Source organism: Marichromatium sp. PS1 (assembly GCF_041155115.1).
GTDB lineage: Bacteria > Pseudomonadota > Gammaproteobacteria > Chromatiales > Chromatiaceae > Marichromatium > Marichromatium gracile.
The window spans coordinates 849342-964684 of record NZ_BAAFHB010000002.1 but is presented as its reverse complement, the minus strand read 5'-3'; the positions used below and the strand labels follow the sequence as shown (position 1 = coordinate 964684).

Annotated in this window: 97 protein-coding genes, 4 tRNA genes and 2 pseudogenes (2 of these 103 cut by a window edge); 53 read left to right on the top strand and 50 right to left on the bottom strand. The window is 68.3% G+C overall.

The window, feature by feature from the left end:
• Positions 1-702 carry the 5' portion of a GGDEF domain-containing protein gene (locus ACAM26_RS05655; RefSeq protein ID WP_369613251.1) on the bottom strand. Its footprint begins 348 nt before the window's first position, so only the first 702 of its 1050 coding nucleotides appear in the window; the start codon lies at positions 700-702; the stop codon falls past the left edge of the window.
• A gap of 263 nt (positions 703-965) precedes the next feature.
• Here ACAM26_RS05655 and ACAM26_RS05650 point away from each other — a divergent pair, with 263 nt between their 5' ends.
• From ACAM26_RS05650 to ACAM26_RS05640, 3 genes are read left to right on the top strand one after another with little or no spacing between them, the layout of a single operon-like run.
• Positions 966-2099, top strand: coding sequence for an ABC transporter substrate-binding protein (locus ACAM26_RS05650; protein ID WP_369613250.1), 1134 nt, complete (start codon positions 966-968; stop codon positions 2097-2099).
• On the top strand, positions 2081-3160 hold the full coding sequence (locus ACAM26_RS05645) for a FecCD family ABC transporter permease (protein ID WP_369613249.1): 1080 nt from the start codon (positions 2081-2083) through the stop codon (positions 3158-3160). Before ACAM26_RS05650 ends, ACAM26_RS05645 begins: the two co-directional genes overlap by 19 nt.
• Positions 3161-3162: 2 nt before the next feature.
• Positions 3163-3912, top strand: coding sequence for an ABC transporter ATP-binding protein (locus ACAM26_RS05640; RefSeq protein ID WP_123139418.1), 750 nt, complete (start codon positions 3163-3165; stop codon positions 3910-3912).
• A 145-nt stretch (positions 3913-4057) separates the two neighbouring features.
• Here the strand turns inward: ACAM26_RS05640 and soeC are convergent, their stop codons facing one another.
• The 7 genes from soeC to ACAM26_RS05605 all read right to left on the bottom strand — a co-directional run bounded on the left by soeC (position 4058) and on the right by ACAM26_RS05605 (position 13918).
• Positions 4058-5032, bottom strand: coding sequence for a sulfite dehydrogenase subunit SoeC (soeC, locus tag ACAM26_RS05635; protein WP_369613248.1), 975 nt, complete (start codon positions 5030-5032; stop codon positions 4058-4060).
• 36 nt (positions 5033-5068) lie between these two features.
• Complete coding sequence (gene soeB, locus ACAM26_RS05630; RefSeq protein ID WP_123139420.1) at positions 5069-5791, bottom strand: sulfite dehydrogenase subunit SoeB; 723 nt, start codon at positions 5789-5791, stop codon at positions 5069-5071.
• An 87-nt stretch (positions 5792-5878) separates the two neighbouring features.
• The gene (gene soeA / locus ACAM26_RS05625) at positions 5879-8776 is read right to left on the bottom strand and encodes a sulfite dehydrogenase subunit SoeA (RefSeq protein WP_369613247.1); all 2898 of its coding nucleotides are present in this window, start codon (positions 8774-8776) and stop codon (positions 5879-5881) included.
• Between the two features lie 296 nt (positions 8777-9072).
• Positions 9073-9342, bottom strand: a complete 270-nt coding sequence (locus ACAM26_RS05620; RefSeq protein ID WP_005224002.1) for a hypothetical protein — start codon at positions 9340-9342, stop codon at positions 9073-9075.
• A 569-nt stretch (positions 9343-9911) separates the two neighbouring features.
• Complete coding sequence (locus ACAM26_RS05615; RefSeq protein WP_123139422.1) at positions 9912-11006, bottom strand: homoserine O-succinyltransferase; 1095 nt, start codon at positions 11004-11006, stop codon at positions 9912-9914.
• Between the two features lie 23 nt (positions 11007-11029).
• Positions 11030-11884: an ATPase gene (locus ACAM26_RS05610; protein WP_123139423.1), complete on the bottom strand. Its 855-nt coding sequence runs from the start codon at positions 11882-11884 to the stop codon at positions 11030-11032.
• A gap of 129 nt (positions 11885-12013) precedes the next feature.
• On the bottom strand, positions 12014-13918 hold the full coding sequence (locus ACAM26_RS05605) for an ATP-binding cassette domain-containing protein (protein ID WP_132229069.1): 1905 nt from the start codon (positions 13916-13918) through the stop codon (positions 12014-12016).
• A 207-nt stretch (positions 13919-14125) separates the two neighbouring features.
• On the opposite strand from ACAM26_RS05605, the gene ACAM26_RS05600 reads away from it, so the two are divergent.
• The 5 genes and pseudogenes from ACAM26_RS05600 (at position 14126) to cydX (ending at position 19189) form a co-directional block, all read left to right on the top strand.
• Positions 14126-14833 carry a Crp/Fnr family transcriptional regulator gene (locus tag ACAM26_RS05600; RefSeq protein ID WP_123139425.1) on the top strand — a complete coding sequence of 236 codons (708 nt, stop codon included), beginning with the start codon at positions 14126-14128 and terminating at the stop codon, positions 14831-14833.
• A 213-nt stretch (positions 14834-15046) separates the two neighbouring features.
• A pseudogene (locus ACAM26_RS05595) lies at positions 15047-15430 on the top strand (DUF6858 family protein); the annotation flags it as partial.
• 799 nt (positions 15431-16229) lie between these two features.
• Entirely contained in the window at positions 16230-17834 is a 1605-nt protein-coding gene (locus ACAM26_RS05590; protein ID WP_123139426.1) for a cytochrome ubiquinol oxidase subunit I, read from the top strand.
• A gap of 14 nt (positions 17835-17848) precedes the next feature.
• A complete protein-coding gene (cydB, locus tag ACAM26_RS05585) occupies positions 17849-18991 on the top strand; it encodes a cytochrome d ubiquinol oxidase subunit II (RefSeq protein WP_123139427.1) in 1143 nt (380 codons plus the stop codon).
• Between the two features lie 87 nt (positions 18992-19078).
• Complete coding sequence (cydX, locus tag ACAM26_RS05580) at positions 19079-19189, top strand: cytochrome bd-I oxidase subunit CydX (protein ID WP_082806015.1); 111 nt, start codon at positions 19079-19081, stop codon at positions 19187-19189.
• Positions 19190-19213: 24 nt separating this feature from the next.
• On the opposite strand, the gene ACAM26_RS05575 is transcribed toward cydX, so the two are convergent.
• Positions 19214-19897, bottom strand: a complete 684-nt coding sequence (locus ACAM26_RS05575) for an OmpA family protein (RefSeq protein WP_123142999.1) — start codon at positions 19895-19897, stop codon at positions 19214-19216.
• 165 nt (positions 19898-20062) lie between these two features.
• On the opposite strand from ACAM26_RS05575, the gene ACAM26_RS05570 reads away from it, so the two are divergent.
• From ACAM26_RS05570 to ACAM26_RS05560, 3 genes are read left to right on the top strand one after another with little or no spacing between them, the layout of a single operon-like run.
• Positions 20063-20647 carry a DUF2878 domain-containing protein gene (locus ACAM26_RS05570; protein WP_123139429.1) on the top strand — a complete coding sequence of 195 codons (585 nt, stop codon included), beginning with the start codon at positions 20063-20065 and terminating at the stop codon, positions 20645-20647.
• Positions 20640-21440, top strand: coding sequence for a DUF1295 domain-containing protein (locus ACAM26_RS05565; RefSeq protein ID WP_123139430.1), 801 nt, complete (start codon positions 20640-20642; stop codon positions 21438-21440). Before ACAM26_RS05570 ends, ACAM26_RS05565 begins: the two co-directional genes overlap by 8 nt.
• Before the next feature lie 45 nt (positions 21441-21485).
• Positions 21486-22031 carry a lipocalin family protein gene (locus ACAM26_RS05560; RefSeq protein ID WP_123139431.1) on the top strand — a complete coding sequence of 182 codons (546 nt, stop codon included), beginning with the start codon at positions 21486-21488 and terminating at the stop codon, positions 22029-22031.
• A 97-nt stretch (positions 22032-22128) separates the two neighbouring features.
• Here the strand turns inward: ACAM26_RS05560 and ACAM26_RS05555 are convergent, their stop codons facing one another.
• On the bottom strand, positions 22129-23610 hold the full coding sequence (locus ACAM26_RS05555; protein ID WP_123143000.1) for a BCCT family transporter: 1482 nt from the start codon (positions 23608-23610) through the stop codon (positions 22129-22131).
• A gap of 172 nt (positions 23611-23782) precedes the next feature.
• Here ACAM26_RS05555 and cydD point away from each other — a divergent pair, with 172 nt between their 5' ends.
• Positions 23783-25567 (top strand): thiol reductant ABC exporter subunit CydD, encoded by a 1785-nt coding sequence (gene cydD, locus ACAM26_RS05550; protein ID WP_369613246.1) that lies wholly within the window; start codon positions 23783-23785, stop codon positions 25565-25567.
• 7 nt (positions 25568-25574) lie between these two features.
• Complete coding sequence (gene cydC / locus ACAM26_RS05545) at positions 25575-27311, top strand: thiol reductant ABC exporter subunit CydC (RefSeq protein WP_369613245.1); 1737 nt, start codon at positions 25575-25577, stop codon at positions 27309-27311.
• A 7-nt stretch (positions 27312-27318) separates the two neighbouring features.
• Here the strand turns inward: cydC and ACAM26_RS05540 are convergent, their stop codons facing one another.
• The 6 genes from ACAM26_RS05540 to miaB all read right to left on the bottom strand — a co-directional run bounded on the left by ACAM26_RS05540 (position 27319) and on the right by miaB (position 32927).
• Positions 27319-27759, bottom strand: coding sequence for a DUF2721 domain-containing protein (locus ACAM26_RS05540; protein WP_123139435.1), 441 nt, complete (start codon positions 27757-27759; stop codon positions 27319-27321).
• 117 nt (positions 27760-27876) lie between these two features.
• The gene (locus ACAM26_RS05535; RefSeq protein ID WP_123139436.1) at positions 27877-28767 is read right to left on the bottom strand and encodes a phosphoribulokinase; all 891 of its coding nucleotides are present in this window, start codon (positions 28765-28767) and stop codon (positions 27877-27879) included.
• Positions 28768-29186: 419 nt separating this feature from the next.
• Positions 29187-30086: an HlyC/CorC family transporter gene (locus tag ACAM26_RS05530; protein WP_123139437.1), complete on the bottom strand. Its 900-nt coding sequence runs from the start codon at positions 30084-30086 to the stop codon at positions 29187-29189.
• 6 nt (positions 30087-30092) lie between these two features.
• Positions 30093-30587 carry an rRNA maturation RNase YbeY gene (gene ybeY / locus ACAM26_RS05525; protein WP_369613244.1) on the bottom strand — a complete coding sequence of 165 codons (495 nt, stop codon included), beginning with the start codon at positions 30585-30587 and terminating at the stop codon, positions 30093-30095.
• 15 nt (positions 30588-30602) lie between these two features.
• Positions 30603-31589, bottom strand: a complete 987-nt coding sequence (locus tag ACAM26_RS05520) for a PhoH family protein (protein WP_123139439.1) — start codon at positions 31587-31589, stop codon at positions 30603-30605.
• Positions 31590-31595: 6 nt separating this feature from the next.
• Complete coding sequence (gene miaB / locus ACAM26_RS05515; protein ID WP_123139440.1) at positions 31596-32927, bottom strand: tRNA (N6-isopentenyl adenosine(37)-C2)-methylthiotransferase MiaB; 1332 nt, start codon at positions 32925-32927, stop codon at positions 31596-31598.
• Positions 32928-33229: 302 nt separating this feature from the next.
• Between miaB and ACAM26_RS05510 the strand changes: the two genes are divergently transcribed.
• The 3 genes from ACAM26_RS05510 (at position 33230) to ACAM26_RS05500 (ending at position 36300) form a co-directional block, all read left to right on the top strand.
• Positions 33230-35266 carry a ribonucleoside triphosphate reductase gene (locus tag ACAM26_RS05510; protein WP_123139441.1) on the top strand — a complete coding sequence of 679 codons (2037 nt, stop codon included), beginning with the start codon at positions 33230-33232 and terminating at the stop codon, positions 35264-35266.
• A 118-nt stretch (positions 35267-35384) separates the two neighbouring features.
• Positions 35385-35570, top strand: coding sequence for an anaerobic ribonucleoside-triphosphate reductase (gene nrdD, locus ACAM26_RS05505; protein WP_062273874.1), 186 nt, complete (start codon positions 35385-35387; stop codon positions 35568-35570).
• 7 nt (positions 35571-35577) lie between these two features.
• The gene (locus ACAM26_RS05500) at positions 35578-36300 is read left to right on the top strand and encodes an anaerobic ribonucleoside-triphosphate reductase activating protein (protein ID WP_369613243.1); all 723 of its coding nucleotides are present in this window, start codon (positions 35578-35580) and stop codon (positions 36298-36300) included.
• 46 nt (positions 36301-36346) lie between these two features.
• On the opposite strand, the gene ACAM26_RS05495 is transcribed toward ACAM26_RS05500, so the two are convergent.
• From ACAM26_RS05495 to zwf, 7 genes are all read right to left on the bottom strand, one after another.
• Complete coding sequence (locus ACAM26_RS05495; protein WP_123139444.1) at positions 36347-36775, bottom strand: septal ring lytic transglycosylase RlpA family protein; 429 nt, start codon at positions 36773-36775, stop codon at positions 36347-36349.
• Between the two features lie 186 nt (positions 36776-36961).
• The gene (locus ACAM26_RS05490) at positions 36962-38587 is read right to left on the bottom strand and encodes a murein L,D-transpeptidase (protein WP_369613242.1); all 1626 of its coding nucleotides are present in this window, start codon (positions 38585-38587) and stop codon (positions 36962-36964) included.
• 75 nt (positions 38588-38662) lie between these two features.
• Positions 38663-40156, bottom strand: a complete 1494-nt coding sequence (locus ACAM26_RS05485; RefSeq protein ID WP_123139446.1) for a SpoVR family protein — start codon at positions 40154-40156, stop codon at positions 38663-38665.
• Positions 40153-41424, bottom strand: coding sequence for a YeaH/YhbH family protein (locus ACAM26_RS05480; RefSeq protein WP_123139447.1), 1272 nt, complete (start codon positions 41422-41424; stop codon positions 40153-40155). The genes ACAM26_RS05485 and ACAM26_RS05480 overlap by 4 nt, the downstream gene beginning before the upstream one ends.
• A 103-nt stretch (positions 41425-41527) precedes the next feature.
• Positions 41528-43450, bottom strand: coding sequence for a PrkA family serine protein kinase (locus ACAM26_RS05475; protein ID WP_123139448.1), 1923 nt, complete (start codon positions 43448-43450; stop codon positions 41528-41530).
• A 469-nt stretch (positions 43451-43919) separates the two neighbouring features.
• Positions 43920-45581, bottom strand: a complete 1662-nt coding sequence (pgi, locus tag ACAM26_RS05470) for a glucose-6-phosphate isomerase (RefSeq protein ID WP_123142252.1) — start codon at positions 45579-45581, stop codon at positions 43920-43922.
• Positions 45582-46036: 455 nt separating this feature from the next.
• On the bottom strand, positions 46037-47506 hold the full coding sequence (gene zwf / locus ACAM26_RS05465) for a glucose-6-phosphate dehydrogenase (protein WP_123142253.1): 1470 nt from the start codon (positions 47504-47506) through the stop codon (positions 46037-46039).
• 110 nt (positions 47507-47616) lie between these two features.
• On the opposite strand from zwf, the gene glgA reads away from it, so the two are divergent.
• Complete coding sequence (gene glgA / locus ACAM26_RS05460) at positions 47617-49152, top strand: glycogen synthase GlgA (protein WP_123139451.1); 1536 nt, start codon at positions 47617-47619, stop codon at positions 49150-49152.
• A 15-nt stretch (positions 49153-49167) separates the two neighbouring features.
• On the opposite strand, the gene panD is transcribed toward glgA, so the two are convergent.
• The 4 genes from panD to pcnB form a co-directional block, all read right to left on the bottom strand.
• Positions 49168-49548 (bottom strand): aspartate 1-decarboxylase, encoded by a 381-nt coding sequence (gene panD, locus ACAM26_RS05455; protein ID WP_062275550.1) that lies wholly within the window; start codon positions 49546-49548, stop codon positions 49168-49170.
• A 166-nt stretch (positions 49549-49714) separates the two neighbouring features.
• Positions 49715-50560 carry a pantoate--beta-alanine ligase gene (gene panC, locus ACAM26_RS05450; RefSeq protein ID WP_123139452.1) on the bottom strand — a complete coding sequence of 282 codons (846 nt, stop codon included), beginning with the start codon at positions 50558-50560 and terminating at the stop codon, positions 49715-49717.
• A 317-nt stretch (positions 50561-50877) separates the two neighbouring features.
• The gene (panB, locus tag ACAM26_RS05445; RefSeq protein WP_123139453.1) at positions 50878-51681 is read right to left on the bottom strand and encodes a 3-methyl-2-oxobutanoate hydroxymethyltransferase; all 804 of its coding nucleotides are present in this window, start codon (positions 51679-51681) and stop codon (positions 50878-50880) included.
• A gap of 54 nt (positions 51682-51735) precedes the next feature.
• The gene (gene pcnB, locus ACAM26_RS05440) at positions 51736-53112 is read right to left on the bottom strand and encodes a polynucleotide adenylyltransferase PcnB (RefSeq protein ID WP_123139454.1); all 1377 of its coding nucleotides are present in this window, start codon (positions 53110-53112) and stop codon (positions 51736-51738) included.
• A gap of 156 nt (positions 53113-53268) precedes the next feature.
• Here pcnB and ACAM26_RS05435 point away from each other — a divergent pair.
• Positions 53269-53343 (top strand) — tRNA-Glu (locus ACAM26_RS05435).
• A 99-nt stretch (positions 53344-53442) separates the two neighbouring features.
• Here ACAM26_RS05435 and ffh read toward each other — a convergent pair.
• Positions 53443-54855, bottom strand: a complete 1413-nt coding sequence (gene ffh / locus ACAM26_RS05430) for a signal recognition particle protein (RefSeq protein WP_123139455.1) — start codon at positions 54853-54855, stop codon at positions 53443-53445.
• Positions 54856-55321: 466 nt separating this feature from the next.
• Here ffh and ACAM26_RS05425 point away from each other — a divergent pair, with 466 nt between their 5' ends.
• From ACAM26_RS05425 to ACAM26_RS05395, 7 genes are all read left to right on the top strand, one after another.
• Complete coding sequence (locus ACAM26_RS05425; protein WP_062275559.1) at positions 55322-56134, top strand: inner membrane protein YpjD; 813 nt, start codon at positions 55322-55324, stop codon at positions 56132-56134.
• A gap of 118 nt (positions 56135-56252) precedes the next feature.
• Positions 56253-56328, top strand: a tRNA-Ala gene (locus ACAM26_RS05420).
• A gap of 306 nt (positions 56329-56634) precedes the next feature.
• Positions 56635-58092 (top strand): diguanylate cyclase, encoded by a 1458-nt coding sequence (locus ACAM26_RS05415; RefSeq protein WP_190288034.1) that lies wholly within the window; start codon positions 56635-56637, stop codon positions 58090-58092.
• On the top strand, positions 58089-59585 hold the full coding sequence (locus ACAM26_RS05410; RefSeq protein WP_369613241.1) for an avidin/streptavidin family protein: 1497 nt from the start codon (positions 58089-58091) through the stop codon (positions 59583-59585). The genes ACAM26_RS05415 and ACAM26_RS05410 overlap by 4 nt, the downstream gene beginning before the upstream one ends.
• Before the next feature lie 1056 nt (positions 59586-60641).
• Positions 60642-62120: a SulP family inorganic anion transporter gene (locus ACAM26_RS05405; protein WP_223806061.1), complete on the top strand. Its 1479-nt coding sequence runs from the start codon at positions 60642-60644 to the stop codon at positions 62118-62120.
• A gap of 17 nt (positions 62121-62137) precedes the next feature.
• On the top strand, positions 62138-63001 hold the full coding sequence (locus ACAM26_RS05400; RefSeq protein WP_062275565.1) for a universal stress protein: 864 nt from the start codon (positions 62138-62140) through the stop codon (positions 62999-63001).
• A 147-nt stretch (positions 63002-63148) separates the two neighbouring features.
• The gene (locus ACAM26_RS05395; protein ID WP_123139458.1) at positions 63149-63586 is read left to right on the top strand and encodes a CoA-binding protein; all 438 of its coding nucleotides are present in this window, start codon (positions 63149-63151) and stop codon (positions 63584-63586) included.
• A 79-nt stretch (positions 63587-63665) separates the two neighbouring features.
• Here ACAM26_RS05395 and ACAM26_RS05390 read toward each other — a convergent pair.
• The 8 genes from ACAM26_RS05390 to pncC all read right to left on the bottom strand — a co-directional run bounded on the left by ACAM26_RS05390 (position 63666) and on the right by pncC (position 71278).
• Positions 63666-63758 (bottom strand) — tRNA-Ser (locus ACAM26_RS05390).
• Between the two features lie 156 nt (positions 63759-63914).
• The gene (gene csrA / locus ACAM26_RS05385; RefSeq protein WP_005224038.1) at positions 63915-64133 is read right to left on the bottom strand and encodes a carbon storage regulator CsrA; all 219 of its coding nucleotides are present in this window, start codon (positions 64131-64133) and stop codon (positions 63915-63917) included.
• Between the two features lie 471 nt (positions 64134-64604).
• A complete protein-coding gene (locus ACAM26_RS05380) occupies positions 64605-65834 on the bottom strand; it encodes an aspartate kinase (RefSeq protein WP_123139459.1) in 1230 nt (409 codons plus the stop codon).
• Between the two features lie 121 nt (positions 65835-65955).
• Complete coding sequence (gene alaS / locus ACAM26_RS05375) at positions 65956-68565, bottom strand: alanine--tRNA ligase (RefSeq protein ID WP_369613240.1); 2610 nt, start codon at positions 68563-68565, stop codon at positions 65956-65958.
• A gap of 36 nt (positions 68566-68601) precedes the next feature.
• Positions 68602-69000, bottom strand: coding sequence for a regulatory protein RecX (locus ACAM26_RS05370; RefSeq protein ID WP_123139461.1), 399 nt, complete (start codon positions 68998-69000; stop codon positions 68602-68604).
• 83 nt (positions 69001-69083) lie between these two features.
• Entirely contained in the window at positions 69084-70118 is a 1035-nt protein-coding gene (gene recA / locus ACAM26_RS05365) for a recombinase RecA (RefSeq protein ID WP_062275572.1), read from the bottom strand.
• A 115-nt stretch (positions 70119-70233) separates the two neighbouring features.
• Positions 70234-70776, bottom strand: coding sequence for an RNA 2',3'-cyclic phosphodiesterase (gene thpR, locus ACAM26_RS05360; RefSeq protein WP_123142258.1), 543 nt, complete (start codon positions 70774-70776; stop codon positions 70234-70236).
• Entirely contained in the window at positions 70769-71278 is a 510-nt protein-coding gene (gene pncC / locus ACAM26_RS05355; protein WP_123139463.1) for a nicotinamide-nucleotide amidase, read from the bottom strand. The genes thpR and pncC overlap by 8 nt, the downstream gene beginning before the upstream one ends.
• 115 nt (positions 71279-71393) lie before the next feature.
• On the opposite strand from pncC, the gene ACAM26_RS05350 reads away from it, so the two are divergent.
• Together ACAM26_RS05350 and ACAM26_RS05345 are read left to right on the top strand one after the other, a co-directional pair.
• Positions 71394-71672 (top strand): cupin domain-containing protein, encoded by a 279-nt coding sequence (locus ACAM26_RS05350; RefSeq protein ID WP_123139464.1) that lies wholly within the window; start codon positions 71394-71396, stop codon positions 71670-71672.
• Positions 71673-71699: 27 nt separating this feature from the next.
• Positions 71700-73160, top strand: a complete 1461-nt coding sequence (locus ACAM26_RS05345) for a 2Fe-2S iron-sulfur cluster-binding protein (protein WP_369613239.1) — start codon at positions 71700-71702, stop codon at positions 73158-73160.
• Between the two features lie 2 nt (positions 73161-73162).
• Here ACAM26_RS05345 and ACAM26_RS05340 read toward each other — a convergent pair whose 3' ends face one another.
• The 5 genes from ACAM26_RS05340 to ACAM26_RS05320 all read right to left on the bottom strand — a co-directional run bounded on the left by ACAM26_RS05340 (position 73163) and on the right by ACAM26_RS05320 (position 77699).
• Positions 73163-73354, bottom strand: a complete 192-nt coding sequence (locus ACAM26_RS05340) for a hypothetical protein (protein WP_123139466.1) — start codon at positions 73352-73354, stop codon at positions 73163-73165.
• 109 nt (positions 73355-73463) lie between these two features.
• Positions 73464-74210 carry a bifunctional 2-polyprenyl-6-hydroxyphenol methylase/3-demethylubiquinol 3-O-methyltransferase UbiG gene (gene ubiG, locus ACAM26_RS05335; RefSeq protein ID WP_123142260.1) on the bottom strand — a complete coding sequence of 249 codons (747 nt, stop codon included), beginning with the start codon at positions 74208-74210 and terminating at the stop codon, positions 73464-73466.
• A gap of 321 nt (positions 74211-74531) precedes the next feature.
• Positions 74532-75647: a cell division protein ZapE gene (zapE, locus tag ACAM26_RS05330; RefSeq protein ID WP_123139468.1), complete on the bottom strand. Its 1116-nt coding sequence runs from the start codon at positions 75645-75647 to the stop codon at positions 74532-74534.
• Between the two features lie 72 nt (positions 75648-75719).
• On the bottom strand, positions 75720-76910 hold the full coding sequence (locus tag ACAM26_RS05325) for an aminotransferase class I/II-fold pyridoxal phosphate-dependent enzyme (RefSeq protein ID WP_369613238.1): 1191 nt from the start codon (positions 76908-76910) through the stop codon (positions 75720-75722).
• 6 nt (positions 76911-76916) lie between these two features.
• A complete protein-coding gene (locus ACAM26_RS05320; protein WP_369613237.1) occupies positions 76917-77699 on the bottom strand; it encodes an HAD-IA family hydrolase in 783 nt (260 codons plus the stop codon).
• A 209-nt stretch (positions 77700-77908) separates the two neighbouring features.
• Here ACAM26_RS05320 and dksA point away from each other — a divergent pair, with 209 nt between their 5' ends.
• Complete coding sequence (dksA, locus tag ACAM26_RS05315) at positions 77909-78343, top strand: RNA polymerase-binding protein DksA (RefSeq protein ID WP_005224024.1); 435 nt, start codon at positions 77909-77911, stop codon at positions 78341-78343.
• Positions 78340-79239 carry a tRNA glutamyl-Q(34) synthetase GluQRS gene (gene gluQRS / locus ACAM26_RS05310; RefSeq protein ID WP_369613480.1) on the top strand — a complete coding sequence of 300 codons (900 nt, stop codon included), beginning with the start codon at positions 78340-78342 and terminating at the stop codon, positions 79237-79239. The genes dksA and gluQRS overlap by 4 nt, the downstream gene beginning before the upstream one ends.
• 244 nt (positions 79240-79483) lie before the next feature.
• Here the strand turns inward: gluQRS and galU are convergent, their stop codons facing one another.
• The 3 genes from galU to lapB all read right to left on the bottom strand — a co-directional run bounded on the left by galU (position 79484) and on the right by lapB (position 82419).
• Complete coding sequence (gene galU / locus ACAM26_RS05305) at positions 79484-80362, bottom strand: UTP--glucose-1-phosphate uridylyltransferase GalU (protein WP_123139472.1); 879 nt, start codon at positions 80360-80362, stop codon at positions 79484-79486.
• A gap of 125 nt (positions 80363-80487) precedes the next feature.
• Complete coding sequence (pyrF, locus tag ACAM26_RS05300; RefSeq protein WP_123139473.1) at positions 80488-81186, bottom strand: orotidine-5'-phosphate decarboxylase; 699 nt, start codon at positions 81184-81186, stop codon at positions 80488-80490.
• A 36-nt stretch (positions 81187-81222) separates the two neighbouring features.
• On the bottom strand, positions 81223-82419 hold the full coding sequence (gene lapB, locus ACAM26_RS05295; protein WP_123142264.1) for a lipopolysaccharide assembly protein LapB: 1197 nt from the start codon (positions 82417-82419) through the stop codon (positions 81223-81225).
• Positions 82420-82709: 290 nt separating this feature from the next.
• On the opposite strand from lapB, the gene ACAM26_RS05290 reads away from it, so the two are divergent.
• The 3 genes from ACAM26_RS05290 (at position 82710) to ACAM26_RS05280 (ending at position 87628) form a co-directional block, all read left to right on the top strand.
• Positions 82710-83426: an SDR family NAD(P)-dependent oxidoreductase gene (locus ACAM26_RS05290; RefSeq protein WP_123139475.1), complete on the top strand. Its 717-nt coding sequence runs from the start codon at positions 82710-82712 to the stop codon at positions 83424-83426.
• 462 nt (positions 83427-83888) lie between these two features.
• Positions 83889-85763: a methyl-accepting chemotaxis protein gene (locus ACAM26_RS05285; RefSeq protein ID WP_369613236.1), complete on the top strand. Its 1875-nt coding sequence runs from the start codon at positions 83889-83891 to the stop codon at positions 85761-85763.
• Positions 85760-87628 (top strand): GGDEF domain-containing protein, encoded by a 1869-nt coding sequence (locus ACAM26_RS05280; RefSeq protein ID WP_123139476.1) that lies wholly within the window; start codon positions 85760-85762, stop codon positions 87626-87628. Before ACAM26_RS05285 ends, ACAM26_RS05280 begins: the two co-directional genes overlap by 4 nt.
• Here ACAM26_RS05280 and ACAM26_RS05275 read toward each other — a convergent pair.
• A complete protein-coding gene (locus tag ACAM26_RS05275; RefSeq protein ID WP_369613235.1) occupies positions 87621-89039 on the bottom strand; it encodes a hypothetical protein in 1419 nt (472 codons plus the stop codon). The two genes, ACAM26_RS05280 and ACAM26_RS05275, sit on opposite strands and share 8 nt — an antisense overlap.
• A 306-nt stretch (positions 89040-89345) precedes the next feature.
• Here ACAM26_RS05275 and ACAM26_RS05270 point away from each other — a divergent pair, with 306 nt between their 5' ends.
• The 6 genes from ACAM26_RS05270 (at position 89346) to ACAM26_RS05245 (ending at position 95877) form a co-directional block, all read left to right on the top strand.
• Positions 89346-90026 carry a TIGR00153 family protein gene (locus tag ACAM26_RS05270; RefSeq protein ID WP_123139478.1) on the top strand — a complete coding sequence of 227 codons (681 nt, stop codon included), beginning with the start codon at positions 89346-89348 and terminating at the stop codon, positions 90024-90026.
• Positions 90027-90071: 45 nt separating this feature from the next.
• Positions 90072-91337 carry an inorganic phosphate transporter gene (locus ACAM26_RS05265; RefSeq protein ID WP_123139479.1) on the top strand — a complete coding sequence of 422 codons (1266 nt, stop codon included), beginning with the start codon at positions 90072-90074 and terminating at the stop codon, positions 91335-91337.
• A gap of 24 nt (positions 91338-91361) precedes the next feature.
• Positions 91362-92021, top strand: a complete 660-nt coding sequence (locus tag ACAM26_RS05260) for an ATP-binding protein (RefSeq protein WP_123139480.1) — start codon at positions 91362-91364, stop codon at positions 92019-92021.
• Positions 91996-93456: a metallophosphoesterase gene (locus ACAM26_RS05255; RefSeq protein WP_123142267.1), complete on the top strand. Its 1461-nt coding sequence runs from the start codon at positions 91996-91998 to the stop codon at positions 93454-93456. Before ACAM26_RS05260 ends, ACAM26_RS05255 begins: the two co-directional genes overlap by 26 nt.
• Positions 93457-93601: 145 nt before the next feature.
• Entirely contained in the window at positions 93602-94084 is a 483-nt protein-coding gene (locus ACAM26_RS05250; protein ID WP_123139482.1) for a universal stress protein, read from the top strand.
• Complete coding sequence (locus ACAM26_RS05245) at positions 94081-95877, top strand: Na/Pi cotransporter family protein (RefSeq protein ID WP_132229031.1); 1797 nt, start codon at positions 94081-94083, stop codon at positions 95875-95877. Before ACAM26_RS05250 ends, ACAM26_RS05245 begins: the two co-directional genes overlap by 4 nt.
• 3 nt (positions 95878-95880) lie before the next feature.
• Here the strand turns inward: ACAM26_RS05245 and ACAM26_RS05240 are convergent, their stop codons facing one another.
• Together ACAM26_RS05240 and ACAM26_RS05235 are read right to left on the bottom strand one after the other, a co-directional pair.
• Positions 95881-96492, bottom strand: a complete 612-nt coding sequence (locus ACAM26_RS05240; protein WP_369613234.1) for an NUDIX hydrolase — start codon at positions 96490-96492, stop codon at positions 95881-95883.
• 4 nt (positions 96493-96496) lie between these two features.
• Positions 96497-97240, bottom strand: a complete 744-nt coding sequence (locus tag ACAM26_RS05235) for an alpha/beta hydrolase (RefSeq protein WP_369613233.1) — start codon at positions 97238-97240, stop codon at positions 96497-96499.
• A 200-nt stretch (positions 97241-97440) separates the two neighbouring features.
• Here ACAM26_RS05235 and ACAM26_RS05230 point away from each other — a divergent pair, with 200 nt between their 5' ends.
• The 9 genes from ACAM26_RS05230 (at position 97441) to ACAM26_RS05190 (ending at position 109012) form a co-directional block, all read left to right on the top strand.
• On the top strand, positions 97441-98949 hold the full coding sequence (locus ACAM26_RS05230; RefSeq protein ID WP_369613232.1) for a DUF2867 domain-containing protein: 1509 nt from the start codon (positions 97441-97443) through the stop codon (positions 98947-98949).
• Positions 98950-98956: 7 nt separating this feature from the next.
• Positions 98957-99895 carry an alpha/beta fold hydrolase gene (locus ACAM26_RS05225; RefSeq protein ID WP_369613231.1) on the top strand — a complete coding sequence of 313 codons (939 nt, stop codon included), beginning with the start codon at positions 98957-98959 and terminating at the stop codon, positions 99893-99895.
• Positions 99896-99975: 80 nt separating this feature from the next.
• A complete protein-coding gene (locus tag ACAM26_RS05220) occupies positions 99976-101367 on the top strand; it encodes an isochorismate synthase MenF (RefSeq protein WP_123139488.1) in 1392 nt (463 codons plus the stop codon).
• Between the two features lie 10 nt (positions 101368-101377).
• Entirely contained in the window at positions 101378-103084 is a 1707-nt protein-coding gene (menD, locus tag ACAM26_RS05215) for a 2-succinyl-5-enolpyruvyl-6-hydroxy-3-cyclohexene-1-carboxylic-acid synthase (RefSeq protein ID WP_369613230.1), read from the top strand.
• 133 nt (positions 103085-103217) lie between these two features.
• Positions 103218-104108, top strand: coding sequence for a 1,4-dihydroxy-2-naphthoyl-CoA synthase (gene menB, locus ACAM26_RS05210; protein WP_369613229.1), 891 nt, complete (start codon positions 103218-103220; stop codon positions 104106-104108).
• Position 104109: 1 nt separating this feature from the next.
• On the top strand, positions 104110-104991 hold the full coding sequence (locus tag ACAM26_RS05205; protein ID WP_190288035.1) for a 1,4-dihydroxy-2-naphthoate polyprenyltransferase: 882 nt from the start codon (positions 104110-104112) through the stop codon (positions 104989-104991).
• A 4-nt stretch (positions 104992-104995) separates the two neighbouring features.
• The gene (gene menC, locus ACAM26_RS05200) at positions 104996-106054 is read left to right on the top strand and encodes an o-succinylbenzoate synthase (protein ID WP_369613228.1); all 1059 of its coding nucleotides are present in this window, start codon (positions 104996-104998) and stop codon (positions 106052-106054) included.
• Between the two features lie 4 nt (positions 106055-106058).
• Positions 106059-107645 carry a penicillin-binding transpeptidase domain-containing protein gene (locus ACAM26_RS05195; RefSeq protein ID WP_369613227.1) on the top strand — a complete coding sequence of 529 codons (1587 nt, stop codon included), beginning with the start codon at positions 106059-106061 and terminating at the stop codon, positions 107643-107645.
• Entirely contained in the window at positions 107642-109012 is a 1371-nt protein-coding gene (locus ACAM26_RS05190) for an FtsW/RodA/SpoVE family cell cycle protein (protein WP_369613226.1), read from the top strand. The genes ACAM26_RS05195 and ACAM26_RS05190 overlap by 4 nt, the downstream gene beginning before the upstream one ends.
• Here ACAM26_RS05190 and coq7 read toward each other — a convergent pair.
• A complete protein-coding gene (gene coq7 / locus ACAM26_RS05185; RefSeq protein WP_123142277.1) occupies positions 109000-109644 on the bottom strand; it encodes a 2-polyprenyl-3-methyl-6-methoxy-1,4-benzoquinone monooxygenase in 645 nt (214 codons plus the stop codon). The genes ACAM26_RS05190 and coq7 overlap by 13 nt on opposite strands.
• Before the next feature lie 92 nt (positions 109645-109736).
• Positions 109737-110972 carry a (Fe-S)-binding protein gene (locus ACAM26_RS05180; RefSeq protein ID WP_369613225.1) on the bottom strand — a complete coding sequence of 412 codons (1236 nt, stop codon included), beginning with the start codon at positions 110970-110972 and terminating at the stop codon, positions 109737-109739.
• A gap of 117 nt (positions 110973-111089) precedes the next feature.
• On the opposite strand from ACAM26_RS05180, the gene ACAM26_RS05175 reads away from it, so the two are divergent.
• The 5 genes from ACAM26_RS05175 (at position 111090) to ACAM26_RS05155 (ending at position 114100) form a co-directional block, all read left to right on the top strand.
• Positions 111090-111404 (top strand): ferredoxin, encoded by a 315-nt coding sequence (locus tag ACAM26_RS05175; protein ID WP_123139495.1) that lies wholly within the window; start codon positions 111090-111092, stop codon positions 111402-111404.
• Between the two features lie 153 nt (positions 111405-111557).
• A complete protein-coding gene (rplM, locus tag ACAM26_RS05170) occupies positions 111558-111995 on the top strand; it encodes a 50S ribosomal protein L13 (protein WP_005222322.1) in 438 nt (145 codons plus the stop codon).
• 11 nt (positions 111996-112006) lie between these two features.
• Positions 112007-112396 carry a 30S ribosomal protein S9 gene (gene rpsI, locus ACAM26_RS05165; protein ID WP_005222320.1) on the top strand — a complete coding sequence of 130 codons (390 nt, stop codon included), beginning with the start codon at positions 112007-112009 and terminating at the stop codon, positions 112394-112396.
• Positions 112397-112462: 66 nt separating this feature from the next.
• Positions 112463-112536 (top strand) — tRNA-Gln (locus ACAM26_RS05160).
• 430 nt (positions 112537-112966) lie between these two features.
• Positions 112967-114100, top strand: coding sequence for a porin (locus ACAM26_RS05155; protein WP_369613224.1), 1134 nt, complete (start codon positions 112967-112969; stop codon positions 114098-114100).
• Between the two features lie 109 nt (positions 114101-114209).
• On the opposite strand, the gene rpiA is transcribed toward ACAM26_RS05155, so the two are convergent.
• Positions 114210-114872, bottom strand: a complete 663-nt coding sequence (rpiA, locus tag ACAM26_RS05150; RefSeq protein ID WP_123139497.1) for a ribose-5-phosphate isomerase RpiA — start codon at positions 114870-114872, stop codon at positions 114210-114212.
• Between the two features lie 145 nt (positions 114873-115017).
• Between rpiA and ilvA the strand changes: the two are divergent.
• Positions 115018-115343 (top strand): annotated as a pseudogene (ilvA, locus tag ACAM26_RS05145) (threonine ammonia-lyase, biosynthetic) (its annotated part continues 1243 nt past the right edge of the window); the annotation flags it as partial.

The following is a 115343-nucleotide window of genomic DNA, read 5'->3' as shown; positions in this document are numbered from 1 at the left end:
GTCATTGAGCTGCTTGAGCCGGTCGAGGTCGAAGAGCAGCAGCGAGACCGGCGTCCGCGACCGTTGCGCCAGCGTCATCCGGCACTCGAAACCGGCGAGGAAGCCACGCCGGTTGGCCACCCCGGTGAGCGGATCGGTGTTGGCCGCATGGGCCAGGCGCTGCGCGGTATGGGCACGACTGTGCTCGTAGAGCATTGAGATCACGGTCGAGGCCAGCAGGGCCCCGCCGCCATTGACCATCGCCAGCCAGTTCAGACCGAAGCCGAGGTCCAGCGCGATCCGCAGCCACAGCATCGACATCAGCACCGCACTGAATCCCAGCGAGACCGCCAGCCCCAGCCACAGCCCCAGCACGAAGAAGGCCAGCGGCGGCAGCAGCGCCGCCCAGATCAACACCCCGTCACCGGCCTCACCGGTGATCGACAGCGCCGCGAGCAACACCCCGGCGAGCACCACGCCGAGCAGCGGCAGGATGCGTTGACCGCGGCCGCAATACAGCCCCCAGGCCAGCCACGACAGCAGGACACAGAAGAGCCCTTCGGCGAGGGCGTGGAACAGATAGCCGGTGACCCAGAAGTCGAACCAACTGAAGAATGCACTCAACACCACCCCCAGCAGGGCCGCGCGCAGGGTCAGACGTACCCGCCTGGCCTCGAGGTCGGCGCTGACGAGCACGATCTGGTCACACTGGGGGTGTTTCATGCGGCTAGGCTGACGCGGTGGGACGATCGAACAGGCGCGAGGCCCGAGAACGCGCGCCGTACAAGCCGTCGCGCGACGACGGCTGGACCAAGATACGCCCGCCGGCAGGCGGGATCAATCACCCCCGGACGGGCGCCCAGACCGACCGGACCGCGCGCAGACACCTTGCCGGGCACCGCGGCCAGACGCCATCATGCCCGGAGTCACGCCGACCGCTGTCCCCGAGCGACAGCGGTCCGATGGAGAGCCCCAGGGAGCGAGACATGGATACGAAACCGACACGCAGGACGCCGGACACGCCCGCCACCAGCGCCCGGACGAGGACCATCAACCATGGCGCAGCTGCGCGCTGCACCCGGCGCCAGCTTCTCGCCCTGCTCGCCGCCACCCTCATCCCCCCCGCGCCGTCTCCGGCACGGGCCGCACCCAGTCAGCGACTCCTGGCAATCGGCCCCGGCGCACTACGCCTGCTGACCTACCTGGCGGTCGCCGATCGACTGGTCGGGGTCGAGGACTTCGAGCGACGCGCGCTCACCACCAGCAGCTATCGCTACGCCCTGCCGACGGGGATCGACGCCCTGCCCTCGATCGGCCCCGGCGGTCCCGGGCGGATGCCCGACCTCGAACAGGTGCTGCGGCTGCGCCCCGATCTGGTCGCCGCCGCCGCCCTCGACGATCAGCAGCTGCAGGCACTGCGCGCACGCGCCGGGGTCGAGCTGCTGGTGCTCGACTATGGCGATACCGGCATCCTCCGCATCGACGAACTGATTGGGTCGCTCCAGGCCCTGGGCGAGGCGGTGGGGCGCGGCCAGCGCGCCGCCCAGCTCGTCGCCGCCCTCACCGACGAGCTGGACGCGCTGCACCGACGCGTCGGCACCACGCCCCCCGTGGCCGCCTATCTCGGCGGCGTCAGCATGCAGGGCAGCCACGGTCTCACCAGTACCCAGGCCGGTCACCAGCCGCTGCGCTGGGCCGGGGCACAGAACCTCGCCGACCGGGCGGGCCCGGCAGGACATCTCTTCCTCGATCGCGAGCAACTGCTGCTGTGGGACCCGCCGGTGCTCTTCATCGACGGCGGCGGGCTGGCCGGCATCCTCACCGAATACGCCAGGGACCCTGGGTTCTATCACCGCTTGCGCGCGGTCCGTACCGGACAGGTGTGGCTGACCCTGCCGTTCAACGCCTACAACACCAATGTCGAGAACGCCCTGGTCAACGCCTGGATGATGGCCAAGGTGCTCCACCCCGAGGCGCTGGCGGACATCGACATCGGGGCGCGGGCCGGCGCCATCATGCGCACCTTCCTCGGTGCCGATATCATGCCGGCGCTGGCCGAGCACGGCCATGGCCTGGGGCGACTCGATCTGGAGCGGGGACGATGGACGCCAGTGTCCTGAGCCCGGCGCCACGCGCGAGCTTCCGCCACCAACGCCGCAGGCGCCTGCTCGCCGGGCTGGCGCTGGGAGTCGGGCTGATGGCGCTGGTGGTCTATGCCCTCGGCCAGGGCAGCTACCCACTGACGGCCGGCGAGGTGCTGACGGCGCTGCGCGCCGGACCCGCCGCCCCCGACCCCGCGGCACACGTGATCTGGTCGATCCGGCTACCGCGGCTGCTCGCCGCGTTGCTCGCCGGCATGAGCCTGGCGCTGGCCGGGGCGGTGATGCAGAGCGTATTGCGCAACCCCCTGGCCTCGCCGATGACACTCGGGGTCTCCCAGGGCGCGGCCTTCGGCGCGACCTGCGCCATCGTGCTGCTCGGCGCCGGCGAGCTCAATCGGTTGGGACCCGAGACGGTGGTGGTCGAGCAGCCCTATCTGGTGGTCGGCGCGGCACTCGTCGGCGGTCTCTGCACCGCCGCGGCCATCCTGCTGATCGCGCTGCTGCGCCAGCTGCGCCCCGAGGCGCTGGTGCTCGCCGGGATCGCACTCGGCGCCTTCTCCAGCGCCGGCACCATGCTGGTGCAGTACTTCGCCAGCGACACCCAGGCGGCGGCGACCCTGTTCTGGACCTTCGGCGACCTCGGCAAGGCCGGCTGGCGCGAGGTCGGCTGGCTCGCCCTGGTGTTGGCGCCGCTGCTCGTCCTGCTCACCCGCACCGGCTGGCAGCTCAACGCCATGGCCTGGGGTGAGGACAGCGCCCGCGCGCTCGGCGTGGCGGTGGCGCGGCTACGGCTGACGGTCCTGGCCGCCGGTGCGGTCCTGGCGGCGGTGAGCACCGCCTTCCTCGGGGTGATCGGCTTCGTCGGGCTGATCGCGCCGCACCTGGTGCGGCTGATCATCGGTGTCGACCACCGCTATCTGCTCCCCTACGCCGCCCTGGCCGGGGCCATCGTACTGCTCGGCGCCGACACCCTGGGACGGTTGATCATCGCCCCGGTGGTACTGCCGGTCGGCGCGGTCACCGCCATGCTCGGCGCACCCTTGCTGCTGGCGCTGTTGCTGCGCCGCGGGGAGCGCTGACCATGCTCGGGATCGAGGCGCTCAGCATCGGCCACGGCGGCCGCACCCTGCTGCGGGGACTCGACCTGGAGCTACCCGCCGGCGCGCTGTTGGCGGTACTCGGGCCCAACGGGGCCGGCAAGTCGACCCTGATCCGCACCCTCGCCCAGCTCCACCCGCCGCTGGGCGGGCGGGTACGGCTCGATGACACCCCGCTCGACCGACTCGAGCGCGGCGCCCGCGCCCGCCAGATCGCCTATCTGCCCCAGCAGTCGCGCCCGGTCGCCGTCACCGTCTACGAGGCGGTGCTGCTCGGGCGCGTGCCGCACCTGCGCTGGCAGACCGGCGAGCGCGATCTCGCGCTGGTCGACGACATCCTCGATCACCTCGGGCTCGCCGCACTCGCCGGCAGGCGCTGCACCGAGCTCAGTGGCGGCGAGCTGCAGAAGGTGCTGATCGGGCGCGCCCTGGCGCAAGCCCCCCGTCTGCTGCTGCTCGACGAGCCGGTCAACCATCTCGACCTCGCCAACCGGCTGGAGGTCCTGGCGCTGGTCAGACGCACCGCGCGCGAACGTGATCTGGTCACCCTGGTGGTCCTCCACGACCTCAACCTGGCGCTGCGCTTCGCCGACCGCTTCCTGCTGCTCGACGGCGACGGCGGCCATCGCACCGGCGACATGGCGACGCTCACCCCGGAGCAGGTCGAGCGGGCCTACCGGGTCCCGGTGGTCCGCGGCGAACTGGCTGGACACCCACTGTTCGTGCCGATCTAGCGGGTAGCTTCCAGCCTCCAGCTACCAGTAGCGGCTTAGTGTGCGCGTCAGCGGGGCGTAAGAGGTCCTACCGGCGGCTGGCGGCTGGCGGCTAGTCGCTGGCGACTGGAAGTTGGTCGCTGACGACTCGGCTGCCCGCAAGCCGTCAGGACACCGATTGGTAGTAGAGGTTCTGCGGGTGGCGGGCCTCGGCGAAGAAGTACCAGCGTTCGGCCAGCAGCCCGACGAACTGGACGGCGAAGGCCGTCAGCGCCAGGGTGCTCGAGACCTCGGCATGGGCCAGGGCGATCAGCACCACCGGCAGCGGGAACACCGTCACCAGGAAGAAGGCACGCACCCAGCGCAGGGTCCGGGCGCTGCGCCCGTGGAAGAACTCACGGGTGTTGAAGCTGCCGCCGGTGGCGCCCTGGGCCTTCTGCTGCAAGGCGCTGTGACGTACCCCGATGGCGCTCTGCACCGTGCTGCGGTGTTCGAGCCGGGCGTTGCGCAACAGGTGTGCGCCGCGCGAGAGCGCGGCGGCGAGGGTGAGGATCACCGCCCAGGTGCCGAAGAAACCGACCAGCGGGTTGCCGAGCCAGGCCGAATAGGCCGCCGCCAACATGAAGCCCGAGGCGGTGCCGAGCAGCAGGAAGTTGCTCACCGTCAACGGCGAGTGCCACTCCTCGAGGAAGCGCACCGCGGCATAGATCATCGCGGTGCAGACGAACAGCGCCAGGCTCGCCAGGGTGCCGAGCACGCCGAGGATCAGCGACAGGTCGACGGCCAGGGCGCCGACCCGGAACCAGGGCGCGGTCCAGCCCAGCAGGTGGGTCAGCGCATAGGCCGCGACCAGCCCCATGGTCAGCGGCAGCACGATCACCTCGCGCGAGAGCCAGGAGGTACGCCAGCAGCTCGCCGCGCGCCAGGCGCGTTCGGGACGACCGAGATGGAAGAAGGAGGCGGCCAACCCGCCGAGCAGCAGCGACAGCGCCAGCAGGCTGCCGCTGGCGTAGAAGCCCGAGGTCTGCAGCGGCAGGAAGTGGGCGATGGCATAGAGCTGTCCGGTGAACATCGCCAGGAACAGCCCCTGGCCGGCGCCGAGCAGGGTGGTCAGCAGGATCACGGAGAAGGCGGGATGCATGGGCGGCTTCCTGATTGCGGTGGACGGGAACGGCCCTTACCAGGCCACGTCGTCGACGGACTCCTCGCCGGTGTAGTCGGTGAGATCCTCGCGACGCAGCGGGTTGTCGACCCGCTCGAGGTCCTCGGGAGCGATGTGCATCCGGGTCTTGTGGCGTGGCAGGTAGTGGTTGGCGGGCTTGGTGCCCCACTCGGCCATCAGCGCATAGCCGCCACGCTCACGGATCGCCACCGAGACCTCGGAGTCGGGGTCGTGGACGTCGCCGAACAGCCGCGCGCTGGTCGGACAGGCGAGCACGCAGGCCGGCTGGCGATCGCGCTCGGGGAGGCTGTCGTCGGTGATGCGGTCGATGCACAGGGTGCACTTCTTCATCACCCGCTCCTGGGCGTCGAGCTCGCGCGCGCCATAGGGGCAGGCCCAGGAGCAGTACTTGCAACCGATGCACTTGTCGTAGTCGACCAGCACCACGCCGTTGTCGGCGCGCTTGTAGGAGGCCCCGGTGGGACAGACCGGCACGCAGGGCGGGTCCTCGCAGTGCAGACAGCTCTTGGGGAAGTGGACGGTCTCGGTATCGGGGAAGGTGCCGACCTCGAAGGTCTGGACGCGGTTGAAGAAGGTACCGGTGGGCGAGCCGTCGTAGGGGTGCTCGTCGACCAACGGACCGGCCGCGCCCGAGGTGTTCCACTCCTTGCAGGAGGTGACACAGGCATGACAGCCGACGCAGACGTTGAGATCGATGACGAGGGCGAGTTGGGTCATGTCAGAGGGCCTCCTGCCACCAGCGGCCAGTGATCGACGAGACGGCGCGATGCAGACGCCGGCACTCGCGATGCGGTCGCCGGGGGCTCATTTCTTGGAGAAGATGCCGGCCACATAGGCCTGCCAGCGACCGCGTCCCGGCTCCTGGCCGGGCAGTCGCGGCATCGGCGCGAACTGCGGCGCGGTGATCGCAGGCTCCTTGGGACCGGCCTTGTAGACCCGCACCCGCAGATCGAACCAGGCGGCCTGGCCGGTCACCGGATCGGCGTTGGAGAGGTGCGCCCCGGCGGCATGCTCGGGCAGCTCCTCGGCGATCAGGTGGTTGAGCAGAAAGCCCTTGCGCGACTCGTCGGCATTGGCCGCCAGGCCCCAGGCCCCGGCGGCCTTGCCGATGGCGTTCCAGGTCCACACCGTGCCGGGCTCGACGGCCTCGGAGAAGCGACACATGCAGCGCACCCGACCATGCGCCGACTCCACCCAGATCCAGTCGCCGTCGGCGAAACCCTCGGCGGCGCCGACCCGTGGGTTGACGAACAGATAGTTGTGGCTGTGGATCTGGCGCAGCCAGGCGTTCTGGCTGTCCCAGCTGTGGTACATCGCCATCGGTCGCTGGGTCAGGGCGTTGAGCGGATAGCGCTCGGCGTCGATCAGCCCGTCCTCGAGCGGCGCGTAGTAGAAGGGCAAGGGGTCGAAATAGGTGGCGATGCGCTCGCGCAGCCGCGGCGGCGGACGCCGCCCCTCGCCCTTGCCCTGGGCGGCGCGGCGGAAGCGCTGCAGCACCTCGGAGTAGAGATGGATGATGATCGGGTCGGCATAGCGGATCATGCCGTGGGCGCGCGCCCAGTGCAGATAGCCCTTGTTCCAGTTGCGCATGTACTGGTAGCTCGGCGGCAACTGGTGGTGGAAGACGCAGCCGTGCTCGACATAGCGCTCCCACTGCTCGGGGTTGGGCGCGCCCTTGAGCACCTGATCGCCCTCGGCGCCGCGCCAGCCGGCGAGGAAGCCGATCCCGGAGCCGGGCGAGGTCTCGTAGTTGACGATGAAATCGGGGTAGTCGCGGTACTTGCGCCGTCCCTCGCCGTCGACGAAGGCCGGCAGCCCGAGCCGGGTGCCGAGCTCGATGAGCACGTCCTGGAAGGGGCGACACTCGCCCTTCGGCGGCAGCACCGGCACCCGTACCGCGTCGACCGGACCGTCGAACTCGGAGATCGGCCGGTCGAGCATCGACAGCACGTCGTGACGCTCGAGATAGCTGGTGTCGGGCAGCACCAGGTCGGCGAAGGCGACGGTCTCGGAGGAGAAGGTGTCGCAGACCGCCAGGAAGGGGATGCGGTAATCGCCCTGCTCGTCCTTGTCGACGAGCATCCGTCGCACCTCGCTGGTGTTCATCGTCGAGTTCCAGGCCATGTTGGCCATGAACAGCACCAGGGTGTCGATCGGATAGGGGTCGCCGCGCCAGGCGTTGGTGATGACGTTGTGCATCAGCCCGTGCACCGCCAGCGGGTACTCCCAGGAGAAGGCCTTGTCGAGCCGGACCGCCTCGCCCTCGTCATCGACGAAGAGGTCGTCCGGGTCGGCCGGCCAGCCCAGCGGCAGACCGTCGAGCGGGGTATCCGGGCGCACCGCCGCGGGGTCGTTCGGCGGCTTGGGACAGGGCGGGATCGGGCGCGGGAAGGGCGCCTTGTGACGGAAGCCGCCGGGGCGGTCGATGGTGCCGAGCAGGCTCATCAGCACGCCGAGCGCGCGGATGCCCTGGAAACCGTTGGAGTGCGCCGCCATGCCGCGCATGGCGTGGAAGGCCACCGGGTTGCCGGTGACCGAGGCGTGTTCGCGATCCCAGCAATCGGTCCAGGGGATCGGCAGCTCGATCTGGTGATCGCGCGCGGTCACGCCCATCTCGTGGGCGAGCCGGCGGATGGTTGCGGCGGGGATGCCGGTGACCTCGGCGGCCCACTCCGGGGTGTAGTCGGCGAGTCGGTCCTTGAGCAGCTGGAAGGCGGGCTTGACCGCGGTGCCGTCCTCCAGGGTATAGGCACCGAGCAGCCGCGGCTCGACGCCGGGGGTGCGGGCGCGCACCGCGGCATCGCTCGCGCGATCCCAGCACAACCGGTCCTGCGGATCGAAACAGTCGGGCGCGGCCTCGGTCTCGACGCGATAGAACAGCCCGGCCTCGTCGTGCGCCTCGTCGCTCACCACCAGCTCGGCGGCATTGGTGTATTGAATGAGGAAGTCGCGATCGAACAGCCCGCGCGCGAGGATCTCGTGATTGATCGCGAGCAGCAGCGCGCCATCGGTCCCCGGGCGGATCGGCACCCATTCATCGGCGATCGCCGAATAACCGGTGCGGATCGGATTGATCGAGATGAAGCGACCGCCACGCCGCTTGAATTCGGAGATCGCGATCTTGAGCGGGTTGGAGTGATGATCCTCGGCGGTGCCGATCATCACGAACAGCTTGGCGCGATCGAGGTCCGGACCGCCGAACTCCCAGAACGATCCACCGATGCTGTAGATCAGCCCGGCGGCCATGTTGACCGAGCAGAAGCCGCCGTGGGCGGCATAGTTGGGGGTGCCGAACTGCTTGGCGAACATCCCGGTGAGCGCCTGCATCTGGTCGCGCCCGGTGAACAGCGCGAAGCGCTTGGGGTCCTCGGCGCGCAGCCGGCGCAGGCGGGTCTCGAGCAGCTCCAGCGCCTCGTCCCAGGAGATCTCCTCGAAGTCGCTCTCGCCACGCTCGGCCCCGGGTCTGCGGCGCAACGGGCGGGTCAGGCGCGCCGGGGAGTACTGCTTCATGATCCCCGAGCTGCCCTTGGCGCAGATCACCCCCTTGTTGAGCGGATGACGCGGGTTGCCGTCGATATAGCGGACCTCACCATCACGCAGGTGCACGCGAATACCGCAACGGCAGGCGCACATATAGCAGGTGGTCTCCTTGACCTCGACCCGACCGATCGCGCTATCCGAATGACTGGGATGATCTTGCATCGGCACACCCTTGGGGGATGATTTGTTTTACCGCATTCTAATATTGCGGTCGTCTATCTTTCAAACCCAAAGATGCCGATGAAAAACTTTATTAAATGATTGGCCCATTCATTTTGTTTATATAAATGAACACTGCCCTGATGGTCGGCACTGATAGGAAGACGGAAACGCTGAAGCGGGGAAGCGGGGAAGCGGGGAAGCGGGGAAGCGGGGAAGCGGGGACGAAAACGGACGCCGGAGGCGTCCGCAAGGGGCGACGACGCATCCATGCGTCGCCGGCAGGCATCAGGTTGTGATCAGGCGGCGTTGTAGCGAGGCAGCCAGGAGCTGAGTCGCTCGCGCTCGCGCTCGAGGTCGAGCGAGAAGAAGTGGTTGAGCACCTGCAGCGCCTCGTCGAGGTTCTCGCACGGCCACTCGTTGGTGACGGTGTGGCAGTTCCAGTCTTCGACGTGATAGCAGCAGTGACCACCCTTGGCGGCACCCTCGGCATCGAAGCGCAGCTTGTAGCCGGTCTGGGTGCGTGGATTCCACTTGTAACGGATGCTGTTTTCAGTTTCGTCAAACATTGTCGGGCCTGGTCCGGTTGAGCATTTGAGGGGCGGGCGATCGAGGGGAGACGCGGTACCTGTGGCCTGGTAAGGACAGGAATGATGCAAATAAGCAACAAACCATCCGTGCTGCATCATCAACGCCATCTCACACCTTCAGTCTAGTACAAAAAAGCAACAGTCAACAAGCACAATCGAGCCAAAATGTCCATAAACCTGAAAACTGATGCTGTCTTCACAAAACCCGGCACAGAGACCACCCAAGCAATCCCCCTGCCGCAGTCGTGGATTTTTCACAACACGAAGACCTTTTGTGTAACTTCGGCGCAACAAAACACGACACTCAGGGGGCAAAGACAACACGAACAGGGCCGCGCAGGCCGGCCTCGACCCAATCAAAACAGCCACTTGAAAGCGCAGCATCTCGACCATCGTCAGTCATGGCGAAGGATGCGGGAGGGGGTGAAGGGAAGCGTGGGAAGCAGGGAAACGATGAAGACGGCGATGCGTGACGCCGCGCGCACGACACACGATACGACGACGACGCCGACGACAAGGCTGCCGACGACGCCGAGCGCGAGACCGGATCAGCCCGGATGCGTCGCCTCATCGCGATGCCAACTCAGCGCGAGCGGGTCGTGCGGGTCGACATGTGGCATGAAAGGGAGCTTGCGGTCACTGTTGGTGACCTGATAGATCAGGCCCATCCAGTTGCCGAGCACGCCCTCGGCGGTGTCGTGCCAGGTGTTGTCGAGCCCGGCGACGATGCGCGCCTCGGGGAAGGGCGGCAGCGCCTCCCCTCGCTCCCGGGCCGCGATCACTCGACCGCGATACTCGTCGAGGATGGCCCGCGCCTGCAGCCCGAAGTAGGCCTCGGGGAAGGGCGGATACTCCTCGCGCTGAGCGGCGAAGAACAGACGCACCTCGCGCTTGTACTCCTTGAGCAGCGAGATGGTGTCGTACTCCGGATGGCCCTGGAAGAAGACCTGACGCAGCCCATCGGCGCTCACCGCCAGATGCACCCCGGCCGCGCTCTCGGCGAGCACGTGCAGGCCGGCGGCCTCGAACTGGGCGCGCGAGACCTCGTTGTAGCGCGAGTGCGGCACGTCGAAACAGGTGTTGACGTTGCTCACCAGGGGGTGGGAGCGATCGAACACCCGGTGCGGATAGACCCCCCAGCGCTTCTCCGCCAGACGCCGACGACGCTGGCCATAGGCGAACTGCAGCACCGCATGGGTCGCCAGACAGGAGAACAGGGTCGAGCAGACATACTCGCTGGCCCACTCCACCACCTCGATCAGCGGCTCCCAGAACGGCTCGTCGGCCAGTTCCGGGCCGGTGACGTTGGCGCCGGTGATGATCAGCGCATCCAGCCCCTCGGCGCGAATGGTCTCGAACGACTCGTAATAGCGCTCGATATAGGCGCGGGCCTCGTCGCTGCGTCTGAGCCCGTCGAGGGTGAATGGATGGATGTAGAACTGGGCGATCTGGTTGCTCTGACCGATCAGCCGGAAGAACTGCCGCTCGGTGGCCGCCAGCGCCGGGTCAGGCATCATGTTCAACAGCCCGATATGCAGCTCGCGGATGTCCTGCTGCAAGGCGCGGTTGGGTTCGAGGATGGTCTGCCCCTCCTCGCGCAACCGGCTGAAGGTGGGCAGATCGTTGTGGGCGACGATGGGCATGGACGTATCAGGGCTCCTCTCGGTCAGGCGGCCACCGCCTGGGCGGCGATCGCCGATTCGACCAACTGCAGAAAGTCTTGCTCGTCGCGCACCCGGGCGACGTCCTCCGAGGAGACCGTATAGCCGTGGGGACGAGCGATGGCCTCGTAGCGCGGCACCCGCGAGTGGAACAGACGCGGGAACACCCAGCGGGTGAAGTCATCGGGTTCGATCTCGGCGACATAGTCGAGACCGCGCTCGGCGAGATAGTCGGAGACCGCCTCGCGGAGGAAGTCGGGACGGTAATAGAGCGGCTTGGGGTCGGCCTGGGCGCGCTCGATCAGCTTGATCTCGTCGACCTCGGGGACACGGATATAGAGGATCAGACTGTGCGCGGCCAGCAGATCGATCACCCGCGGCTCGTCGAGCTCGCACAGGCTGCCGCCGACATCGTTGACCAGATGGGGATAGTTGTAGATGTCCTGCGCCTTGCGCACGAACTCGGGCAGATCGAGCATGGCGGCGATCTCGGCCTGACGATAGAGCGTCTGGCGGCGGCTGAACTCCTCGAGTCCGAGCCCGCCGCGCTCGGGGTTGCCGAGCTTGCCGACGAAGCTCATCACCGGCCCCAGGTCGGTGACCTTGATGTTGTTGCGCATCGAGATCCAGTCGCGCCGCAGCAGCTCGCGCAGGAAGGGATCGCGCATCGCATGCGCCTTGACCAGATCGAGGATCGGCTCGTCGAGATAGCGGGTGCCGATGCGATAGTCGCCGGAATAGTGGAACCAGTCCTGCCGGCGCAGCATCGCCGACAGATGGGTCTTGCCGACACCGGACATGCCGAGCAGGGTGACGCACTTGTGGGGCCAAGCGCGGAATTCTTCGACCGTGAACTTCAAGGACAATGCTCCTGGATGCTGCGATGGACGATCACCGCGCGCCGGCGAGGCGAACCTCGCGCCCGGCGGCGGCGACCGGGATCTGCACCCGATGGTAGTCAGTCCGTCCAGCGCTGACCAGCGTCGGCGTCAACCACGCCGCGCCTCGAGCGCCTCCCAGCGGGCGAAGGCCTGCTCCAGCTCGCGCTCCACCGCCTCGAGTTCGGCGCGTGTCGTCGCCACCGCCTCGCCCGCTTCGCGATAGAACGCGGGATCGGCCATGCGCGCGTGCAGCTCGGCCTGGGCCTGCTCGAGCGACTCGATCCGCGCCGGCAACTCGGCCAGCTCGCGGGTCTCCTTGTAGCCGAGCTTGCCCCCCTCGCGCTTGGGCCGCGGCGCCGGCGCCGTCTTGGCCGGGCGGGCGCGTTCGCGCTCGGCGGCGGCCGCCTCGGCCTCGCGACGCGCCTGCTGACGCTGCCAGTCGGTATAACCGCCGACATACTCGCCGATCCGCCCATCACCCTCGAACACCAGGGTGCTGGTGACCACGTTGTCGAGCAGCGCGCGGTCGTGGCTGACCAGCAGCAGGGTGCCCTGGAAGTTCACCAGCAACTCATCGAGCAGCTCCAGGGTCTCGGCGTCGAGATCGTTGGTCGGCTCGTCGAGCACCAGCAGGTTGGCCGGTCGGGTGAACAGCTTGGCCAGCAGCAGGCGATTGCGCTCGCCGCCGGAGAGCGCCTTGACCGGCTGGCGCGCCCGCTCCGGGGTGAACAGGAAGTCCTTGAGATAGGAGAGTACGTGCAGGCTGCGGCCCTCGACCTCGATCTGATCGCTGCCCTCGGCGACGTTGTCCTGGACGCTGCGCTCGGGGTCGAGCTGGGCGCGCAGCTGATCGAAATAGGCGACCTCAAGGTTGGTGCCCAGCCGCACCCGACCCTGCTGCGGTTCGAGCGCGCCGAGCAGCAGCTTGAGCAGGGTGCTCTTGCCGGCACCGTTGGGACCGATCACCCCGACCTTGTCGCCACGCAGGATCAGGGTGGAGAAGTCGCGGATCACCGTCTTCTCGCCCCAGGTGTGGGTGAGCCCCTCGGCCTCGACCACCAGCTTGCCCGAACGCTCGCCGGCGTCGACGCGGATGCGCGCCTGCCCCTGCTGCTCGCGCCGCGCCCGGCGCGCCTCGCGCATCGCCTCGAGCGCGCGCACCCGGCCCTCGTTGCGGGTGCGCCGGGCCTTGATGCCCTGACGGATCCAGCGCTCCTCCTCGGCGAGCCGGCGATCGAACTGGGCCGCGGCCTGGGCCTCGGCGTGGAGCCGCTCCTCGCGCCGGCGCAGATAGTTGTCGTAGTCGCCCGGCCAGTCGGTGAGCTTGCCGCGATCGAGCTCGAGGATGCGGGTGGCGAGACGCTGCAGGAAGCGGCGGTCGTGGGTGATGAACAGCAACGCCCCCTGGAAGTCGACGAGGAAGGACTCGAGCCAGTCGATCGAGTCGATGTCGAGATGGTTGGTCGGCTCGTCGAGCAGCAACAGGTCGGGCTCGGTAACCAGGGCGCGAGCCAGCAGCACGCGGCGCTGCTGACCGCCGGAGAGCGCCTCGAAACGCCCCTGCGGATCGAGCCCGAGACGCGAGATGACCCGCTCGGTGCGCTGCTCGATCTCCCAGCCACCCTCGTCGTCGAGCCGCTGCTGCAGCCGTGCCAGGCGCGCCAGCTCGTCCTCGCCGGCATCGGCGCCGAGGGCGTGCGAACAGGTGAAGTACTCGCGCACCAGCTCGCCGAGCTCGCCGAGCCCGCCGGCGACCACCTCGAACACGCTCGCCTCATGACCGACCGGCAGCTCCTGGTCGAGCTTGGCGATGCGCATCCCCTGCCCCACCCGGCGCTGACCGCCATCGGGCTGGACCTCGCCGGCGACGATCCGCATCAGCGTCGACTTGCCGGCGCCATTGCGGCCGATCAGACAGACACGCTCGCCCCGCTCGATGGTGAAGGAGACACCGTCGAGCAACGGCGGCAGACCATAGGAGAGGGAAACATCATCGAGACTGAGTAGGCTCATCGGGTATCCTGGTGCGATTGCGGGAAGGGAGCGTCGGCACGGCCGATCGAAGACCCCCGAGGTTAGAGAGGGCGGACAAGGCGCGCAACAGCCGACACCGCAGCCACCAGGGCGTGAGGCTGCGCCCACGAGACGAAAACGGGGTACACTCTCATCCCTGATTCGCACGCGCGACCCGCGCCCCACCCTGGAGTTGATACCGATCCGATGGTGAAGAGCGTCACACTTCGGGATGCCTGGTCCGGAGAGGCAAACTGCCTGAACTGCTCGCTGCGAGCCTCGGTACTGTTCGCCGGGCTCGAGGAGACGGACTTCGAGCGCATCCACGACCCGATCGACCAGTTCACGCTGAAACCAGGCACCGCACTCTATCAGGCCGGCGACGGCGCCGGATTCATGTTCACGGTCCGCAGCGGGGCGCTCAAGCTGGTGCAGTATCTCCCCGACGGCAGCCAGCGCATCGTGCGCATCGTGCGCACCACCGACGTGCTCGGACTCGAGGCGCTGCTCGAGGAGAGCTATCACCACGACGCCGTCGCCCTGCAGCCGACCGAGGTCTGCCGCTTCCCGGCGCGCGCGGTGCGCGAGCTGGGGATCGAGAACCCGGCGCTGCACCGCGAGCTGATGGCGCGCTGGCAGCACGCCCTGAGCGAGGCCGACGCCTGGCTCACCGAGCTCTCGACCGGATCGGCCCGACAGCGCGTCTCGCGCCTGCTGCTGCGGCTGGTACGTGACCGCAAGACCAGCGAGTGCCAGCTGTTCAGCCGCGAGGACATGGGCGCCATGCTCGGCGTCACCACCGAGACGGCCAGCCGCACCATCGCCGAGTTCAAGCGTCAGAGCCTGCTGGTCGAGAGCGCGCCCAACACCTTCCTGCTCGACATCCCCAACCTGCGCCGTATCGCCGAGGACTGAGCCGAGTCCGCCCCGGCTCGCGGTTGACCGATTTCAATGCCCCCTCGGGGGCCGCGCCCTACCCTGCCCGCTCTGGAAGCCGAGCGCCACGACACCCACAGCCTCCGCTCTCGCGGCCCGAGCTCCCCGCAACCGGGGCCGGCTGCCCGCCGGCGGACGCGCACGGATGCAGGGCCAGACACGCGCGCGACCACCGACGGAGTTTTTGAGCGCATGAAACAGAGCCTGTACCAGGAACGGTATCCGGTCTATTGTCTCGAGATCGGTCGCGAAGAGACCAGCTACGACTCGGTCGAGGCCATCTGCGACTACTTCCGCGCCTGTATCGAGCGCTACGACTCGGCGCGCTTCATCGCCGAGTTCGACCACCACGCCCACACCAGCGCACTGCCCGAGGGCCATGTCGGCGAGGGCATCCTCGCGGCCAAGAACCTGATCTTCTGCTTCGGCATCTCGTTGCCGGACGTGCAGGTGCTGGCGGTTCGCCCGCGCTCGATCGGTATCGCCGAGACCGAGGCGGGCTTCGTCATCACCTTCATGGAGGCGCCGATGCCGGTGGCCAACGCCGCCATGGAGGACTGGGCCTGTGGACTCTGCGACAAGGCCCCCCAGCCCACGACCTGCAATCGGAGCCGAACCATGCGCATCGCCGTCACCAGCCAGAACTTCCGCACCATCACCGGACACGCCGGCAAGACCCGCCGCTTCCTCATCCTCGAGGCCAACGCCGAGGGTGCCACCGAGGTCGAGCGACTCGATCTGCCCGCGGGCATGTCGCTGCACGACTACCACGGCGACGATCACCCACTGTTCGCGCTCGGACTCGATGCGCTGCTCACCCAGGGCGCCGGACAGGGTTTCGTGCAGCGCATGTCGCGCCAGGGAGTGGTGGTCCACACCACCAGCGCCACCGACCCGATCGAAGCGGCGACCATGCTCGCAGCCGGCAAGCTGCTCCCGGCGGCACACCCGCACGAGCACTGAGCCGACCACGCCCGGCCGCCCCGCACCGGGGCGGCATCAATCCCATGAAGAAAATGAGGGGAAGACCGCAGACCGCCCTCTTGGATGACAGAGCACACCCCATTAGAAGACTTCGGAAACAACCAAAAAAGCCTTCGAAAGCAAGTGCATGAAGAAGTCTGCAGACCTCTCCAGACACCCCTTCATGCAGCGCTCCGCCCCCACTGAAGCAGCCAACGGCTAACATCCGCCTGCCCTTCGATCTTGCCGCAGGTCATTCCTCTCGCATATTCCCCGCACTAACCTGTGGCCTCAGGCGCCACCGGCGCTGGATTTTGCGCGCCACCGCCGCCATCAGGGTGGCACGTCATCGATCCAGCGCAGCGACGTCGTCGCTTCACCCTATGTTTCGGCTCCCTCTGGAGACCCGCCTATGCTCGACAGTACCATGATCGAACTCTCGCGGTGGCAGTTCGCCAGCACCGCGATGTATCACTTCCTGTTCGTCCCCCTGACCCTGGGTCTGTCCTGGATCCTGGTGATCATGGAGAGCGTCTATGTGATGACCGGTCGCGAGATCTATCGCGACATGACCAAGTTCTGGGGCAAGTTGTTCGGTATCAACTTCGCCCTCGGCGTCACCACCGGTCTGACCATGGAGTTCCAGTTCGGGACCAACTGGGCCTACTACAGCCACTATGTCGGCGACGTCTTCGGCGCACCGCTGGCGATCGAGGGGCTGATGGCCTTCTTCCTCGAGTCGACCTTCATCGGCCTGTTCTTCCTCGGCTGGGAGCGACTCTCCAAGCGCCAGCACCTCACCGTGACCTTCCTCACCGCGCTCGGCTCCAACCTCTCGGCGCTGTGGATCCTGGTGGCCAACGGCTGGATGCAGAACCCGGTCGGCGCCGAGTTCAGCTACGAGACCATGCGCATGGAGATGACCAACTTCATGGACGTGGTGCTCAACCCGGTCGCCCAGGTCAAGTTCGTGCACACCGTCGCCGCCGGCTATGTCACCGCCTCGATGTTCGTGCTCGGGATCAGTGCCTGGTACATGCTCAAGGGTCGCGACCTGGCCTTCGCCAAGCGCTCCTTCTCGGTCGCGGTCGGCTTCGGTCTGGCCTCGATCCTGTCGGTGATCCTGCTCGGTGACGAGTCGGGCTACGAGGTCGGCGACGTGCAGAAGGTCAAGCTCGCGGCGATCGAGGCCGAGTGGCACACCGAGGAGGCCCCGGCGGCCTTCACCCTCTACGGTCGACCGAGCAACGAGGACGAGGAGACGCACGACGCGGTGAAGATCCCCTGGCTGCTCGGGCTGATCGCCACCCGCTCGCTCGACCAGGAGGTCGAGGGGCTCAAGGACCTGATGCACGAGCACGAGGTGCGCATCCGCAGCGGCATGATCGCCTACGAGTATCTCGAACGACTGCGCGGCGGCGAGGACACCCCGGCCAACCGCGCGGTGTTCGAGGAACACAAGGACGATCTCGGCTACGGACTGCTGCTCAAGCCCTATACCGACAACCCCGCCGAGGCCACCGAGGCGCAGATCCAGCTTGCGGTCAAGGACTCGATCCCCGAGGTCGCGCCGCTGTTCTGGAGCTTCCGCGTCATGGTCGGCGCCGGGGTCTGGATGCTGTTGCTGCTGGTGCTCGGCTTCTACTTCAACGCCAAGCGGGTGATCCAGGAGAAGCGCTGGCTGCTGCGGCTGTTCCTCTATAGCATCCCGGTGCCCTGGATCGCCGCCGAGACCGGCTGGTTCGTCGCCGAGTTCGGTCGTCAGCCCTGGGCCATCGGCGAGGTGCTGCCGACCAGCATCGCCGCCTCCAGCCTGACGGTCAACGACCTGGTGATCAGCCTCACCGGCTTCATCCTGTTCTACACCCTGCTGTTCATGATCGAGATGTTCCTGATGTTCAAGTTCGCGCGACTCGGCCCGAGTTCGCTGCACACCGGGCGCTATCACCACGAACGTCTTGCCAACCCGAGCGCGGGCATGACGCCGGCCACCGCCCCGCAGAAACAGAGCGACTGAGACGGAGGTCAGACATGATTCTCGATTACGAAGTCCTGAAATTCATCTGGTGGGTGCTGGTCGGTGTGCTGTTCATCGGCTTTGCCGTCACCGACGGCATGGACATGGGCGTCGGCGCCCTGCTGCCCTTCCTCGGCAAGAACGACAGCGAGCGGCGGGTGATCATCAACACCGTCGGCCCGCACTGGGACGGCAACCAGGTGTGGCTGATCACCGCCGGCGGCGCGATCTTCGCCGCCTGGCCGCTGGTCTATGCGACCGCCTTCTCGGGGTTCTACTTCGCCATGCTGCTGGCGCTGTTCGCGCTGTTCTTCCGCCCGGTCGGCTTCGACTACCGCAGCAAGATCGCCAACCCCCACTGGCGCAACGCCTGGGACTGGGGGTTGTTCATCGGCGGCGCGGTCCCGGCGCTGGTGTTCGGCATCGCCTTCGGCAACCTGCTCCAGGGCGTACCCTTCCATCTCGACAACCTGCTGCGCCCCTACTACACCGGCAGCTTCTTCGGCCTGCTCAACCCCTTTGCCCTGCTCGCCGGACTGGTGAGCCTGGGGATGCTGGTGATGCACGGGGCGGTCTGGCTGCAGCTGCGCACCGCCGAGCCGATCGCCGGGCGCGCCAAGCGGATGGTCAAGCTCGCCGGGCTGTTCACCATCATCGCCTTCGCCCTCGCCGGGCTGTGGCTGACGCTGGGGGTCGACGGCTATCGGGTGAGCGCGATGCCAGCGCTCGACGCCACCCCCAATCCGCTGACCAAGGATGTCGAGATCGTCCCCTACGCCTGGCTGGCCAACTATGGCGCCCACCCCTGGACGCTGGCCTTCCCGGTACTCGGGTTCGCCGGACTTGGGCTGGCGGTGCTGCTGTCGTTGCGTGACCGGCCGGGGCTCGGTCTGGTGGCCAGCAGCCTGGGGCTGACCGGGATCATCGTCACCGCCGGTGCGGCGATGTTCCCCTTCATCATGCCCTCGAGCACCAACCCCGACAGCAGCCTGATCGTCTGGGACGCGGTCTCCAGCCACCTCACCCTGACGGTGATGTTCTGGGCGGCGGTGATCTTCGTCCCGCTGATCCTGATGTACACCACCTGGACCTACGCCAAGATGTGGCGACGGGTGACGGTCGAGGAGATCGAGGCACAGGACCACCTGGCCTACTGAGCAACCGCGCGCGGTCCGACCGCGCGCACGTTACAGCCGACCCCGCCCACCGATGCCGGGCGGGGTCATACTGGGAGGATCGCATCCATGTGGTACTTTTCCTGGATCCTCGGCGTGCTGCTCGCGCTCGCCTTCGGGGTCATCAACGTGATGTGGTACGAGTCCGAGCAGTTCCGCGGCCCGGCCGACGACGACTGATCTCGCCGCCCGGGCGCGGTGCGTTCAGCCCCGCGCCTGGATCGGCACGATGGTGATCTCCACCCGCCGGTTGAGCCGGCGTCCCGCCTCGCTCGCGTTGCTCGCGATCGGCCGGTCCTGACCATACCCCCGCGCAAAGATGCGCTGCGGCATCACACCGCTACGCTCCAGATACCCCTCCACGGCGACGGCCCGACGCTCCGAGAGCGTCTGGTTATAGCTCGCCGAGCCGGTGCTGTCGGTGTGACCGGCGACCCGCAGCTCGGTCTTGCCGTAGCGACGCACGATCGCCGCGATCTTGTCCATGGTGCTGTAGAAGCCGGGCTTGATGCGATCGGAGTCGACCTCGAAGCTGGTCGCACCGGTCATCCCCACCACCAGCTGATCGCCGGGCAGCAGTTGCACCCGAATCACGCCGCGCGCGATCTCGTCGGCCAGCGCGCGCTCGAAGTCACGCCGCTGCTCCTCCATGTAGGCACCGACCATGCCGCCGGCGAGCGCGCCACCGACGGCGCCGATCAGTGCGCCACGTCCGGCGTTGCCACCGAACGAGCCGATGATCGCCCCGGCCGCGGCCCCCGTGGCGGTGCCGATCGCCGCCCCCTGGCCGGTCTCGGTCATCCCCGAGCCATCGGCGGCGCAGCCGGAGATCAGGACCGCCACCACGGCGGCGACCGCGGTACCCTTGGTAAGCGCTGTATGCTTCATCAAAACTCCTGCGTGTTGCGACGATCGGCCGATGCGGCCGGGGATGCAGATCATAGCAGCGCCGATACGCACGGGCCTCAACCGCCCCTTGTAACCCTCCCGGCCGGCATCACCTGAATCTCAAGCCGGTCTCGTTTCCGCGAACCCACAGATCGAGTCCAGTCCATGTCAGCAACCCCGTCGCTCCCCCGCATCCTCATCAACCTCGCCGCCTTTCAGGCCGGCTGGTTCGCCTGCGTGCTCGGCGCCGCGCACCAACTGCCCTGGCTCGGCGTCGGCGTGGTGGCGCTGGTCGCCGCACTGCACCTGACGACCACGCCCAACCGCGGCAGCGAGGCCCGGCTGCTGGTGCTGATCGCGGTCATGGGTGCGCTGTGGGACGGGCTGCTGGCGCGCTTCGGCTTTCTTGTCTATCCCTCGGGGATGCTGCTGCCCTGGCTCGCCCCGGTGTGGATCATCGCCATCTGGGTGGCCTTCGCCACCACCCTCAACGTCTCGCTCGCCTGGCTCCAGGGCCGCTGGTACCTGGCCTTCACCATCGGCGCCCTGGGCGCACCACTGGCCTATTACGCCGGCGCCAAGCTCGGCGGCGTGCACTTTCCCGACCCGCTGGTGGCACTGGCGGTCCTCGGCGGCGGCTGGTCGTTGCTGATGCCGGCGAGCCTGGCAATCGCCGCGCGCTTCGCCCGCACCGCCGCCGAGCGCGACACACCCGAGGGACCCATCAACAGCGAGGGCGCCGATGCCTGATCTCTTCGTCTATGGTTCGGGGTTGGCCGCCGCGCTGGTGCTCGGCATCTGCGGCTGGGGGGCGAGCGTGATCGCGCGCGACGTCAGCATCGTCGACGCGCTCTGGTCACTGTTCTTCCTGCTGATGGGGCTGGTCTACATGCTGCTCATCCCCGAGACCGGGCCGCGCGCGCTGCTGGTCTTCGTGCTGCTGACGCTGTGGGCGGTGCGACTGAGCCTGCACATCAGCCGTCGCAACCAGGGCCAGGGCGAGGACCGGCGCTATCAGGCCATCCGCGCCGACAACGACCCCGGGTTCTGGTGGAAGAGCCTCTATCTGGTGTTCGGCCTGCAGGCGATCCTCGCCTGGGTGATCTCGCTGCCGCTGCTCGGCGCCATGGCGCTGCCCGCCTCACTCGGCTGGCTCGACGCCCTGGCGCTGGCGCTGTGGTGCCTGGGCTTCGCCTTCGAGGCGCTGGCCGACCGCCAGCTCGCCGCCTTCAAGGCCCGCCCCGAGAACGCCGGGCAGGTGATGGACCGAGGGCTGTGGCGCTACAGCCGCCATCCCAACTATTTCGGCGAGGCCTGCATCTGGTGGGCCTTCTATCTCTTCGCCCTCGCCGCCGGGGCCTGGTGGGCCCTGATCGCGCCGCTGTTGATGACCTTCCTGCTGCTGCGCGTCTCCGGCGTCACCCTGCTCGAGCGCGACATCGGTGAGCGTCGTCCCGGCTACCGCGACTATGTCGCGCGCACCAACGCCTTCATCCCCGGTCCGCCGCGCCGCGTACCCAGCGGGGGTGGCGATGGGCGCTGACACCCGCACCCGAGGACCGCACCCCAACCCCGCGGATACATCATCATGAACCGCTCACTCAAATCCCTGGCCGCGCTCGCCGCGCTGCTCCTCGTCAACGCCTGCACCGAGACCGGAGGCCGTCCCATGGACACCGTCGATCAGGTCGACCTGCAACGCTTCATGGGCGACTGGTACGTCATCGCCAACATCCCGACCTTCGTCGAGAAGGGCGCGCACAACGCCATCGAGTCCTACGCGCTCAACCCCGACGGCACCATCGCCACCACCTTCACCTTCCACAAGGATGCCTTCGACGGCCCGCTCAAGACCTACAACCCCAAGGGCTTCGTGCTCGACACCACCACCAACGCACACTGGGGGATGCAGTTCATCTGGCCCTTCAAGGGTGACTTCCGCATCATCTGGCTGGCCCCGGACTACAGTGTCACCGTGATCGGACGGGCCAAGCGCGACTATGTCTGGATCATGGCGCGCGCGCCCGAGATCGCCCCCGCCACCTATGGTGAGATCCTCACCTTCCTCGCCGGTATCGGCTACGACACCGACCGCATCCAGCGAGTGCCGCAGCAGTGGGAGACGGCAGGCTAGCTGCCATCGCCCTCGTCGCGGACATAGAGCCAGACCAGCACGCCGATGAAGGCGAACACGACCAGATTGAGCAGGGTGTCGAGCAGGTTCTCCCAGATCATCGCCGCTCCTCGCGCATCAGCGTCTTGAGCAGGGCCACCACCAACAGCGGCAGGATGAAGACGAAGGCCATGGCACCGAGCGCGATGATCGCGCGCACCGTCGCCACATCATCGGCGAGCAGCATCGCCAGCCCGAGCAGCGCCAGCAGCACCCCCCAGGCGAGCTTGACCCGCACCGGCGGGTCCTCGTCGCCGCTGGTCGAGAACATCGCCAGCACATAGGCCGCGCTCACCACGCTGGTGACCAGGAACAGAAAGGCGGCGATCATGCTCGCCGAGCCGGTCAATCCCGCCAGCGGCAGCGCCTCGAGCACGAAGAAGGTGGTGTCCTCGGGGCGCTCGCGCACCACCTCGAGCAGCGGCAGGCCCTCGCGCAACAGGGCGTAGAAGCCGGTGCCGCCGAACACCCCGAACCACAGCAGCGAGAACAGCGTCGGCACCAGCACCACGCCGAGGACGAACTCGCGGATGGTGCGCCCGCGCGAGATCCGCGCCACGAACACCCCGACGAAGGGCGCCCAGGCGATCCACCACACCATGTAATTCAGCGTCCAGCCATGGAACCAGTCCTGGAAGGCCTTGCCGAAGAACGGATAGGTGGCGAAGCCCTGCTGCACCACCCCGGAGAGATAGGCGCCCAGGGTGTCGACCACCCCGTTCATCAGATAGTGGGTCGGCCCGACCAGCAGCAGATAGACCATCAGCCCCAGGGCGATGGCCATCGCCAGGTTCGACAACCGCGCCATGCCGCGACCGAGGTCGAGCGTCAGCGGCGCCAGAAAGGCCAGACAGAGCAGACCGAAGACCAGGTATCTCACCCAGTCGCCGGTGATCCCGAACAGATGCCCCAACCCGCCCTCGACCTGGAACACCCCGATCGCCAGCGATCCGGCCAGACCGATGGCGATGGCATAGATCGCCAACAGGTCGGCGACCCAGGCCAGCGGCCCGACCCAGCGGCCGCGACGGAAGGTATAGCGGATCGGGCTGCTGACCAGCCCCGGGCGGCCCTTGCGATAGCTGAAATAGGCGATCACCAGCGCGGTGATGGCATAGATCGACCAGGCATGCAGCCCCCAGTTGAAGATCGTGGTGACCAGCGCATAGCTTGCCGCCAGGTCGGACTCGGTGCGCCCCCTCACCAACTGGTAATGGGTCAAGGGCTCGGCGGCCCCATAGAACAGCAGCCCCACGCCCATGCCGGCGGCAAACAGCATGGTGAGCCAGCTGAGGGTGGAGAACTCCGGGCGCTCGTCATCGCGCCCGAGCCGGATGGTGCCGAAGCGCGAGAACGCCAGGGCCAGCACCGTGACCACGAGCAGGCTGGTCATCAGCATGATGAACCAGGCGCGACTGCGAAACTGCTGCGCCACCTGCGCCTGCGCCAGCCGCGCCAGGCTCTCGGTGTCGAACACCCCCCAGAGCGCGACCACCGAGGTCAGCCCGAGCGCGGCGAGCAGCAATGGATTGCGCAGCATCCTCTCCCCCAATCGATGGCCTCGACCGGCCACCACGACCCCGGCGTCGAACCATCGGGGCGCGGCATCGAGCGATCGCGGCTTGTGAATTTCCGTTGCCGCCTCCCTGGCTGCTTCCGTATCCTCGTCCTCCCGACGCCAACACCAGACAGACTACCCGGAAGCTCGCACCATGTCCGTCAACGACTGGCTCAAGTCCCAGCGTCCGCTCGCCGGCCCTGCCCTCAAGGGGGCGATCGTGCTGAGCCTGATCCATGCCCTGCTGGCCGTCGCCCAGGCCTGGTTCCTCGCCCTGATCCTCGACGCGGTCATCTTCGGCGGCGCCGGACTCACCGAGGTCGGCGGCTGGCTCGGCTGGCTGCTCGCGCTGCTCGCGCTGCGCGCGCTCATCACCTGGCTCTCCGAGCGCGCCGCCTTCACCGCCGCGGCACGGGTGCGTGCCGGGCTGCGTGACCAGGTCTACCGTCATCTGCAACGGCTCGGTCCGGCCTATCTCTCCGGCACCCGCAGCGGCACCCTGGTCGAGACCCTGACCAGGGGCATCGACGACCTGGAAGGCTATTACGCCCGCTTCCTCCCGGCGATGACCCTGACCATGGTGCTGCCGCTGGCGCTGCTGATGGTGGTGCTGCCGATGGACTGGCTCTCGGCGGTGGTGATGCTGGTCACCGCGCCGATGATCCCGGTCTTCATGATCCTCATCGGCTCCGGGGCCGAGGCGCGCAACCAGCGCCAGTGGAAGCAGCTGGCGCGGATGAGCGCGCACTTCCTCGATGTCATCCAGGGCCTGACCACGCTCAAGCTGTTCGGCGCCAGCCGTCGCGAGGTCGAGGTGATCGGACGCATCTCCGACGACTACCGCGTCAGCACCATGCAGGTGCTGCGCATCGCCTTCCTCTCCTCCTCGGTGCTGGAGTTCTTCGCCACCGTCGGCATCGCCATCGTCGCGGTCTTCATCGGCTTCCGGCTCTACGACCTCGCGCTGCCGGTGCCGCACTGGCTGAGCGTGCCCGACATCGGTTTCCTCCAGGGGCTGTTCGTGCTCATGCTCGCCCCCGAGTTCTACGCCCCGCTGCGCAACATGGGCACCCAGTACCACGCCCGCATGGCCGCGGTCGCCGCCGCCGAGCAACTCATCGAGGTGCTCGACACCCCGCCGGCGATCACCCCGGGCACCGCCCGCCCGGCGCTGCCCGCGCCGCTCGGGGTCCGCTTCGAGCAGGTCGGTTTCGCCTACGAGCCCGAGCGCGAGGCGCTGCGCGCGATCGATCTCGAGATCCCGCCCGGGGCGCGCGTCGCCCTGGTCGGCACCAGCGGTGCGGGCAAGACCACGGTGATCAACCTGCTGCTCGGCTTCCTCCAGCCGACCCGCGGACGGATCCGCATCGGCGACACCGATCTCGCCACCATCGATCCGGCGCACTGGCACGCCCATCTCGCCTGGGTGCCGCAGCAGCCGCGGTTGTTCCAGGGGAGCATCGCCGACAACATCCGCCTCGGTCTCCCCGAGGCCGATCACGAGGCGATACGCCGGGCGGCGCAGCGGGCGCGCGCCGCGGACTTCATCGAGGCCCTGCCCCGCGGCTACGACCACCCGGTCGGGGAGCGCGGCGCCGGGCTCTCCGGCGGCCAGATCCAGCGTATTGCCCTGGCGCGCGCCTTCCTGCGCGACGCGCCGCTGGTGATCCTCGACGAGGCCACCGCCAACCTCGACCCCGAGAGCGAGCGGCTGGTGCAGCAGGGCATCGACGACCTCGCCCGCGACCGCACCCTGTTGGTGGTCGCCCACCGCCTGGCCACGGTACGCCGGGCCGACCGTATCCTGGTACTCGACCAGGGACGTATCGTCGAGCAGGGCGATCACCGACAGCTGATCGCCGCCAACGGGCTCTATGCGCGGATGACCGCCGCCTACGGAGACGCGCCGGCGCACACCGGCGTCACGACAGAGGAGTGAGGCGCGGATGCGCGAACTGCTGAGACTGTGGAGGCTGTTCCGGCCCTATCGCGCCTGGATGCTGCTCGGCACCCTGGCCGCGGTGCTGACCCTGCTTGCCAACGTCACCCTGATGGCCGCCTCGGGCTGGTTCATCGCTGCGATGGCGAGCGCCGGCGCCGCCGGGGTGGCGATGAACTACTTCGCCCCGGCGGCGCTGATCCGCGGCAGCGCGATGGTCCGCACCGCCGGGCGCTACGGCGAGCGTCTGGTCAATCACGAGGCGACCTTCCGCCTGATCGCCAGCCTGCGGGTGTGGTTCTACCGTCATCTCGAACCGCTCGCCCCGGCGCGGCTGCAGCAGTATCACAGCGGCGACATCCTCAGCCGGATCCGCGCCGACATCGATGCGCTCGACAACCTCTATGTCCGGGTCCTGGTACCGGTGGTGGTGGCGCTGATCAGCGTCACCCTGTTCGTCGTCTTCCTCGCCCTCCACGACCCCGCCCTGGCGCTGCTCGGGCTCATCTTCCTGCTGCTCGCCGGGGTCGGGCTGCCGTGGTGGGCCGAGCTGCGCGGGCGCGCGCCCGGGCAGCGACTGGCCGAGCAGGAGGGCGCGCTGCGCGCCGCGGTGATCGACGGCGTGCAGGGCATGGCCGAACTCACCGTCTACGGCGCCACCGAGCGTCAGGCGCAACGCATCGAGGGCTTGAGCGAGCAGTTGATCGCCGATCAGGCGCGGATCAACAGCGACCAGGGGCTGACCCAGGCGGCGATCGGGTTGTGCGCCAACCTCAACCTCTGGCTGCTGCTGTGGCTGGCGATCCCGCTGGTGCGCGCGGGCGAGCTGCCGCCGCCCGAACTGGCGATGCTCGCGCTCTTCACCCTCGCGAGCTTCGAGGCCGTCGCCCCCCTGCCCCATGCCTTCCAGCTGCTCGGGCGCTCGCTGGCCGCGGCGCGACGGCTGTTCGCCATCGTCGACACCGTGCCGGCGATCCGCGAACCGGACGGTCCGTCGCCGCGCCTGGAACAGTTCGACATCGTTTTCGAAGGGGTTGGTTTCAGCTATCCCGACGCCGAACGCGCGGCGCTCGCCGACATCGACCTGCGGGTCCCAGAGGGCACCCGCGCCGCGGTGGTCGGCGCCACCGGCTCGGGCAAGAGCACCCTGTTCAACCTGCTGCTGCGCTTCTGGTCGACCGACTGCGGCAACATCCGTGTCGGCGGCCACGATATCCGCGACATCGACAGCGAGACCCTGCGCCGTCAGATCGCCGTGGTCAGCCAGCACACCCATCTGTTCGACGCCACCATCCGCGAGAACCTGCTCGTCGCCCGTCCCGGCGCCACCCAGAGCGAGCTCGAGCAGGCCTGTCGGGTAGCGCAGATCCATGACTTCATCGCCGGGCTGCCGGAGGGCTACGACACCTGGGTCGGCGAGACCGGGGTGCGGCTCTCGGGCGGCCAGGGACGGCGTATCGCGGTCGCGCGCGCGCTGCTCAAGGATGCGCCCATCCTGCTGCTCGACGAGCCTACCGAGGGGCTCGACGCCGGCACCGAGCGCAGCCTGATGGCCGCGCTCGACCGACTGATGCAGGGTCGTACCGTGTTGCTGATCACCCACCGCCCGGCCGGGCTCGACTGGGTCGATCAGATCCTGGTGCTCGACCAGGGCCGCGAGCGCGCCCGTGGCGACGCCTCGGTGATCCCCGAGGCCACCGCCGCGGCGCTACTCGAGCGCGCGCCGGTGCGACACGGCGACTGATTGGCGCTCAGCCGGGACGACCGAAGCGCAGCCCGGCGGTCGCCAACAGCACCTCGCGCAGGAAGCACAGCAGCGCGACGATGAAGGCGAGCATCGCGGCAATGAACAGCAGCGAGACCAGCAAGGCAGCGTCGAAGCGCAGGAAGGCGCTGAGAAAGAGGCTGACGATCACCCCGGAGATCAACAGCGCGGTCGAGGTGCAGAGCCCGATCGACAGGCTGATCAGCCGGGCGCGGCGCACCAGCACGCGCAGCTCGGCGCGGATGGCCGGATCGTCGGCGCCATCGCCACCGAGCCTGGCCTCGACCCGGCGGGCGCGATCGACGATGCGCGAGAGCCGATTGGTCATCACCGCCAGCATGGCACCGATGCCCGAGAGCAGGAACACCGGCGCCACGGCCAGCTCGATGACATGGGCGACGGTGGTGATCGAGGAGGTTTCAAGCATCTTCTGGAAGCCGGCTCAGGGGGCGGGAACGCAACCGGCCGGTCGCTGACGACCGGCCGGGACGGACCTCTCCAGCCGGACCGGGCGGGCGCGGCAAGGCACCCGCCCGGCCCCGCCTCACACCTTGCGCGCCTCCATCATGCGCTCGATGATCGGCTGCAGGATCACCTCCATCGCCATCCCCATCTTGCCGCCCGGCACCACCATGCTGTTGCGCCGCGACATGAAGGAGTCGTGGATCATCGACAGCAGATAGGGGAAGTCGACCTCGAGCTTCTCCGGGTCCTTGAAGCGGATGATCACGAAGCTCTCGTCGGGGGTGGGGATGTCGCGGGCGATGAAGGGGTTGGAGGTATCGACCGTCGGCACCCGCTGGAAGTTGATGTCGGTGAGGGTGAACTGCGGGGTGATGTAATTGATGTAATCGGGCATCCGCCGCAGGATGGTGTCGACGATGGCCTCGGCCGAGTAGCCGCGCTCGAGATTGTCGCGATGGATCTTCTGGATCCACTCCAGATTGACGATCGGCACCACCGCCACACCGAGATCGACGTGCTGGGCGACATTGACGTCCTCGGTCACCACCAGCCCGTGCAAACCTTCATAGAACAGCAGGTCGGTCTTCTCCGGCACCGGCTCCCAGGGGGTGAACTCGCCCGGGCGCAGCTGAGTGGTGAGCCGGGTGTTGTGGAACTCGGCCTCTTCCTCGCTGTGAATGTAATAACGCTTGTTGCCGGTGCCGCTCTCGCCATAGTCGCGGAACAGCTCCTCGAGCAGGTCGAAACGGTTGGCCTCGGGACCGAAGTGACTAAGGTTGCGCCCCTGCTCGGAGGCGCGCGCCATCTCCGCCTTCATCGTGGTGCGGTCGTAACGGTGGAAGCTGTCGCCCTCGATCACCGCAGCGCTGATGCCGTCGCGATAGAAGATGTGTTCGAAGGCACGCTTGACCGTGGTGGTCCCCGCCCCCGAGGAACCGGTCACGGCAATGATCGGGTGTTTCTTCGACATGCTGATCTCCTCGTTCTCTTTTAATGTCTCTTTCGCACTTCGCCCGCTGCTCCCGCCGCGATGAGTGTGAAATGATCCTCTAATATACCACCGTCCAGAGACACCCCTTCAACAATCATCAAGATGATGAAACAAAAAGGGAATCCGAGAGAAACACGGAGTTTTTCAGGGTTGAGCCGCGGCCCGATTCGAAATGAGCGGCGTATCGCCACCACACACGATCATTCGACTCGAGCCGAATAGAACGCCGGACAGGTCACGGCAACACGGATGGACGCGCGATCACTGCCGCCCTGATTTTTCAATGGTGGCACAACACGTCCGGCGCAAGATCGACACACCAATCGTTGACCCCGGAATCCGGCGGCGGTGCTGGCTGCACCGCCGCGACCAGGAACGGGACGGGGACGGTCGTGCCTTCAGTGTGGCTCGTCGGGAGACTGGGGGGCGGATCCGGGGACCTCGGGGGCATCCGGATCGATCCGCTCGACGCTGAGCAGATGGACACGACGGCTGTCGGCACGCATCACGGTGAAGCGGAAATCGTCGATACGCGCCGACTCACCACGCTTGGGCAGGTGCCCCAGGGCGTTGACCACCAGCCCACCGATGGTGTCGAACTCGTCGTCGGGGAGCGCACAGCCGAAGTACTCGTTGAAGTCCTCGATGGGGGTGCGCGCCTTGGCGCTGAACTCGTTGTGGCTGCGGCGGAAGATGCCGAAGCCTTCGTCGAAGTCGTGCTCGTCGTCGATCTCGCCGACGATCTGCTCGAGCACGTCCTCGATGGTCACCAGACCGGCGGCACTACCGTACTCGTCGACCACGATCGCCATGTGGTTGCGACTGGTGCGGAACTCCTTGAGCAGGACGTTGAGCCGTTTGCTCTCGGGGACGAAGACCGCCGAACGCAACAGGTCACGGATGTTGAAGGCCCGGCGATGGCCGGAATCGAGACAGAAGGAGAGCAGATCCTTGGCCAGCAGGATGCCGACCACCTCGCCCTTGTCTTCACCGATGACCGGGAAGCGTGAGTGGGCGGATTTGACCGCCACCTTGAGGATCTGTTCCAGGGGATCGTCACGGCGCAGATAGACCATCTCCGCGCGTGGAATCATGATGTCGCGGACCCGCAGGTCGGAGACCTGCAATACCCCTTCGATCATGTTCAGGGCGTCCGTGTCCAGCAGCTCGCGCTGACGCGCATCCTTGAGCAACTCGACGAGTTGTTCCTTGTCTTGTGGTTCGCTCCCGAACAGCTGGCCAATCTTCTCGAACCAGCTGCGCGAATGCGAACCCTCGGTAGATCGATCGCTCGTCATGGGGGGTTATGGATCCTCCGTTGGGGGGTCGTCTTCATAGGGCGGCGGAAATCCTAACCTGCTCAGGATAGTCGTTTCCAGACCTTCCATCTCCGCCGCTTGCTCATCGGTAATATGATCGTAATCAAACAGATGCAAGACGCCATGGACCACCATGTGCGCCCAGTGGGCGATTGCCTGCTTGCCCTGCTCCAGGGCCTCGCGCTGCACCACCTCGGGACAGATCACCAGATCACCGATGTAGTCGGCCAGCGGGTCGGTGGAATCGACCCCGGGCGGCAGCTCGAAGGGAAACGAGAGTACGTTGGTCGAACGATCGACACCACGATATTGGGCATTGAGCGCTTGCGACTCGGCGGCATCGACCAGACGGATGGTGAGTTCGCAGCGGGCACGGCGATCGGCCACCGCCGCCTCCACCCAGTGCGCGAAATCGGCGTGCGCGGACAATCCCGCTGCGGTCGTGGCGACCTGCAGGTCCAGATCCAGTTCGAGTGACATGGAGGGAGACTCCGTTCAGGCCCCCGAGCGCGAACCGGCGCTCTCGAAGGCGTCGTAGGCACCGACGATGCGCTGCACCAGGGCATGACGCACCACATCGCGCGCGCTGAAGAAGCTGAAGCTGATGCCGTCGACGTCCTTGAGGATCTCGACGGCCTGGCGCAGCCCGGAGAGCTGGCCACGCGGCAGATCGACCTGGGTCATGTCGCCGGTGATCACCGCGGTGGAACCGAAGCCGATGCGGGTGAGGAACATCTTCATCTGTTCGGGTGTGGTGTTCTGCGCCTCATCGAGGATGATGAAGGACTCGTTGAGGGTGCGCCCGCGCATATAGGCCAGCGGCGCGACCTCGATGACGTTGCGCTCGATCAGCTTGTTGACCTTCTCGAAGCCGAGCATCTCGAACAGAGCGTCATAGAGCGGGCGCAGATAGGGATCGATCTTCTGCGCCAGATCGCCGGGGAGAAACCCCAGACGCTCACCGGCCTCGACCGCGGGACGCACCAGCAGCACCCGGCGCACCCGGTCGGACTCCAGCGCCTCGACCGCGCAGGCCACCGCCAGATAGGTCTTGCCGGTACCGGCCGGTCCCACGCCGAAGTTGATGTCGTGGTTGAGGATGGCGTGCAGATAGGCCTGTTGGCTGGGACCGCGCCCCTTGATCAGCCCGCGCTTGGTGCGGATCACCACCTCGGGCAGCCGCGCCCCGGCCTGTTCGAGCAGGGCATCGGCGCCCGATTGCTGGAGCGCGAGATGGATCGACTCCGGGGTCAGCGTGGTCTCGGCGGCCTCGCGGTAGAGCGACTGCAACAATTGCTCGGCGAGGCGCACGGCATCGCGCTCGCCGATCAGGCGGAAGCTCGTGCCACGGTTGCCGATCTCGATGCCGAGGCGCCGCTCGAGCTGACGCAGGTGCTGGTCGAACTGACCGCAGAGGTTGGCCAGACGGAGGTTATCCTCGGGTTCGAGTTCCAGATCGAGAGTTTCGGGTTGAGTAGACAAGCGATCCTAGACGTCCAGACGCCCACGCAGTGAATTGGGCAGGGCCTCGGTGATGATCAGGTCGACGAAGTCGCCGATCAGCGCCGGGTCCCCGGTGAAGTTGACCACCCGATTGTTCTCGGTACGGCCGGCGAGCTGGAAGGGATCCTTGCGCGAGGGTCCCTCGACCAGCACCCGCTGCACCGTGCCGACCATCTGTCGGCTGATGCGCTGGGCATTGGTGTCGATGCGCCGCTGGAGGCGCTCCAGGCGGTGTTTCTTGACCTCCAGCGGGACATCGTCCGGGTAGTCGGCCGCCGGCGTCCCGGGACGCCGGCTGTAGATGAAGCTGTAGCTGTGGTCGAAGCCGATCTCGTCGACCAGCGCCAGGGTCGCGTCGAAGTCCGCCTCGGTCTCGCCGGGGAAGCCGACGATGAAGTCCGAGGAGATGCAGATATCGGGGCGCACCGCGCGCAGCCGCGCGATCTTGTCGCGATACTCGCTCGCGGTATGGCCGCGCTTCATCGCCTCGAGCACCCGATCGGAACCCGATTGCACCGGCAGGTGAAGGAAATCGACCAGCTGCGGCACCTCGGCGAAGGCCTCGATCAGCGCATCGGAGAAGGCCAGCGGGTGGCTGGTGGTGAAGCGGATGCGCTCGATGCCATCGATCGCCGCGACATAATGGACCAGCAGCGCCAGGTCGGCGCACTCACCGGCCGGCTCGTGCATCGGTCCCTGATAGGCGTTGACGTTCTGCCCCAGCAGATTGACCTCGCGTACCCCACGCTCGGCCAGCCCGGCGACCTCGGCGATCACGTCGTCGAACGGACGACTGATCTCCTCGCCGCGGGTGTAGGGCACCACGCAATAGGTACAGTACTTCGAGCACCCCTCCATCACCGAGACGAAGGCGCTCGGCCCGGAGACGCTCGGCGCCGGCAGGCGGTCGAACTTCTCGATCTCGGGGAAGGAGACATCGACCTGGGGCGGCTCACCCGCGTCCAGCGCGCGCAGCATCTGCGGCAACCGGTGCAGGGTCTGGGGGCCGAACACCAGGTCGACGAAGGGCGCACGCTCACGCAGCGCCTCGCCCTCCTGGCTGGCCACGCAGCCACCGACGCCGATCACCAGCTCGGGGCGTCGCGTCTTCCAGGGGCGCCAGCGTCCGAGTTGGGAGAAGACCTTCTCCTGCGCCTTCTCGCGGATCGAGCAGGTGTTGAGCAGCAGCACATCGGCGTCCTCGGGACGCTCGACGAGCTCCATGCCAGCGGAGACACGCAGCAGATCCGCGATGCGCGCGGAGTCGTGCTCGTTCATCTGGCAGCCGTAGGTCTGTATGTAGAGCTTGCGATGCATGGCCGTCTGTGGGTTGCGCCGGGGCCGCGAACGCGGCGACGACATGGACCGGAAACGAGACTCCGGACCTTGGGCCGAAAATGACAGGAAACCAAGAACTGTGCGCATTAAGGGCACAGCTGTCAAGCAAGCAACACTGAACAGAGACTGTCCAATTGTCAAAAGCCGTCAGAAAAGCAACCCAAAAATATTGATGCAAATCAAAAAAAACAAAAACGACAAGAGAGCTATACACATCATCTTGTTGGCGCTATAGTTCGCGCCACAATATCTTGTGCCAACCACCAGAGAGACCGCTTTTCATGGACACGACGCAGACCGACCTCCCCTCGATCCCTACCCGCGCGCTCAAGCGTGACGGCACGGAGGTGCGTTTCGATGTGTCCAAGATCGAGTCGGCGATCCTGCGCGCCGGCCAGGCCAGTGGCGAGTTCGACGCCGCCGAGGCGCGGCTGCTCACCGCTCAGGTGATCAAGGTGCTGGCACACCGCAGCAACGACGGTCGCAGCCCCGATATCGAGGGCATCCAGGACATCATCGAGCAGACCCTGATCAGCGCCAACCACTTCGAGACCGCGCGCGCCTACATCGTCTATCGCGAGCAGCACAAGAAGCTGCGCGACGACAGCCGCACCCTGGTCGACGTCGGCAGCTCGATCAACGAATATCTCGACCGCTCCGACTGGCGCGTCTCGGCCAACGCCAACCAGGGCTACTCGCTCGGCGGGCTGATCCTCAACACCTCGGGCAAGATGATCGCCAACTATTGGCTCAACCACGTCTACCCGCCCGAGATCGGCCAGGCCCACCGCGACGGCGACCTGCACATCCACGACCTCGACATGCTCTCGGGCTACTGCGCCGGCTGGTCGCTGCGCACCCTGCTCACCGAGGGCCTCAACGGCGTGCCCGGCCGGGTCGAGGCGGCGCCGCCCAAGCACATGTCGAGCGCCATCGGCCAGATCGTCAACTTCCTCGGCACCCTGCAGAACGAGTGGGCCGGCGCCCAGGCGTTCTCCAGCTTCGACACCTACATGGCCCCCTATGTGCGGGTCGACGGGCTCGATTACGCGCAGGTGCGTCAGTACATCCAGGAACTGATCTACAACCTCAACGTGCCCTCGCGCTGGGGCACCCAGACGCCCTTCACCAACCTCACCTTCGACTGGGTGTGCCCCGAGGACCTGCGCGAGCAGGTGCCGGTGATCGGCGGCGAGGAGCAGCCGTTCACCTACGGTGAGCTGCAGACCGAGATGGACATGATCAATCGTGCCTACATCGAGGTCATGACCGAGGGCGATGCCAAGGGCCGGATCTTCACCTTCCCGATCCCGACCTACAACATCACCCCGGACTTCCCGTGGGAGAGCGAGAACGCCGAGCGACTGTTCGAGATGACCGCGAAGTACGGCCTGCCCTACTTCCAGAACTTCATCAACTCCGAGCTCTCGCCGAACATGGTGCGCTCGATGTGCTGCCGTCTGCAGCTCGACCTGCGCGAACTGCTCAAGCGCGGCAACGGCCTGTTCGGCTCGGCCGAGCAGACCGGCTCGCTCGGCGTCGTCACCATCAACTGCGCGCGGCTCGGTCACACCCATCAGGGTGACGAGCAGGGCCTGCTCGCACGTCTCGACGAGCTGCTCGAGATCGCCCGCAACAGCCTCGAGATCAAGCGCAAGGTGATCCAGCGTCACATGGACGCCGGGCTCTTCCCCTACACCAAGCGCTATCTCGGCACCCTGCGCAATCACTTCTCCACCATCGGCGTGAACGGCATCAACGAGATGGTGCGCAACTTCACCAAGGACGCCGAGGACATCACCACGCCGCAGGGTCATGCCCTCGCCTGCCGTCTCATCGACCACGTGCGCGCCCGCATGGTCGAGTTCCAGGAGAGCACCGGCAGCATGTACAACCTCGAGGCGACGCCGGCCGAGGGCACCACCTATCGCTTCGCCCGCGAGGACAAGAAGCGCTATCCGGCGATCATCCAGGCCGGCACCGAGGAGACGCCCTACTACACCAACAGCTCGCAGCTGCCGGTCGGCTACACCGACGATCCCTTCGAGGCACTGGACAAGCAGGAAGCGCTGCAGAGCAAGTACACCGGCGGCACCGTGCTGCACCTCTACATGGCCGAGCAGATCTCCTCGACCGACGCCTGCAAGCGTCTGGTGCGCCGCGCGCTGGAGAACTTCCGTCTGCCCTACATCACCATCACCCCGGTGTTCTCGATCTGCCCCAAGCACGGCTACATCTCCGGCGAGCACGAGTTCTGCCCGCTGTGCGACGAGGAGCTGATCGCCCACAAGCGCGCCAGCCAGGCCTGCAGCTGCTAAGCCGCCGCTCAGCTCATCCCCGCCTCACGGCGGACGCCGCGCCCCCGCGGGGGCGCGGCATCGACCCGAACAAGCCCGCAAGGGCCACTTGCAACCGCATCGACCAAGGAGCCACGCAATGACCGACACCAACATCGAACTCAAGCCCGAAGAGCGCACTCAGTGCGAGGTCTGGACCCGCGTGATGGGCTATCACCGTCCGGTCTCGGCGTTCAACGGCGGCAAGCGCGCCGAGCACGCCCAGCGTCGCTACTTCACCGAGAACCCCACCGATCGCAAGGACGCCGAGCGCGCCGCGGCCTGACCCCGGCATGCACGACCGAGCCGAAGCCGACGCGCTGCGCGTCGGCGGCCTGACCCCGCTGACCACCATCGACTACCCGGGTGAGCTGGCTGCGGTGATCTACTGTCAGGGCTGCCCCTGGCGCTGTCGCTACTGTCACAACGGCCACCTGCTCGAGCAGGACGCGGGCGACGGGGAGACGATTGCCTGGGATCAGGTGATGGGCTTCCTGGAGGATCGCCGAGGACTGCTCGACGCGGTGGTGTTCAGCGGCGGCGAGCCGACCGTGCAGGGCGCGCTCGGCGCGGCGATGCGCGCCGCACGCGCGCTCGGCTTCAAGGTCGGGCTGCACACCGGCGGCGCCTACCCGCAACGACTGCGGCGGATCCTGCCGCTGGTCGACTGGGTCGCGCTCGACATCAAGGCGCTCGCCGACGACTACCCGGCGCTCACCGGGGTGATTGGCTCGGGCGAACCGGCGTGGGAGAGTCTCGCACTGCTGCTCGCCTCCGAGGTGGCACTGGAGGTCCGCACCACGGTCCCGCCGGGCTGGGGGCTGGAGCAACTCGCCCCCCTGGTCACGGCACTCGCCGAGGCCGGCGTGCGCGACTACTGTCTGCAGCGCTGCGACGCGACCCTGAGCCTCGACCCGGGGCTGCGCGAACTGCCCGCCACCGCCCTGCGCCAGCTCGTCACCGAACTCCCCACCGAGCGCTTCGAGCGCTTCGAGCTGCGCGGCGCGGGATACTGATCGCGACGCCGCCCCGGCGCCGCCGGGAGGCGTCGCAGCGGCTCGATCAGAACAGCGCCATCAGCACCGCCTGCGCCTCGGCCACCGTCTGTCCCGAGGGCGTGACCGGTTCGTCGACATCGAGGATCCGCAGCTCGACCCGCGCCAGTCCGGTGTGCAGCATGCCGAGCGCCTTGGCCGCGCCCTTCGAGAGATCGATCGACCGCCCATCGATATAGGGTCCCCGATCATTGATGGTGACCACCACCGACCGACCATTGTCCTTGTTCTTGACCCGCACCCGGGTACCGAACGGCAGGGTCCGATGTGCCGCGGTCAAGGCATGCATGTCGAACCGCACCCCACTCGCGGTGAGCCGGCCGTTGAAACGATCGGCATAATAGGACGCAACCCCCTCGCTCACGCTCGCCTCGACCAGCGCCCCGGCGCACGCCAGGGGCAGCGCCACCAACGCGCCAATCCATCTGCTGTTCAAAAGCCTTCCTCCGCCTGCTGTCTCGCCCCACCCGGACCATCGCGGACACGCACGGGCGCGCCGTGACCGACGACCATCGGGGTCGCGGCGATGAGCGGGGAGGCATGGATTCGAAATATGACCGGATTCTAACCGCGCACAGAGGAAAGACGAAGGGACCCCGGGGCGCAGCAGGGCTCTCCGGACTCAGCTCCCGTCTCCGGCCTGGCCGAGCCGCAGCGGGTCCTCGACACCCTCGAAGTCGATACGACTGCCACGCACCGGCGCAAAGAAGGCCTCGCGCAGCGCCGGGTCGCGATCATAGACATCGTCGCGAAAGACCAGCCGGCCTGCCGCATCGGCGCTTACCGTCAGGTAATAGAGCAGCACCGGCAGGGGGCGTTCGAGATGGATGTGACGGGTGCGACCGCGAGCGATCTGGCGCTCGATCCGCTCGCGGCTCCAGGCGCTCCCCTCGAGCAACGCCGTGGCCAGCTCGAGCGGCTCGTCGACCCGGATACAGCCGTGACTGAAGGTCCGCTGCCGTCGCGAGAACAGCCAGCGGCTCGGGGTGTCGTGGAGATAGATCGCATGGCGGTTGGGGAACATGAACTTGACCCGCCCCAGGGCATTGTCGGCGCCGGGTTTCTGCACCAGCTGATAGCGCCGATAGTTGCTGGCGTCGCCCCCCCGTCGTACCGCCCCGCTACGACGATCGACCAGCAGATAGTCCTGCGAGACCCAGCCCATCCCCTTCTGGATCGACACCGGCACCGTCCAGGTCGGGTTGATCACCAGATGGTCCATGCGATCGCGAAACATCGGCGTCTGATCCTCGACGCTGCCGACGATCGCCCGGGTCTGCCAGACGGCCTCGCCGCCGCGCACCAGTACCACCCGATAACCGGCCAGGTCGACGAACAGATGGTCCGGCGGCAGCTCGGCATACAGCCAGCGCATCCGCTCCAGATTGATCAGCGCGCGCTCGATCCGCGCGGCATCGATCGGGCGATTGAGGACCGCCAGGGTCCGGGGCCCCACCACACCGTCGTCGACCAGCCCGTAGCGCCGCTGCAACTCGCGCACCGCCTCGCGGAGCCCGGCATCGAAGCGGCGCGCCGTCTCGTCGCCCGCAGCCGGCAGCGACTCGCCGGCGATCAGACGGACCCGCTCGCGCACCCCGACGACCCGCTCGCCGCGGCTGCCGAGGCCGAGCGACGGACCGGCGGGCAGTGGAGGCAGGTCGAGCAGGTGGTCCTGGGCGACATAGTCGCGCAAGGCGCGGCGCAGATCGCGATACCAGAAGGGCAGCGAGAAGCGTCCGGCCAGGGCCTCGGCCATGTCCTCGGCGGCGAGCGCCAGGCGCATGTCGGCGAGGATCTGCGCCGCCGCGACCGGCGCGCGATCATTGTGCCCGGGCGCGACCTGTACCGGGTCGAGCTTGCCGTAGCGGGTGTGATGGACATAGCGCAGCAGCGCATCGCTCAGCAACAGCTCCAGCCCGACCCGCGCCCGTTCGTCACGCGGCGGCGCAACGGTCAGACGGGCGAGCGTCGCGAGATGGAAGTCTTCCGGCGAGAAGCCCTCGCGCTCGACCCCGGCGAGCAGCCGGGCGAGCGAGCCGACCCGCGCCCGCGAGGTCCACACCGGACGATGGTCACGCGCGGCATAGAAGACGGCGAGCAGTCTGGGAGCATACATCCGGCGCCCCTCGGGCAGGGGCGAGGTCTCGGCCAGGGCGGCATCGAGCGCCGGCCAGGACCCAGCGGCCAGCGGCGAGGCGTGGAGGAGGAAGAGCAACAGCCCGAATGGGAGGATGCGCCAGCGCGCCATCGGATACCTGCGAAACGGATCGAACGTCCTTGCGCGGACGTCCATCCAGGCCGCCCGCCCCCAGTCATGCAGCGCTCAGGGGCACTCGCCGACGAGCTGTACCCGCCCCTGCTCGTCGACCGACTCGAGCCTGACCTTGAAGCCCCAGAGCCGATGCACGTGACGCAGCACCTCTTCGGCCGATTCGTCGAGCGGGCGACGGTTGTGCCGGAAGTGACGCAGGGTCAGCGAGCGATCACCGCGCCGGTCGACGTGATAGACCTGCACATTGGGTTCGCGACTGCCGAGGTTGTACTGCTCGGCGAGGGCCTGGCGCAGCGCCCGATAGCCCTGCTCCTCGTGGATCGCGGTGACCTCGAGCTGCTCCTCACGGTCGTCGTCACGCACCGCGAAGAGATGGAACTCGCGCATCAACCGCGGTGACAGGTACTGGGCGATGAAGCTCTCGTCCTTGAAGTTGCGCATGGCGAAGTCGAGCACCTGCAGCCAGTCGCCACCGGCGATGTCGGGGAACCACTCGCGGTCCTCGTCGGTCGGCGCCTCGCAGATGCGACGGATGTCGCGCATCATCGCGAAACCCAGCGCATAGGGGTTGATGCCGTTGAAGTAGGGCTTGTCGAACTCCGGCTGATAGATCACCCCGGTGTGCGACTGCAGGAACTCCATCATGAAGCCGTCGCCCACCAGCCCCTCGTCGTAGAGGTGGTTCATCAGGGTGTAGTGCCAGAAGGTCGCCCAGCCCTCGTTCATCACCTGGGTCTGGCGCTGCGGGTAGAAGTACTGGGCGATCCGGCGCACGATGCGCACGATCTCGCGCTGCCAGGGCTCGAGCAGCGGGGCGTTCTTCTCGATGAAATAGAGCAGGTTCTCCTGCGGCTCCTCCGGCCAGCGCTCTTCGCGTTGCTCATCACCGACCTCGGGACCCGGCGGCAGGGTGCGCCAGAGGTCGTTGACCTGCGACTGCAGATAGGCCGCGCGTTCCTCCTGACGCCGCTGCTCCTCGGCCAGGCTCAGCGGCGAGGGACGCTTGTAGCGGTCGACCCCCTGGTTCATCAGCGCGTGACAGGAGTCGAGCAGCAGCTCGACGGCCTCCTCGCCGTGGCGTTCCTCGCACTCGGCGATGAAGCGCCGCGCGAACACCAGATAGTCGATGATGGCATCGGCGCTGGTCCAGGTGCGGAACAGATAGTTGCCCTTGAAGAAGCTGTTGTGTCCGTAGCTGGCGTGGGCGATCACCAGCGCCTGCATCGGCAGGGTGTTCTCCTCCATCAGATAGGCGATGCAGGGATCGGAGTTGATCACGATCTCGTAGGCCAGTCCCATCTGACCACGCCGATAGGTCTGCTCGGTGGCGACGAACTGCTTGCCGAACGACCAGTGCTGATAGTTGATCGGCAGCCCCACCGAGGAGTAGGCGTCGATCATCTGCTCCGAGGTGATGACCTCGATCTGGTTGGCATAGGTGTCGAGCCCGTAGACGTCGTGGGCGATGCGCCCGATCTCGCGGTCGAAGCGTTCGAGTAGCGGGAAGGTCCATTCCAGCGACTCGGAGATGATGCGTGAGCTCATGCCGGCTCCCTCCTGAACAGCTCGCGGAACACCGGGAAGATGTCGTCGGCGCCGTCGATCTCCTGCATCGCGAAGTGCGGGTGCAGCGCCATCACCTCCTGATAGGCGTACCACAAGCTCTGGTGCTGGCGCGGGGTGATCTCGACATAGGCGAAATAGCGCATCAGCGGCATCAGCTTGTCGACGAGGATGTCGCGACAGATGTTGGAGTCGGAGTCCCAGTTGTCGCCGTCCGAGGCCTGAGCGGCATAGATGTTCCAGACGCTCGGGTCGTAGCGCTCGCGGAGGATCTCGTGGGCGAGGTTGAGCGCACTCGAGACCACGGTGCCGCCGGTCTCGCGCGAGTAGAAGAAGTCCTGCTCGTCGACCTCTTGGGCGATGGTGTGATGACGGATGAACACCAGGTCGATCTGATCGTAGTTCCGCTGCAGGAACAGATAGAGCAGGATGAAGAAGCGCTTGGCGAGGTTCTTGCGCACCTGATCCATGGAGCCGGAGACATCCATGATGCAGAGCATCACCGCCTTGCTGGTGGGCTCGGGCTGCTTGGTGAAGCTCTGGTAGCGCAGATCGAAGCTGTCGATGAAGGGCAGCGCGGCGACCCGCGTCTTGAGCGCGTCGATCTCCTCGCGCAACGCCACCACCCGCGCGTCACGCTCGCCAGCGCCGCCGGCGAGCAATGCCGCCAGCTCCTCCTCGAGCTCGCGGATACGCGCCCGCGACGGTGCGCCGAGCGCGGTACGCCGCGCGATCGCCCCCTTGAGCGAGCGCACCACGTCGATGTTCGAGGGCGAGCCGTCGGTGGCATAGCCGGCGCGCACGTTCTTGAACTCAGTGGTGCCCATGAGCTGGTTGCGCACCAGGTTGGGCAGCGCGAGGTCCTCGAACAGCAGGTCCATGAACTCCTCGCGCGAGAGCTCGAAGACGAAGTCGTCCTCGCCGCGACCGTCCTTGCTCGCCTTGCCCTGACCGCCGCCCTGACCGCCACCGCCCGGGGGCCGACGGATGCGATCGCCGGTCTCGAACTCGCGGTTGCCGGGATAGACCTGGTCGCGGGTACCGCCGCTGCCGTGGTGGAGCAGCGGCTCGGAGATGTCGCGCGCGGGGATGCCGACGCGCTCGCCCGAGTCGACGTCGGTGATGCTGCGCTTGTTGACCGCCTCGGCCACGGAGCGCTTGAGCTGACTCTTGTAGCGCCGGATGAAGCGCTGCCGATTGACCGCGCTCTTGTTCCTGCCGTTCAGACGGCGGTCGATGAAGTGTGACATAGGACCGCTTCGCTCACCGTTGCTGAGGACCACCCCGGGCACGCGGCCCGAGGCTGGTCGGGGTGCGCCCACACCGGGCGGGCGCCCGTCACCTGGACGCGGATCAGTGCGCCTTGCGTACCCGCAGATACCACTCCGAGAGCAACCGCACCTGCTTCGGGGTGTAGCCCTTCTCGGTCATGCGGTCGACGAACTGGTCGTGCTTCTTCTGCTCGTCGGCCGAGGCCTTGGCGTTGAAGGAGATCACCGGCAGCAGCTCCTCGGTGTTGGAGAACATCTTCTTCTCGATCACCAGGCGCAGCTTCTCGTAGCTGGTCCAGCGCGGGTTGGCTCCACCATTGTTGGCGCGCGCACGCAGCACGAAGTTGACGATCTCGTTGCGGAAGTCCTTGGGGTTGGAGATCCCCGCCGGCTTCTCGATCTTCTCCAGCTCCTCGTTGAGCGAGGCGCGATCGAGCATCTCGCCGGTATCGGGATCGCGATACTCCTGATCCTGGATCCAGTAGTCGGCAAAGGTGACATAGCGGTCGAAGATGTTCTGGCCGTACTCGGCATAGGACTCGAGATAGGCCGTCTGCAGCTCCTTGCCGATGAACTCGGCGTAACGCGGCGACAGATACTGCTTGATGAAGCCGAGATAACGTTCCTGCACCTCGGGCGGGAGCTGCTCGCGAGCGATCTGGCGCTCGAGCACATAGAGCAGGTGCACCGGGTTGGCGGCCACCTCGGCATGATCGAAGTTGAACACCTGGGAGAGGATCTTGAAGGCGAAGCGGGTGGAGATCCCGCTCATCCCCTCATCGACCCCGGCATAGTCGTGATACTCCTGCACCGACTTGGCCTTGGGATCGGTGTCCTTGAGGTTCTCGCCGTTGTAGATCCGCATCTTCGAGTAGATGTTGGAGTTCTCCGGCTCCTTGAGCCGGGTCAGCACCGAGAACTGCGCCATCATCTCCAGGGTGCCCGGGGCGCAGGGCGCGTGCGACAGCGAGCTGTTGGCGAGCAGCTTGTCGTAGATGCAGACCTCCTCGTCGACGCGCAGGCAGTAGGGCACCTTGACGATATAGACGCGATCGAGGAAGGCCTCGTTGTTCTTGTTGTTGCGGAAGCTCTGCCACTCCGACTCGTTGGAGTGGGCGAGGATGATGCCCTGGAAAGGCAGCGCCGAGAGCCCCTCGGTGCCGTTGTAGTTGCCCTCCTGGGTGGCGGTGAGCAGTGGGTGCAGCACCTTGATCGGTGCCTTGAACATCTCGACGAACTCCATGATGCCCTGGTTGGCGCGGCACAGCGCACCGGAATAGCTGTAGGCATCGGCATCGTGCTGGGCGAAGCGCTCGAGCTGACGGATGTCGACCTTGCCGACCAGCGAGGAGATGTCCTGGTTGTTCTCGTCGCCCGGCTCGGTCTTGGCGATGGCGATCTGCTCGAGTACCGAGGGATAGACCTTGACCACCCGGAAGCGGGTGATGTCGCCGTGATACTCCTGCAGCCGCTTCACCGCCCAGGGCGACATGATGGTGCGCAGATAGCGCCTGGGGATGCCGTAGTCGTCCTCGAGGATCTGACCGTCCTCATCGGGCGAGAACAGCCCCAGCGGCGACTCGAACACCGGCGAACCCTGGATGGCATAGAAGGGCACCAGCTCCATCAGCTCCTTGAGCTTCTCGGCCAGCGAGGACTTGCCGCCGCCGACCGGGCCGAGCAGATAGAGGATCTGCTTCTTCTCCTCGAGCCCCTGGGCGGCGTGCTTGAGATAGGAGACCAGGTGCTCGATCGACTCCTCCATGCCATAGAACTCGGAGAAGGCCGGGTAGCGCTTGATCACCTTGTTCTGGAAGATCCGGCTCAGCCGCGGGTCGTCGCTGGTGTTGACCAGCTCCGGCTCACCGATGGCCTGCAGCAGCCGTTCGGGCGCACTGGCATAGGCACTGGGGTCGGTCTTGCACAGTGCCAGGTATTCGTCCAGGGTGAGCACCTCCTCGCGGGAGGCCTCGTAGCGCGCCTGGTAGCGTTCGAAGATCGACATAGACTTACCTCTCCTCGGAACCTGAGTGTGCCTGCTCGATCCGGCTCCGGCTCTGCCGGAGGCTCGGGGCGGGCAGGACGGAACACAAGAGCCTCCAGGTGGAGCGCAAGATTCAGGCCATCAACCAGCGTCCGTTGCTGGAGCACCTGGGACGACCTGTGAGAACCGGGCCATCAATGACAGCGGCGATCAAGGCCTGAGACCCAGGTGATGGATCCGGGTTCGATCGCTGCATCTGTTCGGTGCATGGAGCGGAACATGCCCCGCGTCCGTCTCGACGGATACGCCACGCCAGTCAGGCGGCGACCGGGCCGGACACGACGGGCGCCGGTCGGGGTGATCGCAACCGGGGCGAAGGCCAAGGCCCCGCCACCGAACGCCCCGCGACCACCACCTCAGAGGAGAAGGTTGGGCGACACCCAGCGCGATTCAACGCGCCGGCGCCCGATCGCTCACCCCCGGCGATCCCTCAGCGCCCCCTCTCGACTGCACCGCGCAGGTGCAGATAGGTCTCGAGTAGTGCACGGGTCGAGGCGTCATGCCCCTCGCCCGCGCCCCCGTCCTTGAGCTCGCCGAGGATCACCCCGGCGAGCTGCTTGCCCAGCTCGACCCCCCACTGATCGAAGGAGTTGATCCCCCAGATCGCCCCCTGGGTGAAGATGCGGTGCTCGTAGAGGGCGATCAGCGCGCCCAGGGTGAAGGGCGTCAGCCGCTCCATCAGCAGGGTGTTGGTCGGGCGGTTGCCGGGGAAGACGCGATGCGGGGCGAGCGCCTCGACCCGCTCGTCGGAGAGCCCGGCGGCGCGCAGCTCGGCGCGCGCCTCATCCAGGGTCCGCCCGCGCATCAGCGCCTCGGTCTGGGCGAAGCAGTTGGCCATCAGCTTGTCGTGATGATCGCCGAGCTCGTGATGGCTGCGCGCGGCGCCGATGAAGTCGGCCGGGATCAGCTGGGTGCCCTGGTGGATGAGCTGGTAGAAGGCATGCTGGCCATCGGTGCCGGGCTCGCCCCAGACCACCGGACCGGTGGTGTACTCGAGGGTCTCGCCGTCGCGCCCGACCCGCTTGCCGTTGCTCTCCATGTCGCCCTGCTGGAGATAGGCCGGCAGCAGCCGCAGCGACTGATCGTAGGGCAGCACCGCGTGGGTGCGCGCCCCGGCGAAGTTGGCATACCACACCCCGATCAGTCCGAGCAGCACCGGCATGTTGCGCTCGAGCGGTGCGGTGCGATGGTGCTCGTCGATCGCGTGCGCGCCCTCGAGCAGCTCGACGAAGCGCTCGAAGCCGACCGCCAGCGCGATCGGCAGCCCGATCGCCGACCACAGCGAATAGCGCCCGCCGACCCAGTCCCAGAACTCGAACATGTTGGCGGTATCGATGCCGAAGGCCGATACCCGCTCGGCGTTGGTGGAGACGGCGACGAAATGGCGCGCCACCGCACCCGAATCGCCGAGCGCCGCAAGCAACCAGTCGCGCGCGCTCGACGCGTTGGTCATGGTCTCCTGGGTGGAGAAGGTCTTGGAGGCGATCACGAACAGCGTCGTCTCCGGATCGAGCCCGCGCAGCGTCTCGACCAGATGGGTGGCATCGACGTTGGAGACAAAGTGCACCCGCAGCTGATCGCTGCAATAGGGCGAGAGCGCGGCGCACACCATCTTCGGCCCGAGGTTGGAGCCGCCGATGCCGATATTGACCACATCGCTGATGCGCCGCCCGGTGTGCCCGGTCCAGCCCCCCGAGCGCACCTCGCCGACGAAGCGCTCGATACGCGCGAGCACGCCGTTGACCAGCGGCATCACGTCCTCGCCATCGACCACCATCGGCCGGTTGCTGCGGTTGCGCAGCGCCATGTGCAGCACCGCGCGATGCTCGGTGACATTGATCGGCTCGCCGCCGTAGAGACGCGCCTGCCAGCCGGGCAGGTCGGCCGCGCGCGCCAGCTCCAGCAACAGACGCAGGGTCTCGTCGGTGAGCAGGTTCTTGGAATAGTCCAGGTGCAGGCCGGCGACCGACAGCCGCATCCGCTCGGCGCGGCCGGGATCGCGCGCGAACAGGGTGCGCAGATGGTGCTCGCGCATCTCCTCCCAGTGCTGCTGCAACGCCTGCCATTGCGGGGTGTGACTGATCATCGACATGCAGACTCTCCTTGCGAACGTGAGAATGGACGGTCGACCGCAGCGACACCACGCGCCCCGGCGACCACACCGCGACAGCATACTCGGATCACGATGACGACCCGATGTCGGGCGGCCAGCGGCCAGCGGCCAGCGGCCAGCGGCCAGCGGCCAGCGGCCAGGAGATTGAACCGCAAAGCCGCGAAGGGCGCGAAGGGGAGAAGCGTCCAGCGATCAGCCTCCAGCCTACCCTCAACCACGGGCGTCCAGAACGCAGGGGCGCCGGATGGGGGTGCGGACACCGCCGCGGCTGACCCCGCTGGCGACCGTTGGCCGATGGCTGGCGCGGGTGGCTGATGACTGGCGGCTGATCGCGAGTGGCTGGCTGCTGGTGGCTGCTGGCTGCTGGCTGCTGGCGGCTGGCGGCTGGCGGCTGGCGGCTGGCGGCTGGCGGCTGGTAGCTGAGACCCCCGCCCTCAGCCAGCCAGGGCGTTGCGCCAGTCCTGGTCGTCGCGGTCGAACAGACGGCTGGCCTCGGGCGGGCCCCAGGAGCCGGCGGCATAGGTATGGATGAAGTCGCGCTCGACCGCCCAGCGCTTGAGCACCGGATCGATCACCCGCCACGCCCACTCGACCTCGTCGGCGCGCAGGAAGTGGGTACGATCGCCGCTGATGGCATCGAGGATCAGCGCCTCGTAGGCGTCGATATGATCCGGCGGCAGGCCGCAGCTGCTGGCGTCGAGCCGCTCGGTCTGGGTACGCAGCTCCAGTCCCGGGCGCTTGACCTGCAGCTCGATGCGCATGCACTCGTGCGGCTGGATGCCGAGCAGCAGCCAGTTCGGCCGCAGCCGCTCGATCGCGGTGTGCTGGAAGAGCTGCTGGGGCGGGTGCTTGAAGCGGATGGCGATCAGCGACTCGCTGCTCCCCATCCGCTTGCCGGTACGCAGGAAGAAGGGCACGTTGCGCCAGCGCCAGTTGTCGATATAGAGCTTGAGCGCGGCATAGGTCTCGGTGGTGCTCTCAGCCGCTACCCCGGGCTCGTCGCGATAGCCCGGCACCGTCGTCTCGCCGACCCGTCCCGCGCCATACTGGGCGCGCAGCGCGTGGGCGTGGACGGCCTCGCGGGCGATCGGCCGGATCGAGCGCAGCACCTTCACCTTCTCGTCGCGCAGCGCATCGGCATCGAGGCTCGCCGGCGGCTCCATCGCCACCAGGGTGAGCAGCTGCAGCAGATGACTCTGGATCATGTCGCGCAGCGCGCCGACCCCGTCGTAGAAACCGGCGCGCGCGCCGATCCCCTGGGACTCGGCGTGGGAGATCTGCACATGGTCGATATAGTTGCGATTCCACAGCGGCTCGAGCAGCAGATTGGCGAAGCGGAACACGAGCACGTTCTGCACCGTGCTCTTGCCCAGGTAGTGATCGATGCGATAGATCTCCTCGCCCGGGAAGGCCTCGCGCAACCGCCGTTCGAGCAACCGCGCGCCCTCCAGATCGAGCCCGAAGGGCTTCTCCACCACCAACCGCGACCAGCCGCCGGCACGACTGGCGAGCCCGGCGGCGGCGAGCCGCGCGGCGACGCCGGCGTGGAACTCGGGGGCGATCGCCAGATAGCTCAGCAGATTGTCCGGGGCCTCGGGCAGGGCGCGCAACCGCTCGGCCAGCCGCTCGAAGTCCTCCGCGCGCTCGAGATCGCCGGTGACGAAATGCAGTCGCCCGAGCAGACGCTGCACCACCGGGTCCTCACAGACCCGACGCTCGGCCAGCGCGGCACCGACCCGCTCGCGCCACGCCTGATCGCTCCAGGGACGACGACCGACGCCGACCACCCGGGTCGCCGGATGCAGCCGCCCGGCCGCCTCCAGCCCATAGAGCGCGGGCAACAGCTTGTGCTCGACCAGATTGCCGGTGGCCCCGAAGATCAACAGGATGCAGGGTTCGATCATGGGCAGATTATCTCGCTGGTGCACAAATATGATAATTTGAAGGCTGTCACCCTATTGCCAAGCCGGGCCCGGCACTTCCCGCCGCGACGCCCGTAGCCCAAGGACCGTTCATGGAACTCCCCGTTCCCCCGATCTCCCCTGCCCTGCCGGACCCGGACGGACTGCGCATCCTCGTGGCGAGCAGCGAGGCGCACCCGCTGATCAAGACCGGCGGCCTGGCCGACGTCGCTGCGAGCCTGCCGGCGGCGCTGCGCCAGCTCGGCCACGACGCGCGGCTGATCATGCCCGGCTATCCGAGCGCGCTGCGTCAGCTGCTCGAGCCGAAGACGCGTTGCGAGCTGCGCATCCCCGGCGCGCGCACCAGCGTGCGCATCGTCGAGGGTCTGCACCCGGACCACGGTCTGCCCGTCTATCTGGTCGACGCCCCGGACTACTTCCACCGCGAGGGCAGCCCCTATACCGATATCAGCGGTCGCGACTGGGGCGACAACCCCGAGCGCTTCCTGCTGTTCTGTCGCACCCTCGCACAACTGGCCATGGGGCTGCCGGCGGTGGGCTGGCGTCCCGAGGTGCTGCATGCCAACGACTGGCAAACCGGACTCACCCCGGCGCTGATGCACGACCTGCCCGAGCGCCCGGCCACCGTCTTCACCATCCACAACCTCGCCTACCAGGGGCTGTTCGATCGCGCCACCTTCGATCGCATCGGCCTGCCTGCGGCGCTGTGGAACGTCGCCGGGATCGAGTTCCATCAGCGCATGTCCTTCATCAAGGGCGGCATCGTCTTCTCCGACCGGGTCAACACCGTCAGCCCGACCTATGCCGACGAGATCCGCACGCCGCGCTTCGGCTGCGGCCTCGACGGGCTGCTGCGCCAGCTCGGCGGACGCTTCAGCGGCATCCTCAACGGCATCGACTATGGGGTGTGGGATCCGCAGACCGATCCGATGATCCTGCAACAGTTCGATGCCGAACACTTCGGGCTGAAGACCGAGAACAAGCTCGAACTACAGCGCGAGTTCGGCCTGCCGCGTCACGAGGAGGCCTTCCTGCTCGGCTATGTCGGGCGACTGGTCGAACAGAAGGGGGTGGACCTGATCCTCGCCATCCTGCCCGACCTGCTGCAGGACGCCAACGTGCAGGTGGTGCTGCAGGGCGTCGGCGATCGTCACACCGAACAGGCGCTGCACGAGGTCGCCAGGACCTATCCGCGCCAGGTCGGCGTGCTCATCGGTTATGACGAGATGCGCGCGCACCGCATCGAGGCCGGCTGCGACACCTTCCTGATGCCCTCGCGCTTCGAGCCGTGCGGGCTCAACCAGCTCTACAGCCTGCGCTACGGCACCCCGCCGATTGCCCACTGCACCGGCGGTCTGGCCGACACCATCACCCCGGTCGATGCCGAGACGCTCGCCGCGGGCACCGCCACCGGCTTCCTGTTCGAGCGCTCGCGACCCGAGGAGCTGCACGCCGCGGTCGATCAGGCCCGCCGTCTCTATCGCGAACAGCCGGAACAATGGCGCAGACTGGCCACCACCGGGATGATGCAGGACTTCAGCTGGGAGGCCAGCGCGCAGCACTATCTGCAACTCTACGAGGCGGCGCTGGAGGAGAGAGGGGTTCAGGCCGACGTGCTGTCGGCCTGAACCGGGCGTCCAGGCTCAGGCGGCCTGGGCGGGGATGGCATCGCCGGTGCGCAGCACCTGGTTGCGCTCGTCGAGATAGACCAGCGCCGGCTTGTGGGCGTCGGCCTCGGCCTCGGTCATGGTGGCGAAGGCACAGATGATCACCCGATCACCGGGCGCGGCCTTGTGCGCCGCCGCACCATTGACCGAGATCACCCGCGAACCGGCCTCGGCACGGATCGCATAGGTGGTGAAGCGCTCACCGTTGGTGACGTTGTAGATCTGGATCTGCTCGTACTCGCGGATCCCGGCCAGCGCCAGCAGCTCGTCGTCGATGGCGCAGGAGCCCTCGTAGTCCAACTCCGAGTGCGTCACGCAAGCGCGATGCAGCTTGCACTTCAGCAAGGTCAAATGCATGTATCCAATCCTCTGATGGGCCCCAGCGGGACCAGGTCGGCCGTCGTCCGACGGCGGACATTCGATGTGATGACCAGGCTAGTCTAGCGCGTCCCCTGCTGCGACGCAGCATCGGACACGCGCCGCGCCCGGAGACGGCCTGACCGAACGCCCCGGGCGCATTGAATCAGCGACGCACCCGGCGATTGTCGATCAGTCGCGCCCGTCCCAGCCGTGCGGCGGCGAGGATCACCAGGTCGCGCTCGTCGCTCTCCGGCGGCGCGAGATCGGCGGCACGACAGACCTTGAAGTACTCGGGCGCAAAGCCCTCGGCCTCGAGCGCCCGGCAGGCTGCCAGCTCGAGTTCGACGAACGGACGACCGGCGCGCACTGCCGCAGCGGCCTCGTCGAGCACCCGGTTGAGTGCCGGCGCGCGCTCACGCTCGGCGGCGGTGAGATAGGCATTGCGCGAGCTGCGCGCCAGCCCGTCGGGTTCGCGCACGGTCTCGACACCATGGATCGCCACCGGGATCGACAGGTCCTCGACCATGCGCCGGATCACCAGCAGCTGCTGGAAGTCCTTCTCGCCGAACACCGCCACGTCGGGCTGCACCATGTTGAACAGCTTGCAGACGATGGTCGCCACGCCGACGAAGTGACCGGGACGGCTGGCGCCACAAAACAGCGCCGAGATCCCCGGCACCTCGACCCGGGTCTGCCCCGTCTGGCCGTTGGGATAGATGGTCTCCACCGCCGGCGCGAAGAGCAGATCGCAGCCGCCCGCGGCGAGCTTGTCGCGATCGGCCTCCGGGGTACGCGGATAGGCATCGAGATCCTCGCCGGGACCGAACTGCAGCGGGTTGACGAAGATGCTCGCCACCACCCGGTCGGCACGCTCGGCCGCCGCGCGCACCAGGGTCAGATGGCCCTGGTGCAGATTGCCCATGGTCGGCACCAGGGCGATGCGCTCACCGGCGGCGCGCCACTCGGCCAGACGCGCGCGCAGATTGGGAAGATGCTCGATACGCTCCATTGATCTCTCGGTTGGTTCAGATCGGTGTACGGGACCCGGGATCGGGCCCGCGAGACGCCACGACACGCCGCCGCACCGATCGGGCAATGATCGGTCATCGACGCCGCGCTCGCCGCGACATTCGGCAATGTCCATTGGACGACACGGACACCGCGCGGAGCGATGTCCACCCGCAGCACTGAAGGCTGCCGGCCCCGACGCAGAGGTCGGGGTCAGGAAGCGACCGGGGCCGGCGCCGCTGCTCGGCGGCCGGACGACGGCGCGAGGGGCGAGCGGATCGGGTTCCGCCCGCGCCCCGGGTCCACGAGTACGTGGACCTAGTAGGCGATCTCGGGAGCGCTCGGGAAGCTGCCCTCGCGCACCGCGGCGACATAGGCGTCGACGGCACCGCGCACCGAACCGCCGGCGACCGTGAAGTCGCGACTGAAGCGGGGGGCGCGCCCCGGGTTGAGCCCGAGCATGTCCTGCAGCACCAGCACCTGACCGTCGCACTCGGCCCCGGCGCCGATGCCGATCACCGGGATGGTCAGGGTGCGGGCGATCTCGCCGGCGAGCGCCTGGGGAACGCACTCGAGCACCAGCAGCGAGGCGCCGGCGTCCTGCATCGCCAGCGCATCGTGGCGGATACGCTCGGCCGAGGCATGGTCGCGCCCCTGGAAGCGATAGCCTCCGAGCTGGTTGACCGATTGCGGCTGCAGCCCGAGATGGGCGCACACCGGCGCACCCTGCGCGACCAGTTGGCGCACGGTATCGAGATAGGGCTCACCGCCCTCGAGCTTGACCATCTGCGCCCCGCCCTCCTGCATCAGGCGCGAGGCGCTCTCGAGGGCGCGCTCCGGCGTGGCGTAGGACATGAACGGCAGGTCCGCGACCACCAGCGCACGACTCGATCCCCGGGTAACACAAGCGGTGTGATAGACCATCTGGTCGAGGGTCACGGGAACCGTGGTCGGGTGCCCCTGCAGCACCATCCCCAGCGAATCCCCCACCAGCATCACCTCGACCCCGGCCTCGTCGAGCAGACGGGCGAAGGTGGCGTCATAGCAGGTGAGGACGGCGATCCGCTCGCCGCGTGCCTTCATGGCGGCGAGGGAGGCGACAGTGGTCGGTGAAGCGGACATCGGCGACTCCGGGGTCTAGGTACTTCGGAATAAGGAAAGGCCGGGGCGGCGGCGTTACTGCGCGCCCTTGGCCGCACCGGCGCTCGACTCGCCCCCACCATTGCTGCTGGCGCCACCCGACTTGCGCCGACGCCGCCGCCGTGGCCGGCGACGGCGCGCGCCACCCTCGACCATGCTCGCCCGTTCCTGGCCACTGGCATCCTGGAAGCGGGTCCACCACTCGGCCAGCTCCCGATCGACCTCGCCGGCCTCGGCACGCAACAGCAGGAAATCGTAGGCGGCACGGAACCGCGGATGGGTCAGCAGCCGGAACGGGCGCTTGCCCTCGCGCTGCTCGAATCGCGGCTGCAGTGCCCAGATCTCGCGCATCGGCAACGAGAAGCGCTTGGGGACCGCCACCCGCGACTGCTGACGGACACAGACCTCGGCGCTGACCTGAACCATCGCCTCGTTGATCTGCATGCCCTCGGCGACCATCCGCTCGACCCCCGCGCGCACCGGCTCCCACAACAGGACGGCGAACAGGAAGGCCGGGGTGACCGGCTTGCCCGCTTGGATGCGCGCATCGGTGTTGGCGAGACCGCGGCTGACCAGGGTGATCGGGAAATCATGGTCCTCGCACGCGAGCGCCGCCTCGGTATCCGGGAAGAGCAGCGCGAAGAGGCCATAATGACGCAGCTTCTCGAAGACGTCGAGTCCATAGCCGGCGTGGAAGAGCTTGATCAGCTCGTCGAAGAGCCGCGCCGCCGGCACCCCGTCGAGCAGATGACCGAGTTCGAACAGCGGGCGCTCGGTGGCCTCCTCGATGCTGAAGCCGAGCTTGCAGGCAAAGCGCACCGCCCGCAGCATCCGCACCGGATCCTCGCGATAGCGCTGTTGCGGATCGCCGATCAGACGCAGCTTGCCGGCGCGCAGGTCGGCCAGGCCATCGGCATAGTCGATCAGCGAGAAGTCCTGGATGTTGTAGTAGAGCGCGTTGATGGTGAAGTCGCGCCGCAGTGCATCCTCGGCGATGGTGCCATAGGCGTTGTCGCGAACGATCATGCCGTTCTCGACACAGCGCTCGCCCTCCTCCGCCTCACCCTCACCGTTGCCGCGGAAGGTGGCGACCTCGATGATCTCGCGACCGAAGTGCACATGGGCGAGACGGAAGCGGCGCCCGATCAGCCGACAGTTGCGAAAGACCTGGCGGACCTGCTCGGGCGTGGCGTCGGTGGCCACGTCGAAGTCCTTGGGCTCGTGACCGAGCAACAGGTCGCGCACCCCGCCGCCGACGAGATGGGCCTGAAAGTTCTCCTGCTTGAGCCGGTACAGCACCTTGAGAGCATTGGCGCTGATGTTGGCGCGCGAGATCCCGTGCTCGGGACGCGGCACAATCAGGGGCGTCGTCGCGGACGGGGTCCGCGTGATGTCGTTATCGGATTCCTGCATCACCGTTATGGGCGCATTCCTTGGGCGCTGGGCGGGGTCCGCGTGACGGTCCCGGACGGGACTTCGGGGCGCGACGCCGCCGGTTGGAAGAAGAATGGTAACAGACGCTTGTACTCTTACCTGATCCCGGTATAATACGCGCTTCTTTGCTGCGCCGCTCCCTTCGTCTAGTGGTTAGGACGTCGGCCTCTCACGCCGGTAACAGGGGTTCGAATCCCCTAGGGAGCGCCACCTTTACGAAAAAGGGGTCTTGCCTTCGCAAGACCCCTTTTTTCATGCCCGCCTTCTGGCTCGAACCGGGGCAATGCCCATCGCCCCGGTCGACAGCGGCTACATCGGGAAACCGCCCCCCGGGGGCATGCCGCCGGGCGGGAAACCACCGCCGCCACCGGGGAAGCCGCCGGGCATCTTGCCCTGCATGGCGCGCATCATCTTGGCCATGCCGCCGCCCTTCATCTTCTTCATCATCTTCTGCATCTGGGTGAACTGCTTGAGCAGCTTGTTCACATCCTGCACCTGGGTCCCCGAACCGGCAGCGATGCGCCGCTTGCGCGAACCCTTGATCAGCGCCGGGAAACGACGCTCGTGCGGGGTCATCGAGTTGATGATGGCGATCAGCTTGCCCAACTCCTTGTCGCTGGCCTTGTCCTTGAGGTGATCGGGGACCTGGTTCATCCCCGGCAGCTTGTCCATCAGCCCCATCATGCCGCCCATCTTGACCATCTGGTCGAGCTGCTCCTTGAAGTCGGCGAGGTCGAAGTCCTTGCCCTTCTTGAGCTTGCGCACCAGCTTCTCGGCCTGATCCTGATCGACCTTGGACTGCACCTCCTCGACCAGCGAGACCACGTCGCCCATGCCGAGGATGCGCGAGGCGACGCGGTCGGGATGGAAGGGCTCGAGCGCGGTCGAGCGCTCGCCAGTGCCGAGGAACTTGATCGGCTTGCCGGTGATCTGGCGGATCGACAGCGCCGCGCCACCGCGCGCATCACCATCGGTCTTGGTCAGCACCACGCCGGTCAGCGGCAACGCCTCATCGAAGGCCTTGGCGGTATTGGCCGCGTCCTGACCGGTCATGGCGTCGACCACGAACAGGGTCTCGACCGGATCGAGCGCGGCGTGGACGGCCTTGATCTCGTCCATCATCGCCGGGTCGACGTGGAGTCGACCGGCGGTGTCGACGATCAGCACGTCCTTGAAACGCTTGCGCGCCTGGGCGAGCGCAGCAGTGGCGATCTCGACCGGATCCTGCTCGCCGCTGCTGGGGAAGAACTCGGCGCCGACCTCTCCGGCAACGGTCTCGAGCTGGTCGATGGCCGCCGGGCGGTAGACGTCACAGCTGACCACCATCACCGACTTCTTCTGCTTCTCCTGCAACCAGCGCGCGAGCTTGCCGACACTGGTGGTCTTGCCCGCGCCCTGCAGGCCGGCCATCAGCACCACCGCCGGCGGCTGCGCCGAGAGATCGAGCGACTCGTTGGCCTCGCCCATCAGCGAGACCAGCTCGTCGTTGACGATCTTGATCAGCACCTGACCAGGGGTCAGACTCTTTGATACGGTCTCGCCCAGCGCCTTCTCGCGCACCTCCTCGACGAAACGACGTACCACCGGCAGGGCCACGTCCGCCTCGAGCAGGGCCATGCGCACCTCGCGCACCGCGTCCTTGATGTTGTCCTCGGTCAGTCGCCCCTGACCACGCAGGTTATTCAGGACGCCGGCGAACCGGTCCTGGAGATTCTCGAACATGCTCTGCCTCGAAGTCTTTGCCGCGCCAGGCGCGGGTGATGAAAAGTCCCGTGCCACCACGGCTTACAGCTTAACCTGCGAGTATAATGCAGCGTTTGCAGCGGACTCTACAGCCCAGCGCCGCAACCGACCCGCCGCGCGCGGCGCCCCGCAAGGCTCGCCGCCCCCGTTGCTCGCGCCGCACCGGCGGCGGCCGAGGCGGTCCGCGTCGTTGTCAAGCGCACCACCACGAGGGCATGATTGGGCCATGCAACACATCATCGTGCCGAAAGATTCGAGCGCCGATCGGCGCAACGGCGGCCCCGGCCTCCGTGACGCGCCACCCTCGCGCGCGCCGCGCCCGACAGGTTGCCGCCATGCCCAGGACCAGCGCCAGGCACCCCGGCAACCGCCCATCTAACAGGCCGGCAAGGATGTCACCAGCTGCGCCGTATTCGTCCCAACGCCTTCTGCGAATGTACCACCTATGAGCCATCCCCTTCTCTCCGTCGCCGCCACCCTCTGCTACCTGGTCGCCGCCGCCTTCATCGGGCTGCGTCTGTTCAAGTCGAAGGATGGCTGGATCCCGCAACGGGCGCTCGCGCTCGGCATCGGCTTCCTCGGCTCGGCACTGCATGCCTGGCTGCTGTGGGAGACCATCTTCAGCCATGCCGGACTCAACCTCGGTTTCTACAATGCCCTGGCGCTCACCTCCTGGACCGTGATCGCGCTGCTGCTGGTCTCGAGCCTGACCAAGCCGGTCGACAACCTGGGACTGATCCTGCTGCCGGTGGCCGCCCTGACCCTGATGCTCTCGGCAATCTTCACCGACGTCAGCTTCATGCACCCGACCGCCTCCTGGTCGTTGAAGATCCACGTGCTGCTGTCGATGCTCGCCTACAGCCTGCTGACCCTGGCCGCCGGCCAGGCGATCCTGCTTGCCATCCAGGACCGTCACCTGCACCGCCGTCAGCCCGGCGGCTTCGTCCGCACCCTGCCGCCGCTGCAGACCATGGAGAGCCTGCTGTTCGAGATGATCAGCGCCGGCTTCGTGCTGCTCACCCTGGCGCTGCTCAGCGGCTTCGCCTTCCTCGAGGACATGTTCGCCCAGCACCTGGTGCACAAGACGGTGCTCTCGGTGCTCGCCTGGTTGCTCTTCGGCGGCCTGCTGATCGGACGCTTCCTCAAGGGCTGGCGGGGGCGTACCGCGATCGTCTGGACGCTGGGCGGTTTCGCCCTGCTGATCCTTGCCTACTTCGGCAGCAAGGCGGTCCTCGAGCTGATGGTCCTCCAGTCCTGAGCCGGTCTCCACTGTGACAGGCAGGCCCCACCCGCTGGGGCTTGCCTTGCCCCAGGATCGAGCGCACAATGAGTACGTTAGTCGGTCGTCCCGCGATGGTGCGATCGACGACCGTTCCGGGGCCGTAGCTCAGCTGGGAGAGCGTCGCGTTCGCAATGCGAAGGTCAGGGGTTCGATCCCCCTCGGCTCCACCATCCTCCTCTCGACGGCGCGACCCCTTTCCTGGGGACAGGCCAATCGCACAGCACTCATTCATTCCCCTCAGCTGTGCTGTCGTCCACACTTTGACTCTACAAACGCGGTAGCGCCGGCGCCCAGGATCCCGTTATCGTTAACGGATCGCCTTTATTGTGCAGGGAAACGGGATGGCACAACCGCAAGGGCCGGAGGCCGGATACTGCAAGGCATCCACAGCCGCGCTGCTCTATGCGATCGCCGGCGCGACTTGGATCCTTTGCTCGGACATGGCATTGGGAGCCTGGCTTCAGGACTCCGAACTGTTGCGTCACGCTCAGCTCGGCAAGGACTTGATCTTCGTCCTTGCCACCGCGCTCGCGCTCTTCATGCTGCTGCGCCACAATCACCAGCGCCACACCGAGTACCTCCTCCAGGACACCGCCCAGCGCACCGAGCTGCGCATGCTCAGCCAGTTCCGCGAAAGCATCATCGACACCGCACACGTCTGGATCAACGTGCTTGACGAACACGGTCGTGTGACCGTCTGGAACCAGGCCGCCGAACGCATCACCGGCTACGGTCGCGATGAGGTGCTGAACCACCACAAGATCTGGGAGTGGCTCTATCCCGACCCGGGCTATCGCGCCCAGGTCTACTCGAAGGTCGACGACATGCTGGCCCGCGACCAGGTGGTCAGCGGCTTCGAGAGTCGTATTCGCGCCAAGGATGGTACCTTCAAGATCATTACCTGGAACTCTGGGCGCCTGTACGACGAGCAGGGCAAGATCAATGGCCTGATCGCCATCGGTCGAGACATCACCGAACACAAGCGCGCCGAGAAGGCACTGGTCGAACGCGAGCGCCAGCTGGCCACCCTGATGGCGAACCTCCCCGGCATGGCCTATCGCTGTCATGACGAGCCACTCTGGACGATGGCGTTCGTCTCCCAAGGGTGTCGTCGACTCACCGGCTATGACCCCGAGGAATTCATCAACAACCGATGTCTCCCCTTCGCCGCCATCATCCACGACGATGATCGCGAGCAGGTTGCCAGCGAGGTCGCACTCGCGCAGGCCGAAGGCCGACCCTTCGCGATCGAGTACCGCATCCGTCACCAGGACGGGCACGATGTCTGGGTCTGGGAGCAAGGGCAGGCGGCCGAGATCGACGGCACCCACTTCCTCGAAGGTATCCTCATCGACATCAGCGAGCGCAAGCGCATGGAGCAGACGCTCGAGCAGATGGCTATCCGCGACCCGCTCACCGGGCTCTACAACAGACGCGAACTCGAGCAGCAGCTCGACGCCGAACTGGTTACCGCCCGCCGCTACCAACACACCGTCGGCCTGCTCTGGATCGATGTCGATCACTTCAAGTCGGTCAACGACCGTTTCGGCCACCTTGCCGGCGACGCGGTGCTGCGCCAGCTCTCCAGCCTGCTCCAGGAGCAGGTGCGGACGGCCGACTATATCGCCCGGTACGGCGGCGAAGAGCTGGCGATCGTGCTACCCGAGAGCGATACCCAGGAGGCACTGCAGATGGCCGAGCGACTCTGCGACACGGTGGCCCGAACCCCGATGCAGATTCCCGAGCATACCCCGATCAATATCACCATCAGCGTCGGCGTGGCCACCTACCCCACTCATGCAGCCACGACCAAGGCGCTGTTCCAGGCGGTCGACCAGGCGATGTACGCCGCCAAGCAGCAGGGGCGCAATCGGGTCCTCCTGGCCACCCCCGCGCCGACCAATGATTGTCATCCCCCGGAGTCTCCCGCATGACCGAGCACCTCGAACTCACCCCGGCCACGGCGCCGGACTGGATGGACGCGCACGCCGCCCGACAGATGCCACATATCGACTTCGCACTGCGGCGCGGCACCCTGACCGACAATGGCGCGACCCCGTGGTACGCCACCCTCGGCCTCGGCACCCCGCCGCAACCACTGCGCTTCATGCTCGACACCGGCACCCTCAACACCTGGATCACCGCCAGCTGCTGCGCCAGCGACGCCTGCCAGGCCCATCGGTCCTTCGATCCCGAGCACTCGACCAGCTACCGCGCCTGCGCCGAGCCACCGGCCTCCGTGCCCTTCGGCCCCTGGGGATCGATGGGCGTGGTACTCGGCGAGGACATCTGCCACCTCGAGCGCACCTGCTCGGGTGAGACCCGGCTGTGCGCACTCGACGAGGCGATGCGGATCTATCTCAGCGTCAGCTACGACGGCGCACAGTTCGGCGGACTGGCCTGCGACGGCGGGCTCGGCATCCCTGCGGTACCCTGCGACACCCCGAGCGCGCTGCTCGAGCAGTTGCGCAAACAGGGATTGATCGACCACGCCATCGCTGCCTTCCGGTTCGACCCGGAGCGCGGCGAGGGACGCTGCCTGATGGGCGCGGTCGAACCCGATCGTTTCGATCCCGACACGCTCGAACTCCTGCCGGTGATCCCGATCAGTGGCGAGCTGCACTATCTCTGGACGGTACGTCTGGACCAGCTGCAGGTCGGCGGCGAGACCCTGGGCGGCGCACTGCCGCTGGCACTCGACACCGGCTCGTCCTGCATCAAGGGTGGACGGGCCATCATCGCGCGGATGCTCTCGGCGATCACCGATCGCGGTCGCCGCCCCTTGCGGGTCAGCGATCCGGCAGCGCTCGCCGACTATCCGGAGCTACGACTGCAGCTCGGCGACACCAACTACCGGCTCGCGCCCGCGGACTACTTCATGCCGCTCAACGGCGGCTGGGAGGTCGGGGTGCAGTACCTCGAAGGACTCCCCGACGAGCTGCTGGTGGCCGGATCGCTGTTCCTCGACCGCCTCTACAGCGTCTTCGTGTTCGATCCCAACCCCGCCGGTCAGCGCATGGTCGCACTCGCCCAGCCACGCCGCGCCTCGCTCAGCGCGAGCGGGATCTGGCGCAACGAGTTCGGCTCCACCCTGGAGATCGGCACCATCGCCGCCGACGGCACCTTTCGCGGCCAGTACCGCTCCGACACCGGCGCCAGCGGCGTCTATCCGGTAGTCGGGGTGGCCGACCCGGAGCCCACCGGCGACTCGATCAGCTGCGCCTTCTCGGTGAGCTGGCGCAGCCTCGAGGGCGAACCCGATCCGTCCTGGCACTGGGTCTCGGGCTTCGTCGGCACGGTCCAGCTGCGCGACGGTGTCGAGACCCTCGCCACCAGCTATCTGCTGCAGCGCGACATCACCCCGGAGATGCCGGAGTGGATGGCCACCGCCGTCTATCCCTCGACCTTCAAGCGCGTCAGCGACTAGCCGCCAGCCGCCAGCCGCCAGCCGCCAGCCGCCAGGAAGTTTGAACCGCAAAGCCGCGAGATACCGTCTTGCCCGTCAACCGTCGATCATGCACACCAGCCTCCCCTGCTGGAGGCTGGAGGCTGGAGGCTGATCGCTGGAAGCTGATTCGAACCGCAAAGCCGCGAAGGCCGCGAAGAAGACGTGATGGAGACGAGGTCCCGGCAGCGGCACCACTCCCCACTGGCGGCTGGTAGCTGGCGGCTGATTCGCGGAAAAGGGCGATCAGCCGTCAGCCGTCAGCCGTCAGCCGTCAGCCGTCAGCCACCAGTAGGCCGGCTTCTCCCGCCGTTACGGCAAGGTACAACCCACGGCTTCCAGGTCATGGGCGCAACCTCCACACTGGCGGCTGTCAGCTGGCCGCTGGAGGCGCATCCGCGGAAAAGAGTGATCAGCTTTCAGCCATCAGCCTCCAGTCCAGTAGGCCGGCATCTCCCGCCGTTACGACAAGGTACAACTCGCGGCCTTCAGGTCATGGGCGCCAGCCCAGCCTTCAGCAAACGGGCTCAAGTCAGGCCAGCAAAACAGCGGCGGTACGAAACAAGCCAGCTCTCCGCACGCAAAGCCGTCCTTCTCTTCGCGTTCTTCGCATTCTTCGCGGCTTTGCGGTTCAATCCTCTTGGTAGCTGGTAGCTGGTAGCTGGTAGCTGGTAGCTGGTAGCTTGGGCCTCGCCCGCTTGTTGCATCGCAACAGGCTCCGTATAATGCCCGCCCTTCGAGACGACCCGGCCTCCCGCGTCCGCGCCGAGGTCATCCACGCGGCCACCCTGTCCGCGGACTGTCCATTCATAATGCCACCAGACGAGACCTGATCGGCCCGATGCCCGCACCGGCGGCCGAGGTCGAGCCGGGCTTACTGATTCCGGCACCGGGCACTCGCCGTCCCCCAGACCTCGGCCGTCGCTGGCGACCGGGGCAAGCCGTCTCGATGCATCACAGTCACCGCCATGACGGCTGGACCGGCGGCCTCAGCTCCGCACCGGGTCCGGCCGTCGCGCACCAACCACGGAACCGCCGATGATGAACGCCATACGTCAGGACTGGCTGTCGAACGTCAAGAACGACCTGCTCGCCGGCCTGGTGGTCGCGCTGGCGCTGATCCCGGAGGCGATCGCCTTCTCGATCATCGCCGGTGTCGACCCCAAGGTCGGGCTCTATGCCTCCTTCTGCATCGCCACCGTGATCGCCTTCGCCGGCGGTCGACCGGGGATGATCTCGGCGGCCACCGGCGCCATGGCGCTGGTGATGGTCACCCTGGTGAAGGATCACGGGCTGCAGTACCTGCTCGCCGCCACCATCCTCACCGGCGTGCTGCAGATCCTTGCCGGCTGGTTGCGCCTGGGCTCACTGATGCGCTTCGTCTCGCGCTCGGTGATCACCGGCTTCGTCAACGCCCTGGCGATCCTGATCTTCATGGCCCAGCTCCCGGAGCTGATCGGCATGCCCTGGGAGGTCTATGCGATGGTCGCCGCCGGGCTGGGGATCATCTATCTCTTCCCCTACCTGACCCGCGCCGTGCCCTCACCGCTGATCACCATCGTGGTGCTCACCGCAGTCTCGATCGCCCTCGGGCTCGACATCCGTACCGTCGGCGACATGGGCGAGCTGCCCGACACCCTGCCGATCTTCCTGCTCCCCGAGGTGCCGCTCAACCTCGAGACCCTGGCGATCATCTTCCCGGTCTCGCTCACCCTGGCGGCGGTCGGTCTGCTCGAGTCGATGATGACCGCCTCGATCGTCGACGATCTCACCGACTCGTCGAGCAACAAGAATCGCGAGTGCGTCGGCCAGGGTACGGCCAACATCGCCTCGGGTTTTCTCGGCGGCATGGCCGGCTGTGCGATGATCGGTCAGTCGGTGATCAACGTGAAGTCGGGGGGGCGCGGCCGGCTCTCGACCCTGACGGCCGGCGTCGTGCTGCTGATGCTGGTGGTCTTCGCCGGCGACTGGGTGGCGCAGATCCCGATGGCCGCGCTGGTGGCGGTGATGATCATGGTCTCGATCGGCACCTTCAACTGGGCCTCGATCCGCAACCTGCGCGAACATCCCAAGAGTTCCAGCATCGAGATGATCGCCACCGTGGCGGTGGTCGTCGCCACCCATGACCTGGCTCAGGGCGTGCTGGTCGGGGTGCTGCTCTCGGGCTTCTTCTTCGCCCACAAGGTGGGCAAGGTGCTCTATGTCGGCTCGCACGCCGAGGACGAGGGTCGGGTCCGCGCCTATCGGGTGGTCGGTCAGGTGTTCTTCGCCTCGGCCGAACGCTTCGTCGCCTCGTTCGACTTCAAGGAGGTGATCGAGCGGGTGCGCATCGACGTCAGCCGCGCGCACTTCTGGGACATCACCGCGGTCAGCGCACTCGATAAGGTGGTGTTGAAGTTCCGCCGCGAGGGCACCGAGGTCGAGGTGATCGGGCTCAACGAGGCGAGCGCGACCATGGTCGATCGCTTCGCGGAGCACGACAAGCCCGAGGCCGTCGAACAGCTCATGGGTCACTGAGGAAGGAAGACAGCAAGATGCATACTGACGAGAAGATCCTGGCCTGTGTCGACCAGTCGCGCTTCGCCGACTATGTCGCCGACTATGCCGCCTGGGCGGCGCAGCGCATGAATGCGCCGCTGGAGTTCCTCCACATCCTCAGCCGTCACCCCGAGATCGCCACCGGCGTCGACCACAGCGGCGCGATCGGCATCGGCGCCCAGGAGACGCTGCTCACCGAGCTATCGAACCAGGACGAGACCCGCAGCCGCGACGCCCGCGAGCGCGGCCGGCTGTTTCTCAACCGGCTGCGCGAGCGCGCCACCGCTGCCGGAGTCCCCTCGCCCGACATCCGCCAGCGTCACGGCGCGCTCGAAGAGACCCTGGTCGAGCAGGAGGACGGGGTACGGCTGTTCGTGCTCGGGCGGCGCGGCACCGCTGCCGAGACCACCCAGCGCGATCTCGGGCGCAACGTCGAGCGCATGGTGCGCGCACTGCACCGCCCGATCCTCACCGTCACCGAGGGATTCAAGGAGCCGCAACGGGTGATGGTCGCCTTCGACGGCAGCGCCGCCACCCGTCAGGGCGTCGAGATGGTCGCCGCGAGCCCGCTGTTCCAGGGGCTCACCGTGCACCTGCTGATGTCGGGCAAGGCCCGTGGCGATGCGCGCAAGCAGCTCGACTGGGCACGCCAACGGCTCGAGTCCGCCGGCTTCGATGCCCCCGCCTGGCTGATCCCGGGCGACGCCGAGAGCGTCATCGCCCAGACCGTGATCGCCCAGGACATCGACCTGCTGATCATGGGCGCCTATGCCCATTCACCGCTGCGCACCCTGCTCTTCGGCAGCAAGACCACCGACCTGCTGCGCTCGGCGCGCATCCCCACTCTGCTGATGCGCTGAGTCCGGGTTGACGAGCCGCAAGGACGCGGCCCCACTCCACGCTCTAGAGTGCGCCCAACGATCTGCACGGAGAGATCGTCCCCAGGCACGCGCGACCCCACCGACCCACGGACGGCTCGCGCTCCCCCCAGGCATTGGAGCATCAGCATGGCATCGAATCACGAGACCTTCTTCCAGCTCGGCAGCTTCGCGCTCGTCGGGCGCTCGGCGAACAAACCCTTCCCCATCCTCAGTTATCGTCGACTCAAGAAGCTCGGCAAGACCGTCTATGCCGTCGACCCCAGCACCAGCGAGATCGACGGCGATCCGAGCTTCGCCGACCTGGCATCGTTGCCGGGCGCGGTCGAGGGCCTGATCATCGAGACCCCGAAACAGGAGTGCGCCGACTGGGTGGCGCGCGCCGCCGACGCCGGCATCAAGGATGTCTGGATCCATATGGCGCACGACACCCCCGAGGCCGTGGCAACGGCCAGGGAGCGCGGTATCAACCTGCGCACAGGGACCTGCGCGGTGATGTATCTCAAGCCCGGGCTGACCTATCACAGCATCCACAAGCTGATCATGAAGGCGCTTGGCAAGTACTGAGAACGGACGGTGTCCAACACCAAGGTGCGGACAACAAAAAACCCCGCGTGGTCGAGACCACGCGGGGTTTTTCGGTGTGTGGCGGAGAGAGAGGGATTCGAACCCTCGATGGAGCTATTAACCCCATACTCCCTTAGCAGGGGAGCGCCTTCAGCCACTCGGCCATCTCTCCATGCATGAGCAACGGTTTTGCATAACCGCCTCGTGCGATGACCCGGGATCTGGAAGATACACCGGGTCACAGGACCCCTTTAGCCATTCGACGCGTCGATCAGGGGCTATCGTGCTTGGGCGAGTGATTATAACCCACTCTTTACCCGGTTGCCAATCACTCGATCTGGCCACCCTGATCGACCACCGCGACACCCGGGGTGGTCTCGGCCTGTTCGCGCTTGATGCGCTCGTAGATCTCTTCACGGTGGACCGCGACGTCACGCGGAGCGTTGACACCGATGCGCACCTGATTGCCCTTGACGCCAAGGACTGTAACGGTGACTTCGTCACCAACCATGAGGGTTTCGCCGACCCGACGAGTCAAGATCAACATCGCTACGTTCTCCCTTTAGTTTCCCTTTCCAGCTTGATGGTAATACCCAAACCGGCGACTCAACCCGACTCCTGCGGCGTCATCCGGCGGGTGTTTACACCCGATTCCGCCCGGGACCCCATGCCCCATGACGGAAGCTTAGCAACTGCCACGGCGATTCCATGGCAATTTGCTCAGGTTCATTGACATTTGTCTCTTGTGCGTGAATCCAAGGCGAAATCCGTTGGGTTCCCGATGACTGGTAGCCACCGTCGCACGACCGCTCACGCTCTCGACCGCGCAGCGCCAGCATAGACGTCCCACGGCTGCAGCGACGAGACGCCGTTCATGGAGATCGACAAAAAGCGGAGAGGCGCGGTCGGCACGCCCCCGACCGGATTGCGATCGATCCATCACGTGCCGCCCTCTCCGACCTCGGAGACATGCCGCCCCGCCGAGACCCGGCGGTGCGGCAGCAGGATTGCCGCGAGCCTAGACCTCGCCGCCCTGATCCAGACCGAAGGCGTCGTGCAGCGCGCGCACGCCGAGTTCGAGATAGCGCTCGTCGACCACCACCGAAATCTTGATCTCGGAGGTCGAGATCATGCGGATGTTGATCCCCTCGCGCGCCAGGGTCTCGAACATCCGACTGGCGATCCCGGCATGACTGCGCATGCCGACGCCGACCAGCGAGATCTTGACGATCTGCTCGTCGCCGAGCACCTGACGCGCGCCCAGCGCCTCGGCGCGCGCCTGCAGGATCTCCAGCGCCCGCGCATAGTCGCCGCGCTGGACGGTGAAGGTGAAGTCCGTCGTCGCCTCCTCGGCGGCGACGTTCTGGATGATCATGTCGACCTCGATGTTGGCCGCCGCGATCTCGCCGAGGATCTCGTGCGCCACACCGGGACGGTCGGGCACGCCGAGGATGGTCAGCTTGGCCTCGTCACGGCTGAAGGCGATGCCGGCGATCTTTGCGTCTTCCACTTCATCTTCCTCGAAGGTAATCAGCGTGCCCTCGCCCTCGCCGAAGCTGGAGAGCACGCGCAGGGGGACCTGGTACTTGCCGGCGAACTCCACCGAGCGGATCTGCAACACCTTGGAGCCGAGACTGGCCATCTCCAGCATCTCCTCGAAGGTGATGCGGTCGAGCTTGCGCGCCTTGGGTTCGACCCGCGGATCGGTGGTGTAGACACCGTCGACATCGGTATAGATCTGGCACTCGTCGGCCTTGAGCGCGGCGGCGATCGCCACCGCCGAGGTATCCGAGCCACCGCGTCCGAGGGTGGTGATGTCACCGCTCTCGTCGACCCCCTGGAACCCGGCGACCACCACCACGCGCCCGGCCTCCAGATCGGCGCCGACACGCGCCGCATCGATGTCGCGGATGCGCGCCTTGTTGTGCACGCTGTCGGTGAGGATGTGCACCTGAGCGCCGGTGTAGGAGCGCGCCGGACAGCCGCGCGCGGCCAGCGCCATGCTCAACAGCGCGATGGTGACCTGCTCACCGGTGGAAAGCAGCACATCGAGTTCGCGCGGCTCGGGCCGCATCTGGATCTGTCTGGCCAGGCCCATCAGTCGGTCGGTCTCGCCGGACATCGCCGAGACCACCACCACCACCTGATTACCCTGGTCGCGCCAGCGCTTGACCCGATCGGCCACCGCCTGGATACGCTCCACACTCCCGACCGACGTCCCGCCGTATTTCTGGACGATCAGCGCCATCGACTACTCCTGCCAAGCACGTCTTTCAGGTCTCCCCGATTGAAACGATGGGACCGTCGGCGACGCGATGCCGCCCGACGGTCCCCGGTGATGGGCCGGGGATCCCGGCCCGATTGCCGCATCAGGCGGCGCTGCGCTGCGCGACCCAGTCGCGCACCAGCGCCAGCGCCTCGGGCAATGCATCGGGGTCGCTGCCCCCGGCCTGCGCCATGTCGGGCCGACCGCCGCCCTTGCCGCCGACCTTGGCCGCGACCTCGCGGATCAGCTCACCGGCCTTGAACTGGCCGGTGAGATCCTTGGTGACGCCGGCGACCAGCGCGACCTTGCCCTCGGCGACGGTGGCGAGCACGATCACCGCCGAGCCGAGCTTGTCCTTGAGCTGGTCGACCGTCTCACGCAGCCCCTTGGGATCAGCGCCCTCGAGTTCGGCGGCGAGCACCCGCACCCCGGCGATCTCCTCGGCCTGGGCGGCGAGGTCCTGACCGGCGGCGCTGGCGAGCTTGGACTTGAGCTGCTCGAGCTCCTTCTCCAGCCGACGGCTGCGCTCGAGCAGCTGCTCGACACGCTCGTCGACGTCCTCGCGGGCACCCTTGAGCAGCCCGGCGATACGCAGCACCCGCGACTCGTCGGCCTCGACCCAGTCGAGCGCCCCGGCGCCGGTCACCGCCTCGATGCGGCGCACCCCGGAGGCGATACCGGCCTCGGAGACGATCTTCATCAGACCGATGTCACCGACCGCCTTGACGTGCGTACCGCCACAGAGCTCGACCGAGAACTCGCCCATCCGCAGCACCCGCACCTGATCGGCATACTTCTCGCCGAACAGCGCCATCGCCCCGGAGGCCTTGGCGTCCTCCAGGCTCATGATGCGGGTCTCGACCAGGTGATTGGCGCGGATCTGGCTGTTGACCAGGCGCTCGATCTCGCGCAACTGCTCGCGCGAGACCGGCTCGAAGTGCGAGAAGTCGAAGCGCAGCCGCTCGGGACCGACCAGCGAGCCCTTCTGCTGCACGTGCTCGCCGAGCACCCGGCGCAGCGCCGCGTGGAGCAGATGGGTGGCCGAGTGGTTGAGCGCGATGGCGCGACGCCGCTCGGCGTCGACCTCGGCGCGCACCGCGTCACCGACGTGCAGCTCGCCCTCGCGCAGCTCGCCGAGGTGGCAGACCAGGGCGCCGCTCTTCTTCAGGGTGTCGGTGACCTCGAAGCGCCCGCCGCTACTCGCGATCCAGCCACGGTCGCCGACCTGGCCGCCGGACTCGCCGTAGAAGGGGGTGAGGTCGAGGATCACCATGCCGCGCTCGCCGGCACCCAGCGAGTCGCAGGACTCGCCGTCGCGATAGAGCGCGACCACCGTGGCCTCGTCCTCGCAGCGTTCGTAGCCGCGGAACTCGGTCTCGCCCTGGAGATCGATCTCGACGTCCTGCCCACCGCTGAACTGACTGGCCGCACGGGCACGCGCCTTCTGGTCGGCCATCGCCGCCTCGAAGCCCTCGAGGTCGACGCCGAGCCCGCGCTCACGGGCGATGTCGGCGGTCAGGTCGGTGGGGAAGCCGTAGGTGTCATAAAGCTTGAACACCGTCTCGCCGGGGATGGTGCGCTCGCCTGCGAGCCCGGCGATCGCCTCGTCGAGGATGCGCATACCGTGCTCGAGGGTCTCGGCGAAGCGCTCCTCCTCGAGCAGCACGATCCGCTCGACGTGCGCCTGCGCCGCCACCAGCTCGGGATAGGCCGCACCCATCTCGGCGACCAGCGCCGCCACCAGACGATGGAAGAAGGGTTGCGACTGGCCGAGACGATAGCCGTGACGGATCGCGCGACGCATGATCCGGCGCAGCACATAGCCGCGCCCCTCGTTGCCCGGGGTGACCCCGTCGACGATGAGGAAGGCGCTCGAGCGGATGTGATCGGCGATCACCCGCAGCGACTTGTCGCCGAGATCCTCGCAGCCGGTCGCCTCGGCGGCGGCGGCGATGAGATTGCGGAACAGATCGATGTCGTAGTTGCTGTGCACGCCCTGGAGCACCGCGGCGAGACGCTCGAGCCCCATGCCGGTATCGACCGAGGGACGCGGCAGCGGGGTCATGTTGCCCTCGGCGTCGCGGTTGAACTGCATGAACACCAGGTTCCAGATCTCGACGTAGCGGTCGCCGTCCTCGTCGGGCGAGCCAGGGGGACCGCCGGCGACCTCGGGACCGTGATCGTAGAAGATCTCCGAGCACGGACCGCAGGGGCCGGTGTCGCCCATCGACCAGAAGTTGTCCTTGGCGCCGCAGCGCGAGAAGCGCTCGGCCGACACCCCGACCTCCTTGAGCCAGATGTCGGCGGCCTCGTCGTCGTCCTCGTAGACGGTCACCCACAGCCGCTCGGCGGGCAGCCCCAGCTCGCCGGTCAGATACTGCCAGGCGAAGCCGATCGCCTCGCGCTTGAAGTAGTCACCGAAGCTGAAGTTGCCGAGCATCTCGAAGAAGGTGTGATGCCGGGCGGTGTAGCCGACGTTCTCGAGGTCGTTGTGCTTGCCGCCGGCACGCACACAGCGCTGCGCGGTGACCGCCCGCGAATAGCCCCGCCGCTCGCGACCGAGGAAGACATCCTTGAACTGGACCATTCCGGCGTTGGTGAACAGCAGGGTCGGATCATTGGCGGGTACCAGCGGGCTGGAGGGCACCTGCTCATGCTGGCGTTGCGCGAAATAATCAAGGAAGCTCGCTCGAAGCTCTGCACTCGTAGTCATGTGGGAGTTCTCGAATGAACCGCGCGGGCGGTTCGGTCAGTCGTTCCAGCGCAGCAGGCGCCGGACCATGTCCGTGGGGAAACCGCGCCGCGTCAGAAAGCGTGCGCGCTTGGCATAGCTGGCACGATCGGCGGGAGGCGCATCACCGAAGCGGCGCGCATGGAGCGCGGCGAGATGCTCCGGCCACGCCTCGCGCAGGTGCCGTAACTGGGGCTCGATCAAGGTATCGGCCACACCCTTGTCGTTCAACTCGGCCTGGATGCGCAGCGGCCCGAAGCCCTTCTCCACCCGCTCGGCGACATAGCGCTCGACCAGACGCGACTCGTCGAGCGCGCCCTCGGCCTCGAGCCGATCGAGCACGGGGGCGAGGGCAGCGACCTCGAAGCCGCGCGAGACGAGCTTGCGCGAGAGCTCCAGCCGCGAGTGCTCGCGCATGGCGAGCAGACGTAGCGCCGCCCGCTCGATCTCGGCGAGCAGGTCGGCATCAAGGAGGGTGCTGGCAGGGTGATCGTCCAGGATCAGTCCTCCGCCGGGGCGACGGCCTCGGCCGTCGCCTCGCTCGGCTGGGGCAACAGCTTGGCGCGGATCTTCGCCTCGATCTCCTGGGCCAGCTCGGGGTTCTCGCAGAGGAAGGCGCGGACGTTGTCCTTGCCCTGGCCGATGCGATTGCCCTGGTAACTGTACCAGGCGCCGGATTTGTCGACGATGCCCTCGGCCACGCCCAGGCTGATGATCTCGCCCTCGCGCGAGATCCCCTGGCCGTAGAGGATATCGAACTCGACCTGCTTGAACGGCGGCGCGACCTTGTTCTTGACCACCTTGACCTTGGTCTCGCTGCCGACCACCTCGTCGCTCTTCTTGATGCTGCCGATACGACGGATGTCGAGCCGCACCGAGGAGTAGAACTTGAGCGCGTTGCCGCCGGTGGTGGTCTCGGGCGAGCCGAACATCACCCCGATCTTCATGCGGATCTGGTTGATGAAGACCACCAGACAGTTGGAGCGCTTGATGTTGCCGGTGAGCTTGCGCAGCGCCTGCGACATCAGCCGCGCCTGCAGACCGACGTGCGAGTCACCCATCTCGCCCTCGATCTCGGCCTTGGGGGTGAGCGCCGCGACCGAGTCGACGATCACCACGTCGACCGCCCCCGAGCGCACCAGCATGTCGGTGATCTCGAGCGCCTGCTCGCCGGTGTCGGGCTGCGACACCAGCAGGTCCTCCATCTGCACCCCGAGCTTCTCGGCATAGACCGGGTCGAGCGCGTGCTCGGCATCGACGAAGGCCGCGGTGCCGCCGAGCTTCTGTACCTCGGCGACCACGTGCAGGGTGAGGGTGGTCTTGCCCGAGGACTCGGGGCCGTAGATCTCGACCACCCGCCCCTTGGGCAGGCCGCCGATGCCGAGGGCGATGTCCAGCCCCAGCGAACCGGTGGAGATCGCCTCGATGTTGCGCACCGCGCCGGCATCGCCCATGCGCATCACCGAGCCCTTGCCGAACTGCTTCTCGATCTGGGTCAGCGCGGCGGCCAACGCCTTCTTGCGATTGTCGTCCATTGGATCTCCGTCAACTCTTGAGCGCAGCCGCCCGCCGCGCGTCGCCCGGGGCGATCGCGTGTCGGTCGGTTCGTGTCTCGTGATCTTTCGAGCGGGCCGCGCGAATCATCGCTGATTATCGCATAGGCGGCATGCTCAAGTCATAGCCGGGACGCAGCGACCAGCGCCGCTCGACCCGATAGCGCGGCACACACCCCGGAACGCTGCGAGCGAGCACGAACTCGCGCACCGGCCAGCGCAGCGGCGCCCCGAACGCCGCCCGCGGCGCCGTGCTGCGACGCGCCAGCGTCAGGTGCGGCCGATAGGACCGCGGCTCCGGGGTCAAGCCACAGGCGCACTGCGCCTCGACCAGCGCCAACTGCAACGCCAGCAGCGACTCCGGCACCCGCTGCGGCGCGCACCAGGCCGCGCCGGCACGCGCGAAATGACCCAACCGATCGAGCACCAGCTCGAAGGGCGCCGCCGCGACCTGCTGTGCCGCCGCGCTCACCGCATCGAGCTGCGGCGGCGTCAACGCACCGAGAAAGACCAGCGTCAGGTGCAGATCCTCGCCGTGGGTCGCGCGCCCACCCGGCGGCAGCCAGCACGGCATGCGCCCGAGCAGCGCCTGACGCAGCGCCGGCTCCGGCCAGAGCGCGAAGAACCAGCGCTCAGCCATCGGCACCGAGGCCGCCGAGCAGGCCCAACAGCGCAGCGCGCACCGCCTGCTCGCGCACCGTCTCACGATCGCCCTCGAAACACAGACAGCGCGCCGTCGGGCCCTCGCCGGGAAAGCCCCAGGCGAACCACACGGTACCGACCGGCTTGTCGGCCGTACCGCCACCCGGCCCGGCGATGCCACTGACCGCCACCGCAACCTCGGCGCGACTGCGGGCGAGCGCGCCGCTCACCATCTCGGCGACCACCCGCTCGCTCACCGCGCCATAGCGCTCGAGCGCGTCGTCCGAGACCCCGAGCAGCTCGCGCTTGGCGTCATTGGAATAGGTGATGAAGCCGCGCTCGAACCAGGCGCTGCTGCCGGCGACATCGGTCATCACCTTGGCCACCCAGCCGCCGGTACAGGACTCGGCCGTCGCCAGCTGCCAGCCACGCGCGCGCAACGCCTCGCCCAGACGACGAGCGAGCACCTCCAGGGCGGGAGAATCATTTACATCGTCCATGGTACGGAGTGTCGCCCAGCTCGACTCGCCGGGCAATCCTTGTCGGGGTGGAAAGCATCGGCCGCCGACCTCAGACTCTATCCCCGACACCATGCGCAGCACGGACCCCAGACCAATGGACGACACCGAGATCCATCACGAACGCCCCTCCCCCGCCAAGCTCGAGGTCATGGGCGTGGAACACTGGCCGGTGTGGCGCCGCGAGGTGGCGACCTTTCCCTGGCACTACCGCCAGGAGGAGACCTGCTACATCGTGCGCGGACGCTTCCGCGTCACCCCCGAGGGCGGTGCGCCACGAGAGTACGGTCGCGGCGACCTGATCCGCTTTCCCGCCGGACTCAACTGCACCTGGGAGATCCTCGACCCGGTGGAGAAGCACTACCTGCTCACCTGAGACGCCGAGTCATCTGGAGGCGTATCCGTGACGACCTACCTGACGCTCTCGCGCGCCGCCCGGCTGGCCGGAGTCAGCCGCGGCGAGCTGCAACGACGCATCCGCCGCGCCGAGCTGACGACCTTCGAGGGTGAGGTGGCCGCGCACGAGCTGCTGCGCCTCTACCCCAGCCTGAGCCTCGAGCACGAGGGCGCGCTCGAACAGGTGCGCGAGATCGTCGACAACGCCCGCCCCCGGCTCGAACCCGAACCGGTCGCGCTGCCCGACGCCCGCGTCCTGCTCGAGCAGGCGCGTCGGCTGAGCGCGGCACTGGCGCACGAGATCGAGGCCGGAGAGGCCGCGCGCGGACTGATCGAGCAGGTCGCCGAGCGGATCGCGGCGCTCTCCGCCAGCGACCCCGCCACGCTGCCCACGGCACTCGCGGCCCTCGGCCACTGGCTCGCCGAGGCACGCGCCGCACTGCCCGTCAATGAGGCACCCGCGGAGCGGTCGGCACCGGCGCGCACCCTGGCCGCCCGGGTACGGCTGATCCCCAGTGGACACCGTTTCCTGGTGGAGGGAGAGGAGTCGCTGCTCGAGGCTGCGGTGCGCGCCGGCATCCATCTCGAGCACGGCTGCGCCAGCGGTAACTGCGGCGGCTGCAAGGCACGGCTGGTCAGCGGCGAGACCCGCCAGATCAGGCCCCACGACTACTCGATCGGCGCGCGCGAGCGCCGACTCGGCTATCTGCTCACCTGCGCCCATACCGCGCTCACCGATCTCACCCTGGAGATCGGCGAGGCACGTTCGAGCGCCGAGCTGCCGCTGCAACGCATTCGCGTCAGCGTGCGCCGTGTCGAGACGATCGGAGCGACGCTGCGCGCGCTCCAGATCCAGACACCGCGCAATCAGCTGTTGCGCTTCATGGCCGGTCAGCGCGCGCGGCTCGCACGCCCGGGCGAGCCGCCGAGCGAACTGCCGATCGCCAGCTGCCCCTGCGACGGACGCAACCTGCGCTTCCTGATCCGCGCCGGTGACGACGCACTCGCCCGCGCACTCTTCGACGATCGGCTGGGACCGGGGCAACGGCTCGACCTGGAAGGGCCCTACGGCGACTTCGTGCTCGACGAGTCAGCGACCGACGAGGCGCTCTTCATCGCCTGCGGCGACGGCATCGCCCCGGTCCGCAGCCTCATCGAGCAGGCGGTCGCGATCGACGCCATCCCCCGCTATCACCTCTACTGGGAGACCGCCGCCCCCGAGGGGCATCACCTGGCGCACTGGGCGCGCGCGCTCGGTGACGCCCTGGACGACTTCACCTATACGCTGCTCGATGCCACACCCGCCGACCGGCTCGCCGCGCGCATCCTCGACGAACACCCGCCACACGACCACCAGCGTCTCTATCTCGCGGGGCCGGAGGTCACCGTCAGCACCCTGGAGCAGGCCCTGAGGGCGGGCGGCGTGAGCGCCGAGCGGATCCGTGTCGAGGCGCTGCGCGCCGACTGAATTCAGGCCGCGACCGGCGCACTCGCGCGCAACCGCTGCGCCGGCAGGAACACCGTGCCCTTGCCGTAGCGATTGACCGCCATGTCACGCACCCAGGTCGGGGCGTCCTGATAGAGACGGACATAGACATGACCGAGACCACCGCGGCTGATCGCCGCGACCCATCGATCGAATTCCCGCTTGTTTTCGCTCATGACATCCCTCGTTGCGACCGTTCGGTATCCGGAGCGACCTCCGTCGCCCCATGCATATGTCCCGGCAACCCGGGACCGTCATCGCAGCGACCCGAGCCGAAAAACCGGCTCAGCCGCGCTGAAACAGCATCATGTAGTTGACGCCCATCCAATCGGTAAAGGAAAAGGCGCGGGTGAAGGGGTTGACCCGCACACCGGTCTGGTGCAACAGATCGAAGCCCTCGCCGAGTCCGCCGCGCACCTCGTCGGGACGCACCAGCTTGCGATAGCGATGGGTACCGCGCGGCAGCCAGCGCAACACGTACTCGGCACCGATGATCGCCATCAGCCAGGCGATCGGGGTGCGATTGATGGTCGAGACCTGCATCACCCCGCCGGGGCGCACCAGCTCGGCACTGTCGGCGAGGAAGTCGGGCAGGCGTTCGACATGCTCGAGCACCTCCATGTTGAGCACCACGTCGAAGGTCGCGCCGGCCTCGCGCATCTCGGCGGCACTCGCCAACCGATAGTCGATCGCAAGCCCACCCGCCTCGGCATGCATGCGCGCAACCCTCAAGGTCTTCTCGGTGATGTCGATCCCGGTGACCTCGGCGCCGAGCGCCACCATCGACTCGCTGAGGATGCCCCCGCCACAGCCGATATCGAGCACCCGCAGTCCGGCGAACGGGCGTGCATCCCGCGCATCACGCCCGAACACCGCCGCCAGACGCTCGCGGAGATAGCCGACCCGGAAGGCATTGAGCCGGTGCAACGGCCAGAAGGGCCCCTCGGCATCCCACCAGCGATGCGCCAGTCGCTCGTAATAGGCGAGCTCCTCGGGATCGACGCTCGGGGCGGTGAGATGGGCGGTGGGCATCGGCGAACTCCCTGGAATACCGGTTAATTGACATCCAATGGAGTCGATCATGGCGGATTCAAGCCCGTGGAGGCAAGCCAACAGGGATTGAACCGCAAAGACGCCAAGGGCGCCAAGAGGGGAAGAGAGCCACCAGCCACCGTAGGTGGCGATGGCGTTACTCGACCGCAACCACGGCTGCCAGACTCACCGTAAACCTGGATGCCAAGGCGACCGAGGACCGAAAGACTCGAGCCCTCACCCTTCACGCTCTTGGTGTCTTTGCGGTTTAAGTCTTTCCTGCGTAACGGCTAGTAGCTGGCGGCTGGCGGCTGGCGCCAATCAGGCCGCGACGCTGTCCGGTTCGGACTCGGCGGCGGTCGCGGCGGCCAGGTACTCGACCGATTGCATCTCCTGCAGGCGACTGAGCAGGCGGGCGTGGGCGAAGTCGGTCATGCCGCCGGCATAGAGCCGATCGAGCGGCACCTCGACCGAGAGCACCAGCTTGACCCGGCGGTCGTAGAGTTCGTCGACCAGGTGCAGGAAGCGGCGCGCGGCGGCGTCGCAGCCGGGACCGAGCTGCGGCACCCCGGAGATCAGCAGGGTGAGGTAATCGCGGGCGATCTCGATATAGTCGGCGGTGGAGCGCGGGGTGGCGCAGAGCGCATCGAAATCGAACCAGGCGACGTTGCTGCCGAGCGCGCGCGCCTCGATCGTCCGGCCATTGACCTCGAGCCAGGAGGCGGCCACCCGATGCCCGCCGCTGAGCTCGTCGAAATCGGCCGCCAACCGCGCCTCACCGTCCTCGCCGGCGAGCACATAGACCCCCTCGCGCATCAACGTCTGCAGCCGGTAGTCCTGGCCGCCGTCGAGCTCGAAGACATCGGTATGACGCTTGATCAGCTCGATCGCCGGGAGGAAGGACTGGCGCTGCAGACCATTGCGATAGAGGTCGTCGGGCGGGGTGTTGGAGGTGGTCACCAGGGTCACGCCGCGGGCGAACATCGCCTTGAGCAGACCGTAGAGCAGCATGGCGTCGGTGATGTCGGTGACCAGGAACTCGTCGAGACAGAGCACTCGCAGATCGCGACACATCAGCTCGGCGACCCGATCGAGCGGATCGGTCTGGCGCGGCAGCTGCGCCAGGTGGCCATGCACCTCGCGCATGAAGTGATGGAAGTGCATGCGCCGCTTGCCCGGCAGCTCCAGCCCATCGACGAACCAGTCCATCAGGTGGGTCTTGCCGCGCCCCACGCCACCCCAGAAATAGAGCCCGGGCACCGGCGTCACCTCGCCGCCGAGACGACGACGCACCCGACCGAGCAGCCCGCCTCCGGGCGCCGGCGCGCGCTCGAGCGCCTGGTGCAGTGCGAGCAGGCGCGCGTGGGCCTCACGCTGGGCCGGGTCGCGTGGCTGGAAACTGGATCGGTCGGGGGATGATGAGGCTGAAGCGGTCAAGGCAGGTCTCTCGAAACTGACTGTGGATGAAGAAGGGTCACGCGGGACCATGGCCCCGCGTGGCACTGGTGCTCAGCGCGACCGGCACTGGGCGAGGAAGCGGTCGATGCGCCCGAGCGCCTCGTCGATCACCGGCAGATCGCAGGTGTAGGCGAAGCGCACGTGACGCTCGGCGCCATGGCAACCGAAGTCGTGCCCCGGGGTCGCGGCCACCCCGACCTCCTCCAACATGGTGGTGGCGAACTGCATCGAGTCCATCCCCACCTGCTCGGGCAGCCGGGCATAGAGATAGAAGGCCCCCTTGGGCTCGCCGTCGATACCGAAGCCGAGTCGACGCAACCCGTCGAGCAGGGCGTCGCGGCGCGCGCGGAAGCAGGCGCGACGCTGCTCGAGGATCTCCAGGGTGGCAGGCTCGAAGGCAGCGAGCGCGGCATGCTGCGCCGGGGTGTTGGGGGCGATGAACAGGTTCTGCGCCATCCGCTCCATCACCTCGACCGCCGCGCGCGGCGCGGCCAGCCAGCCGAGCCGCCAACCGGTCATACCGAAGTACTTGGAGAAGCTGTTGATGACGTAGACATCCTCGGCCAGCTCGAGCGCGGTATGGTCCGGGGCGTCGTAGACCAGCCCCTGATAGATCTCGTCGACGATCAGCGCAGCCCCCCTGGCACGGCAGAGCGCATGCAGCTCGGCGAGCTGCTCGCGCCCGAGCAGGGTGCCGCTCGGGTTGGCCGGAGAGGCGACGATCAGCGCGCGCACCCGCGGCGACCAGGCCGCCTCGGCGCGCGCCGCACTGAGCTGGAAGTCGTCGGCGGCGTCGACCGCCACCGCGCGCGGCTCCACCCCGAGCAATCGCAACACCTGGCGATAACAGGGATAGGAGGGGTCACAGATCAGCACCTCGTCACCCGGCTCGAGCAGTGCCTGGAACACCAGTTGGATGGCGCCCGAGGCGCCCGGCGTGACCAGGATGCGGTCGGCCGCGACGCTGGCACCATACCGCTCGGCGTAATAGCGCGACAGCCGCTCACGCAGCTGCGGCAGGCCCGCAGCCGGGGTGTAGTGCACGGCGCCGCCCTCCAGCGCGGCACGCGCCGCGGCGAGGATCGGCTCGGGAGTGGGGAAGTCGGGCTCGCCGACCTCGAGATGGATGATCGAGCGCCCTTCGGCCTCGAGCCTCTTGGCCCGCTCGAGCAGGCGCATCACATGGAAGGGTTCGACCGCGCGGGCGCGCGGTGCCAGTCTGGGTTGTTCTGTGGATTGCATCTTGATCTATGAGGTTTCAGGATGGCGCGCGCGGACAAGGTCCGCGAGCGCCGCGAGGTCGACATGGGAGCGTCCCCCGAGCCGTCCGTGCAGCACGCTGACCGGCGTCTCGGGCGCGCCGAGTCCGTCGACCACCAGGGCGGCGTCGTCGAACGCCTGCTCCCGCGTATAGTCGTTGACGGTGATCACCACCGTCCCGAGTCCGGCGGCGCGCGCCGCCCGCAGGCCCGGCGCCGAGTCCTCCACCGCCACGCAGGCGTCGGCGCCGAGACCGAGGCGCTCGAGCGCGAGCAGATAGACATCCGGCGCCGGCTTCTTGTTCGCCACCATGTCCCCGGCGGCGATCACCTCGAACCACTCGGCCAGCCCCGGTTCGCCGGCGTGCGCGAGCAGTGCATGCACGTTCTCCGGCGTCGAGGTGGTGGCGATCGCCAGACGGATGCCCGCCGTGCGCGCCGCGCGCAACAGTCGCAACACGCCTGCCCGCAGCCCGATCGCGCCGGCCGCGAGCAACCGGGCATAGTGGCGCGACTTGGCCCGGTGCAGACGCACGGCGAGCGTCTCGGGCTCGACACCCGCCGGCAGCGCCGGACGGTGCTCGACGATGAAGGCGGCGATACGCTCGCGCCCACCGGTCACCTCGAGCAGCTCGCCATAGGTGGCGACATCCCAGCACCAGTCCAGACCGGCCTCGGCAAAGGCCGCGTTGAAGGCACGACGATGGCCGTCACGCTCGGTATCGGCGAGGGTGCCGTCGACATCCCAGATGATCGCCTCGAAGGGATACATGCTCGATCTCCTGTTGCGCTTACGCAAGACGGCGGGCAGCGGCAAGCCTTCCAGATTAGCCGACCAGCGATGCCCGCGCACGGCCGAACGTCTCATCATGAGTTGCCCACCGCGCGGGGATCTGGTACTTAAGGGCGTTTTTCGCGAACAGGTCCGGATGGGCCCGGTCGCTAGGACACCCCACGAGAAGAGCCTTCGGGAGCACATCCATGGCCGAAGCAAGAGCACAAGACGCCAAGGCGTTCGGTTTCGAACCTTATGAAGCCGCGAGCGACGAGGACTACATGAGCCCCGAGCAGGAGGCGCACTTCCGCGCCATCCTCCAGGCCTGGAAACGGTCACTGATGGAAGAGGTCGACCGCACCGTACATCACATGCAGGACGAGGCGACCAACTTCCCCGACCCCAACGACCGCGCCACCCAGGAGTCGGAGTTCAGCCTCGAGCTGCGGACCCGCGACCGCGAGCGCAAGCTGATCAAGAAGATCGACGAGGCACTCGACCGCCTCGATGAGCACGAGTACGGCTACTGTGACGCCTGCGGCGTCGAGATCGGCATCCGTCGGCTTGAGGCCCGACCGACCGCCACGCTCTGCATCGACTGCAAGACGCTCGACGAGATCCGCGAGCGTCAGCGCGGCTGATCGCCGGCTATCGGGGGCGCTTCGCCCCCTCCCCCACCGGCCCCTTGCACTTCGGCTCGCTGGTCACCGCGGTGGCCAGCCATGCCGATGCGCGCGCGCACGGCGGCGAGTGGCTGGTGCGCATCGAGGACCTCGACCGTCCGCGCGAGGTCGCGGGCGCGGCGCGGGCCATCCTCGACACCCTCGCCGCCTTCGGCATGCGCCACGACGGCCCGGTGTGCTATCAGCACGACCGGCTCGCCGCCTATGACGCCGCACTCGCCCAGCTCGCCGCACGCGGGCTGACCTATCCCTGCGGCTGCAGTCGCGCCGAGATCGCCCGCCGCGCCAGGCGCGGCAGCGAAGGACCGATCTATCCCGGCACCTGTCGCGCCGGGCTGCCGCGCGGGCGGGCGCCGCGCACCATCCGCATGCGCACCGACAGCACCCCCGTCGAGTTCGACGACCGGGTCTTCGGCCCACGCACGCAGGACCTCGAGCAGGCGGTCGGCGACTTCGTGCTGCGTCGCGCCGACGCCATCCATGCCTACCAGCTCGCGGTAGTGGTCGACGACGCCTGGCAGGGCATCGACCAGGTGGTGCGCGGCGCCGACCTGCTCGACTCCACCCCGCGCCAGATCCGGCTGCAGCGCGCGCTGGGCCTGCCCCAGCCCGACTACGCCCATGTCCCGCTGGTGCTCGACCCGGAGGGACGCAAGCTCAGCAAGCGCCTCGCCGCCGCCCCGGTCGATCCCGCCGACCCACTCCCGGCGCTGCGCCGCGCCTGGGCCTTCCTCGGCCAACCGCCCCCGCCGCCGCACTGCACCCTGCAACGCTTCTGGGAACACGCCATCGCGCACTGGCGCATCGAACGCGTCCCGCGGACGCGCAGCGCGCCGCTGCCAGCGGAGCAGTGACAGCGACCAGGGGAGTTGAACCGCAAAGACTCCAAGGGCGCGAAGGGAATGAGGCCTCAAGCCTTGTGGTTGTCGGTCACCTTTGCAGGCAGTCTTCCGGGCCTCCCTGCCTCCGGTGACTCTGGCAGCCATGGTCACGGTCGAGTCAGACCGCTCACTGGTGACTGCCAGCTGGTAGCTGGTAGCTGTCTTCCCCTTTGCGTTCTTGGCGTCTTAGCGGTTCAAAGACGCCTCTGCCAACCCCCTACTGCTGCGCGACGAAATCGCGCAGATAAGCGGCGAAGCGCTCGCCGAGTTCGGGGTGGTCGAGCCCGAACTCCACCGTCGCCTCCAGATAGCCGAGCTTGCTGCCGCAGTCGTAGCGCTTGCCCTCGAAGGGGTGAGCGATCACCGGCTCGTCGGCGAGCAGCGCCGAGATCGCATCGGTGAGCTGGATCTCGCCGCCGGCGCCGGTACCGGTGTTCTCGAGCTTGTCGAAGATCGTCGGGGTGAGCAGGTAGCGCCCGACCACGGCGAGGTTCGAGGGCGCATCCTCGGGCGCCGGTTTCTCGACGATCGAGACCACCCGCAGCTCACCGTCGGGACCGGGCTCGACCTCGACGATGCCATACTTGTGCGTCTCCTCGCGCGGCACCTCCTGGACGCTGAGCACGCTGCAGCCATAGCGCGCGTGCACCTCGGCCATCTGCTCGACCACCCCCTTGCCCTCGGCGCGGATCAGATCGTCGGCGAGCAGCACCGCGAAGGGTTCGCGACCGACCACCGGCTTGGCGCAGAGCACCGCATGGCCCAGCCCCAGGGCCTCGGCCTGACGCACATAGGCGCAGGTGGTGCCCTCGGTGAGCACGTTGCGCACGACCTTGAGCAGCTTGTCCTTGCCCGCCTCGGCCAACTCCACCTCGAGCTCGAAGGCCTTGTCGAAGTGATCCTCGATCGAGCGCTTGTGACGTCCGGTGATGAACACCAGCTGCTCCACCCCGGCGGCCTCGGCCTCCTCGGCGGCGTACTGGATCAGCGGCTTGTCCACGATCGGCAGCATCTCCTTGGGGCTGGCCTTGGTCGCCGGCAGGAAGCGGGTACCGAGACCGGCCACCGGGAAGACCGCCTTGTGAATCTTTGCCATCGAGTCATCTCCTCTACGTCGATATTGATTGCTTGATACGGCGCACCCCGTCCGGGGCGAACGCATCCACGCGTCGCCGGCGGGAGGCACGATCGGCCTCGACCAGCGCCGGCGGGGCGCCGTGTTCAGCCCGCGAGTTCGCGCTCGATCTCGGCCAGCGCGGCCAGCGGATCGGGCGCGGCGGCGATCGGGCGGCCGATCACCAGGTGATCGGAGCCGGCGGCAACCGCCTCGCGCGGGGTCATCACCCGTTTCTGATCCCCCGTCGCCGCCCAGCTCGGGCGCACCCCCGGGGTGACCAGCAGGAAGTCCTCGCCCAGCGCGGCGCGCACCGCCGCCGACTCGCGCGGCGAGCAGACGATGCCGTCGAGCCCGGCCTCGCGACCGAGTTCGGCGAGCGCGAGCACCCGCTCGGCCGGTTCGCCCGGACAGCCGACCTCGGCCAGATCGTCACCGTCGAGGCTGGTGAGCACCGTCACCCCGATCAGCAGCGGCGCCTTGGGCAGCGCATCGAGCCGCTCGCGGGTGGTCTCGATCATCCGCCGCCCGCCGGTGACATGGACGTTGACCATCCACACCCCGAGATCGGCCGCCGCGGCACAGGCCGCGGCGACGGTGTTGGGGATGTCGTGGAACTTGAGGTCGAGAAAGACCTCGAAGCCGCGCGCCTGCAAGGTGGCGACGAAGTCCGGCCCGAGCCGGGTGAACAGCTCCTTGCCGACCTTGAGGCGACAGCGTGCCGGGTCGAGCTGATCGACCAGGGCGAGCGCCGGCTCGCGGGCGGGGAAATCGAGGGCCACGATGATGCGTGTCGACTGGGTCACGGGGGTTCCTTCAAGGGTTCGGATTGAGATCGGCGTCTAGGCCAGGCGTGGGCCGTCGAGCCCGGCGTCGATCACCAGCGGCTCGGGCTGCACCGGCACCACCGAGCCCCAGCGTTTGCAGCTCGGGCACTGCCAGTGCAGTGAGCGCGCCTGGAAGCCGCAATGATCGCATTGATAGGCCGGCTGGCGCGCGGCCAGATGGCGGATCACCGCCAGCGCGCGCTCGAGCCGATGGACATCGGCGGCGTCCGACAGCTCCGTCAGCGCGAGCGCGAGCAGGCGCTCGAGCCCCACCAGGTCGGCGAACCGGCGCAGGTGCGCGCAGAGCAGTTCGAGCGCCTCGGTGCGACCGCGCTCGGCGGCGACCCGCTCGGCCAGCGTCACCACCAACGCCGGACTGGGATGACGCGCCGCCAGCTCCTCGAGCACCGCCAGCGGGTCCTCCCCGGGGACGCGCTCGAGCGCCTCGATCAGCGCCGGCAGGATCTCCGGCAGATAGGCGCCGTGGCGCTCGACCAGCCCGCGAAACAGCGCCAGCGCCCGCTGCGGCTCACCCTCCTCGAGCGCCACCCGGGCCTCGAGCATGCTGGCGCGCACGCACTCCGGATCGGTCTCCAGCGCCCGCGCGAGTTGCGCGCGAACGCGCTCGTGCTCGCCGCGACGGCGCGCCTCCTCGGCCAGCTCGCAATGATAGTGGGCGATCTCGGCGTCGAGCATCGACTCGCCGCCGGGACGCAGCTGCTCGGCGACCTCCAGACAGCGCTCCCAGTCACGCTCCTGCTGATAGATCTCGCGCAGCCCGGCGAGTGCGCGCTGACGGTGCAGGCCGAGACCGGCCAGCTCCTGGAACAGCAGCTCGGCGCGATCGAGCAGCCCGGCGCTCATGTAGTCCTGCCCCAGCTCGAGCAGGGCATAGCCGCGCTGCTCGGCATCGAGGCTGGGACGCGCCATCAGGTTCTGGTGGACACGGATCGCGCGGTCGACCTCGCCGCGACGACGGAACAGGCTGCCGAGGGCGAGATGGGTCTCGACCGTCTCGTCGTCGACCTCGGCGAGCTCGATGAACATGTCGAGCGCCTTGTCGGGCTGCTCGTCGAGCAGATAGTTGAGTCCGCGCAGGAAGCTCGGATGGGCAGGGCGGCGAGACCGTCGGGACGCGGGACGCTCGTGTCGCGCCAGCCACCAACCGGAGGCCGCCGCAACCGGCAGCAGCAGGAACAGGATCTCGATCACGCGCGCACTCCATCGAGCCGGGCCGGGGCCGTACCTGAGGCTGCGCGGCACGACCACGGCAAGGGATCACGGCAAGCGTCACCGTGCGGCACGCGCATGACCGCCCGTGTACCTCGCACCCCAGGAGCGCAAGGACCGAAGAGTGGGCCGTCAAGTGATCCGGATCGGTCGCTCACCGGCCCAATCATAACAGGCTGGCGCGACCGACCGCACGAGGCTTCCAGCCTTGAGTCCGTCCCGCGCCCACCCCAGATTGCTCGGCACGAGCCCCTCGGGCAGGAGGTCCGAACATGATCCGCGAACTCGACCAGCAACTGGTCCTCATCACCGGCGCCACCGGCAACCTCGGTCGCGCCACCGCCGCCGCCTTCGCCCGACGCGGCGCCCGGCTGGCATTGCTCGCGCGCGACCGCGAGGCACTCGAACGCACACGCGACGAACTCGGCGCCGGAATCACCGTCGAGTGTCTCGCCTGCGACCTGCTCGCCCCCGACGCGCTCGGCGCCGAGCTTGCCCGGCTGGTCGAACGCCATGGCCGACTCGACACCCTGACCAACCTCGCCGGCGGCTTCGCCATGGGCGCGCCGCTGCACCAGACCAGTGACGCCGACTGGGAGCGGATGCTCGACATCAACGCCCGCACCCTGCTCCACGGCGCGCGCGCCGCCGTCCCTCACCTGGTCGCCGGCGGCGGCGGCGCCATGGTCAATGTCTCGGCCCGCGCCGCCCGCCCCGCCGGCGCCTACATGGGCCCCTACAGCGCCGCCAAGTCGGCGGTGATCGCACTCACCGAGACCCTCTCGGCCGAGCTGCGCGACCAGGGCGTCAACGTCAACTGTATCCTCCCCGGCACCGTCGACACCCCGGAGAACCGCGCCGCCATGCCCGACCAGGACCCCGGCGACTGGGTCGAGCCGGCCGCGATCGCCGAGGTCATCGTCTTCCTCGCCTCCCCCGCCGCACGCGCCGTCACCGGCGCGGCGATCCCGGTCTACGGGCGGAGTTAGCGACCAGTCGACAGCTGGGGGGGATGAACCGCCAAGGCGCCAAGAGCGCAAAGAAGTTCAAGTTGCAAGCGACCAGCCGCCAGCCTCCAGTGAGTGTGCGCCTTCGACCACGGCACGGCTGACCATCAGTCGTGGCGTACGTTTTTAGCGCCAGTGTTTGAGGGCAGGTAGCGGCTGGAGGCTGGAGGCTGACCACTGGGGGCTCTTCTCTCCTTTGCGCCCTTGGCGCCTTGGCGCCTTGGCGCCTTGGCGGTTCAATCTTCTGATCGCTGCCCCCGTGCCCCCAAGGGTCCGTCATCGGATCTTCACCTTCGTCTGGTGTACTTGCGCCGCTGATCCGATCCACCGGGCTCCCCGGTCGATGATCGCGGCATCGCGAACATCCTGCGCCACGCCTGTCCCTCCAAAGACTTCGCGCCAGTCGATGTCCGCGCTCCCTTGGACGCACCCGACCTCGACACCATGACTATCAGACGCAGCGTCACCCTCGTTGCCATCCTCGTCACCCTGCTCGTCGCAGGCGCCCTGACCCTGATCGCGCAGTTCAACCAGACCCGGCTCGAGGCGCGCGTCGCCGACGCGGTCGACACCGGCAAGGGCATGGTCTGGCGGATGGTGAGCGAGCAACTGCTCGAGCACATGGCCGGCGGGGTCGACGCGATCGCGCGCGACTTCCCGTTGCGCCAGGCCCTCAGGTCCGGCGACCGCGAGGCGTTGCAGCGCGCACGCGACTCGCTGCTCAACCTGCTCGGCGATCTCGGCTATTTCGATCGGCTCTATCTGCTCGACGACGACGGCAAGCTGCTGCTCGCCCCCTCGCCGGAGACGCCGATACCGACCGCGGGCACCCTGCTGGCCCAGCGCGCGAGCAGCGCCGGCGAACCACGTCAGGGCATCGGCCTCGGCGCCGACGGTGTCCCGGTGGCCTTCCATGCGCTGCCGCTCGAATTCCGTCACACGCTGGTCGGGGTCGCACTGTTCGAGCGCACACTCGACGACGCCCTGGCACGCTTCAAGCGGATCGACGGCGCCGAGGTCTATCTCAGCGATGCCGAGGGCCGCATGCTCGCCGGCACCGACCCGGCGCTGTACGAGACGACAGCCCCCCCGGCGCAACCGCTCACCGAGCACGGCCTCACCCGCCGCGCCGCCGATGGCGGCATCTACGGCGTGCTCACCCGCCCGATCCTCGGCATCGACGACGCGCCGATCGCCCACCTGACGACCATCGCCGACCAGAGCGCCGCCTACTACGCCGAGCAGCGCCTGCAGCTCGCCGTCTATGGCGCCCTGGCGCTGGTGCTGGCGCTCGCCAGCGGCGGCATCTTTCTCTACGTCAAGCATGCGCTGCGCCCGCTCGGCGCGGCGCTGGAGACGGTCTCAGCGCTCGCCGAGGGCGATCTCAACGCGCGCTTCCCACACGCCCGCAACGACGAGGTCGGCCAGCTGATGACGGCGCTGCAGGCGATGACCGAGCGCATGCGCGACATCATCTCCCACCTCCACCAGGCCAGCCACGAGCTGCACGCCTCGGCCGGCGACATGGCCAACCTGTCGCAGCAGAGCAAGGGACAGTTCGACCGCCAGCGCGCCGAGACCCACCAGGTCGACGACGCCATCAACCAGCTGGCGCTCTCCGCTCATCAGGTCGCCGAGCACACCAGCGCGGCGGCCACCGCGACCGGTGAGGCGCGGGCGCGGATCGACGCCGGGCGCCGGATCCTCGAGCAGACCACGGCGGTGGTCGAGCGGCTCACCGAGGAGATCGGTCACGCCGCCGAGGTCGTCGACGGACTGGCCGGACACAGCCAGTCGGTCGGCAACGTGCTCGAGGTGATCCGCACCATCTCGGCGCAGACCAACCTGCTCGCGCTCAACGCCTCGATCGAGGCCGCGCGCGCCGGCGAGCACGGTCGCGGCTTCGCGGTGGTCGCCGACGAGGTGCGCCAGCTCGCGCAGCGCACCGAGCAGTCGATCGGCGAGATCGAGGGGCTGATCGGCTCGTTGCAGTCGAGCGCCGAGGAGGCGGTGAGCGTGATCCACGACAATCGCAGCCGCGCCTGCGAGAGCATCGCCCGCTACCGCAGCGCGGCCGAGGAGTTCGACGGCTTCTACGGCTCGATCGAGCAGCTGACCGGGATGACCGAGCAGATCTCCCAGGCCGCCGACGAGCAGAGCCGGATGGCCGAGGAGGTCACCCGCGCCCTCGAGCGCATCACCCTGCTCGCGCGCGAGAGCGCCGAGGCGGCCAACGACGGCTTCGCCCACAGCCACCATCTCAGCAACCTGTCGCAGGGTCTCACCGAGCGCGTCACCTTCTTCCGGGTCCAGGGATGACTCAGCGCACCCATCGCCAGCCCGACACCATGACTCCAGAGACCTGGCTCGCGCAGGCCCGCGATGGACTGCGCTACGCGCTGCAGCCGATCGTCAACATCCACACCGGCTGTGTCTACGGCTACGAGGCGCTGCTGCGCGGGGTCGACCGGCTCGGTTTCGACACCGTCCCGGCGCTGCTCGAACATGCCTGGCGGCTCGGCTGCGCCGCAGAACTCGACTGCGAGCTGCGGACCCTGGCGATCGCCAGCTTCGCCGCGTTGCCCGAGGCGGCGCGCTACCGGTTGTTCTTCAACCTCGACCCCCAGCTGATCGAACTCGAGGACCCGGGCCACACCCTGCGCCTGCTCGAGCAGCACGGCCTGCCGCCCGAGACGGTCTGCTTCGAGCTCTCCGAGCGCGCCGACCTCACCGCCAGCCCGCGAGTGGCCGAGGTGATCGCCGCCTATCGCCGTCATCGCTTCCATCTCGCCATCGACGATTTCGGCAGTGGTTACGCCGGGCTGCGACTGCTCTACGAGCACCCGCCGGAGCTGCTCAAGATCGATCGTTTCTTCGTCAGCGGCATCGCCGACGATCACAAGAAGCGACTGTTCGTCGCCAGCACCGTGCAGCTGGCCCATGTGATGGGCATCGCGGTGATCGCCGAGGGGGTGGAGACCGAACGCGAGCTGCTCGCCTGTCGCGAGGTCGGCTGCGATCTGGTGCAGGGCTATCTGGTCGCCCGCCCGCAGACCGATCACCGCGCGCTGCGCACCCGCTACCGGGAGATCGCCAGGGTCAACGCCAGCGACCGGCGACGCACCGATGACGATCGCAGCCTGATCGCCGCCTGTATCGAACCGATCCGGCCACTACCGATCGATGCCGAGGTCGGCGCGATGATCGAGACCTTCCGTCACGACCGCGTACATCACGTACTGCCGGTGATCGACCATGCCGGGCGCCCGCTCGGGCTGATCCACGAGGCCGACATCAAGGATGTGCTCTATTCGAACTATGGTCGCGAGCTGCTGCTCAACCGCGCCTTCGGGCGCAACCTGCACGACTTCCTGCGCCCCTGCCCGACGGTCGACATCCACGACTCGGCCGAGCGGCTGCTCGGCGCCTACTGCGCCGACATCAACCCCGCGGGGCTGATCCTCACCCGCGACGCCCGCTATCACGGCTTCATCTCGGCGACCGCGCTGCTCCAGCTGGTCGAGCAGAAGAACCTCGCCGCCGCCCGCGAGCAGAACCCGCTGACCCGGCTACCGGGCAACAACCCGGTCTATGCCTATGTCTCGGGCGCGCTCGGCGAGCGTCACCGCATCTGGCACCTGGTCTATCTCGACTTCGACAACTTCAAGGCCTTCAACGACCATTACGGCTTTCGCCGCGGCGACCGCGCGATCCTGATGTTCGCCGAGCTGCTGCGCAAGCTGCTCGGTCCCGAGCAGTGGTTCATCGGTCATATCGGCGGCGACGACTTCTTCGCCGGCATCGCCGATGTCGAGTCCGGCGCCGTGGTCCACCGCATCGAGCAGCTGCTCGCCAAGTTCCGCTCCGACGTGCAGAGCCTCTACGACCCCGAGGACCGCGCTCGCGGCTGTATCCTCGCCCACGACCGCGACGGCACCCCGCGTCGCGCCGGGCTGATGCGCTGCAGCGCCGCGCTGCTGACCATCCGCCCCGGCGACGACCACGGCAGCGTCGAGCAGCTCGGCCAGACCATCGCCGAACTCAAGCACCGCGCCAAGGCCAGCGCGTCAGGGCTGTTCGTCGGTCCGCACGGATCGCGCCACCTCCGCGCCAGACATGGCAAGCATCCCGGGAGACGGCGCATCGGGCTGCTCCCCAACCCCTACCTGCCGGCGCTCAACTAGACCGCTCGTCGCCGCTCGGGAGGCGCCCCGCCTCGTCGCGAACCGGATCGGGCAGCGGCTCGTCGAGCAACTGCAACAGGGTCGCCAGCGACTCGCTGGCATGCTGCAGCGTCGCCCGCTCGCGCGCACGCTCGGTGCGGCTCGCCGCCACCGGGGCACGCGCCAGGGTGCGGATACGCTCGAGCTGCTGCATGCAGCGCGCACGCACCGTCCGCAACCGCCGGGCACGCTCGCGGATGGCACGGCGCAACCGGGCCCGCGCCGTATCCTCGGACTCCGGGGTCGCGGCCAGCTGCAGGTCGCGCAGCGCGACCGCCTCGGCCATGGCGTTGCGCCACCAATGCGTGAAGGTGGCGCGATGATCGGCCAGGGCATTGAGCGAACGGGCCATGGCGTCGATCTCGTCGCGTGCGCCGGGGCGCGTGGGGATGCGCTGGTGCGGGTTCTCGTAGGTCAGGCGATCGAGCAGCCCGGCCATCTCGCGCACCGGTCGCACCAGACGGGCGGTGAAGACCAGCGCCAGCAGGGTCCCGACGAGGGTGGCGACGAGCGCCAGATAGAGGCTGCGCCGTGCCCGCTCGGTGGAGGCCGCATCGATCCCCCGCACCGTCTCATCGAGCCGGGCACGGGCCTCGGCGAGCGCGGTCTCGACCAATGGCGTGACCGCGGCCGCGGCCTGATCCATCTGTGCGCGCAACACGGCGATCCGCCGATCCTGTTCGAGCAGCGCGCGGAAATCGCGCAGATAGTCGCCGAGCAGTTGCTCGAGGCTGCTACGCACCCCGCGCTCCAGGTCAGCGGCGGCGAGACCCTGTGCGAGCGTCTCGGCGATGCGCTCGACCATCACCGCATAACCCGCCTCGCCGCGCAGCAGATAGTCCTTCTCGCGTCGACGCAGCTGCAGCAGCTCACGCTCGAGCGCCGGGGCCCATTGCGCCAGACGCGCCTCCAGCGCGTGGGCGCTGGCGCGGAAGTCACCCTGGAGACCGCTGTCGTGATCGAGTCCGCGCCGGCGCCAGCCCGCCTCGACCTCGCCGAAACGCGCCAGATAGTCGGAGAGCGCCGCGCGGATCCGTGCGGCGGCGGCCGCGGCCGCGGCGTCGGTCGCCGCCAGCCGCGCGCCCCAGTCGAGCAGCGCCGCGCCCTCGCGCCGCACCCGTTCGGCCTGTGCCGGCTCGCGCGCGGCGAGGAACCGCGCCTCGGCGTCGCGCAGCGCGATCAGGTGACGCTCGATGGCGAAGGCCGCCTCCTGGCGCGCCGCAGCGAGCGCGTGCAGGTCGCGGTGTTGCTCGAGCACCGCGCGCAGGTCGCGCTGATCGTGCCAGATCACCGCGAGGAAGATCAGGGCCACCGCCCCGAAGCCGAGGACGAGCTTCTCGCCGATACGCAACCGGCCCGCAATCTGGTTCAATGCACCGCCTCCATCATCTACCGTGTGACCTGGAGAACGCGGACCATGTCCACGCGGCCCGCTATCATGCGCGACCTTGTACCAAAAAGATGGCGACCCGATTGCCGTTTTTTGCCACTATGTCGCCGGCCGCAACCTGAATGTCATCCAATGCTCGACGCGTCCTGGTCGCGACGTCCAGTCGCCGTCCGGCGCGATCGCCGTTCATCGGCAGGATAGCGTCGATCGATTCAGCACCACCCGACCCATGATCAATCCCAGCCCATACCGGTCGCTCCCGTCGCATCCGCCGAGGAGGATGAAACCATGAAACCCAGCAACCCGATCGCCGATCTGTTCGGTCGCTCGCCGTTCAAACCGATGCAGGAGCACATGCATCTGGTCGATGCTTGCGTCGCCCTGCTCCCGGAGCTGTTCACCGCCCTGTTCGAGGGTGACCGCGAGCGCCTCGAGCGCGCCCAGCAGGCGATCGTCGACCAGGAGCACGCCGCCGACCAGGCCAAGAACCGGATCCGCCTGCGCCTGCCGCGCAGCCTGTTCATGCCGGTCGATCGTCGCGACCTGCTGGCGGTCCTCGAGACCCAGGATGCGATCGCCGACACCGCCCAGGAGATCGCCGGGGTGCTGGTGCAGCGCGAGATGCCCCTGCCCGGGGTGATGCAGCCGGAGCTGATGACGCTGGTACGCCGCTGTATCGACGCCTGCATCCAGGCCACCCGGGTGGTCGACGAGCTCGACGAGCTGCTCGAGACCGGCTTTCGTGGCCGCGAGGCGGCGCGGGTCGAGGAGATGGTCGAGACCCTCTGCAACATCGAGAGCGAGACCGACGCCCTGGTCGCGTCGCTCAACCGCACCCTGTTCGCCCACGAGGACCGGCTCGACCCGGTCTCGGTGGTGTTCTGGTATCGCCTGATCGAGCGCATCGGCGACCTCGCCGACCACGCCGAGAAGGTCGGCGAACGCCTGCTACTGCTTATCGCGCGTTGACGCGCATCGACCCGCCGCCACATCCGGCATCGTTTTGGAGGAAGCGTGGAAATCATCAGTGAGTGGGGATCGGTCTTCCTGATCCTGGCCATCGTATTCGGTCTCTACATGACCTGGGGCATCGGCGCCAACGACGTCGCCAATGCCATGGGGACATCGGTCGGCTCCGGGGCCATCACCGTCAAGCAGGCGATCGTGATCGCCGCCATCTTCGAGTTCGCCGGCGCCTTCATCGCCGGCGGTAACGTCACCTCGACCATCCGCAGCGGCATCATCGACGCCGGCGCGGTGGCCAACCAGCCGGAGCTGCTGGTCTTCGGCATGCTCGCGGCACTGCTCGCCGCCGCGATCTGGCTGATGATCGCCTCGACCCGTGGCTGGCCGGTCTCGACCACCCACTCGATCGTCGGCGCCATCGTCGGCTTCGCCGTCGCCGGCATCGGCATCCATGCGGTGCACTGGGACAAGATCGGCCAGATCGTCGCCAGCTGGGTGATCTCGCCGGTGCTCGGCGGCGCCGTGGCGCTGTTGCTGATGCTGAGCATCCGCACCCTGATCCTCAACACCGAGGACCCCTTCCGTCAGGCCAAGCGCTGGGGACCGGTCTATGTCTTCCTGGTCGGCTGGATCGTCAGTCTGGTGACCCTGTTCAAGGGACTCAAGCACCTCGATTTCCATCTCTCGCTGCCGGCCACACTGCTCACCGCCACCCTGATCGGGCTGGCCACCGCCGCCGTCGGCAAGCTGCTCATCGACCGCGTCGAGGTCGACCCCAACGCCGATCGCAGCTTCCACTTCGCCAGCGTCGAGCGGGTGTTCACCCCGATGATGCTGTTCACCGCCTGTGCCATGGCCTTCGCCCACGGTTCCAACGATGTCGCCAACGGCATCGGCCCGCTGGCGGCGATCGTGGCGATCATCAACAGTGGCGGCGAGGTGATGGCCAAGGCCCCGCTGCCGCTGTGGATCCTCGCCCTCGGCGGCGTCGGCATCGTCGTCGGCCTGGCGACCATGGGCTATCGGGTGATGCAGACCATCGGGACCAAGATCACCGAGCTCACCCCGACACGCGGCTTCAGCGCCACCCTGGCCGCGGCCAGCGTGGTGGTGCTCGCCTCCAAGACCGGCCTGCCGGTCTCGACCACCCACATCGCCGTCGGCGCGGTGATGGGCGTGGGCCTGTCGCGCGGGATCGCCGCACTCGACCTGCGGGTGATCGGCAACATCGTGCTCTCCTGGATCATCACCCTGCCCGCCGGCGCCATCCTCGCCGCGATCTTCTTCTATGTGCTGGCAGGCATCTTCGGCTAGAGGCCGGGCCCGGGGGCGGGCGCGATGAGCGACACGACCGGCCGTCTGGTGCTGCCACTGCGCCCGGTCGAGTCGCCGGTGTACATCCGTGGCGTGCCGCTCTCGCCCGAGGTCCGCTTCGGCCAGCTGCTGGTGACCGGCCCGCCGGGTTCGGGCAAGACCACCCTGGTCGAGCGCCTCGGCGGCTGGCCCGGCGAGGGCTATGTCGATCTCTCGCACAAGGGCTGGTGGCGCGACCGGGTGCTCGCCCTGCGCCCGCGCGAGATCCATCTCGGGCTACCCTTCGTCGATCAGAGCGAGGCGCTCGCGCTGTTCGATGCCGCCTGGCTCGAGGGCTGGGCGCGACTGCGGCTCGATCCGACACGGCTGCGCATCCCGCCGCCGCGACGCTCGCTGCTCGGCATCGACTGGCGCCGCCGCTTCGCCTTCGAGTTCCTGCTCCCCGACGCCGAGACCATCGTCGCCGACCGGCTCGCGCGCGCACGTCGCGGCACCCACCCGATCGACCGACACATCGAGCCCGAGCAGATCCACGCCCAGGTCGAGACCTGTGCGCAACTGGCGATGATCCTGCATCGCGCCGGCATGATCGTGCATGTCCGTACCCGCGCCCTGGCGATCCCGGAGCGGATCGCGATCACCCCCGAGGCTCAGTGCCATGGCGACAAAACGCAACGCCCGTAAGACCTTCCTCCAGCAGTTCCACGGCCTGGTCCAGGAGCTGGAGGGTTGCGAGGACGTCGATCTCAGCGGCTCGCTGCGGCTCGGTACCGAGAAGGTGCGCATCCCCGCACCGACCCTGCCGCTGCAGATCCAGCTCGGCAGCGAACCCGGCTACCGCCTGCACCTCTACCCGGAACTGTGTTTCGACGCCAACGCCCAGCTCCAACCCAGCGGCGACTATCTGCTGCTCGACCCCGAGGAGTACTTCAGCGACATCAGCGGGTTCCTCCGTCTCTATCACGGCGAGGCGCTCACCCTCGGGCGACGCGATCAACTGCAGCGTCGTCTGCTGCGCTACCCCAAGCTGGTCGAGGAGCGTCACCTGCGGCTCAAGCTCTCGCCCAAGGGGCTGGCGCTCAAGCGCAAGTCGACCCGCGCCCCGGCCTGTATCGCCCCGCTCACCGCGCGCAGCGCGCGCGAGCGCATGGCCCGCTGGCGCCGCCGCCAGCTCGGCCAGCTGCACGGCCTGTTGCGCGGCCCGCTGGAACCGCTGCCCGGCGCCGAAGCGCTGACGCTGCTCGAGCAGGTCAACGCCCTGCTCGCCACCGAGCCCTACCGGGTGCGCACCGCGGACGATCGGCCCGGCGGGCTGCTGGCGCTGCCCGAGCGCGCGCGCCCGATCTTCGTCGGCGATCTCCACGCCCGCATCGACAACCTGCTGGTGGTGCTCACCCAGGGCGGTTTCCTCGATGCGCTCGCCGAGGGCAGCGCGGTGCTGATCCTGCTCGGCGATGCGGTCCAGCCCGACGCCCCCGGGCGCGAGGCGGAGATGGAGGACTCGGTGCTGATGATGGAGCTGATCTTCCGTCTCAAGGTGCGCTTTCCCGACCGGGTGTTCTATCTGCGCGGCAACCACGACAGCTTCTCCGACGAGATCAGCAAGGCCGGCATCCCCCAGGGATTGGTCTGGGAGCAGCATCTGATCACCACTCGGGGCCAGGCCTATCGCGACGCCATGCAGCGTTTCTACGACCTGCTGCCCTATGTCGCCGTGGCCCCCAGCTATATCGCCTGTCACGCCGGCCCGCCGACCGGCTATTGCACCTGGCAGATGCTGGTCGAGATCGACCGCCATCCGCGCCTCGCCCATCAGCTCACCCATGTGCGGCTGCGCCGCAACAACTCGCCCAAGGGCTATGGCGCGAGCGATCTGGCACGGCTGCGCCGCTGTCTCGGGGTGCGCGAGCAGACCCCCTGCATCGTCGGCCATACCCCGCTGTCGCGCGACGAGACCTGCTGGATCGACGCCGGCGGCATCGCCAATCACCACGTGCTCTACGGCGCCCACCCCGACTGGATCGGGGTGATCACCCGCGGGCGCAAGCACCTGCTGCCGCTGCGCTACCCGAGCGAGCCGCTGCTGGCCGCCTACAACCACTTCTCCGCCAACGCCTGAGATCGACCCGGCGTCGTCACGATTCCGTCAGACAGGTGTCATAATGCGGGGACCGCCAGGCCGCGCGGCCTGGTGTTCGCCGGTGTCCGCCCCGACCCTGACCCCATGACCGGCATGGACAACCCGCAGGCGACCAGGAGCATCGATGACCAAGCCGACCGCCCCCAGCCCGATCCTGGTACCGGTGGACTTCTCGCCGCACTCGGAGGCCGCGCTGACGTTCGCAGCCGAGCTGGCCACCTGTCGCGAGCGACCACTGCTGATCCTTCACGTCGTCCACGATCCCTTCAGCATGCCCGGCTACTACGGGCGCGCACTGAAGAAGAAGCAGCTCCACCGCATCGAGGACGGCGCCGCCGAGATGTTCGATGAGTTCGTCGCCGCGGTGAGCGCGCGCCACCCCGACCTCGGGCCACTGCAGGGCGCCGAGACCCTGCTGGTCAAGGGCCTGCCGAGCACCCGTATCCTCGAGATCGCCGAGCGCCGAACGGCGCAGCAGATCGTGATGGGCAGCAAGGGGCTGACCGGACTCAGACACCTGCTGATCGGCTCGGTGGCCGAACGCGTGGTCCACCGCGCGACGATCCCGGTGACCATCGTCAAATCTCCCCGCAACCGTACTCCATGAAGCCGACCCCTCCGCCGCCCCCACACCACCATCCCGCCCAGCGTCTGTGGCCACTGCTGATCTGCGCCCTGGGCGCGTTCGCCCTGCCCACCCTCGCCCTGGCCGACGAGGCCGCCGAGACGATCGACTGGACCACCATGGGCATGGGACTGTTCGGCGGTCTGGCGCTGTTCCTCTTCGGCATGGAGCAGATGGCCAACGCGCTCAAGGCGGTCGCCGGCGAGCGCATGAAGGACATCCTCGCCAAGCTCACCGTCAACCGCTTCATGGGCGCGCTCACCGGCGCCTTCGTCACCGCGGTGATCAACTCCTCCTCGGTGACCACGGTGCTGGTGGTCGGCTTCATCAGCGCCGGGCTGATGACCCTGTCGCAGTCGGTCGGGGTGATCATGGGCGCCAACATCGGTTCGACCGTCACCGCCCAGCTGATCGCCTTCCAGGTCACCGAGGCGGCGCTGTTGATGATCGGCGTCGGCTTCACCCTGCAGTTCTTCGCCAAGGGCGAGCGCGCGCGTCACTACGGCGGGATGCTGATGGGGCTGGGGATGGTGTTCTTCGGCATGGGGGTGATGAGCGAGGCGATGGCGCCGCTGCGCAGCTATCAGCCCTTCCTCGATTTCATGACCCGGCTGGAGAACCCGCTGCTCGGCATCCTGGTGGCGGCGGTCTTCACCGGCTTGATCCAGTCCTCGGCGGCGACCACCGGCATCGCCATCGTCATGGCCAGCCAGGGCTTCATCACCCTGCCGACCGGCATCGCCCTGGCCTTCGGCGCCAACATCGGCACCTGTGTCACCGCGCTGCTGGCGGCGATCGGCAAGTCACGCGAGGCGCTGCGCGCGGCGCTGGTGCACGTCATCTTCAATGTCGCCGGGGTGGTGCTCTGGGTCGGTTTCATCGGCGAGCTGTCGCTCCTGGTGCAGGAGATCTCGCCGCGTCACCCCGAGCTCGCCGGCGCCGAGCGTCTCGCCGCCGAGGTGCCCCGCCAGCTGGCCAACGCCCACACCCTGTTCAACATCGCCAACACCCTGATCTTCATCGGCTTCGCCGGTCAGTTCGCACGTCTGGTGGAATGGCTGGTACCGGAGCGCCCGCTCGGCGAGGCGGCGGTGGCGGTGCGCGCCAAGTATCTCGACGACGAGCTGCTCACCACCCCGTCGCTCGCGCTCGACCGGGTACGGCTGGAGATCCTGCACATGGGCGAGTACGTCCAGCGCATGCTCGATCGCAGCATGCCGGCAATCCTCAGCGGCGACAAACAGATGCTGCGCGAGGTCGAGCTGATGGACAACGACGTCGACACCCTGCACGCGCAGATCCTCACCTATCTCGGCAAGATCAGTCGACTGAGTCTCACCGAGCGTCAGACCGGCGAGTTGATGGGGCTGATGGAGGCGGTCAACGACCTCGAGAACATCGGCGACGTGGTCGAGACCAACCTGGTGATGCTCGGCCACCAGCGCATCGACGCCGGGGTCTCGATCAGCACGCCGACCCGTCAGGTCCTCAACGGCTTCCACCACAGCGTCACCCGCGCGGTGACCGCGGCGATCCAGGCGGTGGCGCAGAACAACGAGCTGGCCGCGCGCAGCGTCACCACCATGAAGCAGGAGATCTCGCGCATCGCCGACTCGGCGGCGGTGCACCAGGCACAGCGCCTGGTCGCGCAGGAACCCAAGCGCATCCCCGCCTACACCATCGAGGTCGACATCATCGAGAAGCTCAAGCGCATCTACTACTTCGCCAAGCGCATGGCCAAGACCGTCGAGCAACCGCTCGACGAGGCCGCCTGAGCGTCAATCAGCCAGCCCCGGACAGAGCCGCGGCAGATCCTCGCGGAGGAAGCGGGCGTCGGGCGAGAACAGGTCGTAGTCGGCGAGCGCCGGCAGCGCCACCATCCGCACCGCGGTGATCTCGGGCGAGCGCGGCGCCGCGGCGGCCTCGCGCAGCGGCGCGAAGCCCGCGACCGGGTGGCAGCGGAAATAGAAGTCGAGGCGATAGGGACCGGGCTCCTCGGGGATGAAAGGCACGGCATCGACGCGCAGCAGTTCGATCCCCTCGATGGCGAGACCCAGCTCCTCCTCGACCTCGCGCGCCAGGGTCGCCTCGAGCACGTCGTCCGGCGAGGCCGGCCCACCCGGCGCGGTGGGGCTGCCCGGGATCGACTCCACCGAACCGCCCGGCAGTCCCCAGGCACCGCGACGCCGATAGCTGTGCTCGACCAGCAGCACCTCGGGCGGCGTCACCGTCTCGTCGATCATCACCGCCACCGCACCCACCACCCAGCGGCGCGCGAACACCCCCTTGAGGAATCCGGCCAGGCGCGCCGGGAACAACCGCCACACCCGCAGCGCCAGACGATGCAGCGGCGGGTGTCGTTCGATCCAGTGTGCAAGTCGGGAAAGCATCGGGTCACTCCGCCGAGGTGGAATCCACAGGCTCCAGCAACGCCAGCACCGCGGCGCTGGCACGCGCGCGTACCAACGCGCCGAGGGCCGGATCGGCCTCGCCGCAAAGCATCTCGCACAGCAGGTCGGTCGGCGACTCGAAGTCGCAGTGACCAGCGCCGGCGATGCGTTCGAGCCGCCCCCGAGGGGCCTGGGCATGGACCAGCCCTGCCCCATTGTGTGCATTGCAGCGCCCCGGCTCGCCCTCCAGCCCGACCAGCGGCACGCGCAGCGCCGCGGCCGTGACGCGCCCGAGCCCGGCGGCGTCGACCAGATCCAGGGTGACCACACCACGGGCGCGCGGATCATTGCGCGCGGCCACCAACGCCGCCAGCCCACCGGCCGAGAAGCCGACATAGACCACCCGACGCGCACCGAGCCGATCGGCGACGCCGATCATCGCCAGACCGTTGCGCAGATGGGCGCCGTCCCAGGGGCGTTGCGCGGTGAAGTCGAGGGTCGCGCAATCGACCCCGGCCGCAGCCAGGGTCCGCGCCAGTCCGGCCAGGGTCGACTGCTTGCGCAGGAAACCGTGCCCGAGCACCACCAGATCGCCCGCCCGTGCGCCCGTCCCCGGATAGAGTCGCACCACGGCGTCATCGCCGGCGGCCGTGTCACGAACCGCGCCGGTCCCGGCACAGCCCGCGCTCAACAACGCCGCCAGACAGCACCACAGGAGCAACAATGGAGTACAGGCGAACGTGCGCAAGCGGCGTCCTCGGGATGGGCTCGATGCGGTCAGTTGAACCACAAAGGCATCGGGGACGCAAACCCCGCTCACGCCCTGTCGACGACCGCCGCCTCGAGGCGACGACAGGCCGCGCCATTGCAGCGCACCACTGCGACCCGCAAGTGCGCTAGAAGATGACGGCAATGTCGCCCCCAGGATCGCCGAGCGGAGCCCCGACGATGAACGACCAGCCCCACCCCAGCCCCGATACCGAACGCAGCACGCACTGTCTGGTCTTCGGCGCCAGCGGCTATATCGGCGGCCACCTGGTGCCACTGCTGCGCGCACGCGGCCACCGGGTACGCGCCAGCGCGCGCAACCCGGCGGTGCTCGCGGCGCGCGGCAGGGAGGGCGTCGAGCTGGTCGCGGCCGACGCCCTCGACCCCGCCACCCTGCCCGCCGCGCTCGCCGGGATCGAGGTCGCCTACTATCTGGTGCACTCGATGGCCGCCGGGCGCGGCTTCGCCCGGCTCGACCTGGAGGCGGCGCGCAACTTCGCCGCCGCCGCGGCCGCCGCAGGGGTCGGGCGCATCGTCTATCTCGGCGGGCTGGCGCCGGCGACGGCCACCAGCGAGCACATCGTCTCGCGCCGGCGCACCGGCGAGGTGCTGCGCGAGGGCCCGGTCCCGGTCACCGAGCTGCGCGCCGGGATCATCGTCGGGCCGGGCTCGGCGGCGTTCGAGGTGATGCGCGATTTGGTTTATCATCTGCCGGTGATGATCACCCCGCGCTGGGTGCAGTCCCTGTCGCCACCGATCGCGCTCGATAACCTGCTGTACTATCTCGCGCGCATCCCCTGGGTCGACGCCAGCGCGGGTCGCAGCTTCGATGCCGCGGGCCCACAACAGCTGACCTATGCCGAGATGATGCGCATCCTGGCCGAGACCGCCGGGCGTCGCCCCCCCTGGATCCTCCCGGTCCCGGTCCTCACCCCGGGGCTCTCGGCCTATTGGCTGCGGCTGGTCACCGCGGTGCCGACCGACATCGCCCGCGCCCTCATCGGCGGGCTGCGCCACGACTTCCACGCCGACGACGCCGAGCTGCGCCGCCTGTTGCCGCAACGGCTGCTCGATTTCCGCGAGGCGGTCGCCGCCGCGCTCGACGCCGAACGCCGCACCGCCGTGATCAGCCGCTGGACCGAGGGCGCGCTGGGCGCGCGCCAGCAGCGCCCGGACTACGCCTATTACGCCAAGCGGCTGCGGGTGAGCGCGGAGACCAGCGCCGACCCCGCCGCGCTGTGGCGGCTGCTCGCGGCCATCGGCGGCGACAACCGCTACTACTGCTGCAATGCCCTGTGGTCGCTCCGCGAGTGGTTCGATTGGGCCATCGGCGGCCCCGGGCGCAGCCGCGGCCGGCGTCATCCGCAGCAGCTGCGCGCCGGCGATCGCATCGACCACTGGACGGTGATCGGACTCGAACCGGAGCGACGCCTGACCCTCGGGTTCGGCATGCGCGCCCCCGGGGCGGGTATGATGGAGTTCGAGATCGAGCCGCGCGGCCCCGGTCGCGCCCGGCTCACCACCAGCGGCTACTGGCATCCGGCCGGGGTCTGGGGGTTGCTCTACTGGTACGCGCTGGAACCCATCCACCGTCTGGTATTCAAACGGCTGACCCGCGAGATCTGCCGCCGCGCCGAGCGCGAGACGCCCGGCATCGACGCACTCGCGTCCACTCAAGACAAGAGGTGACAATCACATGGACTCAGGTATCGACTCCTCCATCGCCCGTCCCGAGCAACACAGCACAGACGGCGGTGTCGAGCTGGCACCGGCGCTCGAGGCGCCCGCACACGACCTCGTCACCGAGCACGGTGGCCGCATCCACTACTATGTCGACGGCCCCAGCGGGACGCGCCCGCTGGTGCTGGTGCACAGCGTCAACGCCGCACCCAGCGCCTTCGAGATGAAGCCGCTGTTCGAGCGCTATCGCGGCGAGCGCCGGGTCTATGCCCTCGACCTGCCCGGCTTCGGTCGCTCCGATCGCGGCAACCGCCGCTACTCGCCCGAACTCTACGCCAACGCCCTGGTCGACTTCCTCGACCGGGTGGTCGAGGACGAGGGTGAGATCGACCTGGTCGCCTTCTCGCTCGGCTGCGAGTTCGCCGCCCGCGCCACCGCGCTGCGCCCGCAGCGCATCGGCTCGTTGGTACTGCTCTCGCCCACCGGCTTCAACGCCCGCGCCATGCCCACCGGGGTCGCCGCCGAGCGTGTCCATCGCGCGCTCAGCATCCCCGGACTCAACGACGGCCTGTTCCGGCTGCTGACCTCGCGCCCGAGCATCAAGTACTTCTATCGTCAGGCCTTCGCCGGTCCGACCCCGCCCGAGATGGTCGACTACGCCTACGCCACCTCCCACCAGCCGGGGGCCAAGTACGCGCCGCTCTACTTCCTCTCCGGGCAGCTGTTCACCCCCGAGGCCGGCGAGCGCCTCTACGACTCGCTCACCCAGCCGGTGCTGGTGCTCTACGATCGCGACCCCAATATCGACTTCCACGAGTTGCCCGACTTCCTCTGCCGTCATGACAATTGGCGCGCCGAGCGCATCGCGCCGACCCGTGGCATGCCGCAGTGGGACCGGCCCGCCGAGACCACCGCGGCCATCGACCGCTTCTGGTCCGAGCGGTCCGCCGGCTGACGGCCCCGACACCGCCCTGACACCAACGCCGGCGCGCCCGCGCGCGCCGTGCACTCAATCCCGGTCCATCGATCTATCCCATGCTTGCACCGCTCCAACGCCTCGAGCAGCTCAAGGCTCGCGTTCGCGAGGCGATCGCCACTCCTGCATTCACCCGCGCGCACGGACTCGTCTCGCTCGCCCTCGAGCTGCCCCAGCCGCTCCATGCCGCTCCCGAGCTCTCCGGCCCGCGCTTCCAGTTCGCCCACAACCATCGCGGCGAGCTGCGCGCCGGCTACGGCATCGCCGCCGAGTGGCGGGCCGAGGGCGAGCAGCGGTTGCAGCAACTGCGCCAACGGGCGCGCGCCACCGCCCCCGACTGGCACCAGCTCGACCCCGACGAGACCGGACTCGGCGGCTTCGCCATGCTCGGCTTCGCCGCCACCCCCGAGCCGACCACCACGCCCGGCGCCTCCGACCTGCCCAACGCCGTCTACTGGATCCCCGAGGTCGCACTCAACACCACCAACGAGCAATCGGCGCTGATCCTCACCGCCCGCCTGCCGGTCGAGCCCGAGGCCCTGCTGGCGCGCTGGGATGACTGGCTGGAGCGACTGGTCCCGCTGCTCGCGCAACCGGCACGCACCCCGCAGACCCCGGCCACGCTCGAACGCGGTCCCAGCGAGCCGGCGCTCGAGCCCTGGCGCGACCTGGTGCTCGCCGCGCTCGACGCCATCGAGCGTGACGGCCCGCTGGAGAAACTGGTGCTGTGCCGGCGCCAGCGGCTGCAAGGGCACCGCCGCTTCGACCTCGACCGGCTCAACGACGCCCTGGCCTATCTCTTCCCCTCCTGTCAGGTGATCAACGTCCGTCACCGCGAGAGCTGTTTCGTCGCCGCCACCCCCGAGCGGCTGTTCACCCTGCGCGGTCGCCGGGTCGAGGCCGACGCCATCGCCGGCACCGCCTGCCGCGCCGCCGACGCCGCGCGCGACGCGGCACTCACCGTCGAGCTGCTCGGCTGCGCCAAGAACCTGCACGAGCACCAGGTGGTGGTCGAGGCGGTGCGCGCCGCGCTCGAGCGCTGCTGCGAGCGGATCGAGCCGATCGATGGTCCGCAGGTGATGCAGCTCAACAACGCTCAGCACCTGTGGAGCCTGGTGCGCGGCGAGATCGATGCCGAGGGCGATGTCTTCAGCCTCGCCGAACTGCTCCATCCCACCCCGGCGACCAACGGCCAGCCGCGGCGCGACGCCCACGACTGGCTGCGGCGCAACGAACCCTTCGAGCGCGATTGGTACACCGGCGCGGCCGGCATCGTCGAGCCCGATCTCAGCGGCGAGCTGTGGGTGCTGCTGCGCTGTGCCCGCGTCGCCGGTGACACCGCCGAGCTCTATGCCGGGGCCGGCATCGTCCCCGGTTCCGACCCGGTCAGCGAGTGGGAGGAGATCGACCACAAGCTCGCGGCCATGTCCACCGCGCTGCAGTTCGCCTGAGGTGTCCGTGATGACCGATCAGGGAACGCGCAACCTGAACTGGTGCGCGGCACTGCTCGACGGGCTGATCGCCGGCGGCGTCGCCACCCTGGTGCTGTCGCCGGGCTCGCGCTCGACCCCGGTGATCCTCGCCGCGCAGCGCCGTGCCGAACTCGCCATCGAGCCGATCCTCGACGAGCGCAGCGCCGCCTTCTACGCCCTCGGCCTGGCCACTGCGGCGAACCGTCCGGTGGCGCTGCTCGCCACCTCGGGGAGCGCACCGGCGCACTGGCTGCCGGCGGTGATCGAGGCCGCCCAGTCCGGCCGACCGCTGGTGCTGATCTCGGCCGACCGTCCGCCCGAGCTGCGCGGCTGGGGGGCCAACCAGACCATCGAGCAGGGGGAGCTGTTCGTGCCCTTCGCGCGCGAGTGCCACGACCCCGGCCCGGCCACCGACGACCCGGCGGCGCTGAAGATGATGCGCGCGCTCGGCGCACGCGCCGCCGCCGTCGCGCGCGGCCCGCACCCCGGTCCGGTACACATCAACCTGCCGCTGCGCGAGCCATTGGTACCCGAGGAGACGCTGGCGCCACCGGCCGCGCAACACAGACCAACGCCGCCGCCGCCACCGGCGGCCTGGCACGGCGGCGCCCCCGACCCGCACCGCGCCGAGCAGGCGCGCGCGCTGCTGCGCGGACGCGGGCTGATCTGCTGCGGCCCCGACGCCGCCCGGCCGGGGCTCGCGCCGCGACTCTGGCAACTCGCCGAGCACCTCGGCGTCCCGGTGCTCTGCGACCCGCTCTCGGGGCTGCGCTTCGGACCCGGCAGCCCCGCGCGCATCGCCCGCTACGACGGCTTCCTGCGCAACCCCGGGGCGCGCGCGCAGCTGCGCCCGGACTGGGTGATCGCACTCGGTCGCGCGCCGGTCTCCAAGACCCTGCTCGGCTGGCTCGCCGACGTCCCCACCCTGCGCATCGACCCGGCGGCGCGCTGGAGCGACCCCAACCACGACGTCGCCCTGCTGCTCGACGCCGACCCGGCGGCCTGCTGCGACTGGCTCGCCGAGCGGCTCGACCCCGCCCCACGCGACTGGCTGGCGCACTGGCAACAGGCCGAGCGTCGGGTCGAGGCGATCGCCGCCGAGCATCTGGCCGAGTCGCCCTGGTGCGAACCACAGCTGCTCGCCACCCTGCTCGCGCACATCGACCCCGGCGCCGGGCTGTTCAGCGCCAACTCGATGCCGATCCGCCAGCTCGACACCTGGGCCGGGGCGCGCGCCACCCCGCTGCGCCTGTTCTGCAACCGCGGCGCCAGCGGCATCGACGGCCAGGCCTCGACGCTCGCCGGACTCAACGCCGCCGGGGTGCCCTGTCACGGCCTGCTCGGCGACCTGTCGCTGCTCCACGACCTCTCCGGACTGCAACTGCTGCAGCGACTCGACCGTCCCTGCGTGGTGCTCAATAATGGTGGCGGTCGCATCTTCGACTATCTCCCGCAGCAGGGCGTTGAGGGCTTCGAGCGGCTCTGGCGCACCCCGCCACCGCTCGACATCGGCGCCGTGGCGCGCGCTCACGGGCTCACCCATCACGCCGTCACCGGCGCGGCCGAGTTCGCCGCCAGCCTCGCCCGCGAGGACGCCGCCGGGATCATCGAGGTGCGGATCGACGCCGAGCGCAGCCGCGCCGTGCACCAGACCTTCTGGAGCCGGTTGCACGAGGACACCCGCTTGTTCGAGTGACGCCCACGGGCGTCCGTCGGCACGGGCGGGAGGCCCGGCCCTGGGCCGGCGCCACCGGCCCCGTTTCGCGGTGTCGCGACGACCAGGAGGCCGTCCCGACACCCTGTACAGTCACATCAGAGGTCCTACACAGGTGGAGCCAGACAACCCCAACCAGTCCGTCCAACTGCCCGCTCCGAGCGCGGCCGACCCGAGCCGTCCGATCGCCTGGGAGACCCCGGCCGGCGCGCCCGAGTACCAGGACATCCTCTACCATCAGGCCGAGCGTATCGCGCGCATCACCATCAACCGCCCCGAGGTGCGCAACGCCTTCCGTCCGCAGACGGTGCGCGAGCTGATCGACGCCTTCCGCCGCGCCCATCTCGACCCCAAGGTCGGGGTGATCGTGCTCACCGGCGCCGGTGACCTCGCCTTCTGCTCCGGCGGCGATCAGCGCATCCGTGGCCACGAGGGCTATCGCGACGAGGCCGGGGTCGAGCACCTCAACGTACTCGAGCTGCAGCGCCAGGTCCGCACCCTGCCCAAGCCGGTGGTGGCCATGGTCGCCGGCTACGCGATCGGCGGCGGTCACGTGCTGCACCTGATCTGCGATCTCAGCATCGCCGCCGACAACGCCCGTTTCGGCCAGACCGGACCACGTGTGGGCAGCTTCGACGGCGGCTTCGGCGCCGGCATCATGGCGCGCACCGTGGGGCTGAAGAAGGCCAAGGAGATCTGGTTCCTGTGTCGTCAGTACGACGCCGCCGAGGCGCTCGACATGGGCCTGGTCAACACCGTGGTGCCGCTCGCCGAGCTCGAACGCACCACCGTCGAGTGGTGCCGACGCATGCTCCAGCTCTCGCCCACCGCGCTGCGCATCCTCAAGGCCTCGTTCAACGCCGACACCGACGGCATGGCCGGTATCCAGGAACTGGCGGGCAACGCCACCGCGCTCTTCTACACCACCGAGGAGGGGCAGGAGGGCCGCAACGCCTTCCTCGACAAGCGCGACCCCGACTTCAGCCGCTTCCCCTGGCGCCCCTGACGTGAGCGCCACGCACTCGCCCCTGGTGCGCTGGATCCTCGCGGCCCGGCCCAAGACCCTACCGATGGCCTTGGCGCCGGTGATCGCGGGCATCGCCCTGGCGGTGGCACAGACCGGGCGGCTCGCGCCGTTCACCGCGCTCTGTACCCTGCTCGCGGCGATGGCCATCCAGATCGGCACCAACCTGCACAACGATGCCGTCGACTTCGAGCGCGGCACCGACGGTCCCGACCGACTCGGACCGGCGCGCGCCAGCGCCGAGGGCTGGTTCAGCGCGCGTCAGGTGCGCCTGGCCGCGCACCTGGCCTTCGCCCTTGCATTCGTCCTCGGCATCGCCCTGCTGTGGCGCGGCGGCTGGCCGATCCTGGTGATCGGCCTGGCCTCGCTGGTCGCCGGCTACGCCTATACCAGCGGCCCGCGACCGATCGCCTACGGCCCCTTCGGCGAACTCTACGTGCTGCTGTTCTTCGGCCTCGCGGCGGTCGGCGGCACCTACTACCTGCAGACCCTGAGCTTCGGCTGGACGCCGCTGCTGGTGGGGCTGGCGCTGGGGCTGCCGGCGGCGGCGGTGCTGGTGATCAACAACTATCGCGACCTCGACAGCGATCGGCGCGCCGGGCGGCGCACCCTCTGTCACTATCTCGGTCGGCCCCGGGCGCGGCTGCTCTACACCCTGCTGCTGGTGCTGCCGGTGCCCATCCTGCTGCTCGCCGGGATACCGGCCAACCCCTGGCCGCTGCTCGCCGCGCTGCCGCTGGCGCTGGCGCTGGCGGCAAACCTGCTGCGCGGTGCCGAGGGACGTGCGCTCAACCAGCAGCTGGCGCGCACCGCGCTCTACCAGAGCGCGCTGACCCTGCTGCTGGTGGTGGCGCTGGCGCTCTAGGGCGATGAGCGTCGCGCTGCGCATCACCCCCTACGCCCTGGCGCTGGCGCGCGACTGGACCAGCGCCCGCGGCGGCTTCGCCCAACGCCGCGGCTGGCTGGTCAGGGCCAGCGCCGGCGGCGTCAGCGGCTGGGGCGACTGCGCGCCGCTGCCGGCGGCCGGGACCGAGTCACCGGACGTCGCCGAGACCGCGCTCGCGCGGGTGCTCGGGGCGGCCGGCGCACTCGGCGCCGAGGCGCTGCTCGACCGACTCGAGGCCCTGACCCTCGCCGCCCCGGCGGCGCGACACGGGGTCGAGAGCGCCCTGCTCGATCTGATCGCACGGCGGCGCGGGCTGACGCTGCGCGCCCTGCTCGCCCCCGAGGCCCCGACACGGGTCGCGGTCAACGCCGTGCTCGGCGCACTCGGCGACGATCCGGCCAGCGCACTCAGCGCGGCCGCGGCGCGCGGCGCGCGGGTGTTCAAGCTCAAGCTCGGGGTCGCGGAACCGCGTACCGAGCGCGCGCGACTCCGCGTGCTCGCCCGCCACCTGCCGCCAGAGACACAGCTGCGGCTCGACGCCAACGGCGCCTGGGACGCGGCCACCGCCGCGACCATGATCGAGACCTGTCGCGCGCTGCCGGTCGAATCGCTCGAAGAGCCGCTGCGCGAGCCCGACACCGCGACCCTCGCCGCGCTGCAGGCGCGCGCGCCCTTCGCCCTGGCGCTCGACGAGTCGCTCGCCGGGCCGCTCGCCGGGCTCGCCCCGGAGCGGCTCGGGGTGCGCCGAGTGGTGCTCAAGCCCGCCGTCCTCGGCGGCCCGCGCGCCACCCGGGCGCTCGCCGATCGGGCCCGCGCCGCCGGGCTCGAGGTGGTGCTCACCAGCGTGGTCGAGAGCGCCGCCGGGCTGTGGGTCGACGCCCAGCTCGCCGCCGCGCTGGCGCCGACGCAGACCCACGGGCTCGATACCGCCGCCTGGCTCGCCGAGGACCTCGGGGTCGCGCCCTCTCCGCGCGAGGGCGTCATCGCCCTCCCCGACACGCCGGGCTCGGGCTTCACCCCCTTCCCCGCCCAGGCACCCTGAGCCGATGGCACTGGAGTCGCTGACCGACCCGACGCGCTGGCCGGTGGTGCGGGTCGCGCTGCATGCCGGGTTGCTGCTCGCCCTCGCCTATCTGCTCCAACGCATCCGCGACCTCCACCCGCAGTTGCCGATGCGCCAGCTGGCGCGCGGCAAGGGCGGCGAGCGGCGCGCACTGCTGGTGCTGATCCTGCTCTTCGCGGTGGTGCTGCTGCACCAGGCGAGCTGGCAGCTCACCGGGATGCTGCGCCCGCAGTTCATGGCCTTCATGCAGCTCTACGACCGCCGCGACTTCAACCCGGCGCACCGGCTGCGCCGCGGGCGTATCCTCGATCGCAACGGCGAGGTGCTGGTCTACAGCGAGGAGCAGGCCGGCCAGGTCCGGCGTCACTACCGCGACGGACCGGTGTTCGGCCATGTCGTCGGCTATCGACACCCGCGCTTCGGCGCCACCGGGCTGGAGGCGGTGGCCAGCGTCCATCTCGACGGCGGCACCCCGTTGCGGCTCGCCGACTGGGGCCGGGTCGGGCGTCAGGTGCTGACCCAGGACGAGCACCCGCGCGGCCACGATCTCTGGCTCACCCTCAATGCCGAGCTGCAACGCCACGCCGTCGCCCTGCTCGGCGCGCGCCGCGGCGCGGTGGTGATGCTGCGCCCGCAGGACGGCGCGCTGCTGGTGCTGGCGAGCACCCCGGGGTTCGACCCCGAGCGCATCGCCGCCACCCTCGGCGGCGCCGAGGACGCCGCCGCGCCCCTGCTCAACCGCGCCACCCAGGGGCTCTATCCACCGGGCTCGACCTTCAAGGTGGTGATGGCCGCGCTCGCGCTCGAGCACGGCTTCAACACCACCATCGACTGTCCGCCCGAGGGCTTCACCACCTCGGCGCGCTATCCCCGCATCCGCGACCACGAGTACTACGAGGCGCGCGAGCACGGCACGCAGTGGCGCGGTCACGGCGCGATCGGGCTCGGCACGGCGCTGACGCGCTCCTCCAACGTGTTCTTCGCCAAGCTCGGCGTCGGCTATGGTCACGCCGCCTTCTATGCCCTCGCCGACCGGCTCCATGCCAACCGGCCGATCGTGCTCCACCACAGCGCCCACGGACGCTACACCATGCAGACCCTGCGACTGCCCCGACTCGACCCCGATGACCGCTACGGGCTGGCGCAGATGTCGCTCGGCCAGGGCGCGCTGCTGATGAGCCCGGCGCAGCTCGCGCTGATCGGCGCGGCGGTGGGCAACCAGGGGGTGGCGATGCGCCCCCGGCTGCTGCGCGACCAGCCGCCCGAGGCGCTCGGCCACTTCTTCTCGCCGACGACCAGCGCGGCGCTGCTACCGCTGCTGCGCGCGGTGGTCACCGAGGGTACGGCGCGCGCGATCGACGACCCGGCGCTGCGCATCGCCGGCAAGACCGGCACCGCGCAGCACGCCCAGGGCCGGGCGCACAGCTGGTTTCTCGGTCTCGCACCGGCCGAGCGCCCGACCCTGGCCGTCGCCGTGCTGGTCGAGCGCGGCGGCTATGGCGCGGTGGCCGCCGCGCCGATCGCCCGCGCGCTCATCGAGCAGGCCGCCCGCCGGGGGTTGCTGCGATGAGCGCGCCGCCACCCGATCTGCGCGCGGCCTGGGCGCTGCGGGCCCCGGAGCGCGAACTGCTCGCCTGGGGGCTGCTGTGCGTCGGGCTCGGTTTCGCCATGGCGATCGGCAGCGCACAGGCCGCCGGCGCACGGCTCGGCGCCGAGGTGCTGGTCGCCCCGGCGCTGCTGCTCGGCTGCGTGGTGGTGATCCATCTCGGTCTGGTGGCGCTGCGCTGTCGCGGCGATCAGCTGCTCACCGCCTGTATCGCCCTGCTCGCCGGCTTCGGGCTGCTGGTGCGCTATCGCATGGGCGCCTTCGATCCGGGCGATCCGACCGACCCCGGGCTCTACGCCCTGCCGCTCGGCATGACGGCGATGCTCGTCACCTGCGCCCTGGCGATGCGCGGGCGCCATGTCCGGCTCGCCACCGCCGGCTGGCTGTGGGCGGCGCTGTCGCTGGCGCTGGTCGTCGTGGTGCTGGCGCTCGGGCAGCGCTTTCGCGGCGCGGTCTACGGTGTCGGGCTGGTGACGCCGACGGAACTCCTGAAGATCACCGCGGTGGTGTTCATGGCCTGGTTCGTTGACCGGCATGCCAAGGCGCTCGGCGAGTGGCGCGGACCCGGGTCGATCTGGCCGCCGCTGCGCGCGCTCTGGCCGTTGGTGGGGTTCTGGGCGGCGCTCGCGGCGCTGCTGCTGTGGCAGCGCGATCTCGGCATGCTCGCGGTGCTGGCGACGGTGCAGCTGGTGGTGCTGGTCGCCGGCAGCGGGCGACGCGGCTATCTGTGGTGGGGGCTGGGGCTCGGGGGCACGCTCGGCGCGGCGGCGCTGGGGCTGTTCGCCCACGGTCAGCGCCGACTGGCCGCCTGGCTCGATCCCTTCGCCGATCCCACCGGGGCGAGCTGGCAGATCCTCCAGGGGCTCTCGGGGATGTATTCGGGCGGACTGTGGGGCGAGGGGCTGGGCGCAGGCAATCCGGAGTACACCCCGATCGCCCAGTCGGACTTCATCTATGCGGTGATCGGCGAGGAGTTCGGCTTCGTCGGCTGCGTGCTGCTGGTGGTCTTCGTGCTGATCCTGCTGTGGCGCGGGTTGCTCGTCGCCGAGCGCACCCGCGACCGCTTCGGTCGTCTGCTCGGACTCGGGCTGGTCAGCGCCCTGGCCTGCCAGACCCTGCTCAATCTCGGCGGCGTGACCAAGCTCATCCCGCTGACCGGGATCACCCTGCCGCTGATCAGCCAGGGCGGCACCAGCCTGGTGACCGTGCTGGTGATGCTGGGGCTGGTGCTGGCGCTCTCCGACGGCCCGGCGCCGCGCGCATCCGGCGCGCGGCGGCAGCCGAGACGATCAGCGCAACGGGGCGCTCAGCGCCCGGATCAGACCCAGTAGACGCTGCGGGTCATCAGCCGCGAGCCCCAACGCATCATCCGCCGCACCGGAGCGGGCAGCTCGGCGCCGCCGGCAGCGCGCGCGACCTGGGCGTGATGGATCTCGTCGGCGCGCATCTGCTCGAGGATGGCGCGACTCTTCTCGTCCTGTAGCGGGATCTGTTCGAGATGATCGTCGAGATGGTGTTCGACCTGACGCTCGGTCTCGACCACGAAGCCGAGACTCCACTTGTCGCCGACGATCCCGGCGGCCGCACCGAGCCCGAAGGCGCCGGCATACCACAGCGGATTGAGCAGGCTCTTGCGGTCGTCGAGTTCGCGCAGCCGAGTCTCGCACCAGGCGAGGTGGTCGTTCTCCTCCTGCGCCGAACGCTCCAGCCGGTGGCGGGTCTCGGGCAACCGCGCGGTGAGCGCCTGGCCCTGGTAGAGGGCCTGGGCGCAGACCTCGCCGGTATGGTTGATGCGCATCAACCGGGCGACATGGCGGCGCTGATCGCTGCCGAGATCGCCCTCGCCGAGACCGGCCGCGGGGTTGGGGCGCTCGGTCTGCGGTGGCCGACCGAACAGGGTGCGCAGGGCGCGATCGCCCTGGATCAGCAAGGCATCGAGCGGGGTGTAGTGACGAGTGCTCATGGTCTCCTGGGTCCGTGTTGACAGGGCGCGGCGCGCGCGACGGCGTCCACGCCATCGGTGATGGGGCGATATCGGGTCGTGTACGGCGGATTTCATGTGTCCGGCAGGGGCTCGAGCTGGCGCGCGAGCAGCTCGACCGGATGCTCGACGGCGATCTCCAGCCCCGCCTCGCGCAGCGAGGCGGCGAGCTGCAGGGCACAGCCGAGGTTGGTGGTGACGATCAGCTCGGGGGCGGCGGCGCGGATCGCCGCGAGCTGATCGGCGAACAGCGCCTGCGCCATCCCCGGGCGTTCGAGCATGTAGGTGCCGGCGGCGCCGCAACAGCTCGCCTGTTCACCGAGCCCGATCAGCACCACCCCGGGGATGCGCCCGAGCAACCGGTGCACCGCGGCGTTGCCGCCGAGCAGGGTGCGATGGGTGCAGGGCTCGTGGACCAGCACCCGCAGCGACGTCGGGCGCAGACGCAGCGCCTCGGGCCAGGCCAGGCCATCGAGATAGGCGCACAGCTCGGTGGTCCCGGCGAGCCCCGGGTGCTCGCGCAGCTCGCCGACACAGGCGCTGGAGAAGCCGACCAGGGTGCGCCCGGCGTGCACCTCGGCGACCCGCTCGCGGCGTCGGTCGGCGGCATCGGGGTGACCGGCGTGACGCAGCAGCGCCCCGCAGCACAGCGATTCGTCGGCGATCCGGGTCTGTACCCCGAGCCGGGCGAGCAGCGCCCGCGCGGCCATCACCGCACCGCCCTGCAACCCCTCCTGGGTACAGCCGACAAACAGCTCGACCGCGTCACCGGCCAGCGTGACCGATGGCACGGCAGGGGCCGGCGACGGCGTCCCGATCACCCGAGCGAGGCGCAGATAGACGGCCAGTCGCGACGGGGCGAGCCGACCCAGCCAGGCCAGCGCCCCGGCCCCGCGCAGCCGCGCGAGCAGTCCGACGAGCCGACGCACCTGCACGGCATCCGAGACCGTCTCCAGGCGCCGGCGCGACCACCAGCGCCGCCAGCGCGGGCGCTGCGCCTGATGGCGCGCGCGGGCGCCATCGATCAGCCGACCGTAGGCGACCAGCGAGGGACAGGCGCGCTCGCAGGCGCGACATCCCAGACAACCGTCGAGATGGGCGGCCAGCGCCGTGTCCCACACCAGCTGGCCGCTCGCCCAACCCTGGATCAGGGCGATGCGCCCGCGCGGCGAGTCGCCCTCGTCACGGGTCTGGGCATAGGTCGGGCAGTGCGGCAGACAGAGCCCGCACTTGACGCATTGATCGGCGAGCCGGAGCAACTCCAGGGCCGCCGGGTCGAAAGAAGAAGTCTGGCTGAGGGCGGTATTCAAGGCATTCGAACTCTGAGCGGGCTGGGGCGGTCCGGGCGCGAACGGTCGGGAGCCTTCGCTCCGTGCTACCCTGGGCAACCGGGCCAAGCATTGGATCAGGACCTTCTGACAGCGACGATGACCTACTATCGCCATCATGTCTTCTTCTGCACCAACGCCCGCAGCGACGGACGCCAGAGCTGCGATCAGTGTGGCGCCCTGGAGATGCGCAACCATCTCAAGCAGCGCGCCAAGGCACTGGGGCTGACCGGACCGGGCGGGGTGCAGATCAGCACCGCCGGCTGCCTGGGGCGTTGCGAGCTGGGTCCGGTGATCGTGGTCTATCCAGAGGGAGTCTGGTACACTTTCGTGGATCAGGAGGATATCGAGGAGATCCTCCAGTCTCATCTGCTCGCCGGCAAGCACGTTGACCGCTTGAAGTTGCCCGGCTGAACGGACCCGCAGCACAGATCGCACCCGATGATACAACGGGGGGTTGCGCTCGCGAAACCGATCGCGTACCATCCCCGGTCTTTCTCGACGCAGATAACGAATTCACGGACCGCGCGCCGTTCTGTTGCGCGTGGACTTCCCGGAGCGAAGGACATGACAACGACTGTTAGCGCCAAACCCGCAGAGGTTCGCCGCGCCTGGTACCTGATCGACGCCGAAGGCAAGACACTCGGCCGGCTCGCCAGCGAACTGGCGTTGCGCCTTCGCGGCAAGCACAAACCGCAATACACCCCGCACGTCGATACCGGTGATTATCTGGTGGTCGTCAACGCGGACAAGATTCGCGTGACCGGCAACAAGATGCAGGACAAGATGTACTACCGTCACACGGGGTATGTCGGTAACCTGAAGTCGACCAGCCTCGAAAAGCTGCTCGAGACCGCCCCTGAGCGTGCCATCCAGCTCGCAGTCAAGGGGATGCTGCCGCGCGGTCCGCTGGGACGCGCCATGTTCCGCAAGCTGCGTGTCTACGCCGGTCCGAATCACGAACACCAGGCGCAGCAGCCTCAGCCCCTCGAGCTCAACGTTTAGGAATCAGACGCATGTCGGAGACGCAACACGCTATTGGTCGCCGCAAGACGTCCGCCGCACGAGTTTTCTTGACGGCAGGCGCTGGCAACATCACGATCAACGGTCGTCCGATCGACCAGTTCTTCGGTCGCGAGACTGCCCGTATGGTGGTCCGTCAGCCGCTCGAGACCGCCGAGCTGGCCGACAAGATCGATGTCAACGTCACCGTCAAGGGTGGCGGCAACACTGGGCAGGCCGGCGCCATCCGCCTCGGCATCGCCCGCGCACTGACCGAGTACGACGAGACCCTGCGTTCTCCGATGCGTCGCGCTGGCTTCCTGACCCGCGATGCCCGTGAGGTCGAGCGCAAGAAGGTCGGTCTGCACAAGGCGCGCAAGCGTCCGCAGTTCTCGAAGCGTTAAAACTTCGGGGTTGTCACGGTATGTCGGAGTCGCTATAATTCTCCGACATATCGCGGCAAGCGATATTGGGGGATCGTCTAGCGGCAGGACTACGGACTCTGACTCCGTCAACCTAGGTTCGAATCCTAGTCCCCCAGCCATACTCCAGGAAAAGGTCCGAGCCCTCAGGGTTCGGGCCTTTTTCTTTATCCCCCTCCCCGCCTCATCCTTGTCCCGATATCGGGTCTTGACACAGATGTACCCTTTTCACAACAAGCGATGCCCGATCGCTCCCAGGGTGCTCGAATTACAGCCGATACGCGACCGGCTCGAAACGGCCCGCTCGATGCATTCGTAAAAACCGCATCGACAGCAGGGCCGTGCAATCATCCGATAAACTTTTGGGGGATGCACTCAGCCGTCCGACCAAGCGCTAGCGATGCAAAAAAGAGACACTTTTTAATGGGTGTGTCTTTTTCCCGTCCAATCTGTTGCAAAACACCATGCCCTCCTCTATAGTTCACTTCGCAAAGCATGATTGCGCTCGGTTTCTGCAGTCTGTCTGACAAATTCACAACAGCGGAGAACATCATGAACAAGAAACTCATCACCCTGGCGGTCGCCACCGCCATGGCCGCTCCGGCCGCTGCGATGGCTGAGGCTGTCCTCTACGGCAAGCTGCACATGTCGATTGACTATGCAGACGTCGAGGCAACCGCCATCGATCCCGTCACCGGCGAGAGCGTCGGCTTCAAGGGCTGGGGCCTGAACGGCGGCGGCGATCTGCCTGGTGCTGGCCGCGCCAACCGCATCGGCGTGAAGGGCTCGGAGGATCTGGGTAACGGTCTGAAGGCCATCTACCAGGTCGAGTTCGGCGTGCGCATGACCGAGGAAGGCTACGGCAACGCCGCTTCCGGCGCCAACGACACCATCACCATGCGTAACAGCTTCGTCGGTCTCGCCGGCAACTGGGGTACCTTCCTCGTCGGTCGTCACGACAGCCCGATGAAGATCTCCACCGGCAAGCTCGACCTGTTCAGCGACACCATGGCTGACTACAACGGTACCATCGGCTTCGACGATAACCGTTTCGACAACGCCATCGCCTACATCAGCCCGAGCTTCAGCGGCTTCCAGCTGGCCGCCGCGACCCACGCTGGTGGCGGCTCGACCCTGGGCTTCGGTGAGAACGTCAACGCCGACAGCCTCGCCGAGGGTTACTCGCTGGCCGGTATCTACTCCAACGGCCCGTTCTACGCCGCTCTCTCCTACGAGTCGATCGGCAACGAGCTGTTCATGGACTCCGCTGACAGCCTGACCGGCAAGAACATCGTCCTGCCCAACGGCCGCGTCGTCGCCAACCCGGGCTACGTCGAGGACGACTACACCAAGTGGCGTGCCGGCCTCGGTCTCCTCGACTGGAACGGCTTCACCCTGGCCGCCGTCTACGAGAACCAGGACTTCGGCGATCCGTCGGCTGACCTGTGGCAGATCCAGGCCGGTTATGCCTTCGGCAACAACCAGGTCAAGGCCATGTACGGCGCCAACTCCTATGACCTCGGCGTGAACAACGTCGACGACATCGACGCCGACGCCTGGGCCATCGCCTTCGACCACAACTTCAGCAAGCGCACCAAGGCGTACGTGCTGTACACCCAGGTCGACAGCGATCTCGACGTCGAGGACTGGGACGGCTTCTCGGTCGGCATGATCCACAGCTTCTAAGCCTCGCGCTCTAGAACCGTGGAACGAAAAACGGGGCCAGCGGCCCCGTTTTTCTTTGCCCGGAAAAAAGACGACCGGCGTCCGCTCCAGGCGTGCGACCGACCGAGGATCAACCCGCCACGGTCAACGTCCGTGCACCCTCGGCAGAGCCGAGGATCAGCACATCGGCCGGACGCTGGGCGAAGATCCCCACCGTCACCACCCCGGCGATGGCATTGATCTGTTGCTCCAGCGCCACCGGATCCTGGATCTCGAGATGATGGACGTCGAGGATCAGGTTGCCGTTGTCGGTGACGAAGCCATCACGCCACACCGGCGTCCCGCCCAGCTCGACCAGCGCACGCGCGACATGGCTGCGCGCCATCGGGATCACCTCCACCGGCAGCGGAAAGGCGCCCAGCACATCGACCAGCTTGCTCTCGTCGGCGATGCAGACGAAGCGCTTGCTCGCCGCGGCGACGATCTTCTCGCGCGTCAGCGCGCCACCGCCACCCTTGATCAGCTGCAGGCGCGCGTTCGACTCGTCGGCGCCATCGACATAGAGCGTCAGCTCGCCGGTGGCATTGAGGTCGAACACCGGGATACCGTGCGCCTTCAGCCGCTCGGTCGAGGCCTCGGAGCTCGACACCGCCCCCTCGATCTGCCCCTTGATGCCGGCCAGCGCATCGATGAAATGGTTGACGGTCGAGCCCGTCCCCACCCCGATCACACCGCCCTCGACATAGGCCAACGCGGCCTCGGCCGCCTGGCGCTTCATCGCGTCCTGGTCCATCTCACTCCTCCGCATGGGACTCTCTGGCTGACGAACACGCCGAGGGACTCGGCGTGATGACACGGCCGGCACGGCCGCGGGCGGCCATCATAGCAACCGCGCCGGGGCGTCGCTGCGCTAACATGGAGCGGCAACGCTATCCCCGGAGTCCTCCATGCCCACACACTACATCGAGCGCATCCTCCGCGCCCGCGTCTACGACGTCGCCTGCGAAACCCCGCTGACCAAGGCACCGCTGCTCTCCGCCCGACTCGACAACGCCGTCTATCTCAAGCGCGAGGACCTGCAGCCGGTGTTCTCGTTCAAGCTGCGCGGGGCCTACAACAAGCTCGTCGGACTCGACGCCGAGGCGCGTGCGCGCGGGGTGATCGCCGCCAGCGCCGGCAACCACGCCCAGGGCGTCGCCCTCGGCGCCAAGCGCCTGGGGATCACCGCCACCATCGTGATGCCGCGCACCACCCCGGCGATCAA

Excerpts from the sequence above, each read along its gene's own strand:
- ffh (WP_123139455.1), bottom strand. The coding sequence starts at position 54,855 with ATGTTCGAGAATCTCCAGGACCGGTTCGCCGGCGTCCTGAATAACCTG.
- recA (WP_062275572.1), bottom strand. The coding sequence starts at position 70,118 with ATGGACGACAATCGCAAGAAGGCGTTGGCCGCCGCGCTGACCCAGATC.
- rplM (WP_005222322.1), top strand. The coding sequence starts at position 111,558 with ATGACAACGACTGTTAGCGCCAAACCCGCAGAGGTTCGCCGCGCCTGG.
- ACAM26_RS05260 (WP_123139480.1), top strand. The coding sequence starts at position 91,362 with ATGAGCGACACGACCGGCCGTCTGGTGCTGCCACTGCGCCCGGTCGAG.
- ACAM26_RS05395 (WP_123139458.1), top strand. The coding sequence starts at position 63,149 with ATGGCATCGAATCACGAGACCTTCTTCCAGCTCGGCAGCTTCGCGCTC.
- pncC (WP_123139463.1), bottom strand. The coding sequence starts at position 71,278 with ATGGACGATGTAAATGATTCTCCCGCCCTGGAGGTGCTCGCTCGTCGT.
- ACAM26_RS05605 (WP_132229069.1), bottom strand. The coding sequence starts at position 13,918 with ATGAGCCTACTCAGTCTCGATGATGTTTCCCTCTCCTATGGTCTGCCG.
- coq7 (WP_123142277.1), bottom strand. The coding sequence starts at position 109,644 with ATGAGCACTCGTCACTACACCCCGCTCGATGCCTTGCTGATCCAGGGC.
- alaS (WP_369613240.1), bottom strand. The coding sequence starts at position 68,565 with ATGACTACGAGTGCAGAGCTTCGAGCGAGCTTCCTTGATTATTTCGCG.
- ACAM26_RS05570 (WP_123139429.1), top strand. The coding sequence starts at position 20,063 with ATGTCAGCAACCCCGTCGCTCCCCCGCATCCTCATCAACCTCGCCGCC.
- ACAM26_RS05650 (WP_369613250.1), top strand. The coding sequence starts at position 966 with ATGGATACGAAACCGACACGCAGGACGCCGGACACGCCCGCCACCAGC.
- ACAM26_RS05425 (WP_062275559.1), top strand. The coding sequence starts at position 55,322 with ATGAGCCATCCCCTTCTCTCCGTCGCCGCCACCCTCTGCTACCTGGTC.
- cydD (WP_369613246.1), top strand. The coding sequence starts at position 23,783 with ATGTCCGTCAACGACTGGCTCAAGTCCCAGCGTCCGCTCGCCGGCCCT.
- ACAM26_RS05350 (WP_123139464.1), top strand. The coding sequence starts at position 71,394 with ATGGACGACACCGAGATCCATCACGAACGCCCCTCCCCCGCCAAGCTC.
- ACAM26_RS05220 (WP_123139488.1), top strand. The coding sequence starts at position 99,976 with ATGCTTGCACCGCTCCAACGCCTCGAGCAGCTCAAGGCTCGCGTTCGC.
- ACAM26_RS05540 (WP_123139435.1), bottom strand. The coding sequence starts at position 27,759 with ATGCTTGAAACCTCCTCGATCACCACCGTCGCCCATGTCATCGAGCTG.
- cydX (WP_082806015.1), top strand. The coding sequence starts at position 19,079 with ATGTGGTACTTTTCCTGGATCCTCGGCGTGCTGCTCGCGCTCGCCTTC.
- panC (WP_123139452.1), bottom strand. The coding sequence starts at position 50,560 with ATGGAGCGTATCGAGCATCTTCCCAATCTGCGCGCGCGTCTGGCCGAG.
- ACAM26_RS05255 (WP_123142267.1), top strand. The coding sequence starts at position 91,996 with ATGGCGACAAAACGCAACGCCCGTAAGACCTTCCTCCAGCAGTTCCAC.
- pgi (WP_123142252.1), bottom strand. The coding sequence starts at position 45,581 with ATGTCGATGATCAGTCACACCCCGCAATGGCAGGCGTTGCAGCAGCAC.
- ACAM26_RS05485 (WP_123139446.1), bottom strand. The coding sequence starts at position 40,156 with ATGAGCTCACGCATCATCTCCGAGTCGCTGGAATGGACCTTCCCGCTA.
- soeB (WP_123139420.1), bottom strand. The coding sequence starts at position 5,791 with ATGACCCAACTCGCCCTCGTCATCGATCTCAACGTCTGCGTCGGCTGT.
- ACAM26_RS05410 (WP_369613241.1), top strand. The coding sequence starts at position 58,089 with ATGACCGAGCACCTCGAACTCACCCCGGCCACGGCGCCGGACTGGATG.
- panB (WP_123139453.1), bottom strand. The coding sequence starts at position 51,681 with ATGTCCGCTTCACCGACCACTGTCGCCTCCCTCGCCGCCATGAAGGCA.
- pcnB (WP_123139454.1), bottom strand. The coding sequence starts at position 53,112 with ATGCAGGAATCCGATAACGACATCACGCGGACCCCGTCCGCGACGACG.
- ubiG (WP_123142260.1), bottom strand. The coding sequence starts at position 74,210 with ATGCCCACCGCCCATCTCACCGCCCCGAGCGTCGATCCCGAGGAGCTC.
- panD (WP_062275550.1), bottom strand. The coding sequence starts at position 49,548 with ATGCATTTGACCTTGCTGAAGTGCAAGCTGCATCGCGCTTGCGTGACG.
- cydB (WP_123139427.1), top strand. The coding sequence starts at position 17,849 with ATGATTCTCGATTACGAAGTCCTGAAATTCATCTGGTGGGTGCTGGTC.
- rpiA (WP_123139497.1), bottom strand. The coding sequence starts at position 114,872 with ATGGACCAGGACGCGATGAAGCGCCAGGCGGCCGAGGCCGCGTTGGCC.
- menD (WP_369613230.1), top strand. The coding sequence starts at position 101,378 with ATGACCGATCAGGGAACGCGCAACCTGAACTGGTGCGCGGCACTGCTC.
- ACAM26_RS05530 (WP_123139437.1), bottom strand. The coding sequence starts at position 30,086 with ATGACGAGCGATCGATCTACCGAGGGTTCGCATTCGCGCAGCTGGTTC.
- ACAM26_RS05270 (WP_123139478.1), top strand. The coding sequence starts at position 89,346 with ATGAAACCCAGCAACCCGATCGCCGATCTGTTCGGTCGCTCGCCGTTC.
- ACAM26_RS05190 (WP_369613226.1), top strand. The coding sequence starts at position 107,642 with ATGAGCGCGCCGCCACCCGATCTGCGCGCGGCCTGGGCGCTGCGGGCC.
- ACAM26_RS05560 (WP_123139431.1), top strand. The coding sequence starts at position 21,486 with ATGAACCGCTCACTCAAATCCCTGGCCGCGCTCGCCGCGCTGCTCCTC.
- ACAM26_RS05620 (WP_005224002.1), bottom strand. The coding sequence starts at position 9,342 with ATGTTTGACGAAACTGAAAACAGCATCCGTTACAAGTGGAATCCACGC.
- ACAM26_RS05590 (WP_123139426.1), top strand. The coding sequence starts at position 16,230 with ATGCTCGACAGTACCATGATCGAACTCTCGCGGTGGCAGTTCGCCAGC.
- miaB (WP_123139440.1), bottom strand. The coding sequence starts at position 32,927 with ATGCATCGCAAGCTCTACATACAGACCTACGGCTGCCAGATGAACGAG.
- ACAM26_RS05535 (WP_123139436.1), bottom strand. The coding sequence starts at position 28,767 with ATGTCGAAGAAACACCCGATCATTGCCGTGACCGGTTCCTCGGGGGCG.
- ACAM26_RS05575 (WP_123142999.1), bottom strand. The coding sequence starts at position 19,897 with ATGAAGCATACAGCGCTTACCAAGGGTACCGCGGTCGCCGCCGTGGTG.
- ACAM26_RS05370 (WP_123139461.1), bottom strand. The coding sequence starts at position 69,000 with ATGCGCGAGCACTCGCGGCTGGAGCTCTCGCGCAAGCTCGTCTCGCGC.
- thpR (WP_123142258.1), bottom strand. The coding sequence starts at position 70,776 with ATGGCTGAGCGCTGGTTCTTCGCGCTCTGGCCGGAGCCGGCGCTGCGT.
- ACAM26_RS05155 (WP_369613224.1), top strand. The coding sequence starts at position 112,967 with ATGAACAAGAAACTCATCACCCTGGCGGTCGCCACCGCCATGGCCGCT.
- ACAM26_RS05565 (WP_123139430.1), top strand. The coding sequence starts at position 20,640 with ATGCCTGATCTCTTCGTCTATGGTTCGGGGTTGGCCGCCGCGCTGGTG.
- ybeY (WP_369613244.1), bottom strand. The coding sequence starts at position 30,587 with ATGTCACTCGAACTGGATCTGGACCTGCAGGTCGCCACGACCGCAGCG.
- ACAM26_RS05245 (WP_132229031.1), top strand. The coding sequence starts at position 94,081 with ATGAAGCCGACCCCTCCGCCGCCCCCACACCACCATCCCGCCCAGCGT.
- soeC (WP_369613248.1), bottom strand. The coding sequence starts at position 5,032 with ATGCATCCCGCCTTCTCCGTGATCCTGCTGACCACCCTGCTCGGCGCC.
- ACAM26_RS05290 (WP_123139475.1), top strand. The coding sequence starts at position 82,710 with ATGATCCGCGAACTCGACCAGCAACTGGTCCTCATCACCGGCGCCACC.
- ACAM26_RS05230 (WP_369613232.1), top strand. The coding sequence starts at position 97,441 with ATGAACGACCAGCCCCACCCCAGCCCCGATACCGAACGCAGCACGCAC.
- nrdD (WP_062273874.1), top strand. The coding sequence starts at position 35,385 with ATGACCGACACCAACATCGAACTCAAGCCCGAAGAGCGCACTCAGTGC.
- galU (WP_123139472.1), bottom strand. The coding sequence starts at position 80,362 with ATGGCAAAGATTCACAAGGCGGTCTTCCCGGTGGCCGGTCTCGGTACC.
- ACAM26_RS05645 (WP_369613249.1), top strand. The coding sequence starts at position 2,081 with ATGGACGCCAGTGTCCTGAGCCCGGCGCCACGCGCGAGCTTCCGCCAC.
- ACAM26_RS05400 (WP_062275565.1), top strand. The coding sequence starts at position 62,138 with ATGCATACTGACGAGAAGATCCTGGCCTGTGTCGACCAGTCGCGCTTC.
- cydC (WP_369613245.1), top strand. The coding sequence starts at position 25,575 with ATGCGCGAACTGCTGAGACTGTGGAGGCTGTTCCGGCCCTATCGCGCC.
- dksA (WP_005224024.1), top strand. The coding sequence starts at position 77,909 with ATGGCCGAAGCAAGAGCACAAGACGCCAAGGCGTTCGGTTTCGAACCT.
- csrA (WP_005224038.1), bottom strand. The coding sequence starts at position 64,133 with ATGTTGATCTTGACTCGTCGGGTCGGCGAAACCCTCATGGTTGGTGAC.
- ACAM26_RS05600 (WP_123139425.1), top strand. The coding sequence starts at position 14,126 with ATGGTGAAGAGCGTCACACTTCGGGATGCCTGGTCCGGAGAGGCAAAC.
- zwf (WP_123142253.1), bottom strand. The coding sequence starts at position 47,506 with ATGATCGAACCCTGCATCCTGTTGATCTTCGGGGCCACCGGCAATCTG.
- ACAM26_RS05510 (WP_123139441.1), top strand. The coding sequence starts at position 33,230 with ATGGACACGACGCAGACCGACCTCCCCTCGATCCCTACCCGCGCGCTC.
- ACAM26_RS05175 (WP_123139495.1), top strand. The coding sequence starts at position 111,090 with ATGACCTACTATCGCCATCATGTCTTCTTCTGCACCAACGCCCGCAGC.
- ACAM26_RS05250 (WP_123139482.1), top strand. The coding sequence starts at position 93,602 with ATGACCAAGCCGACCGCCCCCAGCCCGATCCTGGTACCGGTGGACTTC.
- ACAM26_RS05490 (WP_369613242.1), bottom strand. The coding sequence starts at position 38,587 with ATGGCGCGCTGGCGCATCCTCCCATTCGGGCTGTTGCTCTTCCTCCTC.
- soeA (WP_369613247.1), bottom strand. The coding sequence starts at position 8,776 with ATGCAAGATCATCCCAGTCATTCGGATAGCGCGATCGGTCGGGTCGAG.
- ACAM26_RS05240 (WP_369613234.1), bottom strand. The coding sequence starts at position 96,492 with ATGCTTTCCCGACTTGCACACTGGATCGAACGACACCCGCCGCTGCAT.
- ACAM26_RS05325 (WP_369613238.1), bottom strand. The coding sequence starts at position 76,910 with ATGCAATCCACAGAACAACCCAGACTGGCACCGCGCGCCCGCGCGGTC.
- ACAM26_RS05380 (WP_123139459.1), bottom strand. The coding sequence starts at position 65,834 with ATGGCGCTGATCGTCCAGAAATACGGCGGGACGTCGGTCGGGAGTGTG.
- rpsI (WP_005222320.1), top strand. The coding sequence starts at position 112,007 with ATGTCGGAGACGCAACACGCTATTGGTCGCCGCAAGACGTCCGCCGCA.
- ACAM26_RS05280 (WP_123139476.1), top strand. The coding sequence starts at position 85,760 with ATGACTCAGCGCACCCATCGCCAGCCCGACACCATGACTCCAGAGACC.
- ACAM26_RS05285 (WP_369613236.1), top strand. The coding sequence starts at position 83,889 with ATGACTATCAGACGCAGCGTCACCCTCGTTGCCATCCTCGTCACCCTG.
- ACAM26_RS05225 (WP_369613231.1), top strand. The coding sequence starts at position 98,957 with ATGGACTCAGGTATCGACTCCTCCATCGCCCGTCCCGAGCAACACAGC.
- glgA (WP_123139451.1), top strand. The coding sequence starts at position 47,617 with ATGGAACTCCCCGTTCCCCCGATCTCCCCTGCCCTGCCGGACCCGGAC.
- ACAM26_RS05500 (WP_369613243.1), top strand. The coding sequence starts at position 35,578 with ATGCACGACCGAGCCGAAGCCGACGCGCTGCGCGTCGGCGGCCTGACC.
- ACAM26_RS05320 (WP_369613237.1), bottom strand. The coding sequence starts at position 77,699 with ATGTATCCCTTCGAGGCGATCATCTGGGATGTCGACGGCACCCTCGCC.
- ACAM26_RS05640 (WP_123139418.1), top strand. The coding sequence starts at position 3,163 with ATGCTCGGGATCGAGGCGCTCAGCATCGGCCACGGCGGCCGCACCCTG.
- ACAM26_RS05615 (WP_123139422.1), bottom strand. The coding sequence starts at position 11,006 with ATGCCCATCGTCGCCCACAACGATCTGCCCACCTTCAGCCGGTTGCGC.
- ACAM26_RS05475 (WP_123139448.1), bottom strand. The coding sequence starts at position 43,450 with ATGTCGATCTTCGAACGCTACCAGGCGCGCTACGAGGCCTCCCGCGAG.
- ACAM26_RS05195 (WP_369613227.1), top strand. The coding sequence starts at position 106,059 with ATGGCACTGGAGTCGCTGACCGACCCGACGCGCTGGCCGGTGGTGCGG.
- ACAM26_RS05480 (WP_123139447.1), bottom strand. The coding sequence starts at position 41,424 with ATGTCACACTTCATCGACCGCCGTCTGAACGGCAGGAACAAGAGCGCG.
- menC (WP_369613228.1), top strand. The coding sequence starts at position 104,996 with ATGAGCGTCGCGCTGCGCATCACCCCCTACGCCCTGGCGCTGGCGCGC.
- ACAM26_RS05405 (WP_223806061.1), top strand. The coding sequence starts at position 60,642 with ATGATGAACGCCATACGTCAGGACTGGCTGTCGAACGTCAAGAACGAC.
- ACAM26_RS05555 (WP_123143000.1), bottom strand. The coding sequence starts at position 23,610 with ATGCTGCGCAATCCATTGCTGCTCGCCGCGCTCGGGCTGACCTCGGTG.
- ACAM26_RS05340 (WP_123139466.1), bottom strand. The coding sequence starts at position 73,354 with ATGAGCGAAAACAAGCGGGAATTCGATCGATGGGTCGCGGCGATCAGC.